Annotated in this window: 100 protein-coding genes and 3 pseudogenes (1 of these 103 running past the window's edge); 32 read left to right on the top strand and 71 right to left on the bottom strand. The window is 46.9% G+C overall.

The window, feature by feature from the left end; genetic code table 11:
* The first annotated feature begins 104 nt into the window (after positions 1–104).
* Positions 105–683 (top strand): NAD(P)H-dependent oxidoreductase, encoded by a 579-nt coding sequence (locus MKY95_RS31580; protein WP_036606617.1) that lies wholly within the window; start codon positions 105–107, stop codon positions 681–683.
* A 604-nt stretch (positions 684–1,287) separates the two neighbouring features.
* Here MKY95_RS31580 and nikE read toward each other — a convergent pair.
* From nikE to MKY95_RS31630, 10 genes are all read right to left on the bottom strand, one after another.
* Positions 1,288–2,088 carry a nickel import ATP-binding protein NikE gene (nikE, locus tag MKY95_RS31585; RefSeq protein WP_036606615.1) on the bottom strand — a complete coding sequence of 267 codons (801 nt, stop codon included), beginning with the start codon at positions 2,086–2,088 and terminating at the stop codon, positions 1,288–1,290.
* A gap of 162 nt (positions 2,089–2,250) precedes the next feature.
* Positions 2,251–3,057 carry an ABC transporter ATP-binding protein gene (locus tag MKY95_RS31590; RefSeq protein WP_076320103.1) on the bottom strand — a complete coding sequence of 269 codons (807 nt, stop codon included), beginning with the start codon at positions 3,055–3,057 and terminating at the stop codon, positions 2,251–2,253.
* A 39-nt stretch (positions 3,058–3,096) separates the two neighbouring features.
* Positions 3,097–3,927 carry a nickel ABC transporter permease subunit NikC gene (nikC, locus tag MKY95_RS31595; RefSeq protein WP_036606611.1) on the bottom strand — a complete coding sequence of 277 codons (831 nt, stop codon included), beginning with the start codon at positions 3,925–3,927 and terminating at the stop codon, positions 3,097–3,099.
* On the bottom strand, positions 3,924–4,868 hold the full coding sequence (gene nikB / locus MKY95_RS31600; RefSeq protein ID WP_076320104.1) for a nickel ABC transporter permease subunit NikB: 945 nt from the start codon (positions 4,866–4,868) through the stop codon (positions 3,924–3,926). The genes nikC and nikB overlap by 4 nt, the downstream gene beginning before the upstream one ends.
* A gap of 74 nt (positions 4,869–4,942) precedes the next feature.
* Positions 4,943–6,577: a nickel ABC transporter substrate-binding protein gene (nikA, locus tag MKY95_RS31605; RefSeq protein ID WP_036606706.1), complete on the bottom strand. Its 1,635-nt coding sequence runs from the start codon at positions 6,575–6,577 to the stop codon at positions 4,943–4,945.
* 296 nt (positions 6,578–6,873) lie between these two features.
* Positions 6,874–7,821 carry a 1,4-beta-xylanase gene (locus MKY95_RS31610; RefSeq protein WP_218641579.1) on the bottom strand — a complete coding sequence of 316 codons (948 nt, stop codon included), beginning with the start codon at positions 7,819–7,821 and terminating at the stop codon, positions 6,874–6,876.
* On the bottom strand, positions 7,821–8,858 hold the full coding sequence (locus MKY95_RS31615; RefSeq protein ID WP_017691679.1) for a glycoside hydrolase family 130 protein: 1,038 nt from the start codon (positions 8,856–8,858) through the stop codon (positions 7,821–7,823). The genes MKY95_RS31610 and MKY95_RS31615 overlap by 1 nt, the downstream gene beginning before the upstream one ends.
* Positions 8,859–8,880: 22 nt before the next feature.
* On the bottom strand, positions 8,881–9,714 hold the full coding sequence (locus MKY95_RS31620; protein WP_036606605.1) for a carbohydrate ABC transporter permease: 834 nt from the start codon (positions 9,712–9,714) through the stop codon (positions 8,881–8,883).
* Positions 9,715–9,716: 2 nt separating this feature from the next.
* Entirely contained in the window at positions 9,717–10,604 is an 888-nt protein-coding gene (locus tag MKY95_RS31625; RefSeq protein WP_036606603.1) for a sugar ABC transporter permease, read from the bottom strand.
* A 195-nt stretch (positions 10,605–10,799) separates the two neighbouring features.
* Positions 10,800–12,113 (bottom strand): extracellular solute-binding protein, encoded by a 1,314-nt coding sequence (locus MKY95_RS31630; protein WP_036606600.1) that lies wholly within the window; start codon positions 12,111–12,113, stop codon positions 10,800–10,802.
* Positions 12,114–12,567: 454 nt separating this feature from the next.
* Here MKY95_RS31630 and MKY95_RS31635 point away from each other — a divergent pair, with 454 nt between their 5' ends.
* The 3 genes from MKY95_RS31635 to MKY95_RS31645 all read left to right on the top strand — a co-directional run bounded on the left by MKY95_RS31635 (position 12,568) and on the right by MKY95_RS31645 (position 16,155).
* The gene (locus MKY95_RS31635; RefSeq protein ID WP_076320105.1) at positions 12,568–13,758 is read left to right on the top strand and encodes an AGE family epimerase/isomerase; all 1,191 of its coding nucleotides are present in this window, start codon (positions 12,568–12,570) and stop codon (positions 13,756–13,758) included.
* Positions 13,755–14,939, top strand: a complete 1,185-nt coding sequence (locus MKY95_RS31640) for a glycosidase (protein WP_076320106.1) — start codon at positions 13,755–13,757, stop codon at positions 14,937–14,939. The genes MKY95_RS31635 and MKY95_RS31640 overlap by 4 nt, the downstream gene beginning before the upstream one ends.
* A gap of 139 nt (positions 14,940–15,078) precedes the next feature.
* Positions 15,079–16,155 (top strand): substrate-binding domain-containing protein, encoded by a 1,077-nt coding sequence (locus MKY95_RS31645; RefSeq protein WP_076320107.1) that lies wholly within the window; start codon positions 15,079–15,081, stop codon positions 16,153–16,155.
* Positions 16,156–16,230: 75 nt separating this feature from the next.
* On the opposite strand, the gene MKY95_RS31650 is transcribed toward MKY95_RS31645, so the two are convergent.
* The 3 genes from MKY95_RS31650 to MKY95_RS31660 all read right to left on the bottom strand — a co-directional run bounded on the left by MKY95_RS31650 (position 16,231) and on the right by MKY95_RS31660 (position 19,332).
* A complete protein-coding gene (locus MKY95_RS31650; protein WP_076320108.1) occupies positions 16,231–16,908 on the bottom strand; it encodes a hypothetical protein in 678 nt (225 codons plus the stop codon).
* A gap of 190 nt (positions 16,909–17,098) precedes the next feature.
* Positions 17,099–18,526 carry a hypothetical protein gene (locus tag MKY95_RS31655; protein ID WP_076320109.1) on the bottom strand — a complete coding sequence of 476 codons (1,428 nt, stop codon included), beginning with the start codon at positions 18,524–18,526 and terminating at the stop codon, positions 17,099–17,101.
* Positions 18,527–18,816: 290 nt separating this feature from the next.
* Positions 18,817–19,332 carry a DUF2179 domain-containing protein gene (locus tag MKY95_RS31660; protein ID WP_036606590.1) on the bottom strand — a complete coding sequence of 172 codons (516 nt, stop codon included), beginning with the start codon at positions 19,330–19,332 and terminating at the stop codon, positions 18,817–18,819.
* A gap of 346 nt (positions 19,333–19,678) precedes the next feature.
* Between MKY95_RS31660 and MKY95_RS31665 the strand changes: the two genes are divergently transcribed.
* Positions 19,679–20,893, top strand: a complete 1,215-nt coding sequence (locus tag MKY95_RS31665; RefSeq protein WP_179088712.1) for a Glu/Leu/Phe/Val dehydrogenase — start codon at positions 19,679–19,681, stop codon at positions 20,891–20,893.
* 768 nt (positions 20,894–21,661) lie between these two features.
* On the opposite strand, the gene MKY95_RS31670 is transcribed toward MKY95_RS31665, so the two are convergent.
* The 11 genes from MKY95_RS31670 to MKY95_RS31720 all read right to left on the bottom strand — a co-directional run bounded on the left by MKY95_RS31670 (position 21,662) and on the right by MKY95_RS31720 (position 32,754).
* Positions 21,662–23,329, bottom strand: a complete 1,668-nt coding sequence (locus MKY95_RS31670; RefSeq protein WP_339196031.1) for a hypothetical protein — start codon at positions 23,327–23,329, stop codon at positions 21,662–21,664.
* 1 nt (position 23,330) lies between these two features.
* Positions 23,331–24,116 carry an ABC transporter ATP-binding protein gene (locus MKY95_RS31675; protein WP_036606587.1) on the bottom strand — a complete coding sequence of 262 codons (786 nt, stop codon included), beginning with the start codon at positions 24,114–24,116 and terminating at the stop codon, positions 23,331–23,333.
* 234 nt (positions 24,117–24,350) lie between these two features.
* A complete protein-coding gene (locus tag MKY95_RS31680; protein ID WP_245838421.1) occupies positions 24,351–25,859 on the bottom strand; it encodes an RICIN domain-containing protein in 1,509 nt (502 codons plus the stop codon).
* Positions 25,860–25,903: 44 nt separating this feature from the next.
* Positions 25,904–26,083 (bottom strand): hypothetical protein, encoded by a 180-nt coding sequence (locus MKY95_RS31685; RefSeq protein WP_143781152.1) that lies wholly within the window; start codon positions 26,081–26,083, stop codon positions 25,904–25,906.
* A 140-nt stretch (positions 26,084–26,223) separates the two neighbouring features.
* The gene (locus MKY95_RS31690; protein ID WP_083677518.1) at positions 26,224–26,859 is read right to left on the bottom strand and encodes a PepSY domain-containing protein; all 636 of its coding nucleotides are present in this window, start codon (positions 26,857–26,859) and stop codon (positions 26,224–26,226) included.
* Positions 26,860–27,081: 222 nt separating this feature from the next.
* On the bottom strand, positions 27,082–27,882 hold the full coding sequence (locus tag MKY95_RS31695; RefSeq protein ID WP_339196035.1) for a PepSY domain-containing protein: 801 nt from the start codon (positions 27,880–27,882) through the stop codon (positions 27,082–27,084).
* A gap of 78 nt (positions 27,883–27,960) precedes the next feature.
* Positions 27,961–29,337 carry an ATP-binding protein gene (locus MKY95_RS31700; RefSeq protein WP_339196037.1) on the bottom strand — a complete coding sequence of 459 codons (1,377 nt, stop codon included), beginning with the start codon at positions 29,335–29,337 and terminating at the stop codon, positions 27,961–27,963.
* Positions 29,334–30,086: a response regulator transcription factor gene (locus MKY95_RS31705; protein ID WP_036671627.1), complete on the bottom strand. Its 753-nt coding sequence runs from the start codon at positions 30,084–30,086 to the stop codon at positions 29,334–29,336. The genes MKY95_RS31700 and MKY95_RS31705 overlap by 4 nt, the downstream gene beginning before the upstream one ends.
* Before the next feature lie 55 nt (positions 30,087–30,141).
* A complete protein-coding gene (locus MKY95_RS31710) occupies positions 30,142–30,786 on the bottom strand; it encodes an SDR family oxidoreductase (protein WP_339196039.1) in 645 nt (214 codons plus the stop codon).
* 315 nt (positions 30,787–31,101) lie between these two features.
* Positions 31,102–32,283, bottom strand: coding sequence for an NAD(P)/FAD-dependent oxidoreductase (locus MKY95_RS31715; RefSeq protein WP_036606574.1), 1,182 nt, complete (start codon positions 32,281–32,283; stop codon positions 31,102–31,104).
* A 24-nt stretch (positions 32,284–32,307) separates the two neighbouring features.
* Positions 32,308–32,754, bottom strand: coding sequence for a DUF1641 domain-containing protein (locus MKY95_RS31720; RefSeq protein WP_017691658.1), 447 nt, complete (start codon positions 32,752–32,754; stop codon positions 32,308–32,310).
* Between the two features lie 685 nt (positions 32,755–33,439).
* Between MKY95_RS31720 and MKY95_RS31725 the strand changes: the two genes are divergently transcribed.
* On the top strand, positions 33,440–33,616 hold the full coding sequence (locus MKY95_RS31725; RefSeq protein ID WP_074092719.1) for a CsbD family protein: 177 nt from the start codon (positions 33,440–33,442) through the stop codon (positions 33,614–33,616).
* A 165-nt stretch (positions 33,617–33,781) separates the two neighbouring features.
* On the opposite strand, the gene MKY95_RS31730 is transcribed toward MKY95_RS31725, so the two are convergent.
* On the bottom strand, positions 33,782–34,783 hold the full coding sequence (locus MKY95_RS31730) for an NAD-dependent epimerase/dehydratase family protein (protein WP_179088713.1): 1,002 nt from the start codon (positions 34,781–34,783) through the stop codon (positions 33,782–33,784).
* Positions 34,784–34,935: 152 nt separating this feature from the next.
* Here MKY95_RS31730 and MKY95_RS31735 point away from each other — a divergent pair, with 152 nt between their 5' ends.
* Positions 34,936–35,454: a cupin domain-containing protein gene (locus tag MKY95_RS31735; RefSeq protein ID WP_076320113.1), complete on the top strand. Its 519-nt coding sequence runs from the start codon at positions 34,936–34,938 to the stop codon at positions 35,452–35,454.
* 277 nt (positions 35,455–35,731) lie between these two features.
* Here the strand turns inward: MKY95_RS31735 and MKY95_RS31740 are convergent, their stop codons facing one another.
* From MKY95_RS31740 to MKY95_RS31780, 9 genes and pseudogenes are all read right to left on the bottom strand, one after another.
* Positions 35,732–36,598, bottom strand: coding sequence for a DUF1835 domain-containing protein (locus MKY95_RS31740; RefSeq protein WP_076320114.1), 867 nt, complete (start codon positions 36,596–36,598; stop codon positions 35,732–35,734).
* A gap of 16 nt (positions 36,599–36,614) precedes the next feature.
* The gene (locus MKY95_RS31745; protein WP_076320115.1) at positions 36,615–36,809 is read right to left on the bottom strand and encodes a hypothetical protein; all 195 of its coding nucleotides are present in this window, start codon (positions 36,807–36,809) and stop codon (positions 36,615–36,617) included.
* A gap of 67 nt (positions 36,810–36,876) precedes the next feature.
* The gene (locus MKY95_RS31750) at positions 36,877–37,536 is read right to left on the bottom strand and encodes a TVP38/TMEM64 family protein (RefSeq protein WP_076320116.1); all 660 of its coding nucleotides are present in this window, start codon (positions 37,534–37,536) and stop codon (positions 36,877–36,879) included.
* A gap of 267 nt (positions 37,537–37,803) precedes the next feature.
* A pseudogene (locus tag MKY95_RS31755) lies at positions 37,804–38,238 on the bottom strand (HNH endonuclease); the annotation flags it as partial.
* 1,588 nt (positions 38,239–39,826) lie between these two features.
* A complete protein-coding gene (locus MKY95_RS31760; RefSeq protein WP_036612117.1) occupies positions 39,827–40,999 on the bottom strand; it encodes an acyltransferase in 1,173 nt (390 codons plus the stop codon).
* 281 nt (positions 41,000–41,280) lie between these two features.
* Positions 41,281–42,627 (bottom strand): deoxyribodipyrimidine photo-lyase, encoded by a 1,347-nt coding sequence (locus MKY95_RS31765; protein ID WP_339196043.1) that lies wholly within the window; start codon positions 42,625–42,627, stop codon positions 41,281–41,283.
* A gap of 35 nt (positions 42,628–42,662) precedes the next feature.
* The gene (locus MKY95_RS31770; RefSeq protein ID WP_339196045.1) at positions 42,663–43,826 is read right to left on the bottom strand and encodes a response regulator; all 1,164 of its coding nucleotides are present in this window, start codon (positions 43,824–43,826) and stop codon (positions 42,663–42,665) included.
* 104 nt (positions 43,827–43,930) lie between these two features.
* Complete coding sequence (locus tag MKY95_RS31775; RefSeq protein WP_339196047.1) at positions 43,931–47,017, bottom strand: ATP-binding protein; 3,087 nt, start codon at positions 47,015–47,017, stop codon at positions 43,931–43,933.
* Positions 47,018–47,257: 240 nt separating this feature from the next.
* On the bottom strand, positions 47,258–47,686 hold the full coding sequence (locus MKY95_RS31780) for an SRPBCC domain-containing protein (RefSeq protein WP_339196049.1): 429 nt from the start codon (positions 47,684–47,686) through the stop codon (positions 47,258–47,260).
* 227 nt (positions 47,687–47,913) lie between these two features.
* On the opposite strand from MKY95_RS31780, the gene MKY95_RS31785 reads away from it, so the two are divergent.
* Positions 47,914–48,681 carry a class I SAM-dependent methyltransferase gene (locus MKY95_RS31785; protein ID WP_036671634.1) on the top strand — a complete coding sequence of 256 codons (768 nt, stop codon included), beginning with the start codon at positions 47,914–47,916 and terminating at the stop codon, positions 48,679–48,681.
* A 265-nt stretch (positions 48,682–48,946) separates the two neighbouring features.
* Here MKY95_RS31785 and MKY95_RS31790 read toward each other — a convergent pair whose 3' ends face one another.
* On the bottom strand, positions 48,947–49,981 hold the full coding sequence (locus tag MKY95_RS31790; RefSeq protein ID WP_017691643.1) for an NADH:flavin oxidoreductase/NADH oxidase: 1,035 nt from the start codon (positions 49,979–49,981) through the stop codon (positions 48,947–48,949).
* 48 nt (positions 49,982–50,029) lie between these two features.
* Positions 50,030–50,221, bottom strand: coding sequence for a 2-hydroxymuconate tautomerase family protein (locus tag MKY95_RS31795; protein WP_017691642.1), 192 nt, complete (start codon positions 50,219–50,221; stop codon positions 50,030–50,032).
* Positions 50,222–50,663: 442 nt separating this feature from the next.
* On the opposite strand from MKY95_RS31795, the gene pepT reads away from it, so the two are divergent.
* Positions 50,664–51,902: a peptidase T gene (gene pepT / locus MKY95_RS31800; RefSeq protein ID WP_036671635.1), complete on the top strand. Its 1,239-nt coding sequence runs from the start codon at positions 50,664–50,666 to the stop codon at positions 51,900–51,902.
* A 136-nt stretch (positions 51,903–52,038) separates the two neighbouring features.
* Here the strand turns inward: pepT and MKY95_RS31805 are convergent, their stop codons facing one another.
* Positions 52,039–52,731 carry a cyclic nucleotide-binding domain-containing protein gene (locus MKY95_RS31805; RefSeq protein ID WP_036671636.1) on the bottom strand — a complete coding sequence of 231 codons (693 nt, stop codon included), beginning with the start codon at positions 52,729–52,731 and terminating at the stop codon, positions 52,039–52,041.
* A gap of 282 nt (positions 52,732–53,013) precedes the next feature.
* On the opposite strand from MKY95_RS31805, the gene MKY95_RS31810 reads away from it, so the two are divergent.
* Positions 53,014–53,853 (top strand): methyl-accepting chemotaxis protein, encoded by an 840-nt coding sequence (locus MKY95_RS31810; RefSeq protein WP_036612138.1) that lies wholly within the window; start codon positions 53,014–53,016, stop codon positions 53,851–53,853.
* Positions 53,854–53,999: 146 nt separating this feature from the next.
* Here MKY95_RS31810 and MKY95_RS31815 read toward each other — a convergent pair whose 3' ends face one another.
* Entirely contained in the window at positions 54,000–55,436 is a 1,437-nt protein-coding gene (locus tag MKY95_RS31815) for an alanine/glycine:cation symporter family protein (protein WP_036612140.1), read from the bottom strand.
* A 329-nt stretch (positions 55,437–55,765) separates the two neighbouring features.
* On the opposite strand from MKY95_RS31815, the gene MKY95_RS31820 reads away from it, so the two are divergent.
* Entirely contained in the window at positions 55,766–56,695 is a 930-nt protein-coding gene (locus MKY95_RS31820; RefSeq protein WP_100528198.1) for a response regulator, read from the top strand.
* A 172-nt stretch (positions 56,696–56,867) separates the two neighbouring features.
* Here the strand turns inward: MKY95_RS31820 and MKY95_RS31825 are convergent, their stop codons facing one another.
* Positions 56,868–57,044: an aspartyl-phosphate phosphatase Spo0E family protein gene (locus MKY95_RS31825; protein ID WP_017691636.1), complete on the bottom strand. Its 177-nt coding sequence runs from the start codon at positions 57,042–57,044 to the stop codon at positions 56,868–56,870.
* A 435-nt stretch (positions 57,045–57,479) separates the two neighbouring features.
* Here MKY95_RS31825 and MKY95_RS31830 point away from each other — a divergent pair, with 435 nt between their 5' ends.
* From MKY95_RS31830 to MKY95_RS31845, 4 genes and pseudogenes are all read left to right on the top strand, one after another.
* Positions 57,480–58,103: a GPR1/FUN34/YaaH family transporter gene (locus MKY95_RS31830; protein WP_036671640.1), complete on the top strand. Its 624-nt coding sequence runs from the start codon at positions 57,480–57,482 to the stop codon at positions 58,101–58,103.
* Positions 58,104–58,246: 143 nt separating this feature from the next.
* Positions 58,247–59,318 (top strand): annotated as a pseudogene (locus MKY95_RS31835) (IS3 family transposase); the annotation flags it as partial.
* Between the two features lie 651 nt (positions 59,319–59,969).
* Positions 59,970–60,908 carry a hypothetical protein gene (locus MKY95_RS31840; RefSeq protein WP_036671642.1) on the top strand — a complete coding sequence of 313 codons (939 nt, stop codon included), beginning with the start codon at positions 59,970–59,972 and terminating at the stop codon, positions 60,906–60,908.
* A gap of 664 nt (positions 60,909–61,572) precedes the next feature.
* Complete coding sequence (locus MKY95_RS31845; RefSeq protein WP_026081401.1) at positions 61,573–62,085, top strand: acyl-CoA thioesterase; 513 nt, start codon at positions 61,573–61,575, stop codon at positions 62,083–62,085.
* Between the two features lie 41 nt (positions 62,086–62,126).
* Here the strand turns inward: MKY95_RS31845 and MKY95_RS31850 are convergent, their stop codons facing one another.
* Positions 62,127–63,203 carry an anthranilate phosphoribosyltransferase gene (locus MKY95_RS31850; protein ID WP_339196053.1) on the bottom strand — a complete coding sequence of 359 codons (1,077 nt, stop codon included), beginning with the start codon at positions 63,201–63,203 and terminating at the stop codon, positions 62,127–62,129.
* A gap of 18 nt (positions 63,204–63,221) precedes the next feature.
* The gene (locus tag MKY95_RS31855; protein WP_036671644.1) at positions 63,222–63,815 is read right to left on the bottom strand and encodes an ANTAR domain-containing protein; all 594 of its coding nucleotides are present in this window, start codon (positions 63,813–63,815) and stop codon (positions 63,222–63,224) included.
* A 590-nt stretch (positions 63,816–64,405) separates the two neighbouring features.
* Between MKY95_RS31855 and nirB the strand changes: the two genes are divergently transcribed.
* Genes nirB through cobA form a run of 4 tightly spaced genes read left to right on the top strand, consistent with a single transcriptional unit; the run spans position 64,406 to position 68,867 of the window.
* Complete coding sequence (gene nirB, locus MKY95_RS31860; protein ID WP_339196055.1) at positions 64,406–66,847, top strand: nitrite reductase large subunit NirB; 2,442 nt, start codon at positions 64,406–64,408, stop codon at positions 66,845–66,847.
* Between the two features lie 16 nt (positions 66,848–66,863).
* Positions 66,864–67,181, top strand: coding sequence for a nitrite reductase small subunit NirD (gene nirD / locus MKY95_RS31865; protein WP_036671647.1), 318 nt, complete (start codon positions 66,864–66,866; stop codon positions 67,179–67,181).
* A 37-nt stretch (positions 67,182–67,218) separates the two neighbouring features.
* Positions 67,219–68,100 carry a formate/nitrite transporter family protein gene (locus MKY95_RS31870; RefSeq protein ID WP_036671649.1) on the top strand — a complete coding sequence of 294 codons (882 nt, stop codon included), beginning with the start codon at positions 67,219–67,221 and terminating at the stop codon, positions 68,098–68,100.
* Positions 68,097–68,867 (top strand): uroporphyrinogen-III C-methyltransferase, encoded by a 771-nt coding sequence (cobA, locus tag MKY95_RS31875; protein ID WP_036671651.1) that lies wholly within the window; start codon positions 68,097–68,099, stop codon positions 68,865–68,867. Before MKY95_RS31870 ends, cobA begins: the two co-directional genes overlap by 4 nt.
* Before the next feature lie 232 nt (positions 68,868–69,099).
* Here the strand turns inward: cobA and MKY95_RS31880 are convergent, their stop codons facing one another.
* Positions 69,100–69,738, bottom strand: coding sequence for a TetR family transcriptional regulator (locus tag MKY95_RS31880; protein WP_100528192.1), 639 nt, complete (start codon positions 69,736–69,738; stop codon positions 69,100–69,102).
* A 195-nt stretch (positions 69,739–69,933) separates the two neighbouring features.
* Here MKY95_RS31880 and MKY95_RS31885 point away from each other — a divergent pair, with 195 nt between their 5' ends.
* Positions 69,934–70,701, top strand: coding sequence for an SDR family oxidoreductase (locus MKY95_RS31885; protein WP_036612166.1), 768 nt, complete (start codon positions 69,934–69,936; stop codon positions 70,699–70,701).
* Between the two features lie 471 nt (positions 70,702–71,172).
* Here MKY95_RS31885 and MKY95_RS31890 read toward each other — a convergent pair whose 3' ends face one another.
* The 3 genes from MKY95_RS31890 to MKY95_RS31900 form a co-directional block, all read right to left on the bottom strand.
* Positions 71,173–71,427 (bottom strand): hypothetical protein, encoded by a 255-nt coding sequence (locus tag MKY95_RS31890; protein WP_036612324.1) that lies wholly within the window; start codon positions 71,425–71,427, stop codon positions 71,173–71,175.
* 200 nt (positions 71,428–71,627) lie between these two features.
* The gene (locus MKY95_RS31895; protein WP_339196059.1) at positions 71,628–72,977 is read right to left on the bottom strand and encodes a HAMP domain-containing sensor histidine kinase; all 1,350 of its coding nucleotides are present in this window, start codon (positions 72,975–72,977) and stop codon (positions 71,628–71,630) included.
* Complete coding sequence (locus MKY95_RS31900) at positions 72,977–73,654, bottom strand: response regulator transcription factor (RefSeq protein WP_339200076.1); 678 nt, start codon at positions 73,652–73,654, stop codon at positions 72,977–72,979. The genes MKY95_RS31895 and MKY95_RS31900 overlap by 1 nt, the downstream gene beginning before the upstream one ends.
* 253 nt (positions 73,655–73,907) lie before the next feature.
* Between MKY95_RS31900 and MKY95_RS31905 the strand changes: the two genes are divergently transcribed.
* Genes MKY95_RS31905 through MKY95_RS31915 form a run of 3 tightly spaced genes read left to right on the top strand, consistent with a single transcriptional unit; the run spans position 73,908 to position 77,736 of the window.
* Positions 73,908–74,726 carry a polyphosphate polymerase domain-containing protein gene (locus MKY95_RS31905; RefSeq protein ID WP_036612173.1) on the top strand — a complete coding sequence of 273 codons (819 nt, stop codon included), beginning with the start codon at positions 73,908–73,910 and terminating at the stop codon, positions 74,724–74,726.
* Positions 74,719–75,399 carry a DUF4956 domain-containing protein gene (locus MKY95_RS31910; protein ID WP_062836702.1) on the top strand — a complete coding sequence of 227 codons (681 nt, stop codon included), beginning with the start codon at positions 74,719–74,721 and terminating at the stop codon, positions 75,397–75,399. Before MKY95_RS31905 ends, MKY95_RS31910 begins: the two co-directional genes overlap by 8 nt.
* A gap of 27 nt (positions 75,400–75,426) precedes the next feature.
* Positions 75,427–77,736: a carbohydrate-binding domain-containing protein gene (locus MKY95_RS31915; RefSeq protein WP_339196061.1), complete on the top strand. Its 2,310-nt coding sequence runs from the start codon at positions 75,427–75,429 to the stop codon at positions 77,734–77,736.
* Positions 77,737–77,965: 229 nt separating this feature from the next.
* Here the strand turns inward: MKY95_RS31915 and MKY95_RS31920 are convergent, their stop codons facing one another.
* Together MKY95_RS31920 and MKY95_RS31925 are read right to left on the bottom strand one after the other, a co-directional pair.
* Positions 77,966–78,544 carry a class I SAM-dependent methyltransferase gene (locus MKY95_RS31920; protein WP_076329225.1) on the bottom strand — a complete coding sequence of 193 codons (579 nt, stop codon included), beginning with the start codon at positions 78,542–78,544 and terminating at the stop codon, positions 77,966–77,968.
* Between the two features lie 25 nt (positions 78,545–78,569).
* A complete protein-coding gene (locus tag MKY95_RS31925; protein WP_036612185.1) occupies positions 78,570–79,241 on the bottom strand; it encodes an FHA domain-containing protein in 672 nt (223 codons plus the stop codon).
* A gap of 234 nt (positions 79,242–79,475) precedes the next feature.
* On the opposite strand from MKY95_RS31925, the gene MKY95_RS31930 reads away from it, so the two are divergent.
* Positions 79,476–79,631, top strand: a complete 156-nt coding sequence (locus tag MKY95_RS31930; protein WP_017691624.1) for a hypothetical protein — start codon at positions 79,476–79,478, stop codon at positions 79,629–79,631.
* Between the two features lie 380 nt (positions 79,632–80,011).
* On the opposite strand, the gene MKY95_RS31935 is transcribed toward MKY95_RS31930, so the two are convergent.
* Positions 80,012–82,600 carry a DUF2339 domain-containing protein gene (locus MKY95_RS31935; RefSeq protein WP_339196064.1) on the bottom strand — a complete coding sequence of 863 codons (2,589 nt, stop codon included), beginning with the start codon at positions 82,598–82,600 and terminating at the stop codon, positions 80,012–80,014.
* 189 nt (positions 82,601–82,789) lie between these two features.
* A complete protein-coding gene (locus MKY95_RS31940; protein ID WP_339196066.1) occupies positions 82,790–83,833 on the bottom strand; it encodes an LCP family protein in 1,044 nt (347 codons plus the stop codon).
* A 295-nt stretch (positions 83,834–84,128) separates the two neighbouring features.
* Here MKY95_RS31940 and MKY95_RS31945 point away from each other — a divergent pair, with 295 nt between their 5' ends.
* Positions 84,129–85,103, top strand: a complete 975-nt coding sequence (locus MKY95_RS31945; protein WP_036612194.1) for an aldo/keto reductase — start codon at positions 84,129–84,131, stop codon at positions 85,101–85,103.
* A gap of 144 nt (positions 85,104–85,247) precedes the next feature.
* Here MKY95_RS31945 and MKY95_RS31950 read toward each other — a convergent pair whose 3' ends face one another.
* From MKY95_RS31950 to MKY95_RS31960, 3 genes are all read right to left on the bottom strand, one after another.
* Complete coding sequence (locus MKY95_RS31950) at positions 85,248–85,709, bottom strand: MarR family transcriptional regulator (protein ID WP_036612197.1); 462 nt, start codon at positions 85,707–85,709, stop codon at positions 85,248–85,250.
* Between the two features lie 134 nt (positions 85,710–85,843).
* Positions 85,844–86,521 carry a TIGR00266 family protein gene (locus MKY95_RS31955; protein ID WP_036612199.1) on the bottom strand — a complete coding sequence of 226 codons (678 nt, stop codon included), beginning with the start codon at positions 86,519–86,521 and terminating at the stop codon, positions 85,844–85,846.
* Positions 86,518–86,913: a winged helix-turn-helix transcriptional regulator gene (locus MKY95_RS31960; RefSeq protein ID WP_017691613.1), complete on the bottom strand. Its 396-nt coding sequence runs from the start codon at positions 86,911–86,913 to the stop codon at positions 86,518–86,520. The genes MKY95_RS31955 and MKY95_RS31960 overlap by 4 nt, the downstream gene beginning before the upstream one ends.
* 164 nt (positions 86,914–87,077) lie before the next feature.
* On the opposite strand from MKY95_RS31960, the gene MKY95_RS31965 reads away from it, so the two are divergent.
* From MKY95_RS31965 to MKY95_RS31980, 4 genes are all read left to right on the top strand, one after another.
* Complete coding sequence (locus MKY95_RS31965) at positions 87,078–88,292, top strand: MFS transporter (protein WP_036612201.1); 1,215 nt, start codon at positions 87,078–87,080, stop codon at positions 88,290–88,292.
* Between the two features lie 196 nt (positions 88,293–88,488).
* Entirely contained in the window at positions 88,489–89,346 is an 858-nt protein-coding gene (locus MKY95_RS31970) for an aldo/keto reductase (RefSeq protein ID WP_036612203.1), read from the top strand.
* Between the two features lie 617 nt (positions 89,347–89,963).
* On the top strand, positions 89,964–90,494 hold the full coding sequence (locus MKY95_RS31975) for a hypothetical protein (protein WP_051447254.1): 531 nt from the start codon (positions 89,964–89,966) through the stop codon (positions 90,492–90,494).
* A gap of 26 nt (positions 90,495–90,520) precedes the next feature.
* Positions 90,521–91,138 carry a hypothetical protein gene (locus MKY95_RS31980; RefSeq protein WP_036612205.1) on the top strand — a complete coding sequence of 206 codons (618 nt, stop codon included), beginning with the start codon at positions 90,521–90,523 and terminating at the stop codon, positions 91,136–91,138.
* A 248-nt stretch (positions 91,139–91,386) separates the two neighbouring features.
* On the opposite strand, the gene MKY95_RS31985 is transcribed toward MKY95_RS31980, so the two are convergent.
* From MKY95_RS31985 to MKY95_RS32040, 12 genes and pseudogenes are all read right to left on the bottom strand, one after another.
* Positions 91,387–91,575, bottom strand: coding sequence for a hypothetical protein (locus tag MKY95_RS31985; RefSeq protein ID WP_036612207.1), 189 nt, complete (start codon positions 91,573–91,575; stop codon positions 91,387–91,389).
* A gap of 317 nt (positions 91,576–91,892) precedes the next feature.
* Positions 91,893–92,207, bottom strand: a complete 315-nt coding sequence (locus MKY95_RS31990; RefSeq protein WP_162158981.1) for a pectinesterase family protein — start codon at positions 92,205–92,207, stop codon at positions 91,893–91,895.
* A gap of 228 nt (positions 92,208–92,435) precedes the next feature.
* Positions 92,436–93,653 (bottom strand): annotated as a pseudogene (locus MKY95_RS31995) (IS3 family transposase).
* A gap of 152 nt (positions 93,654–93,805) precedes the next feature.
* Positions 93,806–95,905 carry a glycosyl hydrolase family 18 protein gene (locus MKY95_RS32000; protein WP_339196070.1) on the bottom strand — a complete coding sequence of 700 codons (2,100 nt, stop codon included), beginning with the start codon at positions 95,903–95,905 and terminating at the stop codon, positions 93,806–93,808.
* Between the two features lies 1 nt (position 95,906).
* Positions 95,907–97,478: a glycosyl hydrolase family 18 protein gene (locus MKY95_RS32005; RefSeq protein ID WP_339196072.1), complete on the bottom strand. Its 1,572-nt coding sequence runs from the start codon at positions 97,476–97,478 to the stop codon at positions 95,907–95,909.
* A gap of 377 nt (positions 97,479–97,855) precedes the next feature.
* Positions 97,856–98,920, bottom strand: coding sequence for a pectinesterase family protein (locus tag MKY95_RS32010; RefSeq protein ID WP_155985090.1), 1,065 nt, complete (start codon positions 98,918–98,920; stop codon positions 97,856–97,858).
* Positions 98,917–100,029 (bottom strand): glycoside hydrolase family 88 protein, encoded by a 1,113-nt coding sequence (locus tag MKY95_RS32015; protein ID WP_339196075.1) that lies wholly within the window; start codon positions 100,027–100,029, stop codon positions 98,917–98,919. Before MKY95_RS32015 ends, MKY95_RS32010 begins: the two co-directional genes overlap by 4 nt.
* A gap of 84 nt (positions 100,030–100,113) precedes the next feature.
* The gene (locus MKY95_RS32020) at positions 100,114–101,082 is read right to left on the bottom strand and encodes a LacI family DNA-binding transcriptional regulator (protein WP_036612334.1); all 969 of its coding nucleotides are present in this window, start codon (positions 101,080–101,082) and stop codon (positions 100,114–100,116) included.
* A gap of 40 nt (positions 101,083–101,122) precedes the next feature.
* Positions 101,123–102,718, bottom strand: a complete 1,596-nt coding sequence (locus MKY95_RS32025; RefSeq protein ID WP_036612220.1) for an extracellular solute-binding protein — start codon at positions 102,716–102,718, stop codon at positions 101,123–101,125.
* Positions 102,719–102,786: 68 nt separating this feature from the next.
* A complete protein-coding gene (locus tag MKY95_RS32030) occupies positions 102,787–103,668 on the bottom strand; it encodes a carbohydrate ABC transporter permease (RefSeq protein ID WP_036612222.1) in 882 nt (293 codons plus the stop codon).
* Between the two features lie 29 nt (positions 103,669–103,697).
* Positions 103,698–104,615: an ABC transporter permease subunit gene (locus MKY95_RS32035; protein WP_036612224.1), complete on the bottom strand. Its 918-nt coding sequence runs from the start codon at positions 104,613–104,615 to the stop codon at positions 103,698–103,700.
* A 357-nt stretch (positions 104,616–104,972) separates the two neighbouring features.
* Complete coding sequence (locus tag MKY95_RS32040; RefSeq protein WP_036612226.1) at positions 104,973–105,776, bottom strand: helix-turn-helix domain-containing protein; 804 nt, start codon at positions 105,774–105,776, stop codon at positions 104,973–104,975.
* Between the two features lie 141 nt (positions 105,777–105,917).
* Between MKY95_RS32040 and MKY95_RS32045 the strand changes: the two genes are divergently transcribed.
* Both MKY95_RS32045 and MKY95_RS32050 read left to right on the top strand, forming a co-directional pair.
* Entirely contained in the window at positions 105,918–107,117 is a 1,200-nt protein-coding gene (locus MKY95_RS32045) for an MFS transporter (RefSeq protein WP_339196078.1), read from the top strand.
* Positions 107,118–107,195: 78 nt separating this feature from the next.
* Positions 107,196–107,978, top strand: a complete 783-nt coding sequence (locus MKY95_RS32050) for an ABC transporter ATP-binding protein (protein ID WP_036612232.1) — start codon at positions 107,196–107,198, stop codon at positions 107,976–107,978.
* 198 nt (positions 107,979–108,176) lie between these two features.
* Here MKY95_RS32050 and MKY95_RS32055 read toward each other — a convergent pair whose 3' ends face one another.
* The 5 genes from MKY95_RS32055 to MKY95_RS32075 form a co-directional block, all read right to left on the bottom strand.
* Positions 108,177–108,905 (bottom strand): class I SAM-dependent methyltransferase, encoded by a 729-nt coding sequence (locus MKY95_RS32055; RefSeq protein ID WP_036612235.1) that lies wholly within the window; start codon positions 108,903–108,905, stop codon positions 108,177–108,179.
* 146 nt (positions 108,906–109,051) lie between these two features.
* Positions 109,052–110,347 carry a glycosyltransferase gene (locus MKY95_RS32060; protein WP_036612238.1) on the bottom strand — a complete coding sequence of 432 codons (1,296 nt, stop codon included), beginning with the start codon at positions 110,345–110,347 and terminating at the stop codon, positions 109,052–109,054.
* A 160-nt stretch (positions 110,348–110,507) separates the two neighbouring features.
* Positions 110,508–111,383 (bottom strand): diguanylate cyclase, encoded by an 876-nt coding sequence (locus MKY95_RS32065; protein WP_036612242.1) that lies wholly within the window; start codon positions 111,381–111,383, stop codon positions 110,508–110,510.
* A 112-nt stretch (positions 111,384–111,495) separates the two neighbouring features.
* Positions 111,496–112,605, bottom strand: coding sequence for a glycosyl hydrolase family 8 (locus tag MKY95_RS32070; RefSeq protein WP_339196081.1), 1,110 nt, complete (start codon positions 112,603–112,605; stop codon positions 111,496–111,498).
* 101 nt (positions 112,606–112,706) lie between these two features.
* Complete coding sequence (locus tag MKY95_RS32075; RefSeq protein WP_036612335.1) at positions 112,707–113,147, bottom strand: MarR family transcriptional regulator; 441 nt, start codon at positions 113,145–113,147, stop codon at positions 112,707–112,709.
* 212 nt (positions 113,148–113,359) lie between these two features.
* Between MKY95_RS32075 and MKY95_RS32080 the strand changes: the two genes are divergently transcribed.
* Positions 113,360–113,800 (top strand): GNAT family N-acetyltransferase, encoded by a 441-nt coding sequence (locus MKY95_RS32080; protein WP_339196083.1) that lies wholly within the window; start codon positions 113,360–113,362, stop codon positions 113,798–113,800.
* A gap of 171 nt (positions 113,801–113,971) precedes the next feature.
* Here MKY95_RS32080 and rlmN read toward each other — a convergent pair whose 3' ends face one another.
* Together rlmN and MKY95_RS32090 are read right to left on the bottom strand one after the other, a co-directional pair.
* The gene (gene rlmN, locus MKY95_RS32085; protein ID WP_339196085.1) at positions 113,972–115,066 is read right to left on the bottom strand and encodes a 23S rRNA (adenine(2503)-C(2))-methyltransferase RlmN; all 1,095 of its coding nucleotides are present in this window, start codon (positions 115,064–115,066) and stop codon (positions 113,972–113,974) included.
* A gap of 179 nt (positions 115,067–115,245) precedes the next feature.
* Positions 115,246–115,343, bottom strand: the end of a protein-coding gene (locus tag MKY95_RS32090; protein WP_076329216.1) for a sodium-dependent transporter. 1,258 nt of this gene lie beyond the right edge of the window; 98 of the gene's 1,356 nt are visible here — the last part of the coding sequence; the start codon falls outside the window, past its right edge; it ends in the stop codon at positions 115,246–115,248.

The raw sequence follows: 115,343 nt of genomic DNA on the forward strand, positions 1-115,343 counted from the left end.
ACCATCAGGATATACAGATGGATTACCGGGTCATACGTGACCTTTTCTTTTTGCACATGAGGTTAGTGTTCATTAACTAAAATAGTCAGGACGTGTCATCTTCCATGAAAAAAATATTAATTATTCAAGGCAATCCCGTCTCTCCCAGTTACAACGGTGCAATCGCCGAGGCTTACCGAAAAGGTGCGGTGCAGGCTGGTGCCGACGTCCGCATGATCACCCTTAACGAGTTGGCATTCAACATGAATCTGGAGGGAGGATATCGTAATAAACTTCCACTTGAACCAGATTTGCTGGAGGCCCAAGAAGCAATCAAGTGGGCCGAGCATCTTGTATGGGTATTCCCAATCTGGTGGGGAGGACCACCTGCCCTGCTGAAAGGTTTCGTTGACCGAATCTTTATGCCAGGTTACGCCTTCAAGTATCAAAAAGGTAAACCTTTTCCAGATCAGTTGCTCAAAGGCCGCACCGCTCGCATGATCACTACCATGGATGGCCCAAGCTGGTATTTCAAATGGTTCCAGGGTGAGCCCGCACATAAAATGATGAAGATCTCCACATTTGCACTGACTGGCATCAAACCTGTGCGGATAACACCTGTAGATCAAGTTGGTAAAAAGTCAGATGAACAGAGAAAGAATTGGCTTGATAAGATTGAGCAGCTTGGGCGGAAGATGGGGTAAAAGATTTCTGCAAAAAAGCCTCATGGGAAGTATATGCTTCTCTCCAGATTTTCACGTTTTAAGTTAAATCAAAATTCTGGGGATACGCGCAATTCGAAGATAGTCCTGTAATCCGCAAGTGGCTCAATTGTAATCTTAGTTTAACTTATATCAGAGAGCAGAAATGTGCCTATTCCCAGTTACAAAAAAGGGTTGTCCCCTACGTCTTGAACAAGACGTAGGGGACAACCCTTTTAGCATTCATTATGGTCTAACGAACCGTAAACACGCTATTAGCGCCATTTCCGATAAGTCTGAGGTTTAACGAATCGTAGACGCATTATTTCCTCGATCTGTGTATCATTTGGAGGTTTTAAACTAGTTTGCACCGGAATAACTTCACTGAGGTTCGTTACATTTTGCATTCCACGCTAAATCGCCATTTAACACTCACTCGGTTCGTTAGCGACCTGCACTTAGAGAGACAAGTCCACACTACAGGTCAGCTTGATACGCCAATCGCCCGCCTTTGGAAAGTCGACTTCGCAACCAACGGTAATGAAATGGAAACAACCATGGCAAGCAACCCCAAAGAACAGCCATCTACAACCATACAAGCAACGCATTACCCAAACGAAATACGACCTGATGGATGCTCAGGTAAAATGGACGATACCAACTGCTGCACAGCTGGATGATCCGACTGCATCACCGAATCCCCGGCATCACCGCTATATACCAGCTTTCCCTGATCCATTACCGCAATGCGGTCACAGATCGTCATGGCGGCCCGAATATCATGCGTGATAAAGAGATACGATAACCCGTAGGACGCTCTTAACTCCGCCAGCAAAGATAATATTTGCGTCTGGTGCACCATATCCAGGCTGCTGATTGATTCGTCCAGTACGATTAACTTCGGTTTGAGCGCGATAGCTCGTGCGATGTTGACCCTCTGTAATTGGCCACCGCTGAACTGGTGCGGAAGCTTGCTCCCATCCTCAGGTGTAAGTCCAACCTGCTCAAGCAGTTGCCCAACCACACGAAGTTGTTCTTTGGCCGATAAACGCTCGTAATTATCCAGCGGCTCCCCAATGATCTGCGCGGCAGTCATAAGCGGATTCACAGCCGAATAACAGTCCTGGAACACGACCTGCAGATCACGCCGTAATCCCTTAAGTACGGGTTTGCTAGATCGGTAGATATCCTGACCTTGAAATGAAACCTGACCCTGGCTGGGCTTCTCCAGACCAAGTATGATTTTGCCCAAGGTACTTTTACCTGCCCCACTCGTACCCAGCAGTCCCAGACAAACACCCTTCTCGATCGTAAGTGAGATATCCGCCAGCACAGGAGGACGCGCTCCCGAACGATCCAGCCAATTCCGTTTGCCATAGCTATGGCTTACTTCACGTACCTGAAGCATCAGGTCATCCTCCTCTTTTGTAATTGGCAGAAGTAATCTCTGAAGAGGCTGAAATTACACATCACCATGCCCATTCCACCCCTACGACTACCCACTCAAAATACAGTTCATATCCGCTCTACACATACACTCCACTGAACGATTCGACTCGTCTGTAATTCGCTATCGTCCCAAAGACATGCTGGGTCTCGCATTTAACAACATCTGGGTATACTCATGCTGCGGGTGATCGAACAGTTGGTACACATCCGCCTGCTCCACAATTCGACCCTTCTGCATAACCGCGACTTCATCGGCCATTTGCGAGATCACACCCAGATCGTGGGAGATGAGCAAGATGGATGTGCCATACTCCGTACGTAGCCGATCCAATTCCTGAAGCACCTTGAACTGATTCACGACATCCAGTGCCGTCGTTGGTTCATCAGCAATAACCAAAGCCGGTCGCAGGCACATCGATATGGCGATCATCACACGCTGCAACATACCGCCACTCAGTTGGAAGGGATATCGCTTCATCAGTTTAGCTGGTTCGGGTAAGTTCATATCTGCCAAGGCAGCAATGGCCCGCTCCCTGGCAGCTGCTTTGGACATTCCCGTATGCGTACGCAAGGTTTCAATGAATTGAGATCCAATCGTATATACGGGTGTAAAAGCATTCATCGGATTCTGCATAATAAATCCGATTTCCTTGCCGCGGATGCGCCGCATCTCCTCACCTGACAACGAGCCAAGCTCCCGTCCATTCAGGTGGATGCTGCCCGACACTTCCATCCTGCGCGGATCAAGCAGATGGAGCAACGCGTTACATGTAACGGTCTTACCGCTGCCACTCTCACCGACGAGACCGAAGACACGACCTTTTTTCAATTCAAAATCAATGGGCTCCAGTAACGGGACTGAACCCTCCGCTGTTCTTAGATTCACTTGCAGACCACGAACTTCGAGTACCTTCGCTGCATCATCCATCGTTACGTTCACCCCTCATATGCCTTCGATTCCGAACCACTACCTTTTTGCAATGCCATAACGCTCGGATAACGCTTCTCCCAAAATGTTGAACGTAATGACTACGAGCAGAATCAATGCCCCCGGGTAGATCATCAACTCCGGATGACTGCGAATATAACCTGTCCCCTCATGAATCATAGCGCCCCATTCTGCATTCGGTGGTTGAATACCGAGTCCCAGGAAAGACAGAGCAGATATATCCATAATCGCCCACCCCATCTCCAGAGTACCCATCACAACGATCGGACGCTGCACGTTGGGGATGATATGTTTCCGAATAATCGTCCACGAAGAGGAGCCGCTAATCCGCGCCGCTGCGATGAAGTTCCGTTCTTTCAGACTAACGACCATGTTCCGGCAGATACGTGCATAATACACCCACTGTACCATCATGAGTGCTAGAAGCACCTGCATCAAACCTGGACCAAAGATCCCTACAATACCGAGTACCAGCACCAGATTCGGAAACGCCATAATGCCTTCACACAAGCGCATCAACAGACTGTCCACCCAACCACCAAGGTAACCGGAGATTGAACCTACAATGACACCTATGAGCAAAGATGACAGGAAGATCAGGGTAGCAAATCCAAGCGACACTCTCGCTCCATACATCAGCCTAGTGAGATTGTCGCGTCCCAGATGATCCGTTCCGAGCCAATGCTCAAGCGATGGACTCGCCAGCTTCTGCAACAGATTCACCTTCACCGGGTCATGAGGAGCAATCCATGGGGCTAATAACGCGATCACGAAGAAAAGCAATATGATCACCGAGCAGATCTGGATGGCTCTCTGCCCTTTAAATACCGCACGCCATTTGTTTATCAATGTTCTGCCCGTCCTTTCGCTGAAATCCGTGGGTCCATAACGAGCTGCACCAGATCAACGAGCAGATTGCATACGATGAACAGGCAGGCCGCCAGGAAGACATAACATTGAATAACGGGAATATCCCGATTAAATATCGCATCGACAAAATATCGTCCGAACCCAGGCCAGGAAAACACCTGCTCTACAATAATGGTGCCTGTGAGCAGCTTGCCCATACTCATCCCCATTCCTGTAATAAGGGGCGATATGGCGATTTTCAGGACATGCTTGAGCATAATCACTCTTTCGCGAATCCCGCGTGTTCTCGCATACTGTACATATGTCTCCTGCAATTGCTCCAGTACACTGGAACGTAACAATCGGGTGTAGACCGCAATAAGAATCAAGGAGAGAGTAATCGTAGGCAGAACCAGATTCTCCCACGATCCACGCCCCTCCACAGGCAGCCAGTCCAATTTCACTGAGAAAAAGAAGATCAGCAGGTAACCGAGCCAGAATTGCGGAATAGATGCTCCAAAATAGGAAATCGTACGGCTGACCATGTCAATCCAGCTATTCTTATACACCGCCGCCAGTATTCCCAATGGAATACTCACCAAAGCGGATAACAACATACTCCAGAAGGCTAGTTCAGCCGTAGCGGGAATCCTTAGTTTCACTTCATCCCATACGGGTTTGTTGGTGAGATACGAAGTGCCGAAGTCGAGCTTGGCAATCTTCTGAATCGTATGCACATATTGGGTTAACATAGGCTGATCCAGACCGAACTCATGCCGCTTTTGCGCAAGCAGCTCCGGTGTGGGATAGATATGAGCAGCTGTCAGATAAGCCTCGGCCGGATCAACTGGTGATATATGAATAAGCGCAAAGGTAACAAGTGTAGCGATAAAAACGATAGGAATGATCGCGATCATTCGTTTCCCGATATAACTGATCAACAAACTTCCTCCCTTTTATCAAGCTACATGACCTTGCCAAGGCTTTACCACTCCGAAATTAAAGTAAATACAACTTATTGGTTGCCCAATTCAATGCCTACAAACGGATTCTCATCACGGTTTGCCGGGAAAATAAAGTTGGAAATTTTCTTCTGATATACCGCCGTTTTCTTAACATACGAGATGGGGACAATCGCCGATTGTTCCTGGAGTGTTGTCAGGATAGAGCCATACAGCTCCTGACGTTTCGTCTCATCTGTTGATGATAGTGCGGCATGTACCTGCTCGTCCAGTTCCTTTTTCATCGGCAAGGCACTGAGCGTCTCAGAGATACCAAATCCAGGGCTCGCTACAACGTTAATGAAGGAATGTGGATCATACGGAGCACCATAGTTGTACCAGAAATACAGGTCGAAATCATTGGCTTTCAAACGTTTGATCTGTACCGTCAGTTCCAGCCCAGTGAGGTTTACCTTAACCCCAAGCTCGCTCCATTCCGCCTGAATGGTCTCAGCCATCGCTTTCTGAATCGGGTCCGTCTTGTCAAAAATCATTTCGAATTCAAGCTGTTGGCCGTCTTTCTCACGAACGCTACCATTCGCAGGCATCTTCCAACCCGCTTCATCCAATAAAGCTTTGGATTGTTCCACGTTATATTCGATCGGTTTCAGGTCAACATTGGTGTATGGGTAGTTTTTGGATAGTGCCGTATCTGCCGGTTCTTCCAGACCCAGAGTGATGCCTTCCACCATCGCTTTTTTGTTAAATCCTTGCTGGAGCGCCATCCGCACTCTGAGATCAGACAGCTTCGGATTGGAGGAATTCAGCAGCAGATCTCGCGTACCTACCGGATCAGACAGCTGACTCACATATTTATCGTTGTCACGAAGCTGTTGGAACGCATCCAGACTGATCATACCTTCACCATAGATCAGGTCGAGATCACCTTTTTCAAAAGCAAGCACGCGGGTTTCTGCATCAGGGATGATCTTAACCGTAATCTGATCCACCTTCGGTGCGGTTCCCCAATAATTCGGGTTGCGTTTGAAAACAGCATATTCGTCCTGCTTGTAATCAGCCAGCATCCACGGGCCCGTTCCAACTGGCTCTTTGATGCCTTCGGATGTATCTCCGTCATCCGGGAATCCGGCTTCACCCAGGAAGCGGAAAGGACGAACCACAGACAAATCCTGAAGAACAGGATAGTACGGCTCTGTGAGTGTCATACGGAACGTGTGGTCGTCCACAACCTCTGTCTTGTCGAGCACACCTACAATGCCCAGCCAGCTATGTGTAGCTTTATTTTTCATCACAGCGTCAAAATTCTTCTTTACAATCTCAGCATTAAATGGCGTACCATCTGAGAATTTCACACCTTGGCGAAGCTTAAATGTATATACTTTGCCGTCATCGGAGATGGTCCATGATACTGCCAGCGCAGGTTCCAGTTTTCCGTCCTTCTGGTAACTGATCAGTGGCTCATAGAGCATGGATTGGGCAAATAATTGCGAAGGATTGTACGTGTGCGGATTCATTGTACCGATATCACGTGGCCATGACATCGTAATCGACTTCGTAGATGTTTGATCCGAAGCAGCAGATGAGGATTCATCTCCACTTCCTGTATTGCTGCAACCCACAATAACGAATAACAACAAGAGCATAGTTGCCAACGTGAGGGCCGAAGATTTGCGATGTTGTACAGACATGAATGTTGAACCCCTTTTCTCTATTTTATGATAATGATTATCATATTCATCCATTAAGAATAGGCAGGAGCCCTCCTTTTGTCAACAAAATTCGACATGGTATGTGTTGTTACTAAAATAGCCAAAAAACCTTTCCTATGGGAGGAAAGGCTTCTTGACATGAATGTGAATTACAACTAAAAAAATAAGCTCCACCATAATCTGTTATTCCTTGCTCACAGCATGGAAATCACGAAAGTACATATGCAGATATATCACTGAAATCCATCTTCACATACGCCTTCTTGTTTCTCATTTTAAACGTCTACAGCGATGCCCTCATAGAACCGACGAATCACCTGCTCCGCTGGCTTGCCGTAAACACCATATCCATCATCGGTCAGCGCCTCCTTCTCCGCATGCAGATATGCGCTCCAATCCCATAGACCGAATCCGCGTACCCAGTCACGCTGACTGACATCCCGGAACATCGCCTCATAGAAACGCTCTTGTTCCTCCGCACTTACTTCGCCTTCTAGTCCCCAATCGTTCGGTACCTGGGCTGATCCACTGCGGCTGGGACAGCCTGCTTCTGCGAAGAAGAAAGGTTTGCCGTAGGGAGCAATCGCCTGCTCAATTCGATCCAGCTGTGCCTCCCAATCTCCGATGGGATAATAACCACTGGAAGAGATCACGTCCACAGCATCCCACCACTTCACATGATCTTCCTGATATTTGTCCGTGTTGTATGACACCAGTCCCGTATACACTTCACGCACACCAGCGATCACCTCGCGCCACTCTTGATCCCGACGCTCGGATTGCACCATCTCACAGCCAACGATGAACATTTCACACTTTTCCTGCTCTGCAATCGCTGCATAATGCTTCTGAAATGCCGTGTAGCTGCGGAACCAATCCTTCCACTTTGGCTCACACGGCACATCGATATCAAAAAAGTTAATGTGTGCACGCCATGTGCCATCGGTACAGTTGACGGTTGGTTTCAGAATGACACGCAGCCCGAGTGTACGGGCATAACGAATCATGTCCACCAGTTCATCATCATCCACCAGATGTGTGCCCCGATACTTGACCTCTACCGCCTGCGGATGATCCTGATGTGCCGCCAGTGCAAAAATAACATGAGAACTGCCTGTACGTTCTGCCATCAGGCGCAAAGATTCTTTGGCTTCCGGCTTACGGAAGTCACCCTTACCACTCATCCAACCAAATGTAAATCCCTTGATATAATCCATATGCATTACAGCTTGCCCTCTTCATGATCTCCGGCAATAACTTCATCCGTCTCGATCACATAGTTCACGATCTCTTCGATGGTTGTGTAAGCCACGCCCACATACGTGTCGGCGGCGCCGTAATAGATAGCGATACGTCCGGTCTCGGCATCATGCAGTGTTGCACACGGGAAGATGACGTTATCAACGAATCCTTGTTCTTCGTACCATTTTTCCGGTGTCAGTACAAAGTTGGAGGAACGATATTTTACTTTGGATGGCTCATCCAGATCCAGAATGACCGCCCCCATGCTATAGACAAAACCATTACAGGTCCCAGTGACGCCATGGTAGAACATCAGCCAGCCTTCGGACGTTTCGATCGGAGCAGGCCCGCCACCAATTTTGACCGATTGCCACCAGCCTTGGCCGCCCTTGCTCATCACATGACGATGCTTGCCCCAATACACGAGATCCGGGCTTTCACTCAGGAAGATGTCCCCGAATGGAGTGTGTCCACTGTCACTCGGTCTGGACAACATCACATAGTTATCGTTGATTTTGCGTGGGAATAACACGCCATTACGGTTAAACGGCAGCATTGGATTTTCGAGGCGGACAAATGTTTTGAAGTCATCTGTTTTGGCCAGGCCCAGTGCTGCGCCGTAGAAGTCTGTACACCAGATGATGTAATACGTGTCCTCGACTTTGACCAAACGTGGATCGTACGCATAGTTCGGCATAAACGGATCGCCATTTTCATCTACAAATGCAATGCGTTCCTCTTCAATTGTCCACTCCAGACCATCTTCGCTTGCGCCCATGTGAAGGTGTGGACGTCCATTAACGGTTTCGGCGCGGAATACCCCAATGAATTTTCCTTCATACGGTACAACGGCACTGTTGAAAATGCGGGCAACACCTTTGACCGGGTTACGCGGAACCACCGGGTTGGCCGAATGTCTCCATACCGGGCCTTCCGTTCCCTCCGGTTTGGCTTCCCATGGCATATTCGGCAAAGCGTCCCCAACAATGTGTACGTTTTTCGTTTCAGCAACTGACATTTTTCATTTCTCCCTTCGGATTTTATTTAACGGAGCCTTGCGCGAAGCCATTGTAGATGTACTTCTGTAACAACAGGAAGATGATCATCGTTGGAATAATGGCGATCATAATGCCGGCGCTGATGACCTCCCACTGCGATCCGAACGGTCCCTTGAATTTGAACAAGGCGGTGGATATGACCTGTAGATCGGTCTTAGGCATGTAGAGGAACGGTGTGTAGAAATCGTTATAGATGTTCACACCCTTCACGATAATGACCGTTACAATGGCCGGTTTCAGCAGTGGCAGAATGATTTTCCAGTAGATCGTGAAGTACGAAGCGCCGTCCAGCATGGCGGATTCATCCAGTGCACTTGAGATGGAGCCAAGGAACTGCAGGAAAATATAAACCGCGATGATATCTGTACCCAGATACATCACGATGGCCGCCCAGCGTGTGTTGAACAGGTCGAGCGCGTTGATGATCTGGAATGTAGCAACCTGCGTTGTAACACTTGGAATCAGGGTAGCGAGCAGAAATGCCGCGACCATAATTTTCTTGCCTTTGAATTTGAACCGATCCAGCACATACGCGATCATGGAACCCGTTAAGGTCGCTCCTATAATAGAGATGATCAGGATAATAATTGTATTTTTGAAACCGACCAGCATGTTGCCATCCACAAAAGCCTTCGCATAGTTCGCGAAGTTCAGCCAGTTGGCTGGCGGAGCAAGCGGGCTGCTGGTAGCGTACTCCGCATTGGTTTTGAGAGATGCAAACAGGATGACCACGATGGGTAACAGCGCGATAAACGCCGCAAGCACCAGGGAAGCATATTTAACCACGCTCGCAAGGGTGTATTTGAGTTGTGTCACGTTTATTCCTCCCCTTTCATGGTGACGCGCTGCACAAGCGTAACGAGAATAACGATCATGAGCAGCACCACAGCCATGGCGGATGCCAGTCCCAGCTTGCCGTATTTAAACGCCAAATGAACCGTCTGGATTACAAATGTCATACTGCCGTTGGAACCATCGGTCATGATATATGGAATATCGAACGCACTAATTGCGCCGCTAATCGCCAAGATCAGGTTGAGCTGCAGGATACGTGTAATGCTTGGCAGGATGATATGGCGGAATTGCTGCCAGCGATTGGCGCCATCAATATCAGATGCTTCATACACATCCTTTGGAATGGAGGAGATTGCACCCAGGAAAATGATAAAGTTGAAGCCCATGTATCTCCATACTGATGCACCTGCGAGTGACACGTTGATAATATTCGGATTACCGAGCCAGAGTTGCGTGTATTGTCCCAGCCCTACAGCATGCATGAGCATATCGAGTGTACCGTCCGGTTTGAAGAAAAAGAGGAAGATAAAACCGATGGCTACTCCATTCAGCAAATAAGGGAAAAACAGTATGCCTTTGAAAAAGTTTTTGCCTCGAACTTTGAAACTCAGAATGGTGGCAAAGTAAAGCGCCAAGCCCATCTGTAAGAACGTAGCCACGAAGTAATACAAGCTGACAATAAATACTTTGAAGTATTCGGGATCACTGAATATGCGCGTGTAGTTCTCAAAGCCAACATAATCAAACCTTTTACTATATCCGTTCCAATCGGTGAAACTGTATTTGAACATGTTGATGACTGGCAAGTATGCAAATGTAAACAGCAACGCCAGCGGAATAATTGAGAAGGCACAGATGATAAATATGCGTTGCGCTGAGTAGCCCCAATTCGAAAGTTTTAAGTACTTCATGCTCTCCACACCTCCAAGCGGTTCTCCCGCCTATATATCGAAAGACTCCGTCCAATGGAATTGCTGCGGAATAACTGCCGGGGGAAGAGCATGGGTATCATGCTTTCAAATACCACATACTCCATGCTCCATTCATATATGGATTCCTATATCCCCGCAGTCCATTCATCACCTGATCCACTTACGTTAATCCAATTATTTCGTGAGTTCTGCTCTTGCTTTGACCCACTTGTCGTTCAGATCTTTCATAATGTCGTCATACGATTCCTTGCGGTTCCCAATACCTGCTTCGATAATGCGTTTCTTGAAATCAGGCTGCCAGAGACCGATTTCGCCTTCGTTATCAATCTTGTCGACCAGACCTTCCTGACCTTCTTTGGCAGGTGTAAGCGTGGAGAATTTCACATCTTTATATTGATCCAAAATGGGTGGTAATTCAGCATTCTTGTCTGCATCCATACCGCCACCCTGTTCAACCGCGTAGTTTGATTTCGCCAGGAACCAGTCAATCCAGGCTTTGGCAGCAGGTTTGTTCTCACTGTTCACGTTCATGCCGATGTTATAGTCGGCGGAGAGCGGAACCACAACCTCACTTGCATTCGTAGGGAAAGGAAGGAATCCGATGTCGTCCGGTGTATCCGTCATACCTTGGATCTGTGTAATCGCCCAAGAGCCCAGTGCCATCGTGGCAATTTTGCCTTTGGCAAGATCCGCTTTGGAGCTTTCCCAGTCGGTTGTTGTTGGATCTTTCTCGATTAGACCGTTCTTGGCAGCATCATAGAGGACTTTGTACAGTTCATAGTGCGGCTGACCAGGCACAAAGTTCTCATCTGTGTTCGGTTGGTCCACGTTAACGTAATCCACACTGCCTGCAACGGTTGGCAGATCCGATTCCCATTGGGTGAGAGCCCAGCCGGATGCATAGTTGGTGTAGAGCGGAACCGCATCTGTATTGTCTTTGACCAATTGAAGCGCAGCCTGGAATTGCTCCGGTGTTTTTGGCAATTCGGTAACGCCTGCGTCTTTGAAGACCTGTTTGTTATAAATAATTCCGGAGAACGTGATCACGGTAGGGATACCGTATACCTGACCATCCACCATACGTTCTTCAATGGCAGTGTATTTGTCTTTCAATTCATCGTACGTGCCGAGCGGCTCGAAAAAGTCCGGGATATCCGCGATCGGAACACTGGTCGGGATCATCAGTACATCACCATAATCCTTGGTGCTCATACGGATCTTTACTTGTCCTTCGTAGTCGGCTAGTGCCTGAAAGTTAACTTTGACATCAGGATATTCCTTGTTGAATTCTGCCGCGTAGTCTTTGAACACGGTATCCACAATATCTGTCCGTTGCGTCAGAACGGTTATTTCACCTTTGATATCTGCCGGATCTGTACTGATCTCCTCCCCTGCCTGCGAAGATCCACCTCCGGATGAACATGCGGCAAGTAGTGAAGTGATGAGCAGCATCGTCAGCAACATCATCCAACCTTTGTTTTTTCTCAATTGTTTCGACCCCTCTCTTAATTTAATTAAGTTATCGTTAAGGTTACAAAATGAATTCTATTATGGTAACGCTTACCTGTCAATTAATTTATTTATAACTTAACAAGAAAAATTGCGATGCATTTCGTTGACATCTGTTTTTCAGAGCACTAATATTGATTAATAAAGTTACCGTTAACTTAACTATATATATATTGATTAAACATTTACACGAAACGTAGAGGACAGAAAGAACCTGAAGAAGCGGAGCTAAAAGCTTTCTGTAAGAAAGCTGCATCGGAAGCATCTGCTTCGCCTTTATCACCGGAATTTCACCTTTAAAAAAGGGAATCAAAAAAATCTGGGGATAACAGCGATCGGAAGGTTATTCTGTCATCGGAGTGGCCAGTGTAAATATTCTTTAGTTCAATTTATATATTAAGATTTATGTAACACGTTGAAGGAGCGCTCACTTATGAATACAAAAACAATCGAACTTCAATCTGAAATTAAGGCGCATTGGGAAAAGCAGATTTTACCCTTCTGGTCCAACCTTAAAGATACAACCCACGGTGGATTCTACGGTTGGGTTGGCAATGATCTTCAGGTTAATCAACAGGCGCCCAAAGGCGGGATCGCCACAGCACGGCAATTATGGTCTTTTGCAGCAGCCTATCGGGTTACCGGAAACGAAAGATGGCGCGATCACGCGGAGCACGCCTATCGGTTTCTCGCTGATCATGTGATGGACACCGAATATGGCGGTATGTACTGGATGGTAGACTACACAGGGGAAGCGCTGGACACGAGCAAACATGTGTATACGCAATCATTCGGCGTGTATTCACTCAGTGAGTACTATCGTGCTACCGGGGATGCTTCTGCATTGGAACTTGCGAAAACGCTTTTTGCTCTAATCGAGGACAAAGGTCTGGATGCCGAACTACCTGCGTACAAGGAACAATTTGATCGCACATGGAAGGAACAGCCCAATGAAATGCTGAGCGAAAATGGAGTGATTGCGGATTACACAATGAATACGCATATCCATGTGCTGGAGGCCTACACCACGCTCTATCGCGTGTGGCCGGATCAACAAGTGAAGGCGGCGCTGGAACGCCTACTCGGGATTCTGTATGAACGGGTGTATGACCAAGACACCAAGTTTCTCGGGGTATTTTTCAACAAACAGTGGGAATCCATCATTGACCTGCGCTCGTTCGGACATGACATTGAAGCCAGCTGGCTGATTGACGAAGCATTGAAAGTTCTGGGGATGGAACAACATCTGGAGTATGCGGCGATGGTTACGGATATCGCCTATAACATTTCCAATGTAGCCGTGAATGCCGATGGTTCCCTGTTAAATGAACAAGAAGGTGAACATATCGATGAGAAGCGAATCTGGTGGGTTCAAGCTGAGGCGATGGTCGGTTTCTATAATGCATTTCAGCGTACAGGTGATCCATTGTTTCTGGAGAGAGTGGAACGCTTGTGGACCTATACCAAAGAAAACATCATTGATCAGCGCGCTGGTGGGGAATGGTACTGGTCGGTTGATGCAAACGGAACACCGGATCAGAGCGAAATTGCCGGACCGTGGAAATGCCCGTATCACAATAGCAGATTCTGTATTGAACTAATTGAGAGGATGGGATCAGAATGATACACCCGAAATACAAGGAGTTACTGGAGAAACAGGAGCAGCTGCTTACTCGCCCTAATGAGATCAATTCTTCCTTCTACAACGGCGTATATGATCGGTACCAATATCCAGTTATCACTCGCCATCATGTACCGCTGTATTGGAGATTCGATCTGGATGAGACGACGAACCCGCATTTCATGGAACGCCTGGGCATTAACGCAACACTGAATCCGGGAGCCATCTATTTCAATGGCAAATACATCATGGTCATCCGTACGGAAGGATTGGATCGCAAATCAATCTTTGCACTCGCCGAGAGTGACAATGGGATTGACGGATTCCGTTTCACGGGTAAACCATTGGTCTGGGAAGATATCGATGCGGATGAAACCAATCAGTATGATATGCGCCTTGTTCAACATGAAGACGGCTGGATCTATGGCATCTATTGCTCGGAACGCAAAGACCCGGATGCTCCTGCATTTGATACATCCAGCGCAGTTGCACAGGCAGGACTGGTTCGTACACGGGATCTTATAAGCTGGGAACGGTTGCCCAACATCACAACGAATTCCCCTCAACAGCGCAATGTCGTTTTGCACCCGGAATTCGTGGATGGAAAGTATGCCTTTTACACCCGTCCACAAGACGGATTCATCTCCACAGGCAGCGGCGGCGGAATCGCCTTTGGTCTGTGTGAGGATATCTTGAACCCTGTCATTCATGAAGAGACAATTATCGACGAACGGCAATATCATACGGTATATGAGGTCAAAAACGGTCAAGGCCCTGCTCCGCTCAAGACGGATCGTGGCTGGATTCACATTGCTCACGGAGTTCGGAACACCGCGGCAGGCCTGCGTTATGTGTTATACACCTTTGCTACGGATCTGAATGATCCGGCGCGTATTATCGCCAAGCCGGGCGGCCACTTCATTGCCCCTTATGACGACGAGCGTGTAGGCGATGTGTCCAATGTTATTTTCTGCAACGGTGCTGTGGTCAATGAGCAGGAAGAAGTCTTTATCTATTACGCTTCCAGTGATACCCGCTGTCATGTGGCAACAACCACGCTGGAAAAACTAGTTGATTATACGTTCAATACACCGGCTGATCCATATCGTTCCCTGGATTGTGCCAGCCAGCGGGGTCAGCTGATTGAACAGAATGAGAAGCTTTTACAGAAACAATTGACATAACATCGCTATAACAACCTTTCATGCAAGCCTGAAATATGCTGAAAGTAGCAAAACAACAGCCAGAATTGCTTTATTCCAAGTTGGTAACGATGTATACTGATATGGATTGTTATTATGTGCGGAGAAAACGCTCATCATAATGACAGCACATTGTGCCTATACCGGCTTGAAGGAGGCGACCATACTGAAGAACAATATCACCATGCGGGATATCGCCGACAGGCTCGGGGTCAGCAGTGTGACCGTCTCGAAAGCATTGAATGATAAAGATGGCGTGAGTGGCGAATTAAAGGAAAAAATTAAAGTGCTTGCTGTTGAAATGGGCTATCGGTATAATGCCGCTGCCCGTTCGATGAAGGAAGGCTTAACCCATAATATTGGCGTAATTATCCCGGAGCGATTTACCGGGCCGACGCAGTCGTTCTATGTACGCGTGTTCCAGCGCATCACCAAACATCTGGAGGAACAGGGCTACTACGGCATTCTGCACATTCTGAATGTGGAGGATGAGGAAGAGTTAACACTGCCCAAGCTGTACAGCGACAACAAGGTCGATGGTTTCATCGTGCTCGGACAGATCAGCAAAGAGTATATTGAACTGGTGCGATCGATGGAAGTTCCCAAAATGTTTCTCGACTTCTACGATGAACATTCGGACATCGATTCCGTCGTTACCGATAACTTCTACGCTGCCTATGAGCTAACGAACTATCTGGTTCAGCAGGGCCACCGTAACATTGCTTATGTAGGGAACTTGTATTCCACGAGTAGCATCCAGGACCGATTCCTCGGGTATTACAAATCCTTGCTGGAACATCGCTTGCCGATGAATCCAGATCTGGTTCTGAATGATCGGGATGAACGAGGTACGTTTATTGAGATTGATCTGCCGGAACAGCTGCCAACCGCTTTTGTATGCAACTGTGATCAGGTCGCTCATCTGCTCGTTCAGAAACTGACTTCCATGGATATTCAGGTGCCTGGCCAATGCTCTGTTGTTGGTTTTGATAATGATATCTATGCGATGCTCTCCGATCCCAAGCTCACAACTGTTGAAGTGGATGTGGAACAGATGGCACGCACGGCAGTTCAGTCCATGCTCAAAAAGGTCGACAACCCAAACCGCAGTTTCGGCCGTGTACATGTGAAAGGCAACATCATCTATCGTGACTCGGTGAGTACTGTGTCTGCCTCATCAGATACTATGGATATTTGAATAAAAAAATGAAATAAACGAACACAGATGACTGGCCTTTATCTTACTGGCCAGTCTTTTCTGATGCATTGGAGCTTAACGACGGCGATGATCTGTTGAATCCATCAAAAATGTAGTCGTTCTCCAAATCGAGAGGATGAGGATCAGCTCATACACATTGGTTAAAGTACCGGTTTCCACTGGCAGGGAGATTAACTGCCCTACAAACAACAAGGCAGTTCCAACAAACAGCCAAACCCATTTATGTTTGAAAAGAACGACCAGGCTAACAAATAACAGAACAATCCCCACGATGATCACCATCATCGGCGGACCTCCATGACCCTCTGCCATATATCTCAGTACTCCATACTCTTCTATAACTTTGAGATTTTTAACCTCGGACAAAGTAAAACCTACAATCTGGTAGATAACCAAACCTAAAGTTATCAGCCATGCCACCACACTCGTTATACTTCTATTGGCAAACTTAGCACCTGAGCTGCGCAAGATATGGTAGCCAACAAGAATAAGGGTCGGGGTAGCAAAGGCATGCAGCCAAAATCGAAGGCTACTGAGAACCATTAGCGGTTCCCCATCCCCTATCAAATTACCTACAGCAATAATTCCATTATCATATGCCAAGCTGAACGCTACAAATAGCTGAAAACTGGAATACGCGAGCCATTGCTTCCTCTGGGTTAAATCGACGGCCATCCAAACAACAAGTATCAAATAAACAAGAGTAAGTGCGGAGTATATCCATACATCCAAGCTGCTTCACCATCCTTATTGGTCAATTCTAATAAATTATATTTACCGGTAAGTAAAATTACAAGATGATTTTGTATTAATGGCTGTCTATAGAGCTAAATTATATAAAAAGAGCACCCCCGGCTATCGTAGCTGCAGGAGCACTCTTTTCCTTATTTGAAGAACGTAAAAGCAACAGGTTACTTTGATATCAATAACTTGTCTTCAACCAATTGTCCTTGGACCAGGTCAATTTACCGGAACCCGCGCCATTGGAAGCCGTGAGGCGTGCATTCAACGTAGATGGATCATCCGTGGTATAGCTGTAAGGCAGTGACGAGAAGCCGTTCCAGGAGAACGATTTCACCACGGCCGGGATTGGCGCCAACGGGCTGCCAGACGTATCACTGCTGCCACGGAATGAGCTTCCATCCAAAGAATACATGGTATCGGTCACTCTGATTTTGCCGGTATAGGTTGGATCTGCCGGATCGGTCTGATTGTTGCGAACAGGATACAGAACGTCCTTGATGACTGATTTCTCGACCAATACGGCTCCGCTCTCTGTGGAGATTGCCCCATTGCCAATGATATCGAACTTATAACCTTTGGACGCAATCGCTGTTGCCATCGCCGTTGTAATTTTGGCTTTAGCGGCACGTGCCCCTGTCGAATCCATCACGATGTTGTATGCATGTGCGTTGCCTCCACGCAGGCGCGGCATCCGATCCTGAATATCTTTGTACAGATTATGGTGCAGCGTCATGGACAGGTTGGCGTTAGCTGATTCCAAGCTGGTCGAACCGACCAGATGTCCTTTCTTTTGTGGTCCGGAGATAGCGATGATATCGGCTTTGCTAAGACCTACAGCACTGCTGCGCAGGTAGTTGTACATGGGATAGGAAGCCTTGTTTGCTTCCAATTCGTTAATCTGCTGGGTAACCCAGCTGTTCGAGCTGCCGTCATCCCCTTTGAAGAGGGACCAGGAGATGGTCACGCCGCTGGTTCCTTTTTTCGAATCGACGAGTCCGTCATAGGCTTTATTAAATGTGCAGTGATCAATCCATACGTTGCTGTTCTCCTCCAGGGTGATGTAATCCCAATCGTTCTTGTCGTAATCACCTTTGGTGGATTCATCCCATTCCCATAACTCATCAAATTCCAGGTTGCGGATGATGACATTTGAGCTTCGTTTCACGCTGATCGCAGCGTGTTTGATCTTGGAACCATTGGCGGAGAAAATCGTGAGTCCATTGAAACCATCAATCGTGAGCTTGCTAACACCGGTCTGTTTTAATACGGGATGCGTCAGTGCATCATTATGCTTGGCAAAAGGAGAAGTCTGCGCTGCACTCGGAATTTCATTCCATCCCAGATTCAGATCGTTCATGATCTCAACAACTTTGACACCGGAGTTCTTTTTCAGAGCCAGTGCCAGATCGGTCGCATTATACACTTTCTTATACGTGGCTGTGTTTGATTCGCTAATGATGCCGCCGCCCGCGTTCCCTTGAGAGAAGCCTGTAAGATTGTAGTCTGCGTTACCCGCCGCCTGCACACTTGCCGGGCCGGACAATAAAGTTAACCCCAACGTTAGAGCCAGGGCTGTGCTGCATAAACTTCGAAATTTAGTTTTCATCGATTCCATTCCTCCCAATATATGATGATGACATTCGTCCAACGCTGCCATGCCAAGTTACGAAGGACATGTTTTTAATGTAGGTTATGAAAGCGATTACAACAATAATCCCTATCTCACATGTGGTTAGGAAAGGCTGGTAAGGTAAGGGTTTGTACTGTAAGCAACCTTGAATCGTACAGAGTTAACTTGGGGAGTAAGGTTTCAGGAATATATCGTGGTAACAAGAACATTCCAGATGGGATGAAATTAAAAAAGCAGGACTGCATCTGCCGCAGACCTGCTCGATTTTACTTTTTGATGGAACGTGTCCAGAAGCCGCCATGGAACTGTTTGGGCTCCACGGTAATAACAAATGCTTTGGGGTCCAGATCGAGAATTGTCTGGTAGAGCAGTTTCTGGTTTTTTCGTTTTGCCAGAATCTCCATCACAAGCCGATCCCCATCACGTCCACTGCCCACCCATGCAGTAACACCATATCCTTTATCTCGCAGAGCATTCGCGACGTTGTTGCCCATCTGGTTACAGATGACTTTAACGGTAACATAACCGAGCGCGATCTTCTCTTCAATCCACGCACCAAGCAACACCCCAAGTCCATAACCCACCGCGTACACAATCAGGGCCGAAGGCTGAGTCAGGTATTGGAGCACAAGATTCAGACCGAGTACGTAGATCACAATCTCACCCATGCTGATCAGTGCGGCGATGTATTTCTGTCCTTTGAGTGTCAGAATCATCCGGAGTGTATAAGCGGATACGTACACAATCTGGATCAAAAAGATAAATACCAATATTTTAAACAATCACAATCCCTCTTTCCTGGCCTTCACAACGGAATTGGCCCTTTGCTGCATATACTCGACGATTTCGTTTCATCTATGCTTCCTGTATGTTTGCTCTATCTCCATCATTGGACGTTATACCCTCATTCTAAACGGTTGAATGTAAATCCGTAGGCATTTTCTGCTCTCTGGCATGCCGGAACTGCAATTATAGAACCGTTTGTACCGATTATCAACCCGGCGGAGGTCCCAGGGTCGAAAACGGTGGTCTTTGAATATGCTGTATCATCATAAAGCCAAGCACGCTCGCACAGGATATCAGGTCAAAACCAGGATGGATGGGTCAAAACAAAAAGGGGGTACCGTCATGCAGCTATGGCAGGAGATGGAGCGGGAAGGCATGGAGGAACTCATTTTTTGCCATGATGCAGATAGTGGATTGAGGGCGGTCATTGCCATTCATAACACGGTCCTTGGACCTGCGCTCGGCGGATGCCGCTACTGGACGTATGCATCCGAGGAAGAAGCTGTTCGGGATGCTTTGAAACTTGCCAAAGGCATGACGTACAAAAATGCAATCTCCGGATTGCCGTATGGTGGCGGGAAAGTGGTCATATGGGATGTACCTTTTGCCAAGAATACAAAACCGGATGAAGATGGATGTGGATCTCAAAGTGGTGAGCAGGTCGCTGGAGATCTAGGGGTAGAGCATCAAAAGAGCGCTGCCGCAGAACGGGAATTCGTTGCCGATGAGGTTGCTGATCGTATAGATAAGAGCCTGGATACGGACGTATCCAAGCGGGCGCAGCGCTTTCGCGCACTGGGTCGTTGTCTAGAGCGGCTAAATGGACGATACGTGACCGGTCTTGATCTGGGTACTACGGCGACAGACATGGACCAGATCCGACTGGAGACCGCACATGTGACGGACACCACGGGTTCGCTTGGGGCGCAGGATGACTTCACTGCCGAGATGACCGCCTATGGCGTACACATCGGCATTGTGACCTCGCTGCGCCAGCAAGGCATTGCATCTTTGCAGGGCATTCCCGTTGCCGTCCAGGGACTGGGCAAGGTCGGGTATGCCCTGTGCCGTTACCTGCATGCAGCCGGGGCACGGCTCATTGTGGCAGACGTTGTACCGGAGCGTGTACAACGTGCCCTTGTGCAGTTCAGCGGCGCCATCTCGGCCGATCCGGCCCATATCCACGCCGCTGACTGCAAGGTCTTCGCCCCCTGTGCCCTAGGGGGCGTACTGACCCCGGCAACGGTGGAGGAGCTGCGCTGCTCCATCGTTGCCGGGGCGGCCAACAACCAGCTGAGTGAACGACAGCTGGTTGCAGGCAGCATGCAGGCGCGCGGCATCCTGTACGCGCCTGATTATGTGCTCAACGCAGGCGGAATCATCTCCACCGCCTACGAGCTGGAAGGCGAAGGGCCTGACCTGATCCGCCAAAAGGTGGCGGGGATTGCAGGCACGCTGAGCAAGGTATACGCAGACGCTGCGCAATCTGCGATCTCCACAGCCGATGCAGCCGATCGGCTTGCAGAATTCATCCTCCGCTCAGGCCATAAGAAATAGGGCATCCAACCCTGCTACCTATGTATATTCACACCGCCCACACATTCTTCGTCACTCTAATGTTCAAAGCTATAGCATATCTGGAACTCATTATAGCTTCACTGGATTTCGACATTTCGACGTACTGAAAGAGAGCCTCCACTGCTTTACTCCATTCTAATGAATCTCTTACACCCTATTTGCCCCTTTTAGCATGGATCTAATATCTAACGAATCTCAGACACGTTATTGTGCCTAGATTGGTTCTTTTTCAAGCTAAATAACTACTTTTCCGAAGGATAGCGTTCCTGAGGTTCGTTAGAATTTATATTTCAGATTTTGACCCTGAATAGGTTGTCTCAGGTTCGTTAGCGCTGCGGCGAAGGTTTCTTTGGGGGTAGCATCACCTTTCAAAAAGAGCTAACCTAGACGTAAGTGTCCCGGTTAGCTCTTTTTAGTTCTTCTTAGCACTCTTAACTCTTCTAGGCTCTTATCACTTCGTCCTTCTACTTTCTAATCCTTATCGCTTTGCCTCTTGCTCTGGCTCTTTATTCTTCATTCTTCGGTGTTTAATTCATGCTTCTCTGGTGCACTGTACTCTAATCTCTTACTTCTCTAGAACGTTGACCCTTTGGCTCATTTTTTTCCAATCGCTCTCTGTACGGATTACATTAAGTTTTCTTGTAAACCGTCCCTCTCAACGTAATCCACCCTCTTTTCTTTCCTTCTTTTACTACTTTACTTCAGTCCTTCTTTTACTCTTTTATTCTTCAGTTCTGCTGCAACTTCTCAAACTGCAACCGACCTCTTCTTCGCTGTCTTCTTCTCTCGAAACAGTAGCGTCCACAGCAACACATTCGCTACGATCAGTAGCGCACCATAGATCCATACGCCCCCTGACACCGAACGGAAAAAGACATGGACTCCCCATAACATGGCAAGCACAGGAAGGGCGGCGAATACATACCAACCATCACTTTGCTGCGCCATACTAAAGGATTGGGAGAACGGTGGCTTACGCAACAACAATTTGCCTGCCAGTGGGACAAGCGCCGTAGCTGTCAGCATAATAATTGCAATATCCGGCAGTATCCGTGATCCAAATGTCCAGGTAAACAAAATGGCATTTGCCAGAAGTATAGGCAGGAACATGTTGCATAAGAATGCCTTTAGAGCGCCTTTATACAACGCGCTATCATTCGCCATCGGTGCAGCGCGAAAAGTCCAGAATGCCTTATATTGTCCTGAAAATTTCAGCATGACTACAACCGTTACAACCAGCATTAGTACGATATAAAAAGTGTATACAAACGAACTTTGCCTAAACTCCGCCCAGGTAGAAGACTGCAATTCGGTAAACCAAAATACATAAGGTAAAACAAATGATAAACCAAGCGATGGATACACCTTCAGCTTGAATTCCCGTTCATTACGCATCATGCTGGCTGACAGACGGAAGCAAGCCTGTTCCTCTCTGGAACGACTGACCACCTTGGAGATCAACCGATCCCATCTTCCACGTCTGCGTCCGGAGGACTGGCCCGAATGTGCCATTTTCTCCAAATACAATTCAAAGGAAGGCATAAGCTTCACATATACGATCATACTCACCACAGGAACCAAGACTGCCAGTGCTGTGAACGTATAGATCCACACATTCCCGCCCCCTGCAAATAACCATTCATATGCAGCCGCATACCATAACGGAGGTAACAGCAACTGCCACCAAGCCGGGGTAAATACCATACCAAAATCAATAATGCTGAACGAACGAATGACCAGCTGATAACCGATCGCAATCCCCACGGAAAGCAGAATCTGCACCATATTGATCATATCCTTCAGCTTCTCACCATCCAGAAACTTCATCATGAACAGATAGATCAGAGACGTTGTCACCAGAATTAGCATATTGATCAGAATCAGTTCCACAAGGAAAATCAGAAAGAATCCGATCCCATGCGTCACCAACGCGGCAATTAGCGGTATACCGGTTAATGAACCCGTCAGTAATAGCAGATATACGCCCGCATGGATGGCTCGGGCCATCCCCACCGTTCGTCCATTAACGGGCTTAGTCATAATGATATTACGATCCCGAATGTCCAGCAGCACGGAGGAAAAATCCGAGATCATGGACGTCATGATCATAAACATTAAGATGCCAAACACAAGGCCCATCTGAAGCATGAAATGCCCCGTATCCCAGACGATGAAGGGAACCATCATCAGTCCCATTAATCCATACAACCACAGGGATCGAAGAAACTGATTACCTTCCTTGCGCTCCTTTTTCCCTGAATTGTTGGATAAAATAGTAGGTACTCTGCGTTGATCCATCTGGAACTTCACTCGCAAGATCAGGCGCAGCACATCATAATCCGCCCCTGTTCTGGCGATGAGCGGACGAAAGCGATCCAGAATCTTGAGTGTGCGGAAGTCGGAGGATTCCTCCATATCAGTACACCTCCTGCACAATGGATACAAAACGCTCCGCAATGGCTTTATGTTCATTGAAGCCTGTCAATTGATTGAATACTTCCTCCAGCGTGCCTTCCATGGATTGCTGTTGGAGCTGCTTGAACGTACCGTCTGCCACTACGCGTCCTTCAGCGATCAGTACAATTCGACTGCTGATCTTCTCCACCACATCCATGATGTGTGACGAATAGAAGATGGTTGTGCCTTTGGCTGACAATTGTGACAAAATCTCTTTGACCACCATCACACTATTGGCATCCAATCCGCTGAGCGGTTCATCCAGGAACAACAGATCCGGGTCATGCAGCAGCGCAGAGATCAACAGCACTTTCTGACGCATACCTTTGGAAAAGGATGCAATGCGGGAATGATATGATTTTTCCATTCCAAAACAATCCATCAATAGCTTTGCTTTGTAATCCGCATCCTCATAGGACATACCGTATAACTCTCCCGTAAAAGTCAGATACTCCGCAGGCGTTAATTGTTCGTACAATTCCGCCACCTCCGGAACATAGCCGATTCTGCGTTTATACTCTACATCGCCATCCGCAATATCTTTACCAAAGATTCGCACCGTGCCTACATATCCTTCAACCAGCCCGAGTAAAATCTTAACCGTCGTACTTTTGCCAGCCCCGTTCGGACCAATATATCCAATCATCTCACCGCGATTCACTTCCAGATCGATGCCGTTCAGCACATAACGTCCGTTGTATCTCATACGCAAGCTTTCAATTGATAGCACTTGTTGTTCACTCACTTCGTTATCCAGCTCCTGTCTCTATCTTTTTCTACAATTCTACTAGTTTACCACAGATTGGGATGGTAATGATCGGAAATAGGTCACGATATGAGCCATCAACTGGATATCCCCTTCGAGTAAAAGCATCACGTAACATGCGTGAATACATCACAAAGCCCCTATCCCACCTTATGGTAAGAGACAAGGGCTTCCACTTTATGTTGAAACTTATTTTATAATATCTAAAAAGTCTTACTGCACCTTAACAATCTGAAAATGCTGATTCGTTCCGCCATTATCCGTCCACTGGATGGCCGCAGCCCCATCTGCCAGGGATTGACTAGAGATATCCAATACTTTGCCTGTACTGCGGTTCTTCAGTTTATAATAACCACCACCTACATGGACGAGCTGCCATTGCTGGCTGGCCCAGCCACCATCATTCCACTGTTCAATGACAGCCCCATCCGTCGTGGCACCATTCTCCACACCGATCAGCTTGCCACTGGAACGGTTGATGATTTTGACATAACCGCCACCCGCATCGGTAATCTGCCACTGTTGACTTGTCATCCCCCCATCTGCTCGCTGCTCCAGGTCCGCACCGTTGGCGGAAGAACCCCCAATGACATTTAGCAATTTGTTACTCTTACGACTAATCAGCTGATATGAAACATTCGGGTCCCAGACATCCGGTGTACTCACTCCGGTCACAGTCCCTGTTGCTGTATCAATCGTAATACTGCTGGCCCAGTTCATCGCCAGACTAGTTGCGCTAGGGAACGATAGGGGCAGCCAAACATACTTGGAATCCTGCACAGGTCCGCTCCATGCACCAGCCCAGCGATCACCCATGTAGAGATAGGATGTGGTCTGTGAACCTTCTACTGGAACAACATAGGTGGATTGAGAACCATACGTTGTGCTGTCTCCAAAATTGCTTAGGCCGCTCCATGTGCCTGTAATGCTGGAGGCTGTCGCATATTTGGCCTGATTTGGATTCCAGCCGGTCGCACCCGATGTGATCAGGAAGTAGACGCCGTCTTTTTTGAATAGGGCTGGTGCTTCACGATATTGTCCAGGCCACAGCGTTGTGACTAGGGATTCCACACCCAGAAAATCCGGGGTCAGCTTATATATATTCAGATCAGCATTCACTCGGGTCGCAGAGATCAGATAAGCGGTTCCGTTATCGTTGTATACCGTCATGTCTCTGGAATCATACCCAAGTGGACGATAACTGCCCACATATGTGTAATTGCCATCCACCGTATTCGAAGTAGCTACCGCCACTCGGGCCTCGCCATAATCCAGACCATTCTCCTTGTGCATCCACAGCACATATTTGCCGGTAGCACTGTTGTAGATGACCTTTGGGCGTTCAATGTTAGAGATATTTAGCTCGGCTGCCGAGCTGCTGGTCAGCACATCATTACGATACTCCCAGTTCTTCAGATCCGATGAACGATACACGGACACTGCCTTGAACGTTCCATTCGTATTACGATTCTCTCCAAACCAGTAATAATACCCATTTGCCTTAATCATCCCGCCCCCATGAGCATGAACGACATTGCCATTGGTATCCTTGAACTGTATCCCGTTCGTTACACTAAGTGGAGCAGCTGAAGCATTCGGTCCGGGTGCAAGCAGCATACCTATGGATTGCAGCGCCAAAACCAAAGCAAGCAGATAACTCAGGCGACGGGTAAAGCGACGTGAATGTATATTCTTTTTCAACCATCCATCGTTCATAGCCATATCGTAATGCACCTCCATGTTTTTTATGAAGCGCTTACATAAAATTAAAATCGATATGTCTCATCTGCCTCCGATCGATGATGCATTTCAGCATTAGAATTCCTGGCAATACTGGCTGGGCGTTCACCTCCCTGATTCCGATTGTATCCGCCACGTTCCTGCTCGAATAGTGAACAATCCGGCGGAAGATGTACAATTTTATACTCCGCTCTCTCGATCAACAACAAAAAGACGCTTCCCCCGAAGCGTCCTCTGCTATACCTGCCCTGCCCCTCCATGATGTAACGATCTCTAGCTGTGTGCGGCTGTTCATAGGCAGGTTTTTATATGGTGTCTTTTCGGCGTATATACTCGCCCTTATTGCTTAATCTTGGTCGTCAAAATCCTGGTCAAACGATAACACTTTACCTGTGTTGGCATCGATATCTACATCTGCTTCACCTTGAGCGGTTCTCAGCTCGATCTCATACACATAGCGACCATCATCATGATCCAGCTCGACTTTGGTTACTTTACCACCCGTAACTTGTTTCAACGCAATGTTTGAAGCTTGGGATGCCGTCAATTTGACCTGCTTGGAAGCAGAGTTATTAGACGTGTTGCCTGTTGCAGTACCTTTATAATCGTCGTCATCATCGTAGTCATCATCATTCACAACCGCAAGGATTTTGCCTGTATAAGCATCCAGACGAACAACAACATCATTGGTTCCTTTTCTGTCGATCTCAACTTCATAGAACGTTTGGCCGTTTCTACGCTCCAGATCCACGTCATCCACTTTACCATCGGCTGCTTTTAACGCCAACGCTTTCGCTTGTGATGCATTCAGCATTTTACCTGTGCTGTTCTGATTCTGTGTTGCAGATTGTGTTGTTGACGTTGGTGTAGTTTGCACCGATTGTCCGTTCACATTCCCGCTAGCCGCTACGGCCGATCCACCAAGTAATACTGCTGCTGACAAGCTACCAATCCAAAGTTTATGTTTGTTCATCATCATCATTCATCTCCTCGTTGTTGTTGTTTCGTTCTCGTCTACATTTATAGAATAACCTGCAGGAATGAGAGATCAGCGAGAGTTAGATTAGAATTTGATGAGAAAATGAAGAGAATGCTCATTTAACAGGTATTCATTGTCCATCTAATTGAAAAAGATGACCCCTAAATTAGGAATCATCTATCCAACAAGGTGTAACTCTATATTCAATGGATTCCTGTACAAATGTTAATCATCGTCCTCATCCCAAGTTACCGAACGAATTGCTCCTGAGATGGCATTCACTTGCACAATAGCCTCCCGGCCATCCGCCAAATCAATTTCAACCAGATAATATGGATTCCCGCTGTTGGTTCCACGCAGTTCGATGTCGTCCACTTCCCCCGAAACCTCCGCAAGTGCCTTCTGCTTGGCTTGTTTCTCGCTCAGAAACTGAGGTTTGGGATCATCCTTGGTTGGTTCAGTTGTCGGGGCTGCTATTGTTTTGGAAGCTATCGTCTCTCCCGTGTATGGATCAATCGTGAGTTCTTCACGACTGTTATCCTTTGCCTTCACTACCGCGGTGTATACCGGACTGCCTTGCTGCTCCACAAGTTCAAGCGAGACCAATTGGTTATCTGTCTGTTGTTTTAACAACGCCGTCTTGATCTGCTCGCGGCTCCATAACGTCTTCTCTTCCGCTTGCGGGTTCGACTCCAGCCGTTTAATGGAATTCACAGCAGCTGTAACGGCATCCACTTGCACATCATATAGGCCGGTCTCCGAACGGAGCTGCATGATATACGTCCCGTCCTTCAACGTCGAATTTACAATCTCTCCTGGATATTGATCAAGCACCGATTGTGCTGCCGCATCTGCCGTAAGTACCGCACCAGTCGATTGCCAAGGCTTCCACCACACCACAACTGCCACAATCAGCACAACGAGAAGCCCTGCACCCCACCAGAGTGACCTTCGCGATTTCGCCCATCCAATGTTCCCTTGTTCATGCCGTTTCATCTCCGGTGGTCGCTGCTCATGTTCTGTCATCACGTTTCCCCCTATGCACTCTCTTATCATCCCCAGTTGATCTGATGCTTATCAGTATATAAGAGAAGAATGAGAATTTCATGAGAGCGGCCCGTTCTGAACCGATAAAGGCAAAATAATCGAAGCCTCGGTGCCTTCACCCTCGGTGCTGGTCAGTTCGATCCGTGCTCCAACTGCCACTGCAAGCTCTTTGGCAAGTGACAATCCCAGACCTGAACCGCTTGCACCTAAGCTGCGTGTTCTGGCCGGATCAACCCGGTAGAATCGGTCAAATACCTTCTCCAGCTCGTCCTCCCGCATACCAATCCCGGTATCCACGATTCGAATACGGCACTCTTGTCCCTTGGCTTCAAGCCTGACTTCAATTGCATCCTCACTATACTTCCGGGCATTATCCAGCAAAATAAACAAAAGCTGCTTCAGCTTACTCTCATCGCTGATCGCCCAGATTGGACCTGGATCTTCACAACGGACTTCACGGTGATAGGCTTCGCGAAATGCACGTGTCGAGTCTGTAGCCAGTCTCGTGATATCCACACGCGCCAACTGCACATTCCACTGCTCTGGCTGCTTCGCAAGCAGTAACAGTTGCTCGGTCATCTCTCGCATGCGAACCGATTCGGACAGAATCGCTTCTACCGCTTCATCAAATACCTCGGGCCGCTCTTTTCCTCGTCGCTGTAGCAGACTGGCATAACTCTCAATAATAGTCAGTGGTGTTTTGAGCTCATGAGATGCATCGGATACAAATCGCTCCTGTCGCTCAAAGTTGGATTCGAGTAAATCCATCATCCGGTTAAACGTCTGTCCCATCGTTTTCAGTTCATCCTTCGATCCTTCCTCCAGTGGAAGACGCTTAAATTGGCCGCTGGACTGGATATCAGTCATCGTGCGTGTCATCTGCTGAATCGGTCTGGTCATTCGATTCGCCAGAATCCGGCTGGAGATAATGGCTGGAATGAGAGCAATAATCGTGACCGCCACAAGCACAGTTCGCAGTACAGACAGACGATTCTCCGTCTCTGCAATGCTCTCGGTGACTTGTACATTCACCACCTCGCCATCAGGCCAGATGACCGGGACTGATACCCACACATAACCAATCTGTTCAACTTGGGTATACTCCGATTTCTTCTCACTTTCGTACTTATAAGGCAGCTTGCTCAGCTGCTCGGAAGCTGCTGTTGTTGTCACCGGGGAACTGGTGCCGTCTTCATTAACAATCCGGAGCATGCCGTTCACAGGCGCGTAGGCCCGTAACAAGTCATCCGGCGGAATGGAGCCGGCAGACTGACGCACTCCTTTGACAATAGACTCCGCTTCCGCTTCCACCCGATTAACCTCGTTATCAATCGACATCCGTTCAAACACGATGTAGACCGACAGGTTCACCGCGATTAACAGCACAGCAAATAATACAGACGAATATCCGTAGATTTTACTGCGCAGGCTCATAACTGTTCCTTCAGGACGTATCCTACGCCCCGTACGGTATGTATTAAGGGCGGTGTGAATCCGTTATCCACCTTTTTGCGCACATAACGGATGTACACATCCACCACATTGGTATCTCCATAATAATCGTATCCCCACACGGCCTGCACAATCTGATCACGACTGAGCACCTGACGTTGATTTTGAAGCAGGTACACGAGCAGGTCGAACTCACGTGGAGTAAGCTCAATGGCTACACCATCTCGGGATACCTCTCGCGTTCCTTCATTTAGTTTCAACCCGGCAGCCGTCAACCAGCCCGCCTCAACTTCATCCTGATGCCCAGAAGAGTCATTCCCTGTATCAACAGGTGTAGAAGAAGCGGAAGAAACAACAGACGCCACTGCACTAAGCCGCAATGCAGCCCGAACTCTCGCAAGTAGCTCTTCAATCTGGAACGGTTTGGTGATGTAGTCATTGGCTCCAAGATCCAGGCCGGATACTTTGTCTTCTACAGAATCTTTGGCAGTGAGCATAATGATCGGGACCGTAGCATCTTTGGCCCGAACTCGCCGCAACACTTCAATTCCACTCAGACCAGGCAACATCACATCCAGCAGAATCAGATCCCACTGTCCTTCAGCATACTTCTCCAGTCCTTCTGTTCCACTACCAGCCTTGCCCACCTGATATCCCTCATACTGTAGTTCCAGTTCCAGCAGACGTGCTATTTTGGGCTCATCCTCTATGACCAGCACGGCTTCGTTCATGCAGCGCTCCCCCTCATCCCCATCATTTCATTCTCCCGTTATCTTACAATAACATCTACAATTTGCCCAAGGCATCTTCAACGGGATGCTCCCCGGCAACCAGATCAAAGGCCATCCGGTACGTCTTCTCTTCCTGCAAAGAAGCCACGATTACACGGGCTACATCTTCACGTGGGATGCTCCCCGGCTCCAGATCGGTTCCAACTGCAATCTTGCCTGTGCCTGGTTCATTCTTGAGACCGCCTGGACGTATAATCGTGTAATTGAGATCACTTGCAAACAATGCACGATCCGCATAATGTTTCGCCACGTAATAAGGCTTGATGGACTCTGACCATTTCTCCCGTTGATCTGCGCCATACGCACTGACCAGAATATATCTGGAGATTCCTTGCTGCTCTGCGGCTTCCATCGTTTTCACCGCACCGTCAAGATCAATAAGCAGTGTTTTGTCCTGACCGGTAGATCCGCCAGAACCTGCCGTAAACACAATGGCATTATGATCCTTCATTGCCTCAGCCAAATCCTCTACACTATCCTCCAGGTCACCAATTACCACTTCGGCACCGAGTTCCTTCAGTGCATCCGCCTGCTCCGGTTTGCGGATCATAGCCGTTACTTTATGTTTGCCTTCCTGTGCCAGCTGCTCCACCACAAACTTACCGATTTGTCCATTTGCTCCTATAACTAAAACGTTCATACGTCATTCTCCTCTCAGTTGAACGGATGGCTTGTTGTTGCTCCCCGTTCCTTTTATTTAAAGATACTCATCCTATAATTTAAACGAAAGCCGGCGCTTCTAAGCGCCGGCTTCATGTCCATGCCCGTTCAGTACCTCTATGAAATGTGAAGGATTCCATCGTTCCATTAATATGCCATATCCCCTAGGTACTTTATACGCGACCTCACATCGACCACTTCTGCCGCACCTTTTTTCATCTGAATATCTGTTATTCTTTGTAATCGTGACAACCAAAAAGGACGCCCAAAAGGGCGCCCTTGAATGGCATTAAGATTAGTAAGCCAGTGCGAACAAACCGTGAATGTGAGCCAAGTAACGGATGTTACTTGCTTCTTTCATCATGGTTGCAGGCAGACCTTTCAGACGAGTCTGGTTGCCACCGATCATGCCGACAGCATCTTTACGACCCAGACTTCCCAGCGTACCGGAGAATACTGGTGTGAAGGATTCCATTGCGCCACCTTTGAACATAACGCCCAAGTTGTGACCAATAGTCTCACCCATTTGCCAAGCCAATTGTGCTGTTGGAGGGTAAGGGCGAGCGCCTTCGCTAGGGAAGACCACTGCGCTGTCACCAGCAACAAACACGTCTTTGTGAGAAGTAGATTGCAGAACTTCCGTAACTTTCGCACGGCCACGATCCACTTCAATTCCGCTGTTAGCAACAACAGCGTTGCCTTGTACGCCACCTGTCCATACGAGTGTGTTCGTAGGGATGGAGCTGCCGTCTTTCAGCAGAACTTCGTTTTCTTTCATCTCGGTAATCGCTACGCCAACGATGAAGTTAACGCCACGTTTCTCAAGACTTGATTTAGCACGTTCAACCAGCTCTGGCGGGAATCCTGCCAGGATGGAAGGACCTGCTTCAACTGTGTACAGGGATACTTCTTTGAAGTCGATGCCTTTTTCTTGACATACTGCAGGAAGCAGGTCAGCGAATTCGCCAACAAGCTCAATACCTGTCAAGCCGCCGCCACCAATAACAAACGTAGCGTCTGCTTTGTTGCCGGACTGTTTGTAAGCATCAAGACGTGCTTCAACGTGTGCACGAATACGGTTTGCATCGCTAACCGATTTGAGCGTGAAGCTGTACTCTTGCAATCCCGGAATTCCGAAGAATGCCGTTTCGCTGCCCAAGGCAACGACAAGTGCATCGTAAGAGTATGTGGAGCCGCTGGTCATCAGAACTTTTTTCTCGTCCGGCTTGATTGTATCCACCGTATCGATTTTCAAGTTCACGTTTTTGCCACGCAGCAATTTTTCGAGTGGAAGAGCAACTGCTTGTTCAGCAATGCTTCCCGCTGCAAGACGGTGCAGTTCCGTGATAATTTGGTGTGTAGGGTAACGGTTCACGACAGTAATTGTCGCTTCTTCCGGAGACAAGTATTGACGCGCAGTCAATGCAGTCAACAGACCGCCGTAACCTCCACCCAAGATCAAAATTTGCTTCGACATATCCATCCTCCGTTCTTCTAAGTCTTAACGTTTCGGTTGTTGACGCTCGTTCAAGATGCTCAAGAAAGATTGAGCAAAACGAAGCGATTGTTGTACGTTTGGATCTTTAAGCATTTTCAGCATAGCGAACAAGCCAACTGAAGTTTGCTCTGTTTGCGCACGGTCATTGGCTTCGATGGCAGCAGAAGCTACACCTTTAGCTTTGTCTACAACAGGCTTAGCGAACTCGCCCATTGCGCTCATTGTGTCGCTGATCAGAACTTTGTCTGTTGCTACACTTTGTGCAAAGTCATAAGCTTTTGTCATAGCAGTAACCATTTCAGCCAATTTAGGCAGGTTCTCCACCAGAACGGTCAAAGACTCCTGTACCTCAGGCTTCATCAGTTGATCCAGAACGTCCAAGGACTGGCGCTCGGAAACGTTGGCACCTTCTGTAACTGGCACCTCTTGTTGAGTAGGCGATTGTGACATAAGAGAAAGTCCTCCTTTACTTTGGGATAGAAGTCCGCGACTTTCATGATGCCTGTCAAGCAGAGCCGAACCACAAAATACATCGAATACATTTAAATGTACCAAATTTCACACAATAGGATGAGCGTAGCTCATGGCTACTCCCATATCATGCATTGTATCTTGGATCTATTGCGGACAACATGTGTTGACGCACAAAACGACAAGCAGGCCGAAACCGAACTCTATACCCTTATATTACACCTCTTACACATGAACATGAAAAAGAAATTTTTTACACTTGTGAAGATATTGTGAACATTGTAACAAAATCGATTTTTTTGTCAACCCATGAAGGCAAGCTAACGCCGCCGATCCTCCTGTCCAAGATCCGTATTCCTACCACATGTGGTATTAAGACAAGATCACATATGACCAGATGTGCGATATGTACACAAGGAAGGATTCGTTTATCCAAATGTTCAGGAATTGTTTTCCAATATCACAATTTTCATGCAACGAAATTGGTCACTGTCGTTATTATGCAGCGTTGGGCTCGGCCTTATTCCATCATTGAGACATCTTTTCTATTTCAAGTATGAACCTCTTGCGTCACGAATGCAAAACTTGGAACAAAGCCATTGCGTTTAGAATGCGGACATCCCGGTTAATAAGGACTACACCAGAAACGAAGGAGATGTTCGATATGAGTAATTCAACTGGCGATAAAATCAAAGCAGGCGTAAACAAGGCCAAAGGCGAAGTGAAGGATCAGATCGGTAATGCAACCAATAACAGATCCCTTCAGGCTGAGGGTAAAAAAGACAAAGCCAAAGGTGCTGTACAGGATAAAATTGCCGACATTAAAAAAGATCATCACTAGATCCTTTTAATGTGAGGTCCAACAGCACGAAGATTTCGTGCAATAGATTATTTTAAAATAGCCTGACCGTCCGTGTTCGGATGAAATCCGAAAATGAGACGGAGGCGCAAAAAAGCCAAGGAAGGTGTTACTCAATACACCCTTCCCTGGCTTTTTTTGTGCATTTTATACTGCTGGAACTGCGTATCTTGCCATATCGACAATGAAACTGCGCGTTTCCCTTGTTGTATGGTATTCACGGCTGAACTGTCTGACCCATTCGGGATGTTCCTGATACCAACGGAAGGTTTTTTCCAATCCCTTTTCCAACGTGGTTTGTGGTAACCATCCCAATTCCGCTCGCAATCTGCCTGAATGTACGACCAGACTGGACCCTCTGGACTGGGTTGGTTCTTGCTCCCGAATCTCTACAGCAGCTACGGATCGATCCATTGGTTTCAATATCTCCCCGATCTCCTGCATGGTTGTTCCAAGCCCTGTTGATATGTTGTAAACCTGTCCGTCTTTGCCTTTCAGCATGATCTGTTCAATGGCCCGGAGGGCATCATCTACATACAAGAAATCACGCACTGCCGATCCCTGAATATCCAGAGGCAGTCCGTCCAACATCCGACCAAAATTTCGGGGAATAATACGGTCTGGCAACTGCCATGGACCATAGAGGTTGGTCAAACGAAAGAGTTTGACTGGAAGCTGGTAACATTGAGCATAGGAGTGAGCCAGCATTTCACACGCGACTTTGGACGCGGAATAAGGAGAGACGGGTGCATACGGATCTGATTCATGATAGACTCTGCCCCAATCGCCGCCATACACTTCAACGGATGAAGCCAGCAAGACTGGAATGCGATGTTCCGTAGCATATTGCAGGATAGCCTGTGTGCTAAGTGTATTATTGCGGAAAACTTCCCCTGGCTGATGATACGAATAATCCACGTGTGGCATGGCCGCCAGATGGATTATGTAATCTGTTCCTGGAGGTAGATGAATCCGGTCCGATGCAAGGTCACAACAGATGAACGGCATCTCGTGCAGAGGAGAGATATGAACCAGCCTCTGACAATAATCATCCCGATCCAGAAGGGTAATTCGATGCCCTTTTTGCGCCAAATACTGTGAAAGATTAAATCCCACAAATCCAGAAGCCCCTGTAATCACAATGTTCACACACGATTCCCCCTTGCGATTTATACAACGAGTGCAATGAAGAGAGTATATGTACTGAGTATAACCTTAAAATGATACATTTTGTATCAATTTACAATTGTTTTTTGTTCGTCCTTGAGGTTATCGGGTAATTTATAGTGAGGTGATGTGAGATGAATGAACGGAAAAAGGACATAGAGACGTTATTCCTTCAGGATGACGGTGTAATTCCCAATCATCCGACCCTGCCTGTGCTTTTGTATAAAAACGTATGGGCTGAAGAGGCCCTTCACGCAGAATCGTTGCTGAACCGTAACGGATGGGGAAATAGCTGGTTGAATGGTGTGTTCAACTATCATCATTATCATAGTAATGCTCATGAGGCTCTTGCTGTGGTGAGTGGATTCGTGAAACTGATTTTAGGCGGAGAAAATGGTCAGAAAGTTTACCTTCAAACAGGAGACGTTGTCGTGCTCCCCGCTGGAACAGGGCATAAACGTCTGGAGTCCAGCACTGATTTTCGTATTGCAGGAGCTTATCCAGGCGGCATGAGTTACAACACACGCACAGGGGAGGAAGACGATCGTGCCAAGGCTCTTCAAGAAATCCGAAAGGTTCCGATCCCGGTTACCGATCCGGTCTATGGACAGCACGGACCGCTACTAGAAATCTGGAATGGGAAGAAATCATAATACAAATGAAGATCATAAAGATGAATGTTATTGGACAATGCACTAGCGAAGCTGGTTCGGTACTTAACGAGAAAAAATAGACTGTTCCCCGGAAAAGTAGGAGTTACTCACCGATGGAACAGTCTATTTAAGTGTTAAGTCTGAACAGCTGGTATCGGGAACTCTTCGTGATCATCTTACTATATGGGCAAGGAACTGCTCAAATCTTCCGTCTTATTTCAAACTTCGCGATCTCGTCGCTTGTTTTTCTATCCGTGCGTTTCAGCCTTAGTCCCTTTCAGCGCTCGGCAAGCCGAATACTGTAATACCTCATTGCAAGTGGCTTTCCATCCATTTCAAGTTGGCCTTGCAGCACCAGTTGTCGTAGACGGTACTCCACGAACGCATCACTTATATGCTGGCTACTTGTACCAATCACTTCACCCACAATACGAGCTGCTCGGATATACTTGCCTGGCTCCCAGTTCGGTGTCAGTTCCCCCACCTTCTGCATAATGTACTCGTCCAACGCATCTTCAGTTAAGCTCCGAATCACGCCATTCTCCATCATACGTAATAGCCCAGGCTGTACCGAAAGTTCCAGCCAATCCTGTTCCAGTTGGCGACGTTCTCCCTTGGACAGCGGCTCTTGCTCAGAGCAGACGTGCCACATCGCCAGAAGCTTTTCCGGAAGAATCTCGCCTGTGTGGAGCACATCGTATTGAACGTCAGGTCTATCAAATAATTGCTTATATAAGCCACTCGTTTCGATAAGATATATGGGACTCTCGGTGTTCCGCAATAGATACATGGCATAGAGTAGTCCCGTCTTCTCCCGTGCATTATTCGCATACCAGATAATGATCGACGTCTTGGAATCAAAGGACTGTATTGTGGCGTTGAGCTCAAATAATGATTCCAGTTCATGCATGCCATATGCCTCACGGTCATTGAGACACATTCGTTCGGTCAGCCAGAGATGCCTGCGTTGCAAGTCTGCACGCCGGGTCAGATCACCTAACGGCCCTACCGCATAATTATCATCTATAGAAAAAAAACTCCGTTTTTCCTGATCAGGTAATGTACTCATCCCCATTTTCAGACTACCTAGAGGTGAGTCTCCAAACGTGATATGAATTTCATTTGGCTTCTCGACCTCGGCCAAAGCCTGTTGCTCCAGCCTACCCAGATCCAGAGGTGTATCCAGATCCCGAAACAGATTGCATTGTTTCCGCGAAATCTACTCTTTCTCCTTGCTCTGCCTGCCGCTTGACTACGTGTGCTGATTTCATATAGAGCACACGCAGTACTGAACGAAGTTCATCTTCACTCATACGATTTATCGTTCGGCTGAATGCATAGATATTATCATTCATGCTGGATCCTCCTTCGAGCTAACGAGATTACTGAAATCCTATATCTTCGCACTGATCATTCTTTTATTCATGAGGAAATCGATTTTCCAGCGGGTTGATTCAGATCATGTAGATCTTCACCATCTGACGATGACCGGGTAAAGTGTCGCTCCAGTTTGCGGCTTGCCCACAGGGATACCGCAATAAACAGCAATACGCCTACCCAGCGTATTGGGTGCTCCAGAAATTGTTCCACATTGGAACCGATATACGTAACAGAGAAGATCATGATCGCTTTACCACAGCCCACCGCAAGCAGGAAAGATAATAATCGCATTCGCGCGATACCTGCCGCCACATTAATAATGACAAACGGACCTACCGGGAAGATACTCAACAGAAAAACATAACTGAATGCATTCCTTCGAATCCATACCATGCTGCGTTGCACACGAGGTTTGCGTGCCCATCGCTCTACAAAAGCGGATTTCCCAATCTCCCGTACGATCAGGAACGTAACGGTACAACCGAGCACCATACCGATCCATGAATATATAAATCCTGCCCACAGACCGTATACCGCACCGTTTACGCCCACAATCAACAGCGTTGGAAGCGGTGGTACAAATGATTTCATAAACGTAAGCAAAATTCCCGGTAACGGGCCCAGGGAGCGAAACTTCTCCAGCCAGAAACGAATATTTTCTTCCGTAATATATGACATAATGTCCAATGCTGCCGGGGTCATCTGCATCCATCCAATCTATACAGTCTAAGTTCTTAGGCTTGATGTTCACTATACATTTCATCATTCCTATGGATGATGAAGCTTCTTTAGTAACTCCCTCCCAGTATAACGTACATCTTCTATGAACACCGTTGTCAATTTGAAAAAATTATTGCACAGCGAACTGACTTCCCACCCCAATCAAAATTAAATCAAAAAAGCACACCTCGACCTCTGTGGTCTTGGTGTGCTCTTCATATCGAAACCCCGATCCTTCTTTGGGGGTATTTATCCTTCTCCCAACTGCGCTTCCTGCATGGCCAGTTCAATCAGTTCTGCCTGATGTGCAGCATTCCATTCGGGAATACCGGAACGCATGAACTCTTCGGCATCCATCGCCGCTTTGGACTGGTTGCACAGATTACAAGCGCAGACACAGTTGAGCGGGGTGGTGTGTCCACCTTTGGCACGTGGCAGCAGATGATCAATCGTATCTCCATACGATCCACAGAAGTAACAGGTGTAGTGATCCCGGGTCAGAATATACCGCTTGAAATCCTTGTTGCTGAACAATCGGCGAATCGTGTACCGATTGACCACCACAGCGGCTTTTTCCTTCACCAGCGTGACCGCAAGCTCCATGTCCACTTCCTGATGCCAGCGTCTGCCCTTGTCGGTCTTGCCTCGCATCCGCACCATACCTTGCCGGTTGGTCCGGAGCGAAGCCGGATCTTCCGGGTCGATAGCGACCGGGGCCGACGGCGTCTGGCGGCGAGGACGGCCATCCGTGCCAGCACCGTGACTACGGCTGGCATGGGCGGGTCGCTGCCCGGATGTAACGCGGGCAGCGTCTTCGCCGCTCGCCTTGGGCGCACGCTCCTTGCGCGCCTGGCGCGGCTTGGACCCTGGCGAGCCAGGCTGGCGCACGGGCGCAGGAGGCCCTGCCTCCGCAGCAGCCCCCGGCGCTTGCCCGGGCTCGCGCCCGGTGGCGGCAGGCTGTGCCTCCGCCGCCGCAGGTGCAGCGACCGTGGTGGCAGCGCCACGGTCGCTCAGGGCCGGCGCATGGGCCTCAGCAGCTACGCTGCGGGCCTGCCCTGCGCCGGGCGCGAGCGCGGCAGCACGCTTGCGGCGCCGCTTGCGCTTGCGTTTGGCTGCGGTCGGTTGATCCGCAGCCATGGGCTCTGCTGCCGGGCCTTGCGGCTCAGCCGGCAGCAGAGCCTGGTGGGCCGCCGCAGCTTGCTCGGCGGCCTGCCCTGCAGCGGCTGCTCGCGCGCCAGCCCGCTGTGCACTGCCCTTCTCATTCGCAGCAGCATGACCCTGCGAATGCCCTTCCACACGCCAGTGCTCACCTGGCTTTGGCTTATCTCCTACCTCACCCGCCAAACCATCATGCTCCAGACTCGTCTCTCTCAGCTCATTGCCCGTTATGCTCTCTGAACGCTTGCTCTTCCTCCGTCTTCTTCTCTTCTTCCGAATACCCGAAGAAGAGGGTGAGGAAGTCACCAAGTCAGCATGTTCATCGTCATTCGAAGATGACGAGTCTACTGACGGTTGAGACAACAGACTTCTGTCAGACTCAGACACCGTAGCTGATCCCTGCTCCATACCATGGGAGGTAAGACCTGCCTCATTTCTCGCAGATGCAGAGGGTCTGGCAGTAACAGCACGTGTCTCCAAGCCATCCCGTTGATGCTCGATCCGTTCATTCGTTCGTCCGCTCACGCTTGAACCTGACTCGTGGTCAGCCTGTCCACCAAGCTGGCGACAGCTGCGGCAAGCTCCACGCCTGGCTCCGGGACCTGCCCGCTTTCCGGTTCTGCGCCGGAATTCGGACATCGGCCGCTGTTGTCCGCAATACATACACGTTTTGCTCAGTCGCGCTTCTTGTTCCGTCTTTCCTTGCCGGAAAGGGGCTGGACCCGTCTCCATGTTGTCACCTCGGTTCCGTATGAATCCGGTTTCTTTCTATTGTATCACATCTGCTCGTGAACACCCTCATGGCCATAGGCCTGATAATCTTTCGAGTTGTACTCCTGTGTCTGTTCACTGCATTCGTGAAGAATGTGTTCCACATATTCCAATATATCCTGCATCGGTCTCCCGCATTTTTCGCATGTTGTCATTATATTCACCTTAATCCTGTTATCCATAATGTATTATCGTTCCGCCTTATGATTACCCCGCATACATGAAAAAGAAACACTCGTTCCCCACATCCAGCATATCTGTATAGACGAAAAAACCGCTTCCTGCTCTCCCCTAAGGTCGACCAAGAAACGGTTTATTATTCCTGTGTTGGAAATACATCTTATCAAACGTCCAGTTGGCCCGAGTTCTGTTGTGGGACCAGTCGTGGTTTGGGTTTTGGCAGATTGCCAAAGATGACCCATGCATATGGAACAAACCTTGCCGTCAATCCAACGACGATCCACGAAGCGATTAGAGCTACACCGAATCCTCCGGCATACCATAGATGCACTAACCACGATACTCCTGTTTGAGGTGGATAATTCCGATACACCACCAGGAAGAATGGATGAATCAGATAGATGCCAAAGGACAATGCCCCAAGCCGATTCAGCGGCTTGACGATGAGTGAAGGCCCTTTGCGATAGAGCAGATAGGCAATCTGGATAAGCACCAGCGCACAAGCAAAGGTATGCACATTCCAGAAGAATTCATACCACAGTGTGTTATACGTTGCGATCTTCAGACGCAGCAGGTAATAGATATACACATGGCCAAGTCCGGCAATGATCCATACCGCCCAGAGCAGAATCCATGAAGCTACGCGTCCTTTGGTTGCATTGGCCCGACTGATAACAAACCATTGCTTGATTTTAGGGAAATATACCCCGATAAAAGCACCCAGCATGAAATAGGAGAAGTATGAGAACGCCCAGCTTCCCTTGTTGGGTACCTGGAATCCATATTTATTACTTACGATGAATGCCCATTGAATCAATAGTCCAATCGGAACAGACCATTTCACCACAGAAGGATACTTCTTAAGCAACCATAACACCAATGGGAATAACAGATAAAATTGCATGTTAATAAACACAAAGTACAGATGTGTATAGGCCTTACCTGTAAACAATTTCGTGATAAAACTTACTGCCGATTCATTAAACGGACGGCCCTGATAATGCGTGAAATGCAGCAACACAAAATACATTAATGAAAACAGGAAATACGGGAGCAAAATATACACAAATCTTTTCTTGTAGAAGTTACTCACGAGTTTCTTGTCCAGCGGACGGGAATAATAGTTATAGAACAATACGAAACTGCTCATAAAAATAAAGGTTGGCGTACCATATTTCATAAAGATATTAATAAAGTTGTACAGCCAGTAGTAGCCTGAACCCGTCATGTCCACCGTCGCGTAGGACGTAGAATGCACGCTGAGTACGCCGATAATTGCCAGGGCACGCACCAGATTCAGTTCTGGAATTCGCTCTCTTTTCAGTGTTTCACTCATGTTTACGTTTCTCCTTAATGTGTTCGTCAATATGTCAGATATGACTTAATACAATAAAGCTCTCTATCTATTAAAAGCCATATTGCTTAAGATGGGTAGTCCAATTTCTTAATAATTCCTAAATTTTCAACACATTTCACACTATTTTCATGTCTATATATGTAAAAAAGACCGCGAGTACGCGGTCTGTGGAACATCCTGCTCTCAACCAAATGAATATTGGATCAACCGGATGAGAATGGTAAATCTGGGTTTGGGCATCATCCCACCCCTGACTGAGTCTACTTCCCACGACTCGCCATAATCTGTTTATACACGTCAATAGCTGCCTGTCTCGATGCCTTCAGATCAACAATGGCATCCTTGCGTGGCTGATGGATGTCCTTGCTATGCAGATCCTTCAATTCAGGCAACCACTTGCGAATATAATCACCTTGCGGATCATACTTCTCGGATTGTGTTACCGGATTGTTCACGCGAAAATACGGAGCCGCATTCTCCCCAAGCGAGGCACACCATAACCAGTTACCACGGTTTTGAATGTTATCATAGTCACGCAGCTTACGCCTGAAATAAGCTTCGCCCAGGGTGAATGGGCATTGCAGGTTTTTGGTGAGAAACATCGCCGTGAGAATCCGCAGCCGGTTTGGCATATGTCCGGTTTCATTCAGTTCCGTCATCGCTGCATCAATAATCGGAATGCCTGTCTCCGCCTTGCACCACCGTTCAAAGTAATCATCATGGAGAGCCGAGAGATCGTACACCTTTTCATATGTAAAATAGTGACTCTCATAGACCGCCCGATACAGATAGAAGTCGCGGAAGCACAACTGCCTGATCCATTCCCCCGCTTCTGCCGTGCGACTCGCCGCATCATACATTTTACGAATGGATACAGCTCCCACAGCTACGTAAGAACTGAGATGACTCGGCTCGTACGCCTCATATTCATCCCGATGATCCCCATATTCAGCAATTCGATCCGACAAAAATTGATCCAACAGCAGATGCGGGTCCTCGTCATTCGAACCAATGCCCTCCAGCAACTCCGGAGGTACCTGCATTGCATCCGGCCATTCAATCTGACGATCACTCACCTTCAACTCTGCAACCGTTGTTGCCGAAGGAGGGTTGGGATGTTCATTCATGAATTCCACCCACCGCCGATGGAAAGCCGCAAATACCTTATATGGCTCCGACTTGCCTGTAAAATTGGCAAATCCATTCAGATCCATCAACAGATGATCCGTCAGTTGTGTGAATGTAACCTCGTGCGCCTCACTAACTTTGCGTATGGCCCTATCCCGCTCGATTGCATATGGCGTCATGTCCCGATGGACCACAATCTCGTTAATCTCACCTTCGAATTCGTTCAGGATGAAATCAACTACTTCAGCCGGTTTGCCATAAGCAACATGCAGTTTTCGTTTGGCTTCAAGATACTGTCTGCCTAAATCCGCTGCGTGCTGCCTGAAATTCACACCGCTGTGTTCCTTCTCTCGGCCTTGCCGCAGGAGGAATGAATCATAGATGAGAACATGCACACTCTCTTCTTGGTGTTCCCGCAAATAATCGAATGCGGCCAGATCATCCGTACGCAAATCTTTGCGGTGTATGAATAGCTTCATGCTCACCCTCCTGTCTGAACTTACATTACATACGTTTATTTGTCCGTCAGGTTCTTATATAACCTGCTTGTTTCGGGCTCGGGCTGATACCCCAGATCTTCATTTAATGTCAATGTAAATGAATGATACAAACGAAGTATGCCTTGCTGATCATCCATGGATGCATACACTTCCATCATGAGTCGGCAGATCTCTTCCGAATAAGGCTCCCGTTCCTGTAATATCGTTAATTGCTCAATCGCTTCCTTGCCACGACCATGCTCCATGTCCCATCTCGCGATATCCATAACCAGCGCTGTGTACTTGCGTCTGAGTTCCCTTGCTTTGGCCTGTGCCCAATGATAATCATGCTCTTCCAGATAATCGCCACGATAAAGCGGTATCATATGCCTCAAGTCATCGACATTGTCGGATGTGATGACGTGGTAAACCATGGATTTTTCAAATTGATCCACATCACTTACCAGATTGCCTGATAACAGACGATAACGGTTCATATTGTACTCCAGCTTGCCTGTCATGTTCCATTCCTTAAGCAGCTTTCGAATCTGGTACACGGAAGTATGTAGGTGGGTTAATCCCTTTTCTTGGGAAACATCACCCCATAGCTTATCCAGCAGAATCTCCTTGCTTACCCATTCTTCCCTGTGATGAAACAAAAAAGCAAACAATTCCTGTGATTTGGTTGTGCGCCACTTATGTTTCTTGGCTCCCTGATCCAAACTTCTGTAGATATCCAGATGTTTGAACGTTAGCAGCCCCGGAACTTCAGTATCCAACTCCACAGATACAGGTTCCGATTCCTGTACCTCGGCGGTGGCTGCAACTTGGGAATTATGCGACAATATGCCCACTACTCGATCAATGGTTTTGGCCAATCGGGCGGAGCTTACCGGTTTCAGTACATAATCCAGTGCATGCAGCTCGAATGCTTCCACTGCATGGTCCGCATAAGCCGTAACAAAGATGATACGAATACTCTGATCCAATTGCTGTATATATTCAGCCGCTTCCAGGCCATTCATCTCGGGCATTCCAATGTCCAAAAATACAACATCTACACGTTCGTTTGCCAGAAAATGAAGACCATCACGAGCTGTTGAAAAACATTGCACGGGTGTAATTCGTCCGTCCGTTCGTAGTAGTCGCTCCAGATGAAGCTGCGCTGGCTTCTCATCATCGATCACAATGGCTCTCACCGTTCTTTCAGCCTCCCGCCATGAAAGATTCAATAGGAATACCGATTTTATCGGCACCCCCTAGTCTGTTAACCATAATTGCTTCACTTGGCACACTAATTGGATTAATCCACCTTTTGCACGGGGATACGGAATCGGATCTGCGTGCCTTTACCCACATGGCTATGAATCTCCAGCCCCTGACCATAGAGAGACATCAGGCGACGGTTTATATTTTGCAGCCCCACACCTCCCGGACCTTCGGTACGCCCAGACTTGACCTGAGCCATACGCTCAGGAGGGATACCTACACCATCATCCTGGACCTGTACGACTACATGCTCGCTCTCTTGGAAAATCCTAAGATGAACTGTCCCGCCGGCTGCCCGCTCCATCACGCCGTGACGAATGGCGTTCTCCACAAGAGGCTGAATACTGAGAGGTGGCAGATACAGATGTACGTCCGATTCCACCTCATACTCAACCACCAGTCTTTCCTCAAATCTCGCCTGTTCCAGATGCACATAAGACTCCACCAATTCCAGCTCTTTGGTCAAAGGAACAAGCTGCTCCCTGTTCTGGAAGTCAAAACTTCCGCGCAGGTAATGACTCAATTCAATCAGCAGATCGGTTGCTTTGTCCGGATTCACTGCACAGGTTGCGATAATAACATTGAGTGCATTATATAGAAAGTGTGGCTTGATCTGGGCCTGCAAAAAGGCCATTTCGGTCCGAATAGCCTCCTGCACAGAACTCCGCATCTCAATTAACGTCCGAACTCTGGCGCGCAATTCACCGGCATCCACCGGTTTGCTCAGGAAGTCATTGGCTCCCGCTTGGAATCCGTGTTTGATATCCTCAGGCAACCCACGGGCGGTCAGCATCAGAATCGGTAACTCCGACAAGGAACTGTGCTCGCGCAGTTTGCGACATAACTCAAGCCCGGACATCTTAGGCATCATCCAGTCCGTAATAACAAGATCAATGGACGGGAACTCCTCACGGAGTTTCAACGCAGTGGACCCGCTGTCCGCTGCAATCACACGATACCGCTCCGTCGACAATAGGTTAAGCAATACCTGTCGATTCACGGGGTCATCGTCTACAATCAGAATCGTATGCTCCGCTTCCGTAAGATCATCCTGCTCATCTGACTCTCTTGTCACAAGCTCCTTCGCCCCTGACCCCTGTGCAGCAACATATCGGGCGGCAGCTGGTTTCGAATGAGTTTGCAAAAGTGGCATCTTCATAACAGGCAGGGTGAAATGAAAGGTCGAACCTTGCCCCGGCTCCGATTCAACCCAGATCTCACCACCGCCAAGCTCAACGAGTTTTCGCGTAATACTCAGACCCAGTCCGGTTCCATTATTCAATCGCTCAATCGTGCCGTTACTCTGCTCATACGCCTGGAAGATATCCTCCTGTTTGTCCAAGGCAATGCCTACCCCTGTATCAGCGACCGATACCTTCACCCAGTCCCCTTCAACGCTGGCGTACAATCGAATCTCACCCTGCTCAGTGTACTTATAGGCGTTACCCAGCAAGTTATACAGAACTTGCCTTAGGCGATCTTCGTCTGCCTCAACAAGTGGCAAAGACTGGGGCCATTGTTGAATCAATATAACCGGCTTGTCCTCAAACGTGAAACCCGAGACTTCAACCACAGTACGAGCAACGGATTCCAGATCGACAGCTACCCGTTTTAACTCGATCTCACTATTTTTTAATTTGGCAAAATCCAAAATATCGTTAACCAGCAGTGAAAGGCGCTTCCCGGTTGAAGTAATCATGGAGAGATTTTTCGCTTGCTTGGGCGTGACTGCTCCAGCCGCCCCTTCCAGCATGGATTGCGCAATATTAATGATGCCATGCAGGGGAGTTCGTAGCTCATGAGACGTATTCGCCATGAACTCGTCCTTCAGGCTGTCGATGGCCAGCAAACGCTCCGACAGAGCTTCCACGTCTCGGAATGATTGTGCAAAGCGGATTGCGGTCACAATCATCTGGGCAAATACAAATAATAAAAGTTCAATCAGCGCAAAGAACGCTGTGTCTAGGGTAGTGAACGCACCAAGCGTATATAACACAACAACCATGAGTATGCTCATCATACTCACCAGTGCAAAGTGGCTGTCATTCGGCCGTCCTTTCAACCAATAGAAAATGGCTCGCAGCGTATATAACATGACAACAAGTGAGATCAGCAACATGGGAAGCTCAAGAGACGAGAAAAGCGTTGGAGGAAGCGTAAGACCCACAATAGTCTGGGTAACGATTAGCACGACAGCCAGACGAACAAACCACTGATGAACTGCTCCTGGTACACGGGCATCCATATACCGAAGCAAAAAATAATAGGCAAAGGCTGAACTAAGGAGCTGAATCCGAAGTATCTCATTATTGGTCAGGAACGGTACAAACGTACCCAGTAACTTCTCCCCATGTGTTAGAGCGTACACCGCACCAGAAAGGCTGAATAATCCGAGAAAACGAAGCTCCTTCTCCGTACGTCGTAATCTGAACAGAAGTAGAAAAAAGGCGGCTGGCAAGATAAAACCGAATAAGGCCATCAGATCCCTGAGCCAATCTTGTTGCTGACTTTTCAGAATACTATGCTCGTCTCCAAACAAAATGGGCGCTACTATGCCCCCGGACGAGTAACTATAATTTGATACTTGAATGATAATGTCAGCCGTATTGCCCTCAATGGAAGTGAATCCTGTAAAGGGCAGATTTAATTGTATATCTGTTGCCTTGGTCTTTCCTGGCAGGCCTTTGCCGCCAATCTCTTTACCATCGATAAATACCCGGTGGGCCATGCGTATATTCTGTGTGCGTATACCATAATCATTTTTCATCGTCCGGGGTGTAAGCTGAACTTGCAAATGATAGGTTCCATACCCATGGGCCTGCCCCAAAGATTTGTTCCATCGGGCAGGAACTTGAGTGCCCGACGAAGCCGGCAAAGGCTTGCGACCGGATACACTTGCTTCAATATCTGCCGGGCTCAGCAACTGCCCAGGGTAGAAATCCCAGACACCCTTTAGAGACGCTGCACCCTTGCGATCAAAGTCCCATTGGGTCAGGTCAATTTTCCCATCTGTAGCCTGGGGGTTAATCCGCTCGCTAATTAACGTCTGGGCGATCCAACCCAGTGGAACAATGACAATACATATGAAGCTTATGGTCAGCATAATCCAGTGTTTTCTCATCTATGTATTCCTTCCATCCACAATGGCGAGAGACGTCTAATTCTGTCGATTTATCACTATAATTCATGTTACACGTTTCTGGTGCTCACGGAAATAGTTTCCGTATCATAATCGGTCAAATTCGTTATAATTTGAAGGATCTCTATCTGTTTCCGTCAGCTCTTGGTACACCAAGGAACCCCATGCCGAATTTCACCGGAATGAACGGGCGAAATGGCCTGGGGTTGATTGAATGAAGATTTATTTAACAACTTGGGCAAGCTTCTGAACGATTCCGGCCCATCCCTGTTCCATACGTTCGCGTACGATAGCGTGGGCCTGTCCAAACTCGGTCAGTTTATCCGCATCCCAACCGCTGTGAATCAGTGTGAAATCCGTACCTTCGGGCTGTTCATTCGGTTGGAACGTCAACGTCCAGTCCTTACCCCAGCGGAATGACAGCTTGTGCAGCGGAAGAACTTCCGTCACCTGACATGGTGATTGGCCGAAGGGGCCTGCTTCCAATATAAACTCGTGACCTTCCACGGGTTCCAGATTGCCTGGCATGAACCAGGTTTTCAGTCCCTGCTCGGTCGAGACCATTTCCCACACCTTCTTTACAGGTGCATGGAGCATAAGTTCCTGCCGGATATCTGGCAGTGCACTTGATGAACTTGATGATGAATCCATTCGAATCACCTCCTTATACATTTCATTTCGTATAACTATCCGAATAGAAGTTGACCTCCGCTTTATCCCCACCCTATAATTGGAACATATTACATAAAAGGTGCGTGATTCCTATGATAGTCTGCTCTGAAAAATCCAATTCCAACCGTTGCCGGAAGGGATAATCCTGCTCATTCCCCTTCCACGTTTTCATTTTAATACATTTACATGTGGGGGACACCTATACTATGTCATTCAGTTATTACGGTCCATTATGCACCGCCGTTTATGATCTCACGAAACCTGTGGGACACTCCTTGGGAGGAGACATTGAATTCTATCGCCATTATCTTCAGCGCTGCAATGGACGTATCCTTGAAGCCATGTCAGGATCAGGCCGAGTGCTCATTCCTTTGCTTGAAGCAGGCTTGAAGGTGGATGGAATTGATTATTCAATGGATATGATCAACTCTTGCCGTTCTCGTTGTATGGAGCGGGCATTACCCATGCCTGAGCTGTTCGTTGCCGATCTGGAGAAGCTTGACCTTCTATATCGATACGAGGCAATTATCATTCCCGGAGGTTCTCTGCTCCTCATCCAAGACAGACAGGCGTCGATTAACGCATTACGTAATCTATTTCAGCATTTAGAACCTGGCGGCAGGCTCGTGTTTGATCTGTTTCTGCCCGATGTGACACAACCCTCTTCTGTAGAAACATCAACCGTTTCATTACCCGATGGTGATACGATCACGGTAGAAGTGAAAACCATTGAAGTGAACCTTCTACAACAGTACAAAGTGAGTCTGATCCGTTACGAACAATGGCATCAGGGTGCTCTTGTTGCTACGGAGCTGCAACAACTTACCTTGCGTTGGTACGGCATAGAAGAGTTACGCCTAATTCTCGAACACATTGGTTTCTCTGACATTAAAGTGTACGCCGACTTTAACCCGGATCAACCACCTACACAGTCGAATCAAAAATTCGTCTATGAAGCGACTCGAAGAGCGTAGTAATCCGTAATTGAATGGATATGCTGATGCTTCTCACTATAAAAAAATTAGGCCACAGCAAAGGTTATCCCCTGCTGTGGCCTATTTTACTATATAAAATTTGCAATAACATTTACATGAGAACGCAGAGGGCAGAAATAGCCTGAAGAAGCGGAGCTACAAGCTTTCTGCAAGAAAGCTACATCGAAAGCATACACTTCGCCTTTATCCTCAGATCGGAAGGTTATTCTGTCATCGGAGTGGCAAGTGTAAATGTTAGTGCAAGTTAGTATCCACGAGAATATTGCTCCGCAATGGCAGCTTGATCCTTACTGACACCCAGTTCCAGAGCCGCATGGTTCGCCCAGTACGGGTCACGCAGCATGCCTCTGCCAACGGCAACCAGATCCGCATCACCGTTTCCGATCACCGCTTGAGCCAACGCTGCATCCTCCAGCATACCCACTGCGATTACAGGAACGTTCAGTTCTTCACGGAAACGACGGGCAAATGGTACCTGATACCCCGGATAGTTCCCCGGTTTCCGCTGTCCGGAAGGACCTTCGCCACCTGAACTGATATGGAACATGTCCACGCCTGCATCTTGGTAGGCACGAGCGATATTGATGGTGTGGTCGATATCGTATCCACCATCCGCGTATTCTACAGCCGAAATCCGCAAAATCAGCGGCATATCTGCTGGCATTTCTTTTTTCACTGCACGAATGACTTCAACGCCAAAACGGGACAGATCCTGCCCATATACATCCTCACGATGGTTCATCAGCGGGGAATGGAACTGGTGGATCAGGTATCCATGTGCACCGTGCAGCTCAATGGTATCTACTCCAGCCTGCACTGCGCGGCGAACACCGTCTGCGAACTTCTGTACCATGGCTTCTACCTCTTCCGTGCTTAATGCACGAGGCTCCTTGTACTTTTCTCCCGGGAATGTAACTACCGATGGGGCAACCGGCTGCGGTGCATCCTCTGCTTTTCGTCCCGCATGTGCGATCTGAATAGCTACTTTGGAGCCGTAGGCATGAATTCCATCTACAAGTTTGGTGAAGGCAGGCACATGCTCATCTGACCATATCCCCAAGTCATTATCGGTAATACGTCCATCCGGATCTACATCGGTCATCTCGATTACAATTAGTCCTGTTCCTCCAACCGCACGGCTCACATAGTGAACCTGATGCCAATCGTTCGGAATGCCATCCTTCGCAGTGACAGAATATTGGCACATCGGTGCCATGACGACACGGTTATTTAATTGTAGGCTCTTGAATTGATAGGGCGAAAATAATTGTTCAGTCATTAATGTTACATCTCCTGTTCCATGATCATGATATATATGAACTCTTACTTATTTGTCTAAGTCCGAAAACAGTTTTCCGTTCTTGCCGTAATTGTCCTTCTCCAAATCCTCAATGAAGATAAAGACTTTGCTCGGATCAACATCCAGTGTCTCACAAGCCACCTGAGTCATACGTTCAATCAACTGACGTTTCTGTTCGACCGACTTGCCTTCCAGTACCTTAACCGTGATAAATGGCATGTCTTGAACACATCCTTTCTTCATCATTTATTATGAACCTCAGTTATAGAAATACAAGTACGTACATTTTTGTGACCTAGTACCCTTTTTGATACCTAGAAATCCTCATATTTCGGATCTGCCCCATTCTGGAAATGACTGCAAAACATGATATGATAACCGTAGAGAACCACAATAATTACTATACCCAATTTACATAAGTTGTGACTAACGGTACACGATAACGGAGAGGGCAGAAATAACCTGTAGAAGCGGAGCTAAAAGCTTTCTGCAAGAAAGCTGCATCGAAAGCATACGCTATCCTCAGATTTTCACCTTTGTAAAAGTGGATCAAAAAAATCTGGGGATAACAGCGATCAGAAGGTTATTCTGGCCTCGTAGTGGATCAGTGTAAAACAAGTAGTTCAACTTATATACTACTCAAGCTAGGGAGAGGTTATATATGAAAGATATATTAATTCAAAGACTGAGTACTTATGTTCAGATGGATACCCAATCCGATGAAAATAGCGAGACATGCCCTTCCACACCCGGCCAACTGGCCTTGGGCAAACTGCTCGTTGAAGAATGTACATCCATTGGTCTGCAAGATGTAACGATGGATGAGAACGGTTATGTCATGGCTACACTGCCATCCAATACCGATAAGGATGTTCCCGTAATTGGTTTCCTGGCTCACCTCGATACAGCGACCGACTTTACTGGCAAAAATGTAAAACCACAGGTTATCGATAACTATGACGGTGCTGATATTGTGTTGAACTCGGAACTGGATGTAGTACTGTCCAACAAGGATTTCCCAGAACTGCACGAGTATAAGGGCCACACGCTGATCACAACCGACGGTACAACATTGCTTGGTGCAGACAATAAGGCAGGCATTGCTGAGATCATGACGGCGATGGCCTATCTGATTGAGCACCCGGAAGTGAAACACGGTAAGATTCGGGTTGCTTTTACCCCGGATGAAGAGATTGGCCGTGGACCGCACAAGTTTGACGTAGCTGCTTTTGGAGCCAAATATGCTTACACAGTTGATGGCGGACCGCTTGGCGAGCTGGAATACGAGAGCTTTAACGCAGCCGCCGCCAAAATTACCGTACGAGGCACCAATGTGCATCCCGGAACAGCGAAGGATAAGATGGTGAACTCCCTGAAAATTGCGATGGAATTGAATCGACGCCTGCCTGTGGAGGAAGCTCCTGAATTCACGGACGGTTATGATGGCTTCTACCATCTGTTGTCTCTGGAGGGTGATGTTGAGCTGACAAAGATGAGTTACATCATCCGTGATTTCGACCGGGAGAAGTTTGAAGAGCGCAAAACAAATCTGCTCCATATCGCAAACGAACTGAAGACCAAGTATGGAGAGAAAAGCATCACGGTTGAATTGAATGACCAGTACTATAACATGCGCGAGAAAATTGAACCCGTACGCCAGATCGTCGATATTGCCCATGAAGCCATGACCCGACTGGACATCGAACCTGTTATTCGTCCCATCCGGGGAGGAACAGATGGTTCCCAACTATCCTATATGGGCATGCCAACACCAAATATCTTCACTGGTGGTGAGAACTACCACGGCAAATTCGAATATGTATCGGTAGACAATATGGTGAAGGCCACCCGTGTTATTGTAGAGATCGCTCAATTGTTCGAACAACGCGGAGATATCTAATCCACTTGAAGTGCAGAGCAAAAAGAGCACCCCTTGGTATATTCGGGAGGGTGCTCTTTGTTGTGCCGTATTGTATTTTATTGTGTCGCGTCATGTCGCTTAGATATGCAGGCTTGGGCTTTATTTTAAAATACCATCACTCATATATATTGCCTCCTGCGATGACGCGCAACTGTTCCAGATCACAGATCACTAGCTTTCGCTGCACTTTGCGAATAATATCTCGATTACACAGATCTTGAACAACTCTATTAAGATGTCTATAGCTGGTGCCCAGCATATCGGCCAGTTCGGTGAGCTTGGAGGTCTGGATCTCTTCCGAAGAAGACTCGTCCTGGCCCATTGTGGACAACAGATAGCTGGCAAATCGGCTCTCGACCGGATATAACATATTCAGACTCGACAGGTTGGAAAAGGTATACAATTTGTGCGTAACTTGACTCAGCATAAAGTGGAGAAACTTAGGGTTCTCTGCATACGTATTCTGGAGAGCGCGATAGCCGATACCCAGCAGCAGGCTTTTGCTCACAGACTCTACCGTATTCATAGCCTCCTTGCCATTCACCAGTTCCAAATCTCCCACAAGCGCAAGGGGTGTACTGAAACGAAGCAACAGAGACTTGCCGTTAGGCAGGGTGGTATAGATCTTGAGCTTGCCCTGCACGAGAAAATACAACCGCTCGGGTCGTTCACCTTTGGTACATATCATCTCGCCCTTCGCAGCCTCAAGTAGTCGCAACTCAGCGAGCGCAGGCTCGTCCAGCACCTGATCCAACCCGTTCTCACGGGCGAGTTGCCGCACAAGTCCAAAGTCCATAATTTCTTTCATTCCGACTTCCCTCCGTTGCCCTATATAATGTACACAAAAGGACACATGTCCTATATTTGATATACATCCGTACAAATATCTTGATATAAAAATAGTTACAACTAACACTTATATCCAATAAATCATTTTAGATGGGAAATATTTTAAAATTTAATCATAAAATGTTCATTCTTTCATGCAAAATGCCGTTCACGAAAAGTCATTTCCGTCCGATGAAAGATAGAGCATTCCATAGATCGTTAAAAATAATACATTCAAATATTGAAAGGATGGTCCTCTTCCATGAACGTTGTAGATGCCCTGCTTAAAGTAATGCCTTATATCAGCCTGATCCTCAGAGAACCAGCTAGTTTAACTCTTTACGATCACGAAAAAGTATTAGATGTCATTATGACAGATAAATTTGATCTTGGTTTTGAAAAAGGAATGTCACTCTTGGAATCGTATCAAAACTTTGCCATCTTAAAAAATGGAAGAGAAGCGACCCTTGCTACTCTCTCCAAGGAAGTTTATGGTATCGAACTGGATATTCTGAACATTCCGATCTTTGATGATCACCAGAAAGTTGTTGCTGTTTTCTGTGTATCTTACGACCAATCTAACCAGAACCAACTTGAAGACATTATACAAGAAAATCAAACCATCAATGGTAACCTCGTTGATATGGTGCAACATGTCGCCGCTCATGCCGAAGAATTGCAAGCAACCAGTGAGCAGATCTTGCAGAATACCAGACTTGCTGTTCAGAACTCTTCCCAAATCAACAAAGTAGCCGGGTTCATTCGTGAAATCTCAGAGCAAACCAACTTGCTTGGCCTGAATGCCGCTATTGAAGCCGCTCGTGTTGGTGAAGCTGGTGCCGGCTTCGGTGTGGTTGCTTCCGAAGTACGCAAACTCTCTGTGGATGCCAAACAAGCTACAAGTGACATCGATACCAGTCTGAGAGATGTACAACAGGTCATCAAACAGATGGAAGTTGAAGTCTCCCAGATTGCAGCCTCTTCACAGGAACAAGCTACGCTTGTATCCTCCTTTACGGATGTAATTGAGCAGCTTAATGAAACAGGGGAGCGAATGAAAGCTCTGTCTGAACAACTGATCAGCTATTCCGTTAAAAATTAATCAAAATATATCTTTGATGAACTTTGGCTAGTGCAAAGATACATTTTATATGCAACAAACAGGACTCGGGTTGCCCATGATGGATAATCCAAGTCCTGTTGTTTGTTGTGCCCATTTTATATAACCAACTACGTTCAGATAAAACCTTAATTGGTTACATGTATTGATTTATCTCCAATAACTTCTTCTTCCGACTGCCAGCATTCCACTTCACCCGGAATATGAATCCGGTCCCGGGTAAAGACGGGATCACGACCTTCAGCTTTCTGTTTCTTGTAGTCCTTTAACGCTTCGAAAGTCACCTTGGACAGCATCAGAATTGCAATCAGGTTCACCACCACCATGAGCCCCATGAACAGGTCAGCCAAATCCCATACCAGCTGTACTTTGGCTACCGCACCAAACACCACCATCGCGATAACGCAAATACGGTATACCCACAGCCAAACTTTGTTGGATTTGATAAACTCAATGTTGGTTTCTCCATAGTAATAATTTCCGATTAGTGTACTGAAGGCAAACAGGAACACCATAACCGCCAGGAATCCCGATGCCCATGAACCAATATGTACACTTAATGCAGCCTGAGTTAATTCAATGCCTCCCAGATTGGAACCTTTGTATACCCCGGATAGCAAAATAATCATGGCTGTGCTTGTACATATCACTAACGTATCTGTCAGCACGCCAAACGCCTGAATAAGTCCCTGTTTCACCGGATGTGTTGTATCCGCCGTTGCAGCAGCATTCGGGGCGCTACCCATGCCCGCCTCATTGGAGAACAATCCGCGTTTCACACCGTTCATCAGCGCAGCGCCTAAAGTTCCGCCAGCCACCTGTTCGATGCCAAAGGCATTTTTGACAATCAACGCAATCATGGCCGGAAGCTGGGTAATGTTCGCCAGCACCACAAAAGCCGCTACCCCAATGTACAATACGGCCAGTACAACAACGATGTATTCCGATGCTTTTGCAATCCGTTTGACGCCGCCCATAATAATTCCTGCAAATATCACAGCCATAATGATACCCACCGTTAACCGATCCGTGCCAAATGAGTTCTCAAATGCAACAGTAATCGTGTTAGACTGCACCGCATTAAAGACCAAACCAAATGAAAGCGTAATGAGAATGGCAAATAAAATCCCCATCCAGCGTTTCCCCAGCCCACGCTCCATATAATATGCAGGACCGCCGCGGAATCCGCCCTTATCCTTCACTTTATAGATCTGAGCCAGCGTACTCTCCACAAAACTGGAGGCTGACCCGATAATTGCAATGATCCACATCCAGAATATAGCCCCAGGTCCACCCAGTGCGATCGCCAGTGCAATACCGGTAATATTCCCTGTACCTACACGGGCCGCCATACTAATACAGAACGCCTGAAAAGGTGAAATTTTGCCTGGCTCCTTGCTTTTTGGCTCTCGAAGCACCTTTACCATATCTCCAATCATGCGGAATTGCATGAATCGGGTCTTGGTGGTGAAGTATATACCACATACTACCAATAATATAATTAACACTTTGGACCATAGAAAATCATTGAAAATGACGACAATATCTTGTATTGTTTGCTCCATCGGTATGCCCCTTTTTATGGTGTATTTCAAGCACAGAGATGGTTACACGAAAAGTTTGTACCATTCTGCACAACACTAGCCCCAGACTTCGGGATGTTACTTATACTACAAGGGCATCTACGGAAATCGACAAATACCTACATGCAATTCCTACATTTATTTTAAAAACGGGCTTTGATCGCCCAATCATTGTCATTTAACCTGACATGTCAGGTTCTATGCAAGAAGGAAAGGAACGATTACACTGGAACGAGAGTTCATCGCGGCGTTAACCGCCTTTACCATAGATTTATCAATCACACCATTCGCAGAGAAAGGGAATGACTGACATGCGTTATTTTATCGTGGATGATGATCCTGGCGTTCGTTCCATGTTGATGGATATTATTGAGGATGAAGGCCTGGGCGATATTGCCGGGGAAGCTGAGGACGGAGCACATATTCACGCGGAACTGTTGGAACTGCATAAGGTGGATGTACTGCTGATTGATCTGCTGATGCCCCAACGAGACGGGATTCAGACTGTGCGAGCGCTTGAAGGAAGGTTCGAGGGCAAGATCGTCATGATCTCCCAGATCGAGTCGAAAAATATGATCGGAGAAGCCTATTCACTAGGCATTGAATATTATATTACGAAGCCGATTAACCGGTTGGAGATTCTATCTGTTCTGCGGCTGGTGAGCGAAAGGCTTCGGATGCAGCAATCCATCGCAGATATCCAACGGACATTGCAGGGATTGTCCGGTTTGAATTCTACCGAACGTGCTGCGGCTCCGGTTCCGGACAAAACAATCACGACTGCAGGACATTTCCTGCTGTCCGAGATGGGCATGATCGGCGAAGCGGGCAGCAGGGATCTGCTGGACATGCTGGAATATCTGGAGCAGGTAGAGACAGATGAACATAAGCTGTCCCCCTATACGTTCCCATCCCTCAAAGACATCTTCCAGAATGTAGCGATACGTAAACTGGGAGAAGACGCCTCTCTCGCAGAGGTGAACAAGGAGATCAAGGCATCGGAACAACGTGTGCGCCGGGCCATCTTCCAGACTCTGAGCCATGTAGTTTCTCTGGGATTAACAGATTATACACATCCCAAATTCGAGAACTATGCATCCAAATTTTTCGATTTCACCGAAATTCGCAAGAAAATGCTGGAGCTGCAAAACAATGTGGAGCCTTCCTTGTCCCAGACACGCATTAATACAAAAAAATTTGTGCAGGTCCTATATTTGGAAGCCAAACGATTACTGCATTAAACAGATGCATAATGGATAAGATGCAAAAACAAACGGGCATGAATATTACACCGGTAGGATACGCCTCTTCAACTGAGGCTGTCCATACCGGCTATATTCATGCCCGTCTGTACGATCAAGCGTTACAATCTATGTGATTTGTTCCGTGTATAAAATTAAAATCGCTTTGGGTTCAGGCCCGTGAATGGTTTCGGCTAATTCGGTTATACTCATTAATCAATTCGTCCAATGCCATAGACTGCCGAATCACATCGGGATGCCCAAGACCACCCTTGTTATGCTCTACCAGCATATGAAGGTTATGTCTGGCCTTCTCTATTTTATTTTTCAAATCCAAACTCATAACCATGACCCCTGATACCTCCTTATTCTGTGAACCATTTTAGTTTTTCCTGTCAATCTATAGTTGGATTAACATATGGCATAGGAGACAAGGATGTTTTGTATTCTTCTCCAAATTTTGATAAAGATTATTTTATCACACTAGAGCTTATCCGAAAATGGCTGATATGACGCAATTTTAGTGGTAACACCGAGGGTTGGATTCTAACGTCTGGCCTCATCATTCACGGCCAGAACGGATTGTGTCGTAAATGTGTATATTGAAAAAACAAAAAGTCTATTGGTTCAAAAGGTAATAAAATCCCTTTCCATAATGGGGTCATTCAGGTACAATAGGGCGATGTGTGTGTCCGGACCCGGCGGATACAAATGATGTAATGTAGAGGACGGCCAACGACGGCCATTGATCCTGATTTGATATTATTGGAGGCTTATCATCACCATGCAGACCGATTCACAGACTAAAGTCAAAATTGTTAACGCCGATCCCAGCGCAATGGGATTATTTGGGTTGGCTATCGTAACCCTGGTCGCTTCTTCCCAAAAGCTTGGCATTACAGAAGGACTTAGCTACGCTATTCCTTGGGCGATCTTTTTGGGTGCTTTTGCCCAGCTATTCGCATGTATTCAAGATTCCAAACGCAACAATACCTTTGGCACAACAGCTTTTGGCGCGTACGCATTCTTCTGGTTTGCCATGGCTGCCAACTGGATGATCAAAATGGGCGTATTTGGCTCCACTCTCGCTGAACAGGCCGATGGCAAGCAGCTCGGATTTGCTTTTGCCGGATACCTCGTATTCACCCTGTTCATGACGATTGGTGCTATTGAAGCGAATAAAGTATTGCTTATCATCTTCATTCTGATTGACTTCCTGTTCCTTGGCTTGACCTTTGACGCTTTCGGCGTAGCTCCTCACATTTTCCACACCATTGCAGCATACGCTGAACTGGCGATCGGAATTGTGTCCCTGTATGGTACAGGTGCTTCGGTACTGAACGCTCACTTCGGTTATGCGTTCTTGCCGATCGGCAAACCGTCCGGCATTTTCAAACCCAAGGCTTAATATACAGCAGTAAACCGCCAGCGCGCCGGTCCGCGCTGAACTGCACCCCAATTGTTAGACACAACTACCAATTGGAGGTGCAGTTTTTTTTATGACCAAATTTAGCACAAATGTAAAAGTACAGCTGTTATGCGTTATGAAAAGGGTTAGGCGCCCTTCAACCAAAGAAAAAGGGGCGCTCATCCATGAAAAAAGGAACTAAAGCACAGAAGGATAAAACGCTAGTAGAAGGATCTGTAGAGGCTTTACAAGCAGAGGTAGAGCGTTTGAAAATGGAGAATCCTGATTTAAAAAGTTGAATGCCTCGGTTCGAAGCAAGGAAAAATCACCAAACAAGACAAAGCTCAAGTAGTCTATGAACTAAGGAACGAATTTTCGGTAAAAGCACTTCTACAGCTAGCAGATATCCCTCGTAGCGCGTATTATTACGTGGTAAAAGCGTTTGGTACGCTAGACAAGGATTAGAGCTAAAAGACATGATACAAGCGATTTATAAGGAGCATGAGGGATGCTATGGTTATCGTCGTATTCGTGACGAGTTAATCAATCATGGACACCATGTGAATCATAAAAAGGTACAGCGTTTGATGAAAGTATTGGGATTAAAGTGTTTGGTACGTATGAAGAAATATCGTTCGTATAAAGGGACGATTGGCAAGATTGCATCGAACCTATTAGAACGCAATTCCCACGCTGAAAGGCCAAACGAGAAGTAGGTTTACGGACATTACAGAGTTTAAATTGTTCGGAGAAAAACTATATTTATCTCCCATACTTGATCTGTATAACGGATAAATCATTACATATACGATTGGTTCAAGACCAATCTACTCCCTTGTTTCAACGATGTTAGATCGAGCATTTTGCAGTTTAACAAATAAAGATAAACTCCTTATTCATTTGGATCAAGGCTGGCACTACCAGATGAGATCGTATCGTCATGCCCTTGAAGAACGTGGCATCTCGCAAAGTATGTCCCGTAAAGGTAACTGTTACGATAACGCCGTCATGGAGAACTTCTTTGGCAACATGAAGTCCGAGTTTTTGTATTTAAAGGAATTTGAAAATATCTCACATTTTAAACATGAACTATCCAAATACATCGATTATTACAACAACAAACGCATTAAGACAAAACTAAAAGACATGAGTCCGGTACGGTACCGGATTCATGCAGCAGGATTGGCTCCTTTTTCTTCTTTGGAACTCATATAATGCTCCTATATCCAGCTTCCCCAACGATCCTCAATTACCCACATTTAGTCTTTAATTTACAAATTTTACAATATATCCACCTTTATTGATCCCAAACTATTGACAAACTAATGAAATGTCAAACCTTCTTCCACCCACAGACGATTCCCTCTTACTACGTTTATTTGATTGCATCAAAAAATCCTCTCCGATTTCCAGTGTTAAGTTCATATTAATATGAACTCTTTTTTCACTATCTACCTTGAGAGGATAACACCACGTTGTTGTCTCACTAGTCTTCCAGAACAATCACAGGAAAGTCATATACATAGGAGAAGATTGTAAAGATTATTAGGCAAAGTAAAATAAGTCTCCAGCTTAATCTATTAATACGATATGGTATTAAATAAAAATATAGAAGTATAATTGCCCAAACAAGCAACACGCCAAATGTTTGGGTGAATATTGAAGGTCCAAACAAATTTCCCGAAATTAAAATGAGTGCAAAACTACCAATTTGAAACCCAACTAACAAAAATAAAACGGTTATTATAGCGAAAAGAGTATGCTTATTCATAATATTCCTCCTTTTTACAAAAATTCATTGTTTAAACTGTATAGTAATGATATTATAATCTTGTTTCTATTACAATATCTGGAGGATTATCTATTATGAAAAAAGTTTCACTAGCCCTTCTTTCTAGCTTTACAGCTTATTCAATTTTTGCTTCTGCTGTTGGAGCATCATCAATCTCCGATGCTAATATTAGTGCCGAAATGCTAGAAAGTAGAGTTGAGCAATTAGCTCAAACAGATTTTAATAACTATGTTACAATTAATGAATTTGAAAGCGAATTGTCTTCATTTCTAAACAATGTTGTTCTGGTGAAAGAGTACCAGTACTTTACTCCTGAAGAAGTAGAGAAATGGGAAATTCTATCTTCCAACTTTCAAGCCATTCAATCTTCAATTGCACCTGCTCAAACTGCTTCGACTGCATCTCTTAATGCAGCAGTAAATAATACATACCCAAATTTACAGAGAGATATTGAGGGAGCAATTGTGACTAGCAAGTATGGTGCAGTAGTCCTTGCTGGAGTATATGTTGCAACTGACCGAGCTAACGAGGAACAACAAGTATACAAAAACAGATATGGCTTTACAACTACACAGGAAAATGAAGTTGACGCCTTTAGACACTTCTCATGGAACTATCATTTAACGGATACAATTACGATTACTAGAGGTGCTGCTACCTTTATAGCTGATAATCATGAATTCTCTGCTTTTGGTGTTAGATATGCAGAAAACAATTTTCCTACTGCTACTGCAGCTACAAAACTCGCACAGGGGATCTACTATACAAATAAAGTAAAAGGCGAAACCAATACAGCAAGTAAATTCAAATCTTTATTTGTTAACTCAAATTTTATGGATTTCAATAACAATGAAGCTGGCCGGGCTTATGAAAGCAAGGGATATAAAGACAATTACGAAGCGTTTGCAGCAGCAAAATCAAATGGACATGTAACTACTAGTCCAAGCCAGTGGACGTCTAGTAAATTATCAAGTAGAGCATATGATATTTACTCTGGAGCATTCAAATACTAGAAATAAAAATCGTGAAACTTGCCTGTAATTGATCAAATAGTTTTCATCACTTATCCATTCCTAAATTTATTCACCCTCTTTGTCATAATTAGTTTAAAGACTCTCGAATAATTCCGACCGTTTCCCAACACTCTAATGGGAAACGGTCTTTTAGTTTAAATGAAGTGTAGTTTAAACGTATCAGTATATTAAAAATACTACTTCATCACAACCGTTACTCCCCCCACATAAGCTTTTCAAGCTACTTGGTTGATTATACCGTTTAAGAAAATCTGAACATTTTGAGCTTTAGTTCGAGCACTCTAACTTTTATTAGGCTTACGGGTTTCCAGACCCTCTACAAACACTTTATTACATGCTTCTATATCCATAAGATCACTTGTACCACTCCGTGCTTTCTGCATACAGAATTATATTCGATGTCACCTCGCTCAATTTCTTCAAGGATAGCCACTTTACCCGAAACAGTATATGATTATCTAACAGTAAACCACCCTCTCAAAACCAGGCTTTAATTATTCCCCTCTTTACCGTTAGAGGAGTAACCTAGGGATAACAGATCAAAAATAGACCCTACAACACATGAAATAAAATGTCACAGCAGCCATACTGTAAGGAGGAAAAAAGCATGAGAGAGATACCGAAACCAACGGAGATGGATCAGGTGGAGAAAAAATATGTACGCGAAACACGTTGTTTCAAGACGGCACGGGTGTTCCCAACCGATGTCAACAATCATAATACGTTATTCGGCGGCAAGCTGATGTCCTACATCGATGATATTGCATCCATTGCCGCTTCCAAGCTATGCCGGGTCAATACTGTAACGGCTTCAACCGACTCTGTCGATTTCCTATACCCGATTAATCCAACGGATTCGGTTACACTTGAATCGTTCGCGTCCTGGACAGGACGAAGTTCCATGGAGATTTTTGTGAAGGTGATTCGAGAGGATCTGAAGACCGGAGAGAAGAAAATTGCAGCGACTGCATTTCTGACCTTTGTGGCCTTGGACGAAAATAATCGCAAACTGATCGTACCCCGCATTATCCCGGAGACGGAAGAAGAGAAGAAACTATACGAGACCGCTCCGGATCGGGCGGCCATGCGGAAACAACGGCGGGAAGAGAGCAAGAAATTCGCTGACTTCCTGACCGTTACTTATCCTTGGGAATAAAAACACGCTAAACAATAACAAGATTGAACACTAGCATTACATTATCTGGAAGATGCCGGATAGATGGACACCGCTCTGCTATCCGGCAGTTCACCACCCATGGAGACACACCACTGCTGATAGATGCGATACGCTGCACCGCTCTCCAGCAAGCCCTGACAAGTGTATATGCCCTCTTCGATGGAATTGACACGCCCCGCCGCGTATAAGCGGAAACCTCCATTTAACAAGACCTGATTCACAAAAGCAATATGACCCTCACCGCTTAACACACTTTCCGCCACTTCAAGCTGCTTCGCAGCCGTCCAGACCAGTTCCGGCACGGGCATATCCAGTTCATAGGCTGCAGGATCAACCAGTTCCAGCTTCATATCACCGTCTTCCACGGCGTATACGCGGGTTGGCCGATCAATATACAGATCCTCAGAACCTTCCATCCCCTGTACAACATAAGCACGCCGATAGTTAAACCGGGTGAGCAACTTCGCAATCCGATCCAGAAAGGTATTATGAAACACACCAAACACCAAATACGGTGAATGGTTATAATCAATCAGTTTCTCCGCTGTGTTAAACACCGTTCGAAAACCCAACTCTTCCCGTAACGGACGAAGCTTACGAAGAGGCTCGCACCAATCCTCGGAGGATACGTACATGACACCCGAACGCAATGCAGCGCTCCGTGCATCTTCCCGATCCATTTTACGTGTATCAATTCCTGCTTCCTTTAACAGAACCGACAGCGTAACTCCCCATTTGGGTGGTAAAGGGTCACTCCCATGCAAAGTCACCGGCAACCCGGCCGCCGCGAGTACAAACGCAACCGGAAACGTGGCCATGAACGACTTTGTTCGTCCATCATAGGGACCCGCACAGTCCAATCCATCCTGAAATATGGAGAAACGTTCCGCACTGTTACGACATGCATGAACAAAAGCTTCCAGTTCCTCGACGTTTTCCATTTTCATACGTTCAGCCATTAGAAACGCAGCCGTCTGGGCAGGGGAAACCTCCTGTTTCAGGATTTTCTCTGCTACAGTCAGTGCTTCTGTATAATTCAGATCACGCGAGCCTCGTTTCCCACGTCCGACCTCTCGGAGTATCTGAGACATATCCATGGAGAATCCTCCTTCCAACTAAGACTGGAGCAGTTGATGGGCCTTCACAATCGCTGTGGCTACATCGACCATCCGTTTGCGTTCATCCATCGCTTTCTTGCGTAACAGGTCATAGGCTTCGGCCTCCGAGATCTGCTTCAGATCACTAAGGATAGCCTTCGCCATATCAATCCACTTCCGATCCTCCAGCCTGGATTGCAACTGCTTCCGTTCCTGCTCCCACTGTTTGCGTTCCATGTAGCGTCGGGCTGCAAAGTGAAGAGTCCAGTGAATCTCGGGCCCAGTCATGGACGGTGTAAGTATTCCATCAAATGAAGTTTCGACCTCGCAGGATTCTGCGGAGGAAGAGGCTGTATCTGGCGCGCACCACCAAAGCAGCGGTGAATCCGACTTCCCCTTTCCCAGGCAGTTCACCCAGTACTCCACATCAGCCAGCGACAGATGCAAAATGGACGCTTCGGCCACACGAGCTAGCTTCACCGCTTCCGCTTCACTGCCCGCAACCTGTACATGGTACCCGTTTGCTCCCAGCAGCCTCTCCGGTGTCAGAGGGATTGCATCGGATGAGGCAGCTATCGTTGGTTGAACACGGATGACCAATAAAGATCGCATGATGGATCAATCCCTCCCCTATTGCTATAATCAGAGTCCACATCATTTAAGACGTTAATACATGAAAGCAATAAACATGTTACATTACCTAACAAAAATTAAGTAGTGACGATTATGCGTCTTATTTTTAACATTAGAATGATCTTTTCATGCCTCATCATGTTGCAATAAAAAAGGGTGAAACACTATACATGGCACCTTTTCTACAGTATTTATCGTATCCAGCGTGCTAACGTTATCTAGAAGCCTTTAAACTAAGAAGATATACTCGTAAAACTTCGTCGTCCATTCGATATTCCAATAAACTCATGTAAACATAATTAACTTTAAATTTCAAATACTTTTTTATGTTAACTATCTTGACATGGTTGGATCGATCTTTTATAGTTAAGCCATAACAACTCCATATTTGAATCGATCACAGTTACAACGGCGTAGCTGGTTGAAACGGCAATGAAGCCTGTTTTGCAATCTCGGAGCAAGGGATGCGTATGTATATGCGCAGTCCTCCGAGGCATAACAGGCTTTTTCGATTTTAGAGACAAGGTTTTGAGGCAGTTTGCAGAATGGACCTAAGGGGGCTAATCATAATGAGTACAACGAAAAAACTGGTGCTGGTCGGCAATGGCATGGCGGGAATCCGCACAATCGAACATATCCTTAAGCTTGCTCCACACGCTTATGAAATTACAGTCTTCGGCGCAGAGCCGCATCCCAACTACAACCGGATCATGTTATCTTCCGTACTGGCTGGCGGAACATCCATCGAAGATATCGTAATCAATGAGTGGAGCTGGTACGAAGATAACGGCATTCGGGTGTACCCGGGTGACCCGGTCGTTCAGATCGATACCAAGCACAAGGAAGTTGTATCTCAAAATGGTGTACGCGCAGCCTATGATGAGCTGATTATGGCAACCGGTTCACAAGCGTTCATCCTCCCTCTTCCCGGAGCTAACAAGGAAGGCGTGATCGGTTTCCGCGATATTAAAGACTGCGAGACCATGATGGCAGCATCACAAAAGTATCGCAAAGCTGCCGTCATTGGAGGTGGATTGCTAGGACTGGAAGCAGCGCGGGGGCTGCTCAATCTGGGCATGGACGTCACAGTCATCCATATTAACGGTCATCTGATGGACCGGAACCTAGATTTGCCGGCAGGTCTGATGCTCCAGCGTGAGCTTGAAGAACAGGGCATGAAGTTCCTTTTGAACAAACATACCGAAGAAATCACAGGCAAACAACGAGTAAAAGCCATTCGTTTTACTGATCAAACGGTGCTTGAAGCGGATCTGGTTGTCATGGCTGTCGGGATTCGCCCTCAGATTGAACTGGCTCGCAATACCGGCCTCGATGTGAATCGTGGAGTCATTGTAGATGATTATATGCATACCAGCATCCCTAGTATATCTGCCGTCGGCGAATGTGCAGAACACCGCGGTATTGCCTACGGACTGGTTGCTCCATTATATGAACAAGGTATGGTACTTGCGAAACGTCTGGCTGGCGCGGCAACCGAAGGATACGAAGGTTCAGTCACTTCTACCAAGCTGAAAGTATCCGGTGTGGACGTATTCTCTGCCGGACAATTCAAAGACGCTGCGGACACTCGCAGCATTCGCATTCAGGATGACGTTGATGGTGTGTACAAAAAGATGGTGATCAAGGATGGGCAGCTCATTGGAGCTGTATTGTTCGGGGATACCACGGATGGCGCATCGCTGTTTTCCCTCATTAAAAGTGGTGAGAAAATCAGTGGTCGGGAGAAAGAAATTTTGCTCGGTGTACCTTCCGGTGGTTCAGGCTCGGGTCCATCTGTCGCAGAACGAATGGCGAGTATGCCGGATGACGAGATCGTCTGTGGTTGTAACGGTGTTACCAAATCTTCCATCGGGGACGCCGTTCTGAATAAAGGCTGTAATACACTCGGTGCAATCAAATCCTGTACCAAAGCCTCCGCTTCTTGCGGTGGGTGCAAACCTATTATCGAAAACCTGCTCACGTATTATGCCGGCGATAATGTAGGTGAACAGACCAAAGAAGGCATCTGTGGCTGTACATCCTATGATCGGGATGAGATTGTTGCTCAGATCAAGGAGATGGGACTCAAAAGCGTTAAGGAAGTCATGAACGTTCTCGGGTGGAATGAACCGGAAGGTTGCTCCAAGTGCCGTCCTTCCCTCAACTATTATCTCGGTATGATCTGGCCGGCTGAATACACAGATGAGCGTGTATCCAAATTCACCAACGAACGTTATCACGCCAATATCCAGAAAGACGGTACCTACTCCGTTATTCCACGGATCTATGGTGGTGTCACTTCCCCGGCGGAATTGATCAAGATTGCAACTGTCGCAGAGAAATACGATGTGCCGTTGGTGAAATTCACGGGTGGGCAACGACTCGATCTGCTCGGTGTACAGAAAGAGAACCTGCCGAAGATCTGGGAGGAACTCGATATGCCTTCCGGTTTTGGTTATGGCAAGGCGCTTCGTACGGTGAAGACTTGTGTAGGTAATACGTTCTGCCGATTCGGCACACAGGATTCCATTGAGATGGGTATTCGTCTGGAGAAAAAACTCGACAAGATGGTGGCTCCGGCCAAAGTGAAACTCGCTGTCTCCGGATGTCCGCGGAACTGTGCTGAAGCAACCATCAAGGATCTGGGTGTTGTCGCCATTGATGGCGCTTGGGAGATTCATGTTGGCGGTAACGCGGGAGTCAAGGTTCGTGCAGCCGAGTTGCTCTGTACGGTGAAGACCGATGCGGAAGTGGAAGAGTGGACTTACTCTTACCTGCAATATTATAGAGAGAACGCAAAATGGAATGAGAGAACAGCGGCTTGGATTGAACGGGTTGGTCTGGATCATGTGAAGGAAGCATTGGCGGATCGGGATGTACGTCTCACTCTGGTTGAACGTCTGGAAGTTACACTGGGTCACACGGTTGATCCTTGGAAAGAAATCATTCAAGACGAGAAATTGCGTAAAAACTTCACCCCACTGTCCGGTGCCGAGCCGGTAACCCACTAGAAGAGGAGGAACAGCGATGAACAAATTCCGAATTGGACACCTTGCAGATATTGATGAAAAGGGAGCACGGACCTTCCTGATACAGGATACGGAAATTGCAGTGTTCAAACTGAGCGACGGAAGTCTGCATGCCGTCGAGAATCGCTGCCCTCACAAGGGCGGCAAGCTGTCGGAAGGCATGGTATGCGGGACGGCCGTTCATTGTCCTTTACATGATTGGAAGATTGATCTGCGTAGCGGCAAGGTACACGAGCCGGATGAAGGCTGCTTGAATACCTACAAAACAGAAGTGGACGGCAACAGCGGAGAAATCTTCATCACAATTGCAGGTTAAAGGCTAGAGATACCCTGACATCAAGGAGGCGTGCGCTATGGATTTTGTTAAACCTGCAGAAGTGCTGCAATCGATGGTCGAAGCTGGTGAGAACAAATCCAGAATGAATCGGGTACAGATGCTGATCCGCGGTTTTCTGGCGGGGGCTATTCTTGCCTTTGCAACCACACTGGCATATACCGCTGTATCTCAAACTTCCGTTGGTTTGGCAGGTGCACTGATATTCCCGGCGGGATTTGTCATCATTATTCTGCTGGGTCTCGAATTGGTGACAGGAAACTTTGCGATGCTTCCACTCGCAGTGTTGAAACGCAGAATTACATGGATGGATATGCTTCGAAATTATTTTTGGGTGATCACAGGACATCTGCTCGGATGTGCATTCTATGCTCTCTTATACGGCCTGACCATTACCAGGATGGGTACGGATATGAGCAACCCTCTAATTCAAACGCTGATCCAGAACAGTGAAACCAAAACATTGGGGTATCAGCACTTGGGTGGGGATGGCATTGTACTGGTCATCATCAAAGCCATTCTATGTAACTGGATGGTCACACTCGGGGCAGTGATGGCAATGACGTCCACTTCTACACTGGGCAAAATCGTAGCGATGTGGCTGCCCATTACCATATTTTTCGCTCAGGGATTTGAGCATGCTGTGGTAAATATGTTTGTCATCCCGGCAGGCATGATGCTCGGTGCACAGGTCACTATGGCTGACTGGTGGCTATGGAATCAGATCCCGGTGTTGTTGGGTAACCTCATTGGCGGAGCTGTATTTACAGGCCTCGGTCTATATGCTGCACACCACTGGGGGAATCCGGTGAAACTATCGACGAAACTGGCAACCATTCAGGGTGGTCGTTCAGGATTGGCAAGTTCTGATGCTGCACCGAAATTGGGGACACGATCATGAGCCGGGGCCTGGTTAGTATTGTTGGCGCTGGTCCTGGAGATCCGGAACTGATTACGGTAAAAGCCCTGAAACGTATTCAGTCCGCAGATGTCATTATGTATGATCGGCTTGTGAATGATCAATTGCTCGCTGAAGCTCGTGAAGGAGCACTCCGCATCTACTGCGGCAAGGCTCCAGGCCTTCATTCCATGAGTCAGGAGATGATTGGACGGATGCTGGCTGCCCATGCAGCGGAAGGCAAACAAGTCGTAAGACTCAAGGGTGGCGATCCGTTCATCTTTGGCCGTGGTGGTGAAGAAGCGCTTGTGCTGGCGGAAGCAGGGATTGCATTTGAGATCATTCCTGGCATCACTTCAGCTGTAGGTACATCCGCTTCATCCCTTATTCCGTTAACCCATCGCGGGGTTGCTTCATCCTTCGCATGTGTCACGGGAACCGGCAGTGATGGAAGTGTATCTTCGGTCCGCTGGGATCTACTTGCCCATAGTGTGGATACACTGGTCATCTACATGGGTATTAGCCAACTGCCCCAGATTCAACATGAATTGCTTCACCATGGCAAAAGTGGACACACCCCTGCGGCTTTAATCGAACGAGGAACCACTTCGGAGGAACGGATTATTACCGGCACACTTGCCGAACTCCATTCCCTCGCCCTGTTACATCAAGTGAATAATCCGGCATTGATTATGGTCGGAGAGTCCGTTCTGATCCGCGAACAGCTGCTTCAGATGCAACAGGCCGCGAACGCCTCCATGACAGGATAATCGAATTGGATTTCTTCATCTATATCAATTGAACTAAACATTTACACAAAACGGAGAGGACAGAAACGACCTGAAGAAGCGGAGCGTTCGCCTTTATCCCCGGATTTACCCTTTATAAAGGAATCAAAAAAATCTGGGGATAACAGCGATCGGAAGGTTGTTCTGTCATCGGAGTGTGCAGTGTAAATATTCTTTAGTTCAAGTGATATAGAACAAAACTCTCATTCGACCTTTAATCCAACAGCATACGCTCGTGAATAGTCCGACCCTTCTGCCCTGGTTCAATCAGCAGACGGGTCGGTTTGATGTTAATCAGCGCCGTAAGCTGCTCTCCCATATAATGCGCAGAATACTTGAATCCAATCTCTGCCCAATGCATGATTACCCCTACCGTTGCAGATACCAGATAACTTAGCATGATGTCGTAATTAATCGTCCATTCACTATCCTCGGTCACCAATACAAAATCTTCGGTTAGATACGTTCTAAACATATTGCACAGCCGGGAGCTCATATCTGAATGCATTGTTATTAACGCACGAAAGATATCCTGATGGGCTTCAATATATTCGAATACAGGCATCGTGGATGGTAGCAATGCAGTCATGTCCACTTCTGTAAGCTGTGCGTATGGTTCTGCATAAGCTCGCCCCACTCCCTGCATGAAATCATCCAGAATGAACTGCAACAACTCCGGTTTGCCGGGAAAATGTAAATAGAAGGTTCCCCGGTTGTAATCCGCCCGTTCCGTAATATCCCGGATTGTGAGGGCATCCGCTCCCTTTTCTAATATCAAAGAAACCGCCGCAGCGATGATCGCATCCTGCGTTCTTCGTGCTCTCCGGTCCTGAGGATGTTCAATGATCAACATTTTCGCCTCCTTTGTTCATTATTGTAATATAAATGAACACCGCTTACACCTCTGTCCGATAGCTGACATATGCGATGTCAATGATTATTGTCACATTGCTATGTATATCTTAACATTGAGACAGGAAAGATAGACGACAGGTTGAAACTTTTTTTGAGAAATACCTGCCAATAATGAATAAGGAGCGGATAGTTCATGAGTACATCTTATACACATACAGCCGTAATTACAGGAGCAGCTGGAGGCATTGGTAAAGAATTGGCACGCCGCCTTGCTGAGCGCAAAATCAACTTGGTGCTGGTGGACCTGAATGAAGAAGCCATCCAGCAGACAATTACTGATCTGAACCTCGACAAAGAGCACGTCATCGCCGTAAAAGCGAACGTATCCCAAGAAGCAGACGTGAAAAACTATGTGCAAAAAGCATTGGATGCTTTTGGTCGAATCGATTATTTTGCCAACAATGCCGGAATTGAAGGTCCAACAGGGCTGATCGAAGACCTGAGTGTTGAAGCACTCGACACCGTATATAACGTCAACATTCGTGGAGTATTCCTGGGTCTGCAAAATGTCATTCCAGTGATGAAAAAACAAAAATCCGGTGCGATTCTTAATACCTCTTCCCTCGCGGGTCTGATGGGTGCACCTGCTGTATCTCCATATATTATGTCCAAACATGCCGTAGTTGGTCTCACGCGTACCGCTGCAAATGAATTGGCACCTTATAATATCCGGGTTAACGCTGTATTGCCAGGTACAATCAATACACGCATGATGCGTCAGATCGAAGCTAATTCCGGTAACGTGGAAGATTATCAATCAGCAACCGTGTCCAGCATTCCAATGGGCCGTTACGGTGAACCGGAAGAAGTCGCTGCGGTAATGAACTTCCTGTTGTCCGAAGAAGCATCTTATGTAACAGCTTCCCTTTACACCGTAGATGGCGGTATGGTTGGTCAATAAGAAGCTATAAACGGTGGGATTGATAGGGATTGGGTCGATAGAACTTCAAGTCCATTCTTAGAAAAGTTATACCGACAGGTGTTCCCGAAGGGATGCCTGGTCACTACAATCTAAAAAAGACCTCAACACCACAGTATTGTGGAGTTGAGGTCTTTTTGACAGTACAACACTTGCCATGCATTAGGCTGCATCTGTGAGATTTCACTTTTGAAACAGCCATTTAATGTCTCGTTGCACCATGTGATCACTCTAAGTTACTCTAACGAACCTAGGGCACCTTATTTCGGCAAAAAGCGCTTATTTCCCGAACTAACGAATCTCAGACACGCTAATTCCGCGGAAATGCTTTAACTGCATGGGAAAGTTCTAAAATCCATAGAATAACGTGTCTGAGATTCGTTACATTCCCAAACGAGCGAGAAATACTCGAATAGCGCGTGTGAGATTCGTTAGATTTTGCCCACGCTTAACTTAATCGACGTATCCCGCATGACCCTTGTCCATCAAGTAGTCCATCTCCGCATCCAGGATGCTTTCCACGGTCAACTCATCCAGCTTCACATCTTTACGACTAAGGATATAGTCAGCCAGATCATCGCCGTCAATATCCACATCGTTACCTTTGGAATTTTCGTGCGCCTTGTTGATGTACGCTTGCTCATGCTTCAACACAAGGGCGATATTCTCCTGGCTTGCCTTCGTTTTATCTGCAATATATTGCATCATTTCTTGTTCATTAATTGCGTTTGCTTCTGCCACGTTCAGTCATCTCCTTGATTCATACATACTGTTGCCATTGTAGCATAGGTTAACCCATTACAGGCAGAACTTATGCCTGAAGAACAATTATAGAGCGGGAGCGAAGAATTAGTGTTGAGCCGAAACGTAGGTAGCATTTTTTCATACGCTGGCTCATCACTCTGCCCCTACGACAACCGCACGTAAAATGTAGCACCCTCTCCAACTACACTTCGAGCATACACCTCTCCTTTGTGCTGATCCACAATGGAACGAGCAATCGCAAGCCCCAGACCATGCCCACCATGTTTGCGGGCTCTTGACGAATCGGTACGATAGAATCGATCGAAGATCCGATCCAGATGTTCGGGTGCAATGCCTTCACCTGTATTGGATACGGCCAGCACGACATCATTATTCTGTTTCTGGAGGGTGACGTTTACGGCGCCTTTGGGACCGGAATACTTCACCGCATTATCGAGCAGGATCAGAATGACCTGTTTGATCTGCTCACTGTTCCCATGAACCGTAAGATTCGGCTCAATGTTGTAATCGAGGGAGATGTTTTTCTCAAAAATAACGGCCTCCATCGGCAAAATAATACTCTCCACCGCATCGCTTATATTAAACTTCGCATGAATCATCGTGGAGCGTGAGTCATCCATCTGTGTCAGATAGAGCAGATCATTCGTAAGTCCCGTCATGCGCTCGGTTTCCGACTTGATATAGTGCAGCCACTTCGCTTGGTTTGCTATAGTATCCTCCTGATTGGCAAGCAGTACGTCGGCATTGGTATTGATGATCGCCAGAGGTGTCTTCAGCTCATGTGAAGCATCACCGATGAATTGTTTTTGCTTCTCAAACGCTTCTCTGACTGGTGCAATGGAGCGATTCGCAAAATAACGGCTCAGGAAGTAGATCACAATCAACATGACCAGTCCAACAATAGCAAATGTATAGATCAGATTCGTCAGAATGCCTTGTTGTGCCGTCACATCAATAAATACGATCATATGCCCGTCACCGCTCGGATCAACCACATAGGCCCAGTCCGTTCCATCCAGCGCAAATTGCCCCGTCTGCCGTTCCGAATCACCAACTTTATTCTGGTCAACCTTTTGTAACGCCTCGGTGTAGAACGTATCTTCCATATCAAATCGGGAATGTGTATCCGTAATCTTCCACTGATCATCCGTCTTAATCATGAACGAAACGGAACGTGCCGGAGGTGAGTTGGGATCACCTCCCGGTCCTCCATTATCACCACCCATGGTATCGGAAGGAAACGAATCTGAACCAGAACTTGAACCAGAGCCTGTACTACCCCCTGTACCGGAACCCTGCCCTTCCCCGCGCGGTATCTTGGATGAATTATAAGGACTGTGATAGAAATCAGACACCTTGTACAACTCCATATTGGTCTCACGTTGCACATTCTGATAAGTAATCGTATAGATCGTCGCAAATGCCACCAGCATCATAATGGAGATGGACACCAGATTCACGATCAAGAATCGATTTCGAAGTTTCTTGAACATCAGGACGTCACCTCAAGTACATACCCGACACCCCGAATCGTGTTAATGCGGACGGCAGAGTTCAGGAAGGTTAATTTTTTGCGTAAAAAAGAGATATATACTTCCACATTGTTATACTCCACTTCCGAATCAAATCCCCATAACTTCTCAATAATCTGCTCTTTGGAGGTAATCGCCTGTTTGCGGGCAATCAACAGCTCCAACAGTTCATTCTCCTTCAGATTCAGCTTAATCTCCTTACCCTGTACGCTCAGCTTCAGTTGAGTTGTATTCAGCTCAATGTCGCCAAACTTCAGTCCATCCTCGGGAACCACTTCTCCCTTCCGTCTTAAGGCTGCTCGAATTCGGGCCAGCAATTCCTCTGTGGCAAACGGCTTGGCGATATAATCATCGGCACCATAATCGAGGCCTGTGACTTTGTCCGATAATTCACCTTTCGCCGTAAGCAGAATGACAGGTGTATGATTCCCTTCACTGCGGAGTTTCCTCAGGACGGTGATCCCGTCCATCTCCGGCATCATGATGTCGAGTAGTAACAGGTCGTAGATACCGCTCTGCGCATAATCCAATCCTGATCTGCCGTCGTGGACCATGTCCACGGAGTAGTTGTTTTTTTTCAAAATCTGCGATACAGCCTCTGCCAAATGAACCTCATCTTCCGCAATTAATATTCTCATCATCTATTCATTCCTCTGCTTGAATTATTTCTCTCAATGGACTTGTTTTATATGTTCTTATTCTATCAATCAAACCTTGAATCAATCTTAATTCATTTTGTGTATGCGCACTATTATAGGAAGGTAAAAAAATGTTAACGCAATGTAAAACCATTTAAGATTCATTCAAGGTTGGGGCTCTAAGATACAGACATGGAAGCAATACACGATGCAACAAAACATACAACCCACCGACGAAAGGAATGAGTCCCACATGGCGATTGAAGTATTCAACCGATATGAGAGCAAGTATCTTCTGACGGATGAGCAGTACGCACATTTCTACAATGACCTGCTGAAATACATGGAGCTGGATGCCTACAACAAGAAACATGAGTACTACTCCATCAGCAACCTGTACTTCGACACTCCGCAGGATTCACTGATTCGAGCCAGTCTCTCCAAACCAAAATACAAGGAGAAGTTGAGACTGCGGGCTTATGGAATCCCTGAAGAGAACGCCAAAGTGTATCTGGAGATCAAAAAGAAAGTATTTGGCCTGGTGAACAAACGCAGAACAGCCTTGAAGCTGGATGAAGCTTACGAATTCGTCCGTTCGGGACAGGCGCCGGAGCTGGCGGATTACATGAATAAACAGGTTGTCGAAGAGATCAAATATTTCCTTCGGGTATACGATCTGGAACCGAAAGTATATCTGGCGTATGAGCGCAAAGCGCTCTTCGACAAGAACAGCCGGGATCTTCGCATTACCTTTGACACCAACATCCGCAGCCGCAGATATGATCTGAAGCTGGAACAGGGAGATTACGGTGAGCCGCTGGTGAAGGACGGTCGATGGCTGATGGAAGTGAAAGCCGAGAAAACCGTTCCGATGTGGCTGTCACAACTGCTGTCCGAACATGGACTGTACCGTACCGGATTCTCTAAATACGGCAACGAGTTCAGACATCTCGCGAGAACAACCAACCTGAATTACCAGACAGAGCGGATTCTTGTACCAGGTACCGATTTCAACCCATCCATAGAACAAGATAAAACGATTATAGAAAGAGAGCGTGTCCTATATGCTTGATTCACTATTCAGTTCAGCCCTAACCGATACTAACCTGACGTTTAACAACGCAGTCATTACCATTGGTCTTGCCATCATTCTGGGATTGGTCATCAGCCTTACTTACATGAAGACTAACCAAAGCACATACTCCCAGAGCTTCACCTTAACGATGGTTGTCCTGCCCGTCATCGTCGCCATCATCATCCTGCTCATCGGCAGCAACATCGCACGAGCTTTCAGCTTGGCAGGTGCCTTCTCGATCATCCGATTCCGAAGTGCCCCTGGTGATCCAAAGGACATTGCTTACGTATTGTTCACGATGGCTTCCGGTCTTGCCTGCGGTGTAGGCGCTTTTGGATACGCGGTGCTGTTCACCATTATCCTGTGTGTACTCATGTTTGTTCTGAGTCGCTTCAACTTTGGTGGCAAGAAAAGTCAGCTGAAAACGCTGAAAGTTACCATCCCTGAGAACTTGAGTTATGAAGAAGCACTTAATGAAGTGTTCCATAAATTCAACGTACCTTTTGATCTGAAAAAAATCAGAACGACCGAACTCGGCAGTCTGTATGAGCTGGTCTACAGTGTAACCATTCACGAAAGTGTTAGCCAAAAGGAATTCCTCGATGCGATCCGCACACGGAACGGCAACCTGGATATCTCATTAACCATGAGTCCAACAACGGAATATTAATTTATAATTCGAAGGGAACGATCTAATATGAAGAAAAACATGATAACAGGCAGCAAACTTTGGTCCATCGCCATGATTACCAGCCTACTCGCCGCATGCAGTTCACCAGCAACGACAAGCACAACCGCCAATGCCGCAACGTCAACGACAGGAACAACCAAAACGGTATCCGTCAGCGAGCAAACTTCAGTAAAATATGCAGATCTGGTCTCTCTGGATGCTGACGATACCAACATTAGCTGGAGTGAGGCGGATTCCACAGCGATTAAGCTGAACGGAACAACTGCAACGGTGACCGGTTCGGGTGCTAAAGCCGCGAATGGTTCGGTAACCATCTCGGAAGCAGGCACTTATGTACTTAGCGGTGAGCTAACGGATGGACAGATCGTGGTTAACGTTGCCGATAAGGGTACCGTACATCTCGTATTAAACGGAGCAACCATTCATGATAACGACAGCGCCGCAATCTACATTCAGAAGGCTGGTAAAGCGGTGATTACGCTCGAAAAAGGAACCAAGAATACCGTTTCCGATGGTAAAACATATGTGTACGCCGATGCTACAACAGACGAGCCTGATGCTGCAATCTTCAGCAAAGCAGATCTTACATTCAACGGTGCAGGTCAATTGACCGTCACAGGTAACTATAATGAAGGTATTACGAGCAAGGATGATCTGAAAATCATTAGTGGTAGCATCAGTGTCAAAGCAGCCGATGACGGCATCAAAGGTAAAGATATGGTCGCTATCCAAGCGGGTACGATTACCATTGAAGCCGAAGGCGACGGTATTAAATCAACCAATGACACAGATACCACTAAAGGCTACGTTGCCATCGCAGGAGGTACCTTCGATATCCAAAGTGGCAACGACGGTATTCAAGCTGAAACCGCACTTGTTGCGGATGGCGGCACATACAACATTGTAACAGGCGGCGGTAGCGTCAATGCACCAGCCAAAGTAGAAGAAGGTCCATTTGGTGGCGGTGGATGGGGTGGCGGCACACGTCCAACGGATATGGGCACACCACCAGATGGCGAACCTCCTGCGGATATGCCAGAGATGCCTACTAACAGCGGTACGAATGCCGGAACTAACACAAACGGCGTAGCAGCATCCAACTCTGCCAACACAACAACAACAACAACAACAACGGATAACAATGCTGATGCGGACACTGCAACAACAGCAACCGAGTCCACAAGTGCCAAAGCACTCAAAGCAGGTACAGATCTTACGGTTAATGGAGGTACGTATACCATTGATTCCATGGATGATTCCCTGCACAGCAACAATAACGTGACCGTCAACGACGGAACATTCAACATTGAATCTGGTGATGACGGCATTCATGCCGATCATGCCCTTACGATCAACGGCGGAACCATCACGATTGCGAAGAGCTATGAAGGACTTGAAGGTGCAATCATCACCCTGAACGATGGGGATGTGGATGTAACGGCATCCGATGATGGCGTAAACGCTGCAGGTGGCGAGACGGAAACAGCTGCGAATACAGCGGCCAGTACAGATAGCACTACTACTACAACCGATGCAGCAACGACATCCAACATCTCTGTGACCGAAACGACAGGCACAACATCGACTACCGATCAGGCATCCCAAGGTACAGCTGCTAATCAGCAAGGACGCGGACCGGGTGGTATGGGCGGTGCAGCAGCGAGCAATAACGAGTTCCACATTAACGGCGGCTCCCTCACTGTGAACGCAGGTGGTGACGGACTGGATTCCAATGGTTCCATTAACATGACTGGCGGAACGGTTATTGTGAACGGACCGACGGATAGCGGCAACGGAGCATTGGATTATGACGGTACATTTGAAATCAGCGGTGGATACCTCGTGGCTGCCGGAAGCTCTGGTATGGCACAAGGAACATCCGATGCGTCTACGCAAAATACCATTGTGATGACATTCCCTGCAACGCAAAAAGCTGGAACACTTGTACATGTACAAGACAGCGAAGGCAACAACATTCTGACGTTTGCACCAGCAAAAGATTATCAAACCGTGGTTGTCAGCTCACCAGATCTTGCGAAAGATGGCTCCTATGTAATCTACTCTGGTGGTACGTCTACAGGTAAAGCCGTGGATGGACTCTACACAGGTGGTACCTATAGTGGCGGAACTCAAGTGGTTGCATTCCAATCGACCAGTAATGTAACTTGGGTGAATGAATCTGGTGTAACCACTGCCAATACAGGTATGGGCGGTCCTGGTGGCGGCGGTGGACAAGGCGGATTCGGAGGCGGCAGAAACAGATCGCAATCCGGTACAACATCCGACAGCACAGACACTACCGATTCTGCAAAATAATACGTGCGGTAAGTAATAATCAAGCAATCTCTTGCCCTAACTCAAAGCCGAGACAAAAAGGCCCCGAATCACTTCATAGTGAGTTCGGGGCCTTTTTCGCATCCTCGTTCTTACGTGGTATCTGCATTACTATGATATGGAGCACACTCTTTCATCCATTCACGTTATGGCAGAAGGTTTGCAGCACTCCAGCCGAGCAAACCTGGTGATCACTTTCCTGTTCTTTTCTTTAAAAGGAATACACATACACCTTGGTACGCAGGGCATCCCGGCATGTTATGGTGCGTAGCGGTTCTTTTCCTGGCAGGGCAAAACAGACGCTAATCACCTTGGCACCCGGCGGAAGCTCTCGACTGAACTTGTCCAAAAGCTTAGTCATGGCTCCCGGGAATAGATAACAGATCACACAATCCGCATGTTCATAGGAACTGGTGTAGATATCCCCGCGCATGAAGCGCAGCCTGCCCTTGAGAGAGTGTTTGTTTCCCTTGGCTCCACGTAAGCGAACACTGAGATAGGCAATTATTTGGGAAGACCATAAGGGTATGATAGAATTCTCAATACCCGTTAGCCTTTTACCAGGACAATGCCTTACAACATCCAGCCCCAGTGTGCCCCATCCAGAGCCCGCTTCGAGCACATCCCCGTACCCTGGAATACGGTTCACTTCCTGAATGACCACCTGTCTGACACGACTGGATGTGGGCATCGGGGAAATACCGTTTTTCCAACTGACAAGTACGATGGATATGACACCTATCAATGTCACCACGGCAATCAGCCATGGAATCAGGTAAATGATGAACATGAACTCATCCCTTTGTTATGACTCATTATTCCGGCACATGAGACTTCATATATACACCCTTTTTGTAAACGGACTTGATGGTAAAGTGTACACCCAGCTTGCGATTCGTCCGATAGATTAGCGAGTTAATCTCGTCGATCCCTACCGCTTCACTCTCCAGCATACTACGCTCCGGCCACACCTGAGCCACAATTTGTTCCCTTGTCACAAAGTGGTCCAGTTGACTATACAGCAGCTTGAACAGCTGATACTCCTTCTTGGACAGCGGAATCTCCACTTCGCCGATCTGTACGGTTTGCAGGTGATCCAGTAAACGTACGCCCTCACCCAGCAAGTCCGACACCCGATATTCCCTTGTCTCTCCAAGATCCCCTTCAGCGCGAAGCTGGATCAGGCCGTTGACCAACGTCAGGCTGTCTCCCTCGCCAAACGGATATTTCTCATAGGGAATGAGGCGCTGCCCGTTCAGTTCCGTTCCATTTTTGCTATCCAGATCCTCGATCCATAACTGTTGCTGTACATCATAATGAATGCGGCAATGCCGCTTCGATATCATCTGATTATAGACAGACAAGTCCAATTCACTGCCACCTGTGTAACGTCCCACCGTAATGGAGCGACCCTGGCTTACATAAGCAAATGAGCCGTCACTTTCCTGTCCTGGCGTACGAATGACGATTTTTGCCGTCTCCCGCATGTTATTCTCCCACCTTCAATGATCACTCACTCGATCTCTATAAACATATCTTCAACAATAATGATAAGATCATCAGATTTGTTCCATTGTTTGCACCGCTATAGTTCAATATAGTGGTACACAGGAACGATTTATGTTCGGTTCTACTCACTCTACTATACCAGACGTTGTGCTTTTTTTCTCATGACGGCCGGATGTCTACTTTAGCTCATTCAACAAGAGAGGTACCTTCTAATGAACAAAAAAAACATTTTCATATACGTGCTACTCGCCTTTGCCCTGTCCATGACATTAACCGTGCTCTCCCGTATGAATGATGATGGCGGAGAATCACTGAAAGGCACCTCGGCTGCCGAAACCTCATGGTTACAAATGAAGATCCAGCCCTGAGTCTACTCTATTATAACGTGATCTCTGCGCAAAACGTTTCACGAATGTCATATTAGGCTAAGCCATAGACTCACATCAATAAGGCCCCAGATTGCTGGTAACAGCAGCCCGGAGCCTCATTTTGGATTGAAAAAATCTATATTACACGACTTATTTCCCAAAGCGAAGTGAAGTGGACAGCGGACATTCCCGCCATCTCACCCACACTCACGTCATTGCCGCTTCTTTCTCGCGCCGAATTTCCTCCAGCCATGCACGACAAGAGCTACAGGGCCAGCAAGCCATAACAGTTGCCAAAGCATAACTTTCAGGTCGAATCCCATCTTAAGAATCCCTCCCCATATGATCCCAAAGGTCACTACAGTCGTTCAAAACCCAAATCAATCTTGGTCTTCCTCCGGCACAGTCGGCTCGTCGTCAGGCTTCGCTGTCACTCTGGACTGTACTTCCTCCATCCGGCTGGACACCTTCTGATACAGGTAAGAGATCCCAAGCAATAGAACGCCGAAGCTGAAATAGGCAAAGATTTTGCTGCCTGAGGTAAGCATCCCCACATCATAGAACACCATCTTACCCGTGGCGAACAACGTTAGTCCCAGGCCCAGACGCCGAATCATGACATATTTTCTACGGAATCCATAGGCAATATAGAGAATCGCGAGCAGCAGATAGATCAGGCTGAACATCAGCCCCACATCACCCCACTGGAACTGAATCGTCAGGAAGACGGTGATGACACCCATCAGATACACCCCTGCGATAACCGGGTACCATTCAATGCTCTTGAACTGCCCGCGGATGCCGGCAATCAGCAGATCCCTTCCTGCAAAGAATACCCCTACGTTAAAGATAATTAACACCAGCAAACCAACAATCTCTGCCGCTGTATGCTGTTGAACTTCCGGCTGAAGCGCTGGCATGGTTAAGGTTACGGCCAGTGCAATACAGCAACCAATAGCATGCAAGAAGGTGATATACACCTGCACGTATTGATCACGCAGCAGCTTCACTTTGTTCAGTCCATAGGCCAACGCAATGGTGAGCGCTGCGAACATAAGCAACTTGTAGAACATGTATAACAGGAACGTCCCATCGACAGCTCTGGTATACAATTCATTCGACTCATACAGCACATATAACCACAGATTCGCAAGTGTCACATACTTGAATCCGTTCAGAAAACCCAGCTCCAGCGGGCTGTAATTAAATCTCTCTTTGGAAGATGAGTTGCTGTGAACTGCCCAGGCATAATACAGTGTAATAAGCACAGTTCCCAGCGTGATACTGGAGTATTTTAACATGAAGTAAGAACGTTCCCCGATGAAGAATAGCGCCAGCAGATCGTAGTACACAAAAGTGATTAGACATAGAAGAACGATGCCCCATCCGGCACGTTCCACCGATTTGAACCGTTTCAGATGTCCAAGCGTAACCAGCAGAACCCCTTCGATCAACCAGCCCATCGATAACCACTTGGCCCCGAACTGGAACGGAATAATCAGAATGGCAAAGGTCAGGGAAGTGACATAGAAGAGTAATATCGTCTGTTTCTCCTGAGCCATATGGCGCTGAACGAATCGTGCGAGGCCCAGATACACCACGCAGAAGATCAACGCCAGCAAGCCCTGAGCATCATTCCAATCCGCCACATCAAATAATACGTATAACATCAGACAACTAATGCTCGTATTCATGGCGAGTAGAGCGAAATCCCACCAGGTTAACTTCATTCGGTGTTTGAACGGATATGCCAGTGTAATGCCCAGATATAATACAAACGTCACAATGGAATACAACATGCCAATCTTCTCACTTGGCGACAGCCATAAGAGGATGAGCATGGATGGTGTATTGAACAGGAAACTGATATAGTGCACCACCGGCCACCTTTTGCCAAACGAAATGAACACAATAATTCCGTTTAAGAGCAGCAGATAGATCATGGCTACATAGACAGCAGGGCCCTCAAGCCCGAACGAGAACATGTAGGAGAATAACGGAAGATATCCGCCTACCAAACCTAGTGAACAGATGGTCTTCGACTGGTATCTCAAGGACAACAATACGGAAATTGCCGATACCAATACAGACAGGGCAAGTCCCGTATATAACCCGATAATATGCAGTAAAAAGTAACTATAGAAGACGGAGCCGAACAACACGGATATCCCACCGCCGAGCAGCCCCATCGCAAACGTCTGCCTTTTGCGGCGGAACAGCCACTCTCCTCCAGCAAGCATCAGTGCACCGAGCAGGAAAAAGGCTCCACTCTTCATCTCGTCATTGAACCAGGTCGAGTACGAGTATTGGAACGCTGCTCCAACCCCCAGAATGAGGAGCAGGATGGCTACCTTGTTGATCCAGCTGAGTCCAATCTTCATCTCCATGCGATTCTGCTTGATCCGGCGTTGAATAGTCTCTTCGCTCAACCCTTCCTCCGCCATATGCTCATATCCACGTTCCATGTGCCCACGCAGAGCCTCTTCTCTATCCCGTACAGCTCGTCTGTGCGATTCAATGCGCTCATTCACCTCTGCCGCAAGGTAAGCAATCCTCTCCTTCACCTCGTGGGAGTCCTCTTGCAACTCCTGTGCTGCCTGGTTGTACAGCGCGTTTAGATTGGATTTGGTTCGATGCTCATGGAATGCAATTCGATCATTATGTACTGCTGTTTTCCCTTGAAAATAGGTCTCCATCTTCTCCCGCGATACCCGGATCAGATTCAGCTTTTCATCCAGCATCTGTTCGGATAACGCCATGCGAAGACGTGCATTCTCTTCTTCCATCTTGCGTGAGCGAAGTTCGAGCTGTTGCAGCTTGAGCTTGTGGGCTTCATACTGTTCCTGTAACTGTTCATTCTGAACGATCAGGTCATCGGACTGGTATTCCTGGAGCAAGGCGTGATACTCCTTCGCCAGTTGCTTTTGTTGCTCCTGAACCTGCCCAAGCCGATCCTTAAACTCCTTCATGAGCTTCCTCCGTTGGTTGATGTTTAATCTTTTCCCTATATTTTACTATATGTATGCCATAAAAAGAGGTTTAAACATTAGATATATCTGTGCAATATTTCATCCGTAGGATCTCAAACGCAAAAAAGCCGGGAAGCAACTGCTTCGCCGGACTTATATTCATATGAGCATTTGCACAAGAATCGATGCTTATGCCGCATCACTCGTCTCCGATTGGTCCGCTGACTCGGGCTCAATTATCTCGGTCGCATCTGGGTCCAGCCAACTGGCGATCATGCCACGCACATATTGCAGATCGTCCTCAGACAGATCGTAGTACCATGTGCCACTGCGCGTTGCACCCTCACCCTTCAGCATGTAATTGCTGATCGTTGGTATGCTATCTTTCATATATAAGGACTCGGCAAATTTCACGATAAAGTCCGAGGTCATGTTGGTTGTAAAATTCGATCCGGCAATCTGGATTACGTCCGGGATCTTGGTCAGATTTTTGACTTCCAGCGCACGATTCATGAAGGCACTTAGGAAAATCCGGTGACGCATCGTCCGATTGAAATCGGAGTCCTCCCGGTAACGCACATAACCAAGCGCTTCTTCGCCGCTATAGATCGGTTTATTCGCTTCAACAAACAGCTTCTCATGAATTTTGAGTTTGTTCTCAATATTCTTTTTGATTGGCAGTTCAACGCCACCCACCGCATCAACAATATCCTTGAGCCCGTTAAAATTAATCGCGGCATAGAAATCCACTTTGTTCCCCAGCAAATTCTCCACCGTATCCATCGCCATCTTGGCTTCACCATGGGCATACGCTGAGTTGATCTTTGACTTCACATCCCGGCCGACAATCTCGGTATAGGAATCACGTGGAATGGACAGCAGCAGCACTTTATTGTCTTCTGGACGCACGACTGAATAGATGATGGTATCCGAACGGCTTGGTTCGTTATCCCGTTGGTCAATACCCAGCAGCAACAGCGAGAATGGATCCGTATGTTCCACGACAGGGGCATCCTTATCGCCCGCTGGTACAAAGGAGTCATCCAAGGCATCCTTCACTGTAGCTGAAGCAAACAAATTAAAGGCAAACACGACGAGTTGCTTTTGATAAATAAATCCGAGTCCTCCCAACACAAGCAGCACACTTAGGGTGATGATTAATGGCTTCTTCCATTTCTTCTTCGGTTTCTTCGGCTTCCGTCTTGTTAAATGTGCGGCACTGTTTTCCATCATATCTCCTTTAATAACGGGTTCTTAGAATCATTTAACTATATTAATAACACGTTTTCAATAGATTACGTTATAATCTGCTATACAAATGCATGTTCAAAAAGTCTGATTTTCAGTACCGAGAAGATGGAATGAAGCTAGAAATGGAGTAGCGGAGCGTAGGGAAAACTACGTGAGCAACGGACATTTCGGCTGAATTTCATATTCGATGCTGATGATGCCGCCAGGCATCATTCGTAATCAAAAGTGGACTTTTTGAACTACCTCTACAAAACGAATAGAGAAGGAGCGATGAATGATGGAGTATCGACGTTTGGGCAATAGTGGTTTGCGTGTGTCGGCACTGGGGCTTGGCACCAATGCGTTTGGCAAACGCGCGGATGAAGCAGCTTCTACCCACATTATTCATGCAGCGATGGATCAGGGCATCAACTTTATCGATACCGCCAATATCTACGCAGGCACGGAATCGGAACGCATCATTGGACAGGCTCTCACAGGTCGACGTGAAAACGCGGTGCTTGCTACCAAAGCCGGATTACCCCGGCATGATGGTCCTCATGGGCGGGGTTCCTCCCGCTACCATCTGCAACAAGAGCTGGAACATAGCCTGCGGCGTCTGCAAACGGATTATGTCGATCTGTACCAGATCCACACTTTTGATCCGCATACACCGCTGGATGAGACACTGCGCACATTGGATGATATGGTCACTTCCGGCAAAGTCCGTTACATCGGAGCCTCCAACTACGCAGCTTGGGAGCTGATGAAAGCTTTGGGCATCAGTGAACAGAAAGGTTATGTGCGCTACATCTCCACCCAAACCAGCTATTCCCTGGCAGACCGTACACCTGAGTTGGAACTGGTACCAATGTGTCTCGATCAGGGTGTAGGCATTATCCCGTATTTCCCGCTGGCAGGTGGTATTCTGACCGGTAAATATAACGGACAGACCCGTGTGCCTTCTGGTTCCAGAGCAGACACCGATCCGTCTTTCAACCGTTTCCTGCTGGAGCATAATATCCAACTGAGTGAACAAGTGAGTGCTAAAGCTGCCTCATATGGATGCTCCCCGAGTGTGCTGTCGCTTGCATGGCTACTGACACGTCCAGCTGTATCCACAGTGATTGTCGGGGCTACACGCACCGAACAGCTGGAACATAATCTGGCTAGTCTGGACATGTCACTGCCCGATGAGCTGTTGGACGATCTGGACCAGATTAGTGACTCTTTCCGTCGCCGCGAGCCGTTTGCGTCCTATCGAATCGATTGAGCAACCCAAATAGACCTTCCGACAAGATGAAGTCAGGAGGTCTATTTGTATTTTACAGAGGTGTTACAATTATTAATAATCAGAAAATTTTCCAGTTCCACTACATTCTGTAGTTTAATACATTAAAAAAAGATATATTACGGATCAACTCTCTGTTTTTTGGCGAAGAAACTCCTGCATGATTTCCAAATACTCTCCCTTACGTTCATCCAAAGTTTCGAAAAATGCCTTGTCCGATTCCTCGACCAGATGGATTCCCTCCACAGCCAATCGGGTTCCTTCTTCCGTTGTTGTGATAATATTGGCACGCGTATCTGTCTGATGACGAGCGCGGGTAATTAATCCCCTTTTTTCAAGCGCACGTAGAACCTGAGAAGTCACGTTAACATCCACCTTGGCAAACTGAGCAATTTGAACCTGAGTCACTCCCTTGCCTTCCTCATCGTGTTCATTGAGCCATAAACAGGCGTGCAATAATACAAATTGAGGTTGTGTCAGTTCGAGGGGCTCCAGCACCCTGCGTACTTCCTTTTGCCACATGGCTGTAACCTGCCATAACAGATATCCCGGACTTTCTTGTGCGTTTTTATACCGTGAGCTTGTCATCTCATACCTCCATGATGTGCGACCTTATGCAACAGAATATATACCCGTCAGTCAATGAAGTAAATCCATTATTCATATAACGATGATGGAAACATATCCGTTGCAACTCTGTGTGTTCTTTCTCAAAAAAATAATTAGCGCGCAGGGATAAACTGCTTCACCCATTGTCCGAATCCTTGCGGATTGCGGCTCTGTATAAGAATAGTTCCTTCTCCCCGGAACCTACATACCAGTCCTTCTCCACTTGTAACACTGGATAACCAGCCCTGTGAAGCTTTCTCAATACGGTAATCTACATAATGAGGCCATGCCACCAAATGGGCGTTATCGACGATCATTTCTTCACCTGCTGCCAGATTAATCGCATGGATGGCACCATAGGAAGACAGAAATACAGTTCCACGTCCGCTGATCTCAATAATGAAGAAACCTTCTCCCGAAAAGAGACCTTTTTTCAGGTTTTGCATTTTGGTATTCACCTGAATGCCCTCGGTTCCTGCCAGAAATCCGTCTTTCTGCACATAGAGTGAATAGGAACCGTCCAATTCAACAGCTTCTACATCGCCCATGCTTGAAGGTGAGAGCAGAATCTCTGCCGATCCGCCCGTAGCCGTCAGTTCCTGAAAGAAAAACTTCTCCCCGCTCAGCATCCGACCGAACCCGGCAAACATCCCACCTTCTGCTGAACCCTTCAGTTCAACCGTAGGAGTCATAGATACCATCGCACCACTCTCGGCCTTGAACCGCTCTCCCCGCTGCAAATGTACCTTGAGCATCGCAAAAGCACCATCATATAAAATCTCATAGTTCACGGTTGCACCAGCTCCCTATTGTCAGAGTTAAAATCATTGAGTCCATTATCTTCCAGAACTGCTGATTTGTCTCCGTATTCCTTCACAATATGTTGATCTCCCCAATTGCAGAGCGCATTGAGAATCGGTTCAAGACTTCTCCCGTAATCACTCAATTCGTATTCTACTTTGGGAGGGACCTGATTATATACGATGCGGTTTACGATTCCGTCGTTTTCAAGCTCTCTCAGTTGCTGTGTTAACATTTTTTGTGTAATTGCGGGCATAATACGCTTGAGATCACTGGTTCGTCTTTTCCCATGTGTCAGATGACAGAGAATGACGCATTTCCACTTGCCACCGATCACCTCTAAGGTAGCTTCAACCGAGATGTTATATTTTTTTCTAACCATAACTTGCTTCCTCCCTGATGAATTGAATTACATCCGTCGCATGCTGTATAGGCACCAAAAAGTACGTAGGGTACTAAAAAGTACGTACTATTCAATCTATACCGAATAACTCATAATAGCATTTGCCGGTACGTAAATCTACATTCTGGGGAGTTGAGCAAGAAATGTTACAAGATTCAAAACGCAGCACATGGGCATTGCTTGCGCTGGCCATTAGTGCATTCGCGATCGGTACCACAGAGTTTATCAGCGTTGGGCTACTGCCCCTCATTGCAGATGACCTGGGCATTTCCGTAACTACAGCGGGACTGACCGTTACTTTATATGCATTAGGCGTTACCTTTGGGGCTCCTGTTCTGACCTCACTGACGTCTACCATATCACGCAAAATGCTATTGCTTGCCATCATGATTGTCTTCATTGCGGGTAACACGATGGCTGCACTATCGACGGGCATCACCATGTTACTCATTGCACGAGTAGTATCCGCTCTGGCACACGGGGTGTTCATGTCCATTGGCTCCACGATTGCAGCCGATCTGGTGCCTGCCAACCGTAGGGCGAGTGCTATTGCCATCATGTTCTCCGGTCTTACCATTGCCACAGTAACCGGTGTACCTCTCGGTACACTCATCGGCCAACATTGGGGCTGGCGCGCTGCCTTTATCCTGATTGTTGTGGTTGGCATCATTGCAATGATCGGGAACCTGATACTCGTGCCATCCACGTTGAAGCGAGGAACACGGACGGCATTTCGGGATCAGCTGAAGCTGGTTACAGGTGGACGCTTGCTGCTTGCTTTTGCCATCACTGCTGTTGGGTACGGAGGAACATTTGTTGTCTTTACGTATCTGTCCCCGTTGCTGCATGATATTAGCGGTTATTCTGAGAAAACAGTAGCGTTCATCCTATTGTTGTACGGAATCGCCATCGCTGTTGGCAACATCATCGGTGGCAGAGCAGCCAACCGCAACCCGCTCAAGGCGCTCTTCTACATGTTCATCATTCAGACCATCATTCTCGGCGTGATGTACTTCACCGTCACGTTTAAGTTGGCAGCACTACTCACCATTATGGGTATGGGCCTGCTCGCCTTCATGAATGTGCCTGGTCTTCAGATGTACGTTGTAACCTTGGCTGAGCGTTATGCACCACAGGCCAAGGATGTAGCCTCAGCCTTTAACATCGCCGCATTTAATGCAGGGATCGCTATAGGTGCCTATCTGGGTGGAGTGATCAATGATTCCATCGGTTTGATTCACACGACATGGGTCGGAGCCTTGATGGTTCTCGTAGCTGTAATCCTGACAGCTTGGGCTAAAATGCTAGAAAGCAAGGATCAACATGCATCAGTCGAAATGGAGAAAGCCTCGTTCTAATTTCCATTCCGCCCATGGGTCTCACTCTTATATATATCAGTTCCAGCCTTCGAGGGGAACCGGTTTCATATGGTATTTTATTATACTATAATACGTTGAACCCAATTTGATCTACTATGATTTAATTTTGTATGATAAAACAACAAAAATTTAGCTTAATATGACTGGTTTTTACACACTTTAAGGAGGAAATCTCATGACAACTGCTCAAACCGCACAACATTTACAATCTACAGTAACTCTGCATAACGGTGTTTCTATGCCTTGGTTCGGACTTGGTGTATTTAAGGTAGAAGAAGGATCTGAACTGATTGAAGCCGTGAAAAATGCGATTAAACATGGATACCGCAGCATTGATACTGCTGCAATATACGGCAATGAAGCCGGTGTTGGTCAAGCGATTGCAGAAGCTTTGCAAGAAAACAACCTGAAACGCGAAGAACTGTTTGTTACATCTAAAGTATGGAATGCAGACCTCGGATATGAAGAGACACTTGCGGCTTTTGATACAACCTTGAACAAACTGGGACTGGAATACCTTGACCTGTATCTGATTCACTGGCCTAAGGCAGGCAAATACAAAGCAGCCTGGAAAGCAATCGAGGAACTGTACGCAGCCGGCCGTATTAAGGCGATTGGCGTAAGCAACTTCCAGATTCATCATCTCGAAGACTTGATGCAGGATGTCAAAGTGAAACCAATGATCAATCAGGTGGAATACCACCCTCGCCTGACTCAGGTTGAGCTTAAGGCTTTCTGTGAAAAACATGGTATCCAGCTTGAAGCTTGGTCGCCTCTGATGCAAGGTCAGCTGTTGGACAATCCAGTACTCACGGCTATTGCTTCAGCCAAAGGCAAATCGGTTGCACAAGTCATCCTGCGTTGGGATCTGCAAAATGGAGTCATTACCATTCCGAAGTCCACCAAGGAAAACCGGATTATCGAGAACTCCTCCATCTTCGACTTTGAACTTTCAAATGAAGAGATGGATCAGATCAGTGCTCTGAACGAAGATGTACGCGTTGGACCTGATCCGGACAACTTCGATTTCTAAATTGAATCGAATTGCTGTTATTCTGTGCTGATTTGCAGGTAAAATAAAACAGTGAAAAGCCTCCAGACTTCTCGTTACGTACGAGAGTTGGAGGTTTTTCACTGTTTTTTGTTTCTCAACAGATGACATTGTCACTTCTAAAATTCTGAAACCTCAATCTCTATAATCAATCAGCTTAACTTTCAATTTGATCCGCAACAAATTCATTCTCGCATTGTCAAATTTATAAGTGACATTGAATTCACACACATATGTGGTGGTAGACCGGCCAACAGATCCCCTGAGGTTCAATTTTTTCCAAAAAAAATAAATGTATACACCACCAAACCCAAGGCTATCTTGCTCGTGATAATCCGGAACTGGATCAAATTCATAATTGAAGTTGTATTCTTTTCCTTGCACTTTAACCGAAAGATGTTTTTGTTTGACTGCTAGTGTATTTAAAAGAGTAAAATAGCATCTACTTTTTCGTTTAGTTTAAAATTTTCAAAATTATTCCTTTTTTCCTAGTAGATCGCAACCTTTTGTTGAAGTATGACGTTAAGTATATGTGGAAGCATTTTCCAAACCACTCAGAAAACAAAAGCAAGAATAAAAAAACTATGAGGTGATAATGAATGAAGGTTAATTACGTAAAAAATGGTATTATCACATTAGCTCTCGCTGTACCACTTATGTTCAGTTTTAACCTTACAACAAGCGCAGAACTTACTAACTCCGGTAGTCCAGACGCAGGAATTAGCGTAAAGTCTCCAGATAACCTGAATGATACCTGGAAGACACCAATCAATGAAGGAATTATTGCTTGGAACGGTACTCCTACTCCAGTTACAATTGGATACTTGAGTTCATCAACCAACACAATTACAGCGGCTTCTTATCCAGATACCTGGTATGGCCTAAATTCACAGTGGTTTTCCCCAAAGTATAGATACACAATTCAATTAAACTCAAGAACAATTGTCAGAGACGCCACTAATTTCTCCAATTTTGTTAAAGGAGCGACCGTTCATGAATTTGGGCATTCCTTCTTCTTGAAAGATAACCCGAATACAACTAAGGCGTCTATTATGAAATATAGCAATGATTTTAACACAGTCACTACCCCTAGGCAGTATGATATTGACGATGTAAATACTGCTTACTAATTTAAAAGGATTGGGAGGAAGATAGCATGAAGAATTTTACATCTGTAGCTTCAGCATTTTGTATCACTGCAATGTTACTCGCCGGATGTGGAACAGCAGAGCCATCAAAAGAAGGATCCGCTGCAACAGAAACAGCAAAAAAAGAAGTGGTGCTGATGGATGCCTCTTTTCCAACTTACAACAACATTGATGAGTTGGCTAACCAGGCGGATTTAATTATTGAAGGAAAGATTTTAAAATCATCTTTTAAACTTATAAATATCGCAGAAGAACCTGCTGATCCTAATGATGAAAAATTAAACCCAGGTGGGGATATATCAGACAGCCCCGCTATTCCATATACGATCTATGATGTTGAAGTACAAAAAAACTATAAAGGGGAAGCAGCCGAAAAAGAAATCATTCAAGTCAAACAAGTAGGGGGAGAGGATCAAGAACATACATTTAAGGTAGAAGATTCTGAAGAACTCAAAACGAATGAAAACTACGTTATGTTCCTAGCGACGTTTGAAAATTCACCGGCATCACTGTTAAATCCAGTTCAAGGTTCATACACGGTAGAAGATGATGGTACGATTAAAGGGAATGAAAAAAACCAAATCAAAATTGAAATGAACAATTTGTTGAAGTTAGAACAACAGTAAATACTCGAAAGAAGGCACTGACTGGATTAATTTCAGCGCCTTCTTTTTATCCCTCTACTAGCCATTATTTTTCGAAAAACAATAATGGCGTATAGCGCTTGAACAACATTATAATCATCATGATCGGCAATAATGCGAACTTCCGGATTTTGCTCTTAATGAGTTTGGACGTACTGGTATACCTCCGCTACCGTTTCTAATGGATCTGGCGGAAGATACTTTCGCCACGCTTTAAAAATCTGTACGCCTTAAACATCAAATTTCCCCAATTTAACAAAACCATGATGTGAAAGATACACTTCTATAAATCTAACTTCCATTTTGGAATCATTATTATATGAATCGTTCTTGAATCCCCTCTCTAGAAATAGATCGGTAGTATAATCATTGCTCATTATGAAAAAGCCATCTTCGGCACTACTTTTAAGCAGTTCCACATTCAAATTCTCCCACAAAAATTTTTACGATTAATACAACTAGTGTTACCTGAGCGCCAATGTAAGACGTTATAACCTGTAACGCCTACATTAACGTTGAAGCAATCTAGGCCAGCGTCACCGAGTCTACTGTTACGCCTGTAGAACAATCGCGTTGGAGGCGTTACAGCGATAAGGCCCCTTGGCAAGTATCGTTCCAGTACCCCGTGTATCAGTTTTTGTTAATGTAAGCCCACAAAAAAGGCCATCCACCAAGTCCATAAGAGATTCGAAAGACAACCTTTCATTATAAATATCGCAAAGTAAATATACTTGGCTTAATGCCGATTAATCCCTCTCTCCCCAAAAGGCTGCCACCCGTCCTCACCAGACAAAATAAGCGGCAACGCATATTCGGCGGCTTCCTGTTCGCTCAGCACTTTTGCCCATGAAACTCTCGTTGTCGCTTTTCCCGCCCCAGGCCCGAAACTGTTATATTCCACATACTGAACGGTCTGCTCTGCATCTGTCTTGTTCCAGTTGTGCCATCCCTCCCGCTTCACATGAGCGCCGATCCAGCAGTTCACTTGTCCATCCGCATCCTCCGCTTCAGTCAGGCGATGCTTCGTAACGATCTCGTAGCCCTTAAACACCACCGTAGCCGAGCCAAGAATAAAATCGATATCACCTTCGATGTAACAGTCCTCGAAATACTACCGAAGTTTGCGCCGCACTGAACGAAGATGTATGCATTGGACCTGATCCGGACAACTTCGATTTTTAATGAATAGCCTTTTTGGAGCCTGCTTTGTTTGACATAGCATAACGAAAAACCACCGGACCAGGTGAAGTGACCCCGTAAAGTTAGACAGATTATAACGTTAAACAACTTGTTGGGCATTAGTCCGGTACCGTACCGGACTAATGCCTTTTAGTTTTGCCTTGATGCGTTTGTTGATGTAATAATCGATGTATTTGGATAGCTCTTGTTTAATATGTGAGATATTTTCAAATTTCTTTAAAAACAAGAACTCGGATTAATGATGCCAAAGAAGTTCTCCATGACGGCGTTATCGTAACAGTTACCTTGCCGGGACATACTTGCGTGATGCCAACTTCTTTAAGGGTATGACGATATGTTCTCATCTAGTAGTGCCAGCTTGGTCCGAATGAATAAGGAGTTTATCTTCATTTGTTAAACTGCAAAATGGTCGGTCTAACATCGTGGAAACAAGCGAGTAGACCGGTCTTGAACCATCGTATATGTAATGATTTCTACGTTATACAGATCAAGTATGGGAGATAAATATAGTTTTTCTCCGAACAATTTAAACTCTGTAATGTCCGTTAACCCACTTCTCGTTTGGCCTTTCAGCGCGGAAATTGCGTTCTAATAGGTTCGGTGCAATCTTGCCAATCGAATCTTTATACGAACGATATTTCTTCATATGTACCAAATACTTTAATCCCAATACTTTCATCAAACGCTGTACCTTTTTATGATTCACATGGTGTCCACGATTGATTAACTCATCGCGATTACGACGATAACCATAGCGTCCCTTATGCTCCTCATAAATCGCTTGTATCATGTCTTTTAGCTCTAATTCTTGTCTACCGTACCAAATGCTTTTACCACGTAATAATACGTGCTACGAGGGATATCTGCTAGTTGTAGAAGTGCTTTCACCGAAAATTCGTTCCTTAGTTCATAGACTACTTGCGCTTTGTCTTATTTGGTGAGTTTTCCTTGTTTCGAACTAAGGCATTCAACTTTTTTTTAAATAAGCATTCTCCATTTTCAAACGCTCTACCTCTGCTTGTAAAGCCTCTACAGATCCTTCTGTGCTTTATATCCTTTTTTCATGGATGGGCGCCCCTTTTTCTTTGGTTGAAGGGCGTCTAGTTTAATCTGTGTAGGATATGATGTATAGCCCTTTATAAAAAGCTTTTTCCCTATGATGCTCATATTGTCTAATCCAGTTTAAAAAGACAGAATCGTGAAGCCCGCTCGATTTTGCAATGCTTTTCAAGCTTTCTGATCCCTTTTCATAACGCATAACGGCTTGTATTTTTTCATCTGAACTGAATTTAGTCATAAAAAAACTGCACCTCCAATTGGTAGTTGTGTCTAACAATTGGGGTGCAGTTCAACCAGAAACCGGTGTTTTTTCGTTATGTTCTCTTCCCTATAACCAAGCCTCGCTAACACTGCACGTTTCAATTCAAAATGTTGTAATCCATTTTTTAACTATTGAACCTGCCACAATGCAGGGACATTGGATGGTTCCCACCCAGACAAGGATGTGTGGGATTGCAAACATTTATACGTCTTACCGCTATAGGTGACCAGCTGTCCTACAGTATAGGCTGTATTCGCCTGCCAGGCGGAAACGCCCGGATTTGTCGTTCCTGCTGTTGTTTTCACAGTCACCGCATTGCTCGCAGCAGAACCATTCCCCGCCGCATCCTTTGCTTTTACCGTAAATGTATACGAGGTATCCGCTGCAAGCCCGCTGATCGTTGCTGTCGTTCCGGTCACGGATGTCGCCAGAGCCGCTCCATTGTACACATCATAACCCGTTACACCCACGTTATCCGTGGATGCCGCCCAGCTCAGCGTTATACTGGATGTTGTTTGCGCGGTTGATGCGAGGTTCGTTGGCGCAGTTGGCGCCTGCGTATCTCCACCCGGCTGAGCTGTCGTGCTTACAGTTACAGCATTACTGGCTGCAGACAGATTACCTGCCGCATCCTTTGCTTTTACCGTAAAGCTATAGGATGTACCCGCTGACAGTCCGCTGATTGTTGCGGTCGTCCCGTTGACGGAGGTCACAAGATTGGCACCATTGTAGACGTTATAACCGGTAACACCCACATTATCTGTTGAAGCATTCCAAGCTAGCGTAACCGAGTTGGCCGTCACGCCTGTCGAACGGGCATTACCGGGTACGCTTGGCGCCGTCGTATCTGCTGGAGGCACTGTACCTCCGGTAGGCAGATCGGCTTTCAGTTTATTTTGAAGTGTTTTGTTAAGGTCACCGCTAAGTTCCCAGAACATCGCTCCGCCGAGTCCTTTGCTTTTGATATAAGCCGTTTTATATCCAATAGACTCCGCATCGTCATAACTAATAAATCGCTTATTGGTCGCATTATAGAGATATGGCACCTTGGCCGTGTCATTCCAGTAACGCGTGTACCCGTTTTTGTTAATGTAGTTGGTCTCCAGATCATAAAAATCAAAGGAGCCTGCTTCCCATGTTCCAACGGAAGAACCTCCCGCACAGGTCTGATACTGGCCATTTCCCGTCTGTGCGCATCCATCCCAGCCGCGGCCATAGAACGGAACACCAAGCACAAGTTTAGCGGCTGGTACGCCTGCATTCAAATGCCCTTGTGCTCCAGCAGCCACATTAAATGTATTGGCATCCGGCACCCCAGCAGCCGAAGCCGCAGGGTCATAGTTCAACGGCGCGTTATGCGCGCTGACTTTTTGCCAGGCCCCGTTAAAATCGTATGTCATAATATTAATCCAGTCGACGATGGCAGCTATATTGGCAAGCTCAGTATTCGCAGCATAGGTCGTCGATGCACCGCTTGCAATCGTAAGCAGATACTTCTTGCCGTCCACAGCTCCGGCAGCATCCAGCTTCTCACGGATTTTGCTCAGAAGCAGCGTGTAATTTTGCTTATCCTCAGGACGTTTGCTGTTACCATCAAGTCCGCCTGATACCGGGTACTCCCAGTCCAGATCTACCCCGTCAAAATTGTATTTCCGCAGGAAGTCGACGGCAGAGTTTGCAAATACCTCTCGCGTTGCAGCAGTCGCAGCTACATCAGAGAAGCGGTTGGACCATGTCCATCCTCCCACGGAGATGATTGTCTTAAGATTAGGATTGATCTGTTTCAGCTTGTTAAGCTGATTGATATTGCCTGCAATGGGCTGATCCCACGTATCCCCTGCAAATGTCTTTCCGGTATCGATCCATGGATCGCCAAGCACAATCGTTCCATTCGGTACATTGATTGTCTGGCTCTTCTCATTCTGACACGTCCAGGTCACCGGGTTAGGGCCCGAAGGGTCCGGATTTCCATGAATACCGTTCCAGCAAATATCGGCAAACGCATAGTTGATATGCGTGACTTTGGTTGGGTCGATGTCCGTTACATTATAGTTTCTCCCATACGCAGCCCAGGACGGGTAGTAACCAACAATTTTATAAGAATCTGCAGCTGCTCCCGTAGCGGGTTGGAGCACAAAAGAAGGAATAATGACGGATAAGAGCAGGGATAGACCCAGGAGAAACTTTGCGGTTTTCTTGAAAGCAGTGTGTTTATTTAAATGTATCATCTTAATACACAACCTCCTTTGTCGTTTGCGTACTCAGCCCGTTCAGGAACGGACGATTTGCGCTCGAAAACTGGTTATTCGTATATGCATCCCAGTTGATTGACCAGGTCATAATCCCTTTTATCCCCGCATAGCCCGCAGGCTGGAGCAAGGTATAGGAACCGCCGTATGACACACCTTTGATTAGGTAATTCAGTGCCTTTTGCAGCTCGGCTGGCGTTGTATAACCACCTCCAGCAGCCTGCTGGGAAGCCGGTACACCGATGGCAATCTGATCCGGTCGTAAGGGACTAAAGAAAGGGCCTGTGCTACCGCCTACATGAAAGCCTTGAAGCAGCATCTCCGCCATGGCCACATGGAAATCAGCTGTTCCTTGGGCGTAAGAGCGTCCATCCAGCCCTACCATGGAGCCCGTGTTATAGTGCTGTACATGAAGCAGGGTCAGGTCATTACGCAAGGCATGGATGACTGGCAAGTATGCTCCCCAAGGACCGCCGTAGCTCAGATATCCACCCTGTACATAGGCCGTCTCCGGCGCAGCCGTCAGGATGAAATTGGCGCCGAAGTGTGACTTAACCGCTTTCACGCCTTGGATGAGGTTAACAATTTTCGGTGTAGTTGGACTACGGAAATCGGTATCCCCTGCATTCAGAGACAGGGAACTTCCTTCCAGATCGATATCTAGACCATTGAAACCATACGTGGAAATGATTGATTTTAACGAATCTTCGAACTGCTGTCTCTTGGTCGCATCGGTGAGCTCAATGGTACCGTTGGCTCCACCCATGGAAAGCAGTACTTTTTTCCCTTGGCTTTGAAGGTAGGCAATATCGGATTTGAATTCGGCTACCGTTGCATTGTATGGAGTAAAAGCAAGCGTTCCGCTGCCATGTGAAATCGGTTCGGCAAAGGAGACATTAATGACGTCATAGGCTGTTGATACGTTACGAAGTCTGATATTGGTTGAACCATTGTCGAAGTTATGCCAGTAGCCGATCAGCCATTTGCCGCCGGTTGGCCCAGGATTGGAAGATCCATTGGAAGTTGTCACACTGAGGGAGGTGCTCGCAGCGGATATATTGCCTGCGGCATCTTTGGCTTTTACCGTAAAAGCATAAGTCGTGCTAGCTGTCAGTCCAGTGACTACAGCTGTTGTAGTTGAAGTACTTGTCACAAGAACGCCGTTCCGGTACACCTCATACCCCGCCACGCCCACATTATCCGTGGATGCATTCCAGGAAAGACTCACGGAGGTGTTCGTGATGGAGGATGAAGTCAGACCCGCAGGAACAGAAGGTGGTGCCGTATCTGGCGTCGGCGTTTCCCCTCCCGAACCTTCCCCGACGTATTTCCACAACGCGGGCACAACAGAGGGCTCCCATCCGGTCAACGCCGTGTGGGCCTGAATACACTCATAATCTTTATTTTGATATGTTACGAGGTCTCCTTTCTTGTATGCGGTGCCTGCCTGCCATTGGGCGGCGGCATCGGCTCTCGGTGCAAACCACGAAATAAGTAGAAGAAATGTCAAAGCAAATGTAATGACCGGGCGGAATCGAACAGCTTGATTCAAGCAAAATCCCTCCTGTACTAAGGATACGTTCACCTTGCAAACAAAAGCTTTAATAGTCCACCTGCATCTGATCTGTGATCGATTAGAGCCAGCCTCATTCAGCCATCTGATTTTGCGTGTCACTTCACTCCCTTCCCTTACCAAAATGGACCTTCCCTCTCGTGTTCTTTTTTTTGCAGGCACCATCCAAATTTTACAGGGAATTTACAGATCCTCACCCTGTATTTAATCAGTAAACTGCAAAAGAGATAAGGGATAAAATAGTTCTATTGGGGGCGAAAAATGTAATATAGCGCACAAAAAAGGTTTTCTTTCAACTCCTTAGGAGACTTGAAAGAAAACCTGTGTTAGATATTGCGCAGAGAAGAGGGCGTATCTTACTGCCGCTGCTCCCCTCTCCCTTCCAAAGGCTGCCACTCATCCACGCCGGACAGAATCAGAGGTATAGTGTACTCGGCCGCTTCCTGTTCGGTCAGTATTTTGGCCCAAGGCACACGATCAGCAGCACATCCGGCACCAGGCCCTGCGCTGTTGTATTCCGCATACTGAACGGTCTGCTCTGCATCTGTCTTGTTCCAGTTGTGCCATCCCTCCCGCTTCACATGAGCACCGATCCAGCAGTTCAGAAAACAGACTTTGGCATGATGACGCCACGGTCTGCCCAGATACACCGACTGCGGCGGAGCATTGCTGGTCAGATCACAGTCCAGAAACACATAGCCGTAACGCACATCCTCCGGCGTAGAGGCTGCGGTAATCCAACCGTTCACTTGTCCATCCGCAGCCTCCGCTTCAGTCAGGTGATTCTTCGTAAAGATCTCGCAGCCCTTAAACACCACCGTAGCCGAACCGAAAATAAAATCGATATCACCTTCGATGTAACAGTCCTCGAAATACTGCCGCAGTTTGCGCCGCTCGGCACCATCGCGTGGCCCGCCAAAATAACTGCGATCCATGGGCTGCTCCGGCAGCGGGCCGGTGAAGATCGTATCCTGGTGACCGATCAAACGACAGCGGCGAAAGGCAGCCCGGTCTCCATCCACATAAACGGCCAGCGCCTGACCAACCTGCTTGCCCGGCCCGGCAGCATTTACGAAGGTAATTCCCTCTGCCGTGAAATCATCAGCACCAATGAAAGCCGTATAGGAATGAAACGTATGATATGGCGACCCGTCCGGGAACTTCTTGAGTGCATGATCATCATACGTAATGATCGTCTGCTCCGCCCCCTCACCAATCAAGTGGATGCCCGGCTTCTCCATATGCAGCTTCTCATGATAGACACCAGCCTTCACTCGAATTGGAACGGTTCCGATGCCATTCTCCGGCAGCGCATCAACTGCGGCCTGAATCGTCACATAATCCCCTGTCCCATCTGAAGCAACAGTCAGACAGGGAGCTGATGGTTCCAATGCTGTATTTGGCAATCTCTGCTGCATCATGGCAGTCGCTCCATTTCCAGTGCTGCCAGCAGAAGCGGAGCCACACCCATAAAGGAATCGCTTACAACCGCTTCGGTTACATAGTAGTTGTACGAGCCATCCCGATCCAGGCTTAGTCCTGCGCCATGACAGATCCCGTTTAACCGAACGCCGTCAGCCGTCTCCTCCACCAATCGGGAGGAGAGCCCCTGCCATCCCTTCTCCGCCGCAGCTCTGAAATGCGGCTCCAGATACCTTAGTCGCACACCCTTCGCAAGTGCATATACAAACATGCTTGACCCGGATGCTTCCAGATAGTTGCCTTTGCGGAAGCCCTGATCCAGCACCTGGAACCATAACCCGCTCTCCTGCTCCTGCACGCGTACCAGAGCATGACACATCCGTTCGAAGATGCCGATGATGGTTCCGCGCTTTGGATGATTCACGGGGAAATGCTCCACGCTGTCTACAATCGCCATGGCATACCAGCCCATCGCCCGGCTCCAGAAGTGTGGTGAGCACCCTGTCGATGAATCTGCCCAGACCTGCTCCTTCGATTCATCCCAGCCATGATAGAGCAGCCCGGTCCGCGGATCACGGGTCTGGCGCTCGATCAGCAGAATCTGATGTGCAACTTCATCCCATAACTCGGGACGATGAAATGTCTTCGCATACTCGGACAAAAAGGGAGAGGACATATACAGGCCGTCCAGCCACATCTGGAATGGATAGATTTTTTTGTGCCAGAAACCGCCCTCCGACGTGCGGGGTTGCCCTACGAGCTGTGCTGCCAAAAGATGCGCCGCTTCTGCGTAACGCTGATCTTCAGCACCATCCAGTAAAGCAAACAGGTTTTTCCCCTGATTAATCTGATCCAGATTATATTCTTCCAAAGTATAGGTGCCAATAGAGCCGTCCGGCTGGATATACAGGTCCATATGTTTTTTCATAAAATCAACAAACTCTTGCTTGCCATAATACTGCCCGGTTCGTGCCATCGCCATCAAGGTCATGCCTTCCACGTATGCCCATCGTCCCGACGGGAACGCATGATAACCGTCCCCGTCACATTGCTGGATGATCGTTGCTGCAATTCGCTCAGACCAGGATAACTGTGTCTGTACCTGCATAAGCAATTCCTCCTTGAATGTTGTACTCACCTAATACATGTATGATTAAAGGATAACCGCTTCACTCTTCATAGGTTGCTGTCTTTATTGCCGGCACATTGCCGTTGAATTGCGAAGGTTCAGCTTGGGCTGAATAACTACCGGAACATCGACCTGTTCATCACGGATCAACGAGACAATCAATTCTGCTGCCTGCACGGCCAGTTCATCCAGAGGCGGGCCAATTGTAGTCAAGGCCACTTCGGCATATTGCATATCCGGCAGATCATCATACCCGATTAACGAGATATCGCTTGGAACGCTGTAACCTGCCTCAAGCAAAGCCCGGAGCGCACCTCGGGTGACCAGGTTGTTCAGTCCAATAAAAGCTGTTGGCGAATCCGCCCCAAACGCATGATTACGTATGGCAAAATACCCGTCTTCCCAGGAGGAATACGCTGGCAGCACATGGTCTTCGTTAAAATCCAGACCCGTACGCTGCAACGCTTCCCGGTACCCCTCCAGCTTGACGTGCTGGGAGTTGCCGATGAATCCGATTCGGCTGTGCCCCAGCGATTTCAGATGCTCCACTGCTTTGAACAACCCTTCTTTGCGATCAATCTTGATGTAAGGAGAGTTCGGCGCTTCATCAGTACCCAGCACAAAACATGGCATGTTGAGTGTTGCGAACTTTTTCCAGAACATCTCCCGATTGTCCAGTGCATAGTCCCACAGAATACATCCGTCCACGCGCAGCTGGCTGAAGACATCCACGCCATCATCCGCCACAACCAGGATCATCTGATATCCCCGCTTCTTCAGCTCGGTGTGCAGACGGCCGGAGATGTTGGAGAATAACGGATTGCTCAGCTCATCCAGCACAAAACCGATGATGTTGCTTCTGCCGGTGGAGAGCTGCCGGGCCAGCATGTTTTTCCGATATTGATGTTTCTCTGCGACCGCAAGCACCTTCTGCTTTGTTGCCGGTTTGATTCGGGGATCATCATTCAGCGCCTTCGATACCGTGCTATAGCTCACCCCCGCCAGTTTGGCAATGTCTTTAATGGTTATCAAAATCAATCAACACCTCTCATACGCCTAAAACCCTAATTTCCTATTTCTGTGCAGATTTATAACGATCATATTGTGCCTGTCTGCCCGCAATAACCTGCTCTATATTCATCTTCTTCAACGTCTCAATATAACTGTCAAACTGGTCCAGACTGGCATCCCCGCTAATAAACTTAAAGTTCATCTCTTCCACATATGTGGTGATGTCAGGCATCGCCATGCTTTCCACACTCGCTTCATCCGGCAGGGCATAGACAAACGGGAACGGTTCGCGCACATACGGCTCCAGTTCCTTATCCATCTTCGCATGCCAAGGGGCTACGACGGAATCAGCAGAATCGGTGGATTGGATGTTCGGCAGATTCACCGGACCAATGCCAAGCTTCTGGATGTATTCATTGTCCTTGCCTTTGTCCGTAAATGTCTTCACGCCATTCTCTTCCGTATACGTGTCATCCTTGATGCCCCACGTATAATACGTCTGTGCTTCCTCACTTACGGCATAGTCCAGGAAACGGAAAGCAAGTTCCGGATTTTTACTATCACGTGTAATGCCAAAGATGCCACTCACTGGTGTACGTCCTACATAGAACTGATCCCCATGCGGTCCTTTCAGTGGTAAAATGCCTTTGATGATTGGCTCTTCCGGATTGTAATCCTTGAATAACGGACTGTAGACCATCGACATATACCAGCTAAAATTAAACGTTGCTCCCGTCACATCCTGAGAGATGCGCGACGTGACCTGATCACTCGTAGTACTCGCATAATCCACCCCAAGCAGACCTTCCTTGTACAGTCCGTTCAGATAGGTCAAGTACTCCTTGTAGGCAGGCTCATAATAGCTGAAATGTACTTTGCCCTGATCGTCTGCATAGAACTGGTTGGACAGATCAAGTCCAAATGCCGGGCCAAAGGCCATTGACACAAATTTTGCTTCCATGGACAGCGGAATCTCATCGGCTTTTCCGTTGCCGTTCGGGTCATCTGTCTTGAATTTGCGCAGCATCGCCGTGAATTCATCCAGCGTGGTCGGCTCGCTTAATCCCAGTTTATCAAGCCAGCGCACATTGACCATAAATACCGGCATGTAGTTGCGGGTTAACGTCTGCTGTGGGATATAATACATTTTACCATCTGGCGTTGTTAAACTGGCTTTGACCGAAGGTGACTTTTCATATATTTTTTTGAGATTCACGCCGTATTTCTCTACCAGTTCATTAATCGGAATGAATAGACCGCTGTTAATGTACTTCATCAGCTGATCCTGATCCGGCAGGTACACGATATCGGGCAAGCCGGTACCAGCAGCCAGCCTCGGATTGACGGCATCCGCATAGTTCTGCGGCGGAATCAGATCCCAATCCACCGTCACACCAGCGTTGCTCTCAATTTTCTTCACGATGGCTGCGGTGGACAAGTCCACATTGGTCGTCCAAGCGTTGGTGCCGAGAATAGACAGTTTGGCATCCGGTTGATCCGTCACCGGCCCTGCTCCGGTATAATTGAAGGCTGGCTCCGAACTGGACGGGGTGCTCCCCGCATCGGTTCCCGCCCCTGTTCCGCCGCTACATCCCGCCAGGCTGATTGCCAGTATCGCTGCGATTACACTTTTTCTTCCTGCCCCTTTAAATCTCATCCATCATTCCTCCTTGGTATGAACCATTTTGAACTCCTTTGAATGACATGACACTTAAGTAAGTAAAGCTATCCTTTCACGGCTCCGAGGGTGATCCCCTTAACGAAGTACCGTTGGATAAACGGGTAGATCGTAACAATAGGCAGAATGCTGACCACAATGGATACATAACGAACCTGAAGGGAGGAGACCGCCAGCGCACCGGATGTCATCGTACCGCCCATCTTCTGCATCACTTCCGGCGAAGCCATGATCAGCACTCTTCGCAGGAACATCTGTAAGGGCTGCATATCCTGTTTGCCCAGATATAATAGGGCCGTGAAAAAGTTGTTCCAGTGGAATACCGCGTAGTACAGCGTGAGCACAGCCAGTGTTGGCTTGATGATCGGAACCGCCAGACGATACAGCATCGTCATCTCGTTAGCCCCGTCTATACTGGCACTTTCGAAAATTTCATTCGGAATGCCTTCGAAAGCTGAGCGGCAGATCATGACGTTAAACGTAATCACCAGCACAGGCAGCACCATAACCCAGCGGGTGTTGTACAGCCCAAGCGAGGTAATCAGCATGTAGACCGGAATGAGTCCACCCGAGAAATACATGGTGAAGGCGATGAAGAAATTCAGCTTGCGACGTAAGAAAAACTGCTGTCTGGATAATGGAAACGCCGCAAGACATGTTGCCACAATGTTCAGCAGTGTGCCTACCACGGTGTACCAGAGGGTGTTGTAGAACGAAACCCATAACTCCTTGTATTGCAGTACCATTTGGTAACCTGACAGGGTAAATCCAACGGGCCACAATACAACTTTTTGTTTGTCGATGGCATCCACCGAGCTGAATGAAATACTAATGACGTACAGAAAGGGATACAACGTGACAACAACCGCCAGTATGGTCAGCAGGTAGACACATCCGTAGAACAAACGGTCACTTCTCGATTTTTGCATACAGGTCTCCTTTGGTCCGGGGTATAGTCTTACCAGAGTGACATCTTGGTCAGGCGGCGGGTCATGGAATTGGCAGCAAAGACAAGCACAAATGTGATAATAGAGTTAAACAAGCCGACCGCTGTGGCGAAGCCGTAATTCTGGCCCTCAATCCCCATCCGGTATACATAGGTGGACAGGACATCTGCCGTTTCGTAGGTGGCTCCGTTGTAGAGCAGATATACTTTCTCGAAACCTACACTCATAATGCCGCCAAGCGACAGAAGCAGAAGAATGACGATGGTTGGTTTGATACTGGGTAGGGTCAGGTGCCATAGCTCCTGGAATTTGTTGACGCCATCAATTTTGCCGGAATCATACATCTCGGGGTCGATCCCCATAATGGCTGCAATGTAGATGATGGAGCTGAAGCCAAAGCTTTGCCAGATGTCGGAACTTGTGAAGATGGTACGGAACCAGCTCGCATCCATCATGAAGTTCACTTTTTCCATGCCAAGACTCGCGATGAGGGTGTTCACAATACCGTCTGTTGGTGACAGGAAGTTAATAATCATGCCAGCTACAACAACAGTGGAGATGAAGTGAGGAAGGTACGTAACGGTCTGGGCAAATCGCTTGAATGTCCGGTTCTTGATCTCCACGATGCAGACAGCGAATAAAATCGGAATGGAGAAACCAAACAGGAGCGGCAGGAAGGCGAGCAAAAATGTGTTACGCAGCAGTCGCCAGAAGTAGATGGAATTCACGAACTGTTCGAACCAGCGCAGTCCCACCCACTCCCCGCTGAGCATGCCCTGACCCGGCAAGAAATTACGAAATGCCAACAGCACGCCAGGCATCGGAAGGTACATGAAGATGAGGTAATACAGAAAGATAGGCGAAAACATCAGTAGCAAATATTTATCCCGTCTGATCAGGCTGAACAGCGTGGACATGCGTTTTTTCAACGTGAAACACTCCCCTTCGCTACATAATTACAACGTTTGAATTTTTGAATAAAAAGGAACCGTCATTTCACTGACGTATTTGTTATTTATCTCATTCACATTTTGTAACAACCTATATCATTCTGCGTAATAACGAGATAACTAATTTGAAATAGTCCTCCTTACACCGTATTTCTTTCTTTTAAATACTTGCCATAACCATAATTACAACGTTGTAATTTTAATCTAAATGTATACGCTTACATAAACTTTTTCCCATCTTAGCAAACTCTTCAATGTTTGGCAACAACAAAAATGAGTGGCATGCTGTAACGTACTAAAATACAGTCTCGCATATGCGAGACTGCCCGTTAAAATCTACACATGATTCCGATATTCCATCGGTGTCATAACATACACTCGCTGAAAGGCTCTGTAAAACTGACTGACACTGGAAAATCCCAGTTCATAACTGATTGTTGTTACTGAATCCGTTGTAAGGCGGAGCCTCCTGGACGCTTCTTCTACGCGCAAATTCAGCAGATATTGATACGGTGTTGTTCCCGTAAGAGCCTTGAAAGAACGCATAAAATGATATCGGCTCTGATGTGCAACCATCGCCATCGAATCAATATCCATTGGGCCTGTATAGGCACTGTGAATGTAATCCAGCACTCGTTGGAGATGAGGATCCATGAATGTACCGGGATTTACAGTTCTTTTTCCATTTTCCTGCCCCGTCAACACACGTCTTAGATACGTCTCGATGGCTAGTTCTGTTTCCTGCACTTGCAGCATTTCGGGCACATCATCTAACAAAATGGAATTCCAGACTCGAAACAGACTGCTGATCTCAACAGGATCAAAATTCTGGGTAGGTCGAAACTCAGCTCGCCCCCCACTTAACTCCGCACCTTCGAAACTGCCTAATGGCGGTTTACGGAACTTGATCACAATGACAGCCGAATCCGACCCTATCTCAAAATAATGCTCAGTCTGGGGATGAGCAATAATCCCTATGCCTGCTTTTAGCGGGTATGCATGCCGTTCCTGTACCAGATGACATTGACCTCTGACCGGCAGCGTTAGCTGATACCAGTCGTCATGTACATGCGGCTCATTCGCAAACCCTCCGGTAGCTTTCCATAATTCCAACCCATTTAGCGTCATGTTTAATTCCATCGTTTGCTCACCTGCTGACATTATAGCAAATCTTGCTCACTTTCCAAGCACTTTTCACAAAGACATGATCTGCTCCCATCTTTTATCATAGAAAAAAATAATTTGAGGTGATCTCCCATGGCTCAGGCCACTTTAAGCAAAATGCAAATCAACTCCTCCGCCAATTGGGCACTCGCCGGAGTCAGCTTCGCCCATCTGCTGAATGATGCGATGCAGACAGTGGTTCCGTCTGCATTCCCGCTATTCCAGCAGACCATGCAGCTCAGTTTCGCCCAGATGGGCTGGATTGCCTTCACCCTGAATATTACCGCATCCGTCCTTCAGCCACTGGTCGGTTATATGTCGGATCGCAAGCCCATGCCGATCCTGCTTCCCGGAGGTATGCTATTCTCCCTGATCGGTGTTCTCGGTTTAGCTTTGTCTTCCGAGTTATGGATGCTGCTTGTTTCGGCAGCATTAATTGGCATAGGCTCATCCATCCTCCACCCCGAATCCTCACGCGTGGCTCATATGGCAGCAGGCCGTGGACGAGGAATGGCACAGTCGATCTTCCAGGTGGGAGGCAACACAGGACAGGCTATTGCTCCATTACTGGTCGCCTTCATCCTGCTGCCACATGGGCAGCGTAGTTTTCTATGGCTGATGGGCTTTGCCCTGATCGGCATCTTCATTCAGTCTTTTGTCAGTCGTTGGTACAGAGACAAGCTTGCCGAGAATCGCATTCGTCAGCAACGCCCTCTAAAATCAAGCGGCGCAGAGCCAGCAGCTCGACCTGTGAGCAGGGGATTCATCGCTTTTACAATGGGAATTCTCATCCTGCTGCTGTTCTCCAAATTCGTATATATTGCAGGCATGACCGGGTACTACGCCTTCTATTACGCCGATGCATATGACTTGCCTCTCTCCCAGGCACAGATCTGTCTGTTTATTTTGCAATTTGCAGGTATGGTCGGGACCTTGCTCGGTGGCCCACTCGCTGACCGCTACGGACGCAAACCGATGATCTGGTTCTCCATTGCAGGCACTGCACCGTTTTCCCTGTTGCTACCTTATGCAGGACCCGTCTTGTCCATGGTATTATGCGGAATGATTGGACTCATCCTGATGTCCGGCTTCAGCGTCATCATTGTTTATGCACAGGAATTGCTTCCTCGTCATATTGGAACGGTATCCGGATTGTTTTTTGGCCTGTCGTTCGGAATGGCTGGACTTGGCTCGGTTGTGTTAGGTTCCTTAATTGACGTGACTAGCATTTCGTTTGTTATCAAGTTATGTTCGTTTTTGCCACTGCTTGGTGTGTGTGCTGTATTTCTGCGCAAGGACCAACCAAGAACAGCATGATAACCGTTGAAACCTCACTGATTTTGTGACTACAATACACCTAAGACACTCGAGGATATCAGAAGGAAGGAATAACGCATGATTATTGATGTACAGCATGTCACTTGGAAAAGGGGACCCCTTACCCTGCTGAACGATGTAAGCTGGCAAGTTAATGACGGTGAACACTGGGCGTTGCTCGGCCTGAATGGCTCCGGCAAAACAACACTTCTGAACATGATCACCGGATATCTCTGGCCGACCGAAGGTAAGATATCCGTGTTAGGCCATGAATATGGGGATGTGGATCTGAGACAGCTTCGCAAATCCATTGGCTGGGTCAGTTCATCTCTGCAAGAGAAATTGCATGGCACAGACCGCACACAGTATGTCGTGATCAGCGGCAAACATGCCACCATTGGCTTGTATGACAAGCTGTCGAATGATGATCTGGAACAGGCACAGGAATTGATGCAAACGCTGGGCTGTCGGCACCTGTGGGATCGCGAATATCGTACCTGTTCTCAAGGGGAGAAACAGAAACTTCTCATTGCACGAGCACTTATGGCCAACCCACGGGTACTTATTCTGGACGAGCCTTGCAATGGACTGGATCTGTTCTCAAGAGAGCGACTGCTGGAGAGTATTCGTGAATTGTCCCAGCGACCGGATACCCCATCGCTCATCTATGTCACCCATCACACGGAGGAAATATTGCCCGTATTCAGTCACAGCCTCCTGCTTCGACGGGGCGAAGTCGTCCGTAGCGGATTAACTGGCGATCTGATGAATACGGAAGTGCTTAGCGACTTCTTCGAGGCACCTGTGGAAGTTGATCAGCATGGAGAACGTGTCTATGTCAGAGCTGCGGCGGATTTATAATTGCGGGGTTATACACAGCAAACGTAACATAGGTGAAGAAACTTAACAGTAAAAGCCCGATATCTTATCCACATGTGGATAGATTTCGGGCTTTTTACTCCTATATCTAGTGTTATCCACCGTTTTCTGTGTAGAACTTTCTAATTTATGAGTATAACTTTACGGTTTCATCTATTTATCTATACGTTTACCAATATCCTATTTCCGGGCACTTAAAAACAGAAACAATGGAATGCGTTGCCTGCGCAGATAGGTTTCCTCGTTTACAAAATAAGCACGTTGTGGTGCTGACTCGCGCAAATGTTCTACACGGAACCCTGCCCGCTGCAATGCCATAAAATACGATTCAATGGAACGATGCATCTTTTTCACAGAACCGCCCAGCCACTGCTGCTCCCGATATCCTTCTACAAAATACTGATCAACCACCCAATCCGTTCGAGTCCCGGAGGGTTGCAGTGTGGACGTGATCACAGGATGTTCTACAGAGAATACAAATGTCCCGTTCTCTTTCAAAGTATTGTATATGTTGCGGAACAGGCTCTCCACATCTTCAATATAGTGAACAGCCAGTCTCGATATAACCAGATCATATGCTCCCGCCGGATAGGTCCAGTCTTCCATGAACGCTTGCTCAATCTGTGCATTCGTGCCTTTAACCGATTCGTTAGCTGCCCGCACCATATTCAGTGAACCTTCAACTCCCGTGTAAGTTGTACCCTCTTGACCAGAACGGAGCAATTCTACGCCAAACCTCGCATCCCCGCAGCCAAGATCCAGTATGCTCTTGCCCGCAACGTCTCCGATCAGCTCTAGCATAACAGGTTTCTCTAACGTATCATTGGCATTCTCCTGCCACTGGCGGCGTTCCATATACTTCTCAAAGTTTTCCTCATTATCGTAAAACTCAGGTCCTCTGTAGCCCATTCCACACGCCTCCGTTTCCTTTATGCAACGTTCAATATGTACAGCCTGAAAGAGTATACATAATGCCAACCAATCTTTCCATAGTAAAAAAGACTGCCTTCTGAACGAATCCAGAAAACAGCCCTTCATTTATAAGTTGATGTTTCTCAGCCAAAACGCTGCGTTTTGTACCATTTGGTTTCTCTCCGGAATAGCTTATCTCCAATAAGCGAGATAAATGCTTTGACGGATATGACCAGAAATAACTGGGCATATGTGAAATAGGAGAGGCAGGCCACAATAAAATTCTGCGTATTGCTTTGCCCAATATCTGCTGAGAGTGCGAGATTAATTTGTAGTACATAAATGTAGTACATTAATGCCCATGCTATTACGAGATACACGTAAACATCCCCTGAGAACTGGAAGGGAGAAATGACATTCGGATTAAATAATGCAATAACCTGATACACTAGATTCGAGACAAAAATAATATCCGATACAATAATAGCGATCATAAACCAAAAATAACTTGCAGCATAGTACAGAACATGCAGTTTAATTCTCCAGCTAGTACGGTCAAATAAATGCTTCACATTGTCGATAACAACCTGGTAATTTCCCTTGGACCAGCGCTGGCGCTGTTTCATATATACCGATAATTGCTCAGGTTCCTGCTGGTAAGCCTCTGCTTGTGGCGCTAATGCAATAAGCTGACCCCGAGTAAGAATATCAAACGACACGGCCGTATCTTCCGTGATCGCATCAGGGTCCCATCCACCAATCTCACGGATCAGTGCTGCCTTGATAATATAGTTCGTACCAGGAATCGTGCCCAGTTTGAATAACTCCCATAGCCCCGTATGGTGAACACGTTGGACCGTTACAAGTTCCAGATTAATGCAACGGGAGAGAAAATTCTGACCCCGATTACGAGCTTTGTTTCGACCAAATACAGCACCATACTTCTCCGGGTTTTCCAATGCTTTTTGTGTCAAAAACATCAATGCATTCCGCTCAGGCGCCGCATCTGCGTCATAGATACATATCCATTCTCCCCACGCCAGTTCAAGGCCATCATTCAAAGCTCCCGACTTCCCACCTGTACCGGTACGCTCCAGAATGGTAAAGTCACGATCTGCATAACTCGTCTTGGCCTTGAGTTCCTTCAGGCGCTCTGCTGTATTATCTGTACAATTATCTGCAATAACAATAACTTGAACTTTATGCTCAGGGTAGTTCAGACGCAATATATGCTCAACGGTAGACACGATAACTACCCCTTCATTATGCGCAGGCACCATGACAGTCACAGTGGGGTAATCATCCATACTTTCAGGAATTTGAATTCCCTTTTTTTCTTGTTTGTTAATGAAACGAATAGCTCCAGCCATAATGACAATCGACTCGGTGACGGATATCCAAATACTGAGGATGGACATCAACAGCAGGAAATCAGCCATTCAATTTCCTCCGATCATATTTCCTGTTAATTTTCCCTCGAAAACGAAGAGTCGCAAAGGTTAATATAAGAATCGTAATGGCAAAGAAACTGCTAACTACAATACATAATGGAACAAACCATGTTAAATAATTCACAGAAATACTCCTCCCCCATAGCATCTAGATGTATTCACCAATGAGATCTGTCTCTGTGTTCCGTTCCAGTGCCGCAATAACAGCATCGATATCCTCATACTTACTGAATTGTTCCTTCTGAAATACCAGTGCACCCGATCGAATAACCGTCTGCAACTCATTTCCCTTTTTATCGATGATTTGCAGATCCATCATGGCTTTTTTGATCCGTTGTGTCAGGATGGGCAAGTACTCCACATTGGTCATTGGACAGATAATCACAAAACGTCCTCGATCCACAAAAAATTTATAATCCTCAAACCGAATCTGCTTCTGTATGGTAGTGGATAGTTCAAGAAGGAACTGTGCATAACGTACGGAACCGAGTGATTCCAGTACCAACGGCAAAAACTCGATCTTGAACATCGCCATGCTGAATCCATATTGCTCCGAATAACGTCTGGCTAGATTACTTTGCTTAACAAGCGTATCCGCAAGTGCATCCTTATTGCCCAGAGAGGTATCCAGGTCAATCTCCGGATTACGCTCCTGAAGCTCCTGCAGACGCTCCATGACACGCGCATTGCGCACAAGACTTGCCTTGATAAAAGCAGCCACAGCCACATTGGCTGGAATGAGCAGCCACCAAGAGAACGTAAGTACACTTACATCCGCGTAGGTAACAAGCCATACAAAATAAGAGACCAGATAGATAAATCCGGCGACGACAGATACCCCGACAGGTATCACAAAACCCAGGATCAGCGCTCCAAGCGACACAATGCTAAACACCACATCCAGTGTAGTATAACTCTGATTCATATAAATCTTAAGATAGACAACGAGCTGCTGGATTACGGCTAATCCAATCAAACTCGCATATCCCCATGCAATACGAAGGATGGGTGCTTTATTCCTCATAGGTTTCTTCTCTCCAGTAGATTGGTTAGTGATATTTCGAGTAAACAATATATGACATGAATAGACAAACATCATGTTAACACATTGTTGAATATATTAAATGACATTTTTATTACTTTTTAAGTAACTTTTGTAATTCAGTCTCCCCAAGCAAAGGAAACAGGTTATCAAACATATGTGTGTTTCCACTAAATACATATCCGCCTGGATAACTGGCGTCCAGACTACGCATGCTGATCATATGCTTATACAGCTGTTTCGCCCATTTTGGATCACCTGACTGAACCGCAAGCAGCATCGCGAGTCCATATACGGATGGAGATTGGTAAGATACCGCAGGTGTGCGAGTACTACGCTTATATTGTCCCGGCAGCTGATGACGGGTATTGAATTCTTTTTTCAAAAAAGCAATGAGCTTGTCCGGTTTGCGGCTGGTCGCAGTTAGATGGTTCGCTACGATCAGCTGATCAATCAGATTCACTGTGTCATCATATGTATACTCTTTCGTCCCCACATTGAATGTTTTCGGATAAAATATCCCGTCATCCGGCATACTCTTCAACATGGATTCGTACTTGGCATATGTGCCCGGCTCCAGCATTTCATGCTTCTCCATTAATTGGAGAGACGGTAGATCCACATAAACCAGGCTTAACATTTCCGCGGAGTAACCATTGCCAAAATCGTGAAAATCAACATAATATCCTTTATTCTGAACCGACTGCGTCAGTGTACGGGAAATATCCGAGGCTGTTGCCAGTTTGGCTTCTCTTCCCTGTTGCCATTGATCTGCTGCCTTTAATAAGGCACCGACAATTCGGAAATCATCACCGAGCGCGTTGGTGGTCACGTGAGATTTCCCCTCAGCATCCAGCTTCCAGGCAATATATTTTTGTGGCATGAGGAAATAGGTCGTCAGCAGCTCATAGCTTTGCTCAAATAACACCTGATCTTTCTTGGCTACAGCATATTGCATCCAAAGACCAAGTGATTCAGATAAAACCTCTCTGCCTGCTACGATATCCGCTTTTTCGGATGTGGCATCCTGCAAATAGGACGCAAGTAAACCATTGGGATTGGTCATATGATCTTGGACAAAGGATACTGTAGGGGATAATTCATTCATCACGAACCGCTCCTTCATGAAAATAATGAACGCTGCTGCAATACTGACCACCAATATGACCAACCACGTTACTGTTTTCCGGTTCATTCTCTTCATATTTCCCTCCTGTACTTTTGCTATTGTGAGATAATGACTCTGCTCCTTGAGATCGGTTCGGCTAGGGTCTGGGATGTAGGGGTCAAGGATAGAGGTATTGTTCATTCTGAGATATCCATGTAGGACCGCCGTCCGCCCTTTTTGACAAATTTCCAGTCTACCTCGATGTTGTGGCGCATTCGGCGGAGAAGCTTAACCGCGGTCTCGATCTCTTCATCCGTAAAGCCGTCCAGCGTCACCTGGTCGGAATGCTCGCCCTCTTTACGAATAAATTCCCATGCTTTCAGGCCAGCTTCTGTCGGATATAACAACTTGTTCTTCTTATTGTCTATTGCCGACTGTTTGACAATAAATCCATCGGATTCGAGTTTGCTAATCGCTCTGGCCGCTGTCGTTCGATCTACTTTGATTAGTTCAGCCAGCTGGTTGGGAATAATGCCCGGATTCTCACATATGCGATAAAGATACAGATATTGGCCTCGGGACAAGTTCAGATGTTGAAATTCGACATTGCTGATCGAATCCAGACAGCGGGCAATCATGCCAATTTCACGCAACACTTCTTTTTTATCAGTCAATGCGCTCACGCCCTTTTATAAAATTGTTGCATTCACAACATAAATAGTGATATAACTACAGTTAAATTGAATTGAATTTTAACCATCATACTCACATGGAACGGCTGCAATGATTATGCTATATACCAGTTTATCATGCCCGGATATGATTACTATCGTCCAAAGGAGAAACATTCATGAATACAACGATTGTTGAAGTTACTAATCAGGAATTGCTCGATGCCTGCTTCGCCATTCGTACGGCTATTTTCGTCGAAGAACAAGGCGTATCCGCAGCGGACGAATTCGATGCTTATGATACATTAGACGCGGAGGTGCGCCACATTCTGCTCTACGTAGACGGTGTACCTGCTGCTTCCTCCAGACTGCGCATTGTGGAACAGGTCGCCAAATTGGAACGGATCTGTGTCTTGCTTGATTACCGCAAACACGGCCTGGGCCGTGTGCTGATCAACAAACTGGAGCAGATGGCTGTTGCTGATGGTCTTGAGAAAGCCAAGCTGCACGCACAGGTACAAGCTTCCGGGTTCTACGAACGTCTCGGATATGCACCCGCGTCGGAAGTATTTATGGAAGACGGCATCCCCCATCTGCTGATGACCAAAAAACTGAAATAATGAAACTCCAAAAAACGCCTCCGTTATCACTTCTCAGTGATATACAGAGGCGTTTTGCATTCAGGCAACGCATTCGCGAACTCAACAACGGTAGGTGGCACGTACAAAGTACAGGCACTAATAATTATACAACCAAGTATCCTAACTTACTTGCCAGCTCCGCGTTGTATCTTATCCCAGTGCCAGACGGCCTGGTTCGGATTCGACAGCGTTGTTCTTCATTTGTTTACTGCGCAACTGTCCGCAGGCAGCATCGATATCGGTACCATGTTCCATACGTACAGTGGAGTTGATGTTGTTCTTTTTGAGTGTATCATAGAAGCCCAGAATCGACTCTTCTGTACTCCGTTGATACTGACTGTGCTCATCCACCGGGTTGTATGGGATTAGATTCACACTGACCATACTTCTGCGACTGGACAACAGTTCAGCGAGCTCCGCGGCATGCTCACGTTGATCGTTAACATCACGTAACAGGATGTACTCAAACATGATGCGTTTGTTCGTTGTAGCCAGATAATAATCCACCGCATCCATCAATTGCTCAATCGGAAAAGCCCGGTTGATCTTCATGATGTGTGTACGCAGTTCATTATTAGGTGCATGCAGAGAGATCGCTAAGTTAACCTGCAGACTGCTGTCTGCAAATTCCTTGATCTTGTCCGGAAGGCCACTCGTGGACACAGTAATCCGTTTGGCGGCAAGTGCCAGTCCTTTGCGATCCTTGATGACTTCGATGAAATCACTCATGTGCTGGAAGTTGTCGAATGGTTCACCAATCCCCATCACAACCACGTTGGTTACCCGCTCATCTTGACCTGCTGCATCCAGATGTCGCTGCACATGCATAATCTGTTCCACAATCTCTCCAGCGGTCAGGTCCCGGCTCTTCTTGATCAGACCGCTCGCACAGAAGCTACAGCCAATATTACAGCCCACTTGTGTGGTCACACAGACGGTAAGTCCGTATTTTTGCCGCATCAATACTGTCTCAATCAGGTTGCCGTCCTGCATCCGAAGCAGAAACTTCACGGTACCATCTGCCGATTCCTGCTTCACATGTTCGCTAAGAGAGTTCATTGTGAAGTGCTCAGAAAGAACAGCCAAACATTCTTGACGGACATCGGACATCGCGGGGAAATCGTGTACACGCTCTTGATATAACCATTCCCAGATCCGGGATGCACGGGATTTTTTCTGCCCATGCTCCGGCAGCCAGGAACGTAATTGCTCTAATGTTAATCCATATATGGATGATTTGTTCATTGTATAATCCTCTTTTCGCAAAAAAGCATATGGCTTATCGGTCCTACCCAAAAAACCTCTACTCCGTATTGTCCCAAAATTGACGAGGGAAAACAAGGGCTTTTGCATTTCTTCCAAGAGGTTTTATCCATGGTAAATCTGCACAACATACCATATTTCACCCTATCGGGCCTTCACCATTAGAAGTGAATGATACCGGATGTGTGCAGTAGAACCAGCAGAACCAGGATCGGAGCTACGTAACGCAGCATGAACAGCCACACCCGGAACCATCCGG

This window comes from Paenibacillus sp. FSL P4-0176, from assembly GCF_037975265.1.
In the GTDB taxonomy this organism is placed as follows: Bacteria; Bacillota; Bacilli; order Paenibacillales; family Paenibacillaceae; genus Paenibacillus; species Paenibacillus amylolyticus.

Bases quoted from the DNA above. Each gene is read 5' to 3' on its own strand.
- MKY95_RS31890 (WP_036612324.1), bottom strand. From the start codon at position 71,427: ATGATGCAATATATTGCAGATAAAACGAAGGCAAGCCAGGAGAATATC.
- MKY95_RS31590 (WP_076320103.1), bottom strand. From the start codon at position 3,057: ATGGATGATGCAGCGAAGGTACTCGAAGTTCGTGGTCTGCAAGTGAAT.
- MKY95_RS31850 (WP_339196053.1), bottom strand. From the start codon at position 63,203: ATGGATATGTCTCAGATACTCCGAGAGGTCGGACGTGGGAAACGAGGC.
- MKY95_RS31785 (WP_036671634.1), top strand. From the start codon at position 47,914: ATGTCATTCAGTTATTACGGTCCATTATGCACCGCCGTTTATGATCTC.
- MKY95_RS31790 (WP_017691643.1), bottom strand. From the start codon at position 49,981: ATGACTGAACAATTATTTTCGCCCTATCAATTCAAGAGCCTACAATTA.
- MKY95_RS31775 (WP_339196047.1), bottom strand. From the start codon at position 47,017: ATGAGAAAACACTGGATTATGCTGACCATAAGCTTCATATGTATTGTC.
- MKY95_RS31830 (WP_036671640.1), top strand. From the start codon at position 57,480: ATGCAGACCGATTCACAGACTAAAGTCAAAATTGTTAACGCCGATCCC.
- MKY95_RS31610 (WP_218641579.1), bottom strand. From the start codon at position 7,821: ATGCATATGGATTATATCAAGGGATTTACATTTGGTTGGATGAGTGGT.
- MKY95_RS31725 (WP_074092719.1), top strand. From the start codon at position 33,440: ATGAGTAATTCAACTGGCGATAAAATCAAAGCAGGCGTAAACAAGGCC.
- MKY95_RS32010 (WP_155985090.1), bottom strand. From the start codon at position 98,920: ATGATGCAGCAGAGATTGCCAAATACAGCATTGGAACCATCAGCTCCC.
- MKY95_RS31720 (WP_017691658.1), bottom strand. From the start codon at position 32,754: ATGTCACAATCGCCTACTCAACAAGAGGTGCCAGTTACAGAAGGTGCC.
- MKY95_RS32030 (WP_036612222.1), bottom strand. From the start codon at position 103,668: ATGCAAAAATCGAGAAGTGACCGTTTGTTCTACGGATGTGTCTACCTG.
- nikE (WP_036606615.1), bottom strand. From the start codon at position 2,088: ATGCTTCAGGTACGTGAAGTAAGCCATAGCTATGGCAAACGGAATTGG.
- MKY95_RS32000 (WP_339196070.1), bottom strand. From the start codon at position 95,905: ATGATACATTTAAATAAACACACTGCTTTCAAGAAAACCGCAAAGTTT.
- MKY95_RS31930 (WP_017691624.1), top strand. From the start codon at position 79,476: ATGAACAAAAAAAACATTTTCATATACGTGCTACTCGCCTTTGCCCTG.
- MKY95_RS31820 (WP_100528198.1), top strand. From the start codon at position 55,766: ATGCGTTATTTTATCGTGGATGATGATCCTGGCGTTCGTTCCATGTTG.
- MKY95_RS31925 (WP_036612185.1), bottom strand. From the start codon at position 79,241: ATGCGGGAGACGGCAAAAATCGTCATTCGTACGCCAGGACAGGAAAGT.
- MKY95_RS32070 (WP_339196081.1), bottom strand. From the start codon at position 112,605: ATGAAGAGAATGAACCGGAAAACAGTAACGTGGTTGGTCATATTGGTG.
- MKY95_RS31655 (WP_076320109.1), bottom strand. From the start codon at position 18,526: ATGAAAACTAAATTTCGAAGTTTATGCAGCACAGCCCTGGCTCTAACG.
- MKY95_RS32065 (WP_036612242.1), bottom strand. From the start codon at position 111,383: ATGAGGAATAAAGCACCCATCCTTCGTATTGCATGGGGATATGCGAGT.
- pepT (WP_036671635.1), top strand. From the start codon at position 50,664: ATGAAAGATATATTAATTCAAAGACTGAGTACTTATGTTCAGATGGAT.
- MKY95_RS31935 (WP_339196064.1), bottom strand. From the start codon at position 82,600: ATGAAGGAGTTTAAGGATCGGCTTGGGCAGGTTCAGGAGCAACAAAAG.
- MKY95_RS31980 (WP_036612205.1), top strand. From the start codon at position 90,521: ATGAAGAATTTTACATCTGTAGCTTCAGCATTTTGTATCACTGCAATG.
- MKY95_RS31795 (WP_017691642.1), bottom strand. From the start codon at position 50,221: ATGCCATTTATCACGGTTAAGGTACTGGAAGGCAAGTCGGTCGAACAG.
- MKY95_RS31735 (WP_076320113.1), top strand. From the start codon at position 34,936: ATGAATGAACGGAAAAAGGACATAGAGACGTTATTCCTTCAGGATGAC.
- MKY95_RS31615 (WP_017691679.1), bottom strand. From the start codon at position 8,858: ATGTCAGTTGCTGAAACGAAAAACGTACACATTGTTGGGGACGCTTTG.
- MKY95_RS31905 (WP_036612173.1), top strand. From the start codon at position 73,908: ATGGCGATTGAAGTATTCAACCGATATGAGAGCAAGTATCTTCTGACG.
- MKY95_RS31965 (WP_036612201.1), top strand. From the start codon at position 87,078: ATGTTACAAGATTCAAAACGCAGCACATGGGCATTGCTTGCGCTGGCC.
- MKY95_RS31705 (WP_036671627.1), bottom strand. From the start codon at position 30,086: ATGAACGAAGCCGTGCTGGTCATAGAGGATGAGCCCAAAATAGCACGT.
- MKY95_RS31815 (WP_036612140.1), bottom strand. From the start codon at position 55,436: ATGGAGCAAACAATACAAGATATTGTCGTCATTTTCAATGATTTTCTA.
- MKY95_RS31625 (WP_036606603.1), bottom strand. From the start codon at position 10,604: ATGAAGTACTTAAAACTTTCGAATTGGGGCTACTCAGCGCAACGCATA.
- MKY95_RS31665 (WP_179088712.1), top strand. From the start codon at position 19,679: ATGCAGCTATGGCAGGAGATGGAGCGGGAAGGCATGGAGGAACTCATT.
- MKY95_RS31895 (WP_339196059.1), bottom strand. From the start codon at position 72,977: ATGTTCAAGAAACTTCGAAATCGATTCTTGATCGTGAATCTGGTGTCC.
- MKY95_RS32050 (WP_036612232.1), top strand. From the start codon at position 107,196: ATGATTATTGATGTACAGCATGTCACTTGGAAAAGGGGACCCCTTACC.
- MKY95_RS32015 (WP_339196075.1), bottom strand. From the start codon at position 100,029: ATGCAGGTACAGACACAGTTATCCTGGTCTGAGCGAATTGCAGCAACG.
- MKY95_RS31945 (WP_036612194.1), top strand. From the start codon at position 84,129: ATGGAGTATCGACGTTTGGGCAATAGTGGTTTGCGTGTGTCGGCACTG.
- MKY95_RS31715 (WP_036606574.1), bottom strand. From the start codon at position 32,283: ATGTCGAAGCAAATTTTGATCTTGGGTGGAGGTTACGGCGGTCTGTTG.
- MKY95_RS31710 (WP_339196039.1), bottom strand. From the start codon at position 30,786: ATGAACGTTTTAGTTATAGGAGCAAATGGACAAATCGGTAAGTTTGTG.
- MKY95_RS32055 (WP_036612235.1), bottom strand. From the start codon at position 108,905: ATGGGCTACAGAGGACCTGAGTTTTACGATAATGAGGAAAACTTTGAG.
- nirB (WP_339196055.1), top strand. From the start codon at position 64,406: ATGAGTACAACGAAAAAACTGGTGCTGGTCGGCAATGGCATGGCGGGA.
- MKY95_RS31760 (WP_036612117.1), bottom strand. From the start codon at position 40,999: ATGAGTGAAACACTGAAAAGAGAGCGAATTCCAGAACTGAATCTGGTG.
- MKY95_RS31885 (WP_036612166.1), top strand. From the start codon at position 69,934: ATGAGTACATCTTATACACATACAGCCGTAATTACAGGAGCAGCTGGA.
- MKY95_RS31880 (WP_100528192.1), bottom strand. From the start codon at position 69,738: ATGTTGATCATTGAACATCCTCAGGACCGGAGAGCACGAAGAACGCAG.
- MKY95_RS32060 (WP_036612238.1), bottom strand. From the start codon at position 110,347: ATGGCTGATTTCCTGCTGTTGATGTCCATCCTCAGTATTTGGATATCC.
- MKY95_RS31745 (WP_076320115.1), bottom strand. From the start codon at position 36,809: ATGAATGATAATATCTATGCATTCAGCCGAACGATAAATCGTATGAGT.
- MKY95_RS31975 (WP_051447254.1), top strand. From the start codon at position 89,964: ATGAAGGTTAATTACGTAAAAAATGGTATTATCACATTAGCTCTCGCT.
- cobA (WP_036671651.1), top strand. From the start codon at position 68,097: ATGAGCCGGGGCCTGGTTAGTATTGTTGGCGCTGGTCCTGGAGATCCG.
- MKY95_RS31640 (WP_076320106.1), top strand. From the start codon at position 13,755: ATGATACACCCGAAATACAAGGAGTTACTGGAGAAACAGGAGCAGCTG.
- MKY95_RS31680 (WP_245838421.1), bottom strand. From the start codon at position 25,859: ATGGCTATGAACGATGGATGGTTGAAAAAGAATATACATTCACGTCGC.
- MKY95_RS31920 (WP_076329225.1), bottom strand. From the start codon at position 78,544: ATGTTCATCATTTACCTGATTCCATGGCTGATTGCCGTGGTGACATTG.
- MKY95_RS31805 (WP_036671636.1), bottom strand. From the start codon at position 52,731: ATGAAAGAAATTATGGACTTTGGACTTGTGCGGCAACTCGCCCGTGAG.
- MKY95_RS31840 (WP_036671642.1), top strand. From the start codon at position 59,970: ATGAAAAAAGTTTCACTAGCCCTTCTTTCTAGCTTTACAGCTTATTCA.
- nikA (WP_036606706.1), bottom strand. From the start codon at position 6,577: ATGTCTGTACAACATCGCAAATCTTCGGCCCTCACGTTGGCAACTATG.
- MKY95_RS32025 (WP_036612220.1), bottom strand. From the start codon at position 102,718: ATGAGATTTAAAGGGGCAGGAAGAAAAAGTGTAATCGCAGCGATACTG.
- MKY95_RS31635 (WP_076320105.1), top strand. From the start codon at position 12,568: ATGAATACAAAAACAATCGAACTTCAATCTGAAATTAAGGCGCATTGG.
- MKY95_RS31970 (WP_036612203.1), top strand. From the start codon at position 88,489: ATGACAACTGCTCAAACCGCACAACATTTACAATCTACAGTAACTCTG.
- MKY95_RS31750 (WP_076320116.1), bottom strand. From the start codon at position 37,536: ATGACCCCGGCAGCATTGGACATTATGTCATATATTACGGAAGAAAAT.
- MKY95_RS32080 (WP_339196083.1), top strand. From the start codon at position 113,360: ATGAATACAACGATTGTTGAAGTTACTAATCAGGAATTGCTCGATGCC.
- MKY95_RS31960 (WP_017691613.1), bottom strand. From the start codon at position 86,913: ATGGTTAGAAAAAAATATAACATCTCGGTTGAAGCTACCTTAGAGGTG.
- MKY95_RS31765 (WP_339196043.1), bottom strand. From the start codon at position 42,627: ATGAAGCTATTCATACACCGCAAAGATTTGCGTACGGATGATCTGGCC.
- MKY95_RS31700 (WP_339196037.1), bottom strand. From the start codon at position 29,337: ATGAGCCTGCGCAGTAAAATCTACGGATATTCGTCTGTATTATTTGCT.
- rlmN (WP_339196085.1), bottom strand. From the start codon at position 115,066: ATGAACAAATCATCCATATATGGATTAACATTAGAGCAATTACGTTCC.
- MKY95_RS31950 (WP_036612197.1), bottom strand. From the start codon at position 85,709: ATGACAAGCTCACGGTATAAAAACGCACAAGAAAGTCCGGGATATCTG.
- MKY95_RS31915 (WP_339196061.1), top strand. From the start codon at position 75,427: ATGAAGAAAAACATGATAACAGGCAGCAAACTTTGGTCCATCGCCATG.
- MKY95_RS31825 (WP_017691636.1), bottom strand. From the start codon at position 57,044: ATGGTTATGAGTTTGGATTTGAAAAATAAAATAGAGAAGGCCAGACAT.
- MKY95_RS31900 (WP_339200076.1), bottom strand. From the start codon at position 73,654: ATGAGAATATTAATTGCGGAAGATGAGGTTCATTTGGCAGAGGCTGTA.
- MKY95_RS31690 (WP_083677518.1), bottom strand. From the start codon at position 26,859: ATGATGATGATGAACAAACATAAACTTTGGATTGGTAGCTTGTCAGCA.
- MKY95_RS31910 (WP_062836702.1), top strand. From the start codon at position 74,719: ATGCTTGATTCACTATTCAGTTCAGCCCTAACCGATACTAACCTGACG.
- MKY95_RS31870 (WP_036671649.1), top strand. From the start codon at position 67,219: ATGGATTTTGTTAAACCTGCAGAAGTGCTGCAATCGATGGTCGAAGCT.
- nirD (WP_036671647.1), top strand. From the start codon at position 66,864: ATGAACAAATTCCGAATTGGACACCTTGCAGATATTGATGAAAAGGGA.
- MKY95_RS32040 (WP_036612226.1), bottom strand. From the start codon at position 105,776: ATGGAATTAAACATGACGCTAAATGGGTTGGAATTATGGAAAGCTACC.
- MKY95_RS32045 (WP_339196078.1), top strand. From the start codon at position 105,918: ATGCAAATCAACTCCTCCGCCAATTGGGCACTCGCCGGAGTCAGCTTC.
- MKY95_RS31670 (WP_339196031.1), bottom strand. From the start codon at position 23,329: ATGGAGGAATCCTCCGACTTCCGCACACTCAAGATTCTGGATCGCTTT.
- MKY95_RS31810 (WP_036612138.1), top strand. From the start codon at position 53,014: ATGAACGTTGTAGATGCCCTGCTTAAAGTAATGCCTTATATCAGCCTG.
- MKY95_RS31580 (WP_036606617.1), top strand. From the start codon at position 105: ATGAAAAAAATATTAATTATTCAAGGCAATCCCGTCTCTCCCAGTTAC.
- MKY95_RS31780 (WP_339196049.1), bottom strand. From the start codon at position 47,686: ATGGATTCATCATCAAGTTCATCAAGTGCACTGCCAGATATCCGGCAG.
- MKY95_RS31855 (WP_036671644.1), bottom strand. From the start codon at position 63,815: ATGCGATCTTTATTGGTCATCCGTGTTCAACCAACGATAGCTGCCTCA.
- MKY95_RS32075 (WP_036612335.1), bottom strand. From the start codon at position 113,147: ATGATTGCCCGCTGTCTGGATTCGATCAGCAATGTCGAATTTCAACAT.
- MKY95_RS31695 (WP_339196035.1), bottom strand. From the start codon at position 27,882: ATGACAGAACATGAGCAGCGACCACCGGAGATGAAACGGCATGAACAA.
- MKY95_RS31940 (WP_339196066.1), bottom strand. From the start codon at position 83,833: ATGATGGAAAACAGTGCCGCACATTTAACAAGACGGAAGCCGAAGAAA.
- MKY95_RS31645 (WP_076320107.1), top strand. From the start codon at position 15,079: ATGACAGCACATTGTGCCTATACCGGCTTGAAGGAGGCGACCATACTG.